The 114789-nt window shown below is 59.6% G+C and carries 107 protein-coding genes (2 of these 107 running past the window's edge); 43 read left to right on the top strand and 64 right to left on the bottom strand.

The features are described from left to right. The 4 genes from FIU93_RS29130 to FIU93_RS29115 form a co-directional block, all read right to left on the bottom strand. Positions 1-792, bottom strand: partial view of a sugar-binding transcriptional regulator gene (locus FIU93_RS29130; RefSeq protein WP_152508001.1) — the 5' portion only. The gene continues 144 nt to the left of window position 1, outside the view; the window shows 792 of its 936 coding nt (coding positions 1-792); its start codon is at positions 790-792; its stop codon lies beyond the left edge, outside the window. A gap of 146 nt (positions 793-938) precedes the next feature. Then, complete coding sequence (locus FIU93_RS29125; protein ID WP_152507843.1) at positions 939-1871, bottom strand: TIM barrel protein; 933 nt, start codon at positions 1869-1871, stop codon at positions 939-941. 45 nt (positions 1872-1916) lie between these two features. Further along, positions 1917-3434 carry a glycerol-3-phosphate dehydrogenase gene (locus FIU93_RS29120; RefSeq protein ID WP_152507842.1) on the bottom strand — a complete coding sequence of 506 codons (1518 nt, stop codon included), beginning with the start codon at positions 3432-3434 and terminating at the stop codon, positions 1917-1919. Position 3435: 1 nt separating this feature from the next. After that, entirely contained in the window at positions 3436-5040 is a 1605-nt protein-coding gene (locus FIU93_RS29115; RefSeq protein WP_353621969.1) for an FGGY-family carbohydrate kinase, read from the bottom strand. Between the two features lie 540 nt (positions 5041-5580). Between FIU93_RS29115 and FIU93_RS29110 the strand changes: the two genes are divergently transcribed. The 6 genes from FIU93_RS29110 to FIU93_RS29085 all read left to right on the top strand — a co-directional run bounded on the left by FIU93_RS29110 (position 5581) and on the right by FIU93_RS29085 (position 12011). Continuing rightward, complete coding sequence (locus FIU93_RS29110; RefSeq protein ID WP_286202470.1) at positions 5581-6255, top strand: DUF2291 domain-containing protein; 675 nt, start codon at positions 5581-5583, stop codon at positions 6253-6255. Next, on the top strand, positions 6252-7793 hold the full coding sequence (locus FIU93_RS29105) for a sugar ABC transporter ATP-binding protein (protein ID WP_152507840.1): 1542 nt from the start codon (positions 6252-6254) through the stop codon (positions 7791-7793). The genes FIU93_RS29110 and FIU93_RS29105 overlap by 4 nt, the downstream gene beginning before the upstream one ends. Positions 7794-7806: 13 nt before the next feature. Then, positions 7807-8856 carry an ABC transporter permease gene (locus tag FIU93_RS29100; protein WP_075281775.1) on the top strand — a complete coding sequence of 350 codons (1050 nt, stop codon included), beginning with the start codon at positions 7807-7809 and terminating at the stop codon, positions 8854-8856. A 98-nt stretch (positions 8857-8954) separates the two neighbouring features. After that, the gene (locus tag FIU93_RS29095) at positions 8955-9902 is read left to right on the top strand and encodes a D-ribose ABC transporter substrate-binding protein (protein WP_023001437.1); all 948 of its coding nucleotides are present in this window, start codon (positions 8955-8957) and stop codon (positions 9900-9902) included. Positions 9903-10003: 101 nt separating this feature from the next. Next, complete coding sequence (locus tag FIU93_RS29090) at positions 10004-10861, top strand: DeoR/GlpR family DNA-binding transcription regulator (RefSeq protein ID WP_152507839.1); 858 nt, start codon at positions 10004-10006, stop codon at positions 10859-10861. A 169-nt stretch (positions 10862-11030) separates the two neighbouring features. Beyond that, positions 11031-12011 carry a sugar-binding transcriptional regulator gene (locus tag FIU93_RS29085; protein ID WP_023014444.1) on the top strand — a complete coding sequence of 327 codons (981 nt, stop codon included), beginning with the start codon at positions 11031-11033 and terminating at the stop codon, positions 12009-12011. A gap of 19 nt (positions 12012-12030) precedes the next feature. Here the strand turns inward: FIU93_RS29085 and FIU93_RS29080 are convergent, their stop codons facing one another. The 12 genes from FIU93_RS29080 to FIU93_RS29025 all read right to left on the bottom strand — a co-directional run bounded on the left by FIU93_RS29080 (position 12031) and on the right by FIU93_RS29025 (position 27964). Beyond that, positions 12031-12975 carry a sugar kinase gene (locus FIU93_RS29080; protein ID WP_152507838.1) on the bottom strand — a complete coding sequence of 315 codons (945 nt, stop codon included), beginning with the start codon at positions 12973-12975 and terminating at the stop codon, positions 12031-12033. A 23-nt stretch (positions 12976-12998) separates the two neighbouring features. After that, on the bottom strand, positions 12999-13958 hold the full coding sequence (locus FIU93_RS29075; RefSeq protein WP_228148166.1) for an ABC transporter permease: 960 nt from the start codon (positions 13956-13958) through the stop codon (positions 12999-13001). A gap of 56 nt (positions 13959-14014) precedes the next feature. After that, positions 14015-15619: a sugar ABC transporter ATP-binding protein gene (locus FIU93_RS29070; RefSeq protein WP_075281778.1), complete on the bottom strand. Its 1605-nt coding sequence runs from the start codon at positions 15617-15619 to the stop codon at positions 14015-14017. A 78-nt stretch (positions 15620-15697) separates the two neighbouring features. Next, entirely contained in the window at positions 15698-16699 is a 1002-nt protein-coding gene (locus FIU93_RS29065) for a substrate-binding domain-containing protein (RefSeq protein WP_152507837.1), read from the bottom strand. 80 nt (positions 16700-16779) lie between these two features. Then, positions 16780-17760, bottom strand: coding sequence for an ABC transporter permease (locus FIU93_RS29060; RefSeq protein WP_035907770.1), 981 nt, complete (start codon positions 17758-17760; stop codon positions 16780-16782). 131 nt (positions 17761-17891) lie between these two features. Further along, positions 17892-19979, bottom strand: coding sequence for a bifunctional sugar-binding transcriptional regulator/dihydroxyacetone kinase subunit DhaK (locus FIU93_RS29055; RefSeq protein WP_152507836.1), 2088 nt, complete (start codon positions 19977-19979; stop codon positions 17892-17894). After that, positions 19979-20641, bottom strand: a complete 663-nt coding sequence (dhaL, locus tag FIU93_RS29050) for a dihydroxyacetone kinase subunit DhaL (RefSeq protein WP_152507835.1) — start codon at positions 20639-20641, stop codon at positions 19979-19981. The genes FIU93_RS29055 and dhaL (FIU93_RS29050) overlap by 1 nt, the downstream gene beginning before the upstream one ends. Before the next feature lie 19 nt (positions 20642-20660). Further along, positions 20661-22397 carry a dihydroxyacetone kinase subunit DhaL gene (gene dhaL, locus FIU93_RS29045; RefSeq protein ID WP_152507834.1) on the bottom strand — a complete coding sequence of 579 codons (1737 nt, stop codon included), beginning with the start codon at positions 22395-22397 and terminating at the stop codon, positions 20661-20663. 585 nt (positions 22398-22982) lie between these two features. Beyond that, the gene (gene feoB, locus FIU93_RS29040; protein ID WP_152507833.1) at positions 22983-25364 is read right to left on the bottom strand and encodes a ferrous iron transport protein B; all 2382 of its coding nucleotides are present in this window, start codon (positions 25362-25364) and stop codon (positions 22983-22985) included. Next, entirely contained in the window at positions 25364-25732 is a 369-nt protein-coding gene (locus FIU93_RS29035; protein ID WP_152507832.1) for a ferrous iron transport protein A, read from the bottom strand. Before FIU93_RS29035 ends, feoB begins: the two co-directional genes overlap by 1 nt. Before the next feature lie 139 nt (positions 25733-25871). Beyond that, the gene (locus FIU93_RS29030; RefSeq protein ID WP_152507831.1) at positions 25872-26453 is read right to left on the bottom strand and encodes a UbiX family flavin prenyltransferase; all 582 of its coding nucleotides are present in this window, start codon (positions 26451-26453) and stop codon (positions 25872-25874) included. Beyond that, positions 26450-27964 carry a UbiD family decarboxylase gene (locus tag FIU93_RS29025; protein ID WP_286202469.1) on the bottom strand — a complete coding sequence of 505 codons (1515 nt, stop codon included), beginning with the start codon at positions 27962-27964 and terminating at the stop codon, positions 26450-26452. The genes FIU93_RS29030 and FIU93_RS29025 overlap by 4 nt, the downstream gene beginning before the upstream one ends. Before the next feature lie 149 nt (positions 27965-28113). Here FIU93_RS29025 and FIU93_RS29020 point away from each other — a divergent pair, with 149 nt between their 5' ends. Genes FIU93_RS29020 through FIU93_RS29005 form a run of 4 tightly spaced genes read left to right on the top strand, consistent with a single transcriptional unit; the run spans position 28114 to position 30952 of the window. Further along, positions 28114-28671, top strand: a complete 558-nt coding sequence (locus FIU93_RS29020; protein ID WP_152507829.1) for an SCP2 sterol-binding domain-containing protein — start codon at positions 28114-28116, stop codon at positions 28669-28671. Next, a complete protein-coding gene (locus FIU93_RS29015; protein WP_152507828.1) occupies positions 28668-29678 on the top strand; it encodes a peptidase U32 family protein in 1011 nt (336 codons plus the stop codon). Before FIU93_RS29020 ends, FIU93_RS29015 begins: the two co-directional genes overlap by 4 nt. 3 nt (positions 29679-29681) lie before the next feature. Continuing rightward, complete coding sequence (locus FIU93_RS29010) at positions 29682-30593, top strand: U32 family peptidase (RefSeq protein ID WP_152507827.1); 912 nt, start codon at positions 29682-29684, stop codon at positions 30591-30593. After that, positions 30566-30952 carry a hypothetical protein gene (locus tag FIU93_RS29005; protein WP_152507826.1) on the top strand — a complete coding sequence of 129 codons (387 nt, stop codon included), beginning with the start codon at positions 30566-30568 and terminating at the stop codon, positions 30950-30952. Before FIU93_RS29010 ends, FIU93_RS29005 begins: the two co-directional genes overlap by 28 nt. Positions 30953-30963: 11 nt before the next feature. Here the strand turns inward: FIU93_RS29005 and FIU93_RS29000 are convergent, their stop codons facing one another. Next, positions 30964-31725 (bottom strand): NnrU family protein, encoded by a 762-nt coding sequence (locus FIU93_RS29000; RefSeq protein WP_286202468.1) that lies wholly within the window; start codon positions 31723-31725, stop codon positions 30964-30966. Between the two features lie 250 nt (positions 31726-31975). Here FIU93_RS29000 and FIU93_RS28995 point away from each other — a divergent pair, with 250 nt between their 5' ends. The 8 genes from FIU93_RS28995 to FIU93_RS28960 all read left to right on the top strand — a co-directional run bounded on the left by FIU93_RS28995 (position 31976) and on the right by FIU93_RS28960 (position 41997). Then, complete coding sequence (locus FIU93_RS28995) at positions 31976-33082, top strand: NnrS family protein (RefSeq protein ID WP_286202467.1); 1107 nt, start codon at positions 31976-31978, stop codon at positions 33080-33082. Positions 33083-33237: 155 nt separating this feature from the next. Next, positions 33238-35451 carry a NosR/NirI family protein gene (locus FIU93_RS28990; RefSeq protein WP_152507825.1) on the top strand — a complete coding sequence of 738 codons (2214 nt, stop codon included), beginning with the start codon at positions 33238-33240 and terminating at the stop codon, positions 35449-35451. Positions 35452-35481: 30 nt separating this feature from the next. Continuing rightward, positions 35482-37392, top strand: a complete 1911-nt coding sequence (gene nosZ, locus FIU93_RS28985) for a TAT-dependent nitrous-oxide reductase (RefSeq protein ID WP_152507824.1) — start codon at positions 35482-35484, stop codon at positions 37390-37392. A gap of 3 nt (positions 37393-37395) precedes the next feature. After that, positions 37396-38679: a nitrous oxide reductase family maturation protein NosD gene (locus tag FIU93_RS28980; RefSeq protein WP_173017454.1), complete on the top strand. Its 1284-nt coding sequence runs from the start codon at positions 37396-37398 to the stop codon at positions 38677-38679. After that, positions 38676-39596: an ABC transporter ATP-binding protein gene (locus FIU93_RS28975; protein WP_152507823.1), complete on the top strand. Its 921-nt coding sequence runs from the start codon at positions 38676-38678 to the stop codon at positions 39594-39596. Before FIU93_RS28980 ends, FIU93_RS28975 begins: the two co-directional genes overlap by 4 nt. A 3-nt stretch (positions 39597-39599) precedes the next feature. Next, the gene (locus FIU93_RS28970) at positions 39600-40430 is read left to right on the top strand and encodes an ABC transporter permease subunit (protein WP_152507822.1); all 831 of its coding nucleotides are present in this window, start codon (positions 39600-39602) and stop codon (positions 40428-40430) included. Next, complete coding sequence (locus FIU93_RS28965) at positions 40427-40975, top strand: nitrous oxide reductase accessory protein NosL (protein WP_152507821.1); 549 nt, start codon at positions 40427-40429, stop codon at positions 40973-40975. Before FIU93_RS28970 ends, FIU93_RS28965 begins: the two co-directional genes overlap by 4 nt. Beyond that, positions 40972-41997, top strand: a complete 1026-nt coding sequence (locus tag FIU93_RS28960; RefSeq protein ID WP_152507820.1) for an FAD:protein FMN transferase — start codon at positions 40972-40974, stop codon at positions 41995-41997. The genes FIU93_RS28965 and FIU93_RS28960 overlap by 4 nt, the downstream gene beginning before the upstream one ends. 12 nt (positions 41998-42009) lie before the next feature. On the opposite strand, the gene FIU93_RS28955 is transcribed toward FIU93_RS28960, so the two are convergent. The 12 genes from FIU93_RS28955 to FIU93_RS28900 all read right to left on the bottom strand — a co-directional run bounded on the left by FIU93_RS28955 (position 42010) and on the right by FIU93_RS28900 (position 52144). Next, positions 42010-42411, bottom strand: coding sequence for a hypothetical protein (locus FIU93_RS28955; RefSeq protein WP_286202466.1), 402 nt, complete (start codon positions 42409-42411; stop codon positions 42010-42012). A gap of 25 nt (positions 42412-42436) precedes the next feature. Next, positions 42437-42688, bottom strand: coding sequence for a hypothetical protein (locus FIU93_RS28950; RefSeq protein WP_023001466.1), 252 nt, complete (start codon positions 42686-42688; stop codon positions 42437-42439). Next, on the bottom strand, positions 42685-43428 hold the full coding sequence (locus FIU93_RS28945; RefSeq protein ID WP_152507818.1) for a CbiX/SirB N-terminal domain-containing protein: 744 nt from the start codon (positions 43426-43428) through the stop codon (positions 42685-42687). Before FIU93_RS28945 ends, FIU93_RS28950 begins: the two co-directional genes overlap by 4 nt. Then, positions 43385-44932 carry a nitrite reductase gene (locus FIU93_RS28940; RefSeq protein WP_152507817.1) on the bottom strand — a complete coding sequence of 516 codons (1548 nt, stop codon included), beginning with the start codon at positions 44930-44932 and terminating at the stop codon, positions 43385-43387. The genes FIU93_RS28945 and FIU93_RS28940 overlap by 44 nt, the downstream gene beginning before the upstream one ends. Next, complete coding sequence (nirJ, locus tag FIU93_RS28935) at positions 44907-46127, bottom strand: heme d1 biosynthesis radical SAM protein NirJ (protein ID WP_152507816.1); 1221 nt, start codon at positions 46125-46127, stop codon at positions 44907-44909. The genes FIU93_RS28940 and nirJ overlap by 26 nt, the downstream gene beginning before the upstream one ends. A gap of 3 nt (positions 46128-46130) precedes the next feature. After that, complete coding sequence (locus FIU93_RS28930; protein ID WP_152507815.1) at positions 46131-46619, bottom strand: Lrp/AsnC family transcriptional regulator; 489 nt, start codon at positions 46617-46619, stop codon at positions 46131-46133. After that, on the bottom strand, positions 46616-47071 hold the full coding sequence (locus tag FIU93_RS28925) for an Lrp/AsnC family transcriptional regulator (RefSeq protein ID WP_152507814.1): 456 nt from the start codon (positions 47069-47071) through the stop codon (positions 46616-46618). Before FIU93_RS28925 ends, FIU93_RS28930 begins: the two co-directional genes overlap by 4 nt. After that, complete coding sequence (locus FIU93_RS28920) at positions 47068-48057, bottom strand: Lrp/AsnC family transcriptional regulator (RefSeq protein ID WP_152507813.1); 990 nt, start codon at positions 48055-48057, stop codon at positions 47068-47070. Before FIU93_RS28920 ends, FIU93_RS28925 begins: the two co-directional genes overlap by 4 nt. Positions 48058-48060: 3 nt before the next feature. Next, complete coding sequence (locus FIU93_RS28915) at positions 48061-49209, bottom strand: cytochrome D1 domain-containing protein (protein ID WP_152507812.1); 1149 nt, start codon at positions 49207-49209, stop codon at positions 48061-48063. After that, positions 49206-49523, bottom strand: coding sequence for a cytochrome c (locus FIU93_RS28910; protein WP_023001474.1), 318 nt, complete (start codon positions 49521-49523; stop codon positions 49206-49208). The genes FIU93_RS28915 and FIU93_RS28910 overlap by 4 nt, the downstream gene beginning before the upstream one ends. Next, entirely contained in the window at positions 49516-50319 is an 804-nt protein-coding gene (cobA, locus tag FIU93_RS28905) for a uroporphyrinogen-III C-methyltransferase (RefSeq protein ID WP_152507811.1), read from the bottom strand. Before cobA ends, FIU93_RS28910 begins: the two co-directional genes overlap by 8 nt. A 70-nt stretch (positions 50320-50389) precedes the next feature. Continuing rightward, entirely contained in the window at positions 50390-52144 is a 1755-nt protein-coding gene (locus FIU93_RS28900) for a nitrite reductase (protein ID WP_228933060.1), read from the bottom strand. Positions 52145-52514: 370 nt separating this feature from the next. On the opposite strand from FIU93_RS28900, the gene FIU93_RS28895 reads away from it, so the two are divergent. From FIU93_RS28895 to FIU93_RS28870, 6 genes are read left to right on the top strand one after another with little or no spacing between them, the layout of a single operon-like run. Then, positions 52515-52967, top strand: a complete 453-nt coding sequence (locus FIU93_RS28895) for a cytochrome c (RefSeq protein ID WP_023001477.1) — start codon at positions 52515-52517, stop codon at positions 52965-52967. A 24-nt stretch (positions 52968-52991) separates the two neighbouring features. After that, entirely contained in the window at positions 52992-54362 is a 1371-nt protein-coding gene (locus FIU93_RS28890) for a cbb3-type cytochrome c oxidase subunit I (protein WP_075281799.1), read from the top strand. After that, complete coding sequence (locus FIU93_RS28885) at positions 54362-55177, top strand: CbbQ/NirQ/NorQ/GpvN family protein (protein ID WP_152507810.1); 816 nt, start codon at positions 54362-54364, stop codon at positions 55175-55177. Before FIU93_RS28890 ends, FIU93_RS28885 begins: the two co-directional genes overlap by 1 nt. Positions 55178-55187: 10 nt before the next feature. Then, entirely contained in the window at positions 55188-57125 is a 1938-nt protein-coding gene (locus FIU93_RS28880; RefSeq protein WP_152507809.1) for a VWA domain-containing protein, read from the top strand. A gap of 8 nt (positions 57126-57133) precedes the next feature. Further along, the gene (locus FIU93_RS28875) at positions 57134-57712 is read left to right on the top strand and encodes a cytochrome c oxidase subunit 3 family protein (protein ID WP_075281801.1); all 579 of its coding nucleotides are present in this window, start codon (positions 57134-57136) and stop codon (positions 57710-57712) included. A 6-nt stretch (positions 57713-57718) separates the two neighbouring features. Next, a complete protein-coding gene (locus tag FIU93_RS28870; RefSeq protein ID WP_152507808.1) occupies positions 57719-57991 on the top strand; it encodes a nitric oxide reductase F protein in 273 nt (90 codons plus the stop codon). On the opposite strand, the gene FIU93_RS28865 is transcribed toward FIU93_RS28870, so the two are convergent. Both FIU93_RS28865 and FIU93_RS28860 read right to left on the bottom strand, forming a co-directional pair. Continuing rightward, positions 57981-58538 (bottom strand): DUF4202 domain-containing protein, encoded by a 558-nt coding sequence (locus FIU93_RS28865; RefSeq protein WP_152507995.1) that lies wholly within the window; start codon positions 58536-58538, stop codon positions 57981-57983. The two genes, FIU93_RS28870 and FIU93_RS28865, sit on opposite strands and share 11 nt — an antisense overlap. Positions 58539-58543: 5 nt before the next feature. Next, on the bottom strand, positions 58544-59248 hold the full coding sequence (locus FIU93_RS28860) for a Crp/Fnr family transcriptional regulator (protein ID WP_023001484.1): 705 nt from the start codon (positions 59246-59248) through the stop codon (positions 58544-58546). A 171-nt stretch (positions 59249-59419) separates the two neighbouring features. Between FIU93_RS28860 and hemA the strand changes: the two genes are divergently transcribed. After that, on the top strand, positions 59420-60643 hold the full coding sequence (hemA, locus tag FIU93_RS28855; protein ID WP_152507807.1) for a 5-aminolevulinate synthase: 1224 nt from the start codon (positions 59420-59422) through the stop codon (positions 60641-60643). A gap of 216 nt (positions 60644-60859) precedes the next feature. Beyond that, positions 60860-61243 (top strand): cytochrome c family protein, encoded by a 384-nt coding sequence (locus tag FIU93_RS28850; RefSeq protein WP_023001486.1) that lies wholly within the window; start codon positions 60860-60862, stop codon positions 61241-61243. An 83-nt stretch (positions 61244-61326) separates the two neighbouring features. Here FIU93_RS28850 and FIU93_RS28845 read toward each other — a convergent pair whose 3' ends face one another. After that, on the bottom strand, positions 61327-61947 hold the full coding sequence (locus tag FIU93_RS28845; RefSeq protein WP_152507806.1) for a gamma carbonic anhydrase family protein: 621 nt from the start codon (positions 61945-61947) through the stop codon (positions 61327-61329). Continuing rightward, positions 61944-62462 carry a MarR family transcriptional regulator gene (locus FIU93_RS28840; protein WP_152507805.1) on the bottom strand — a complete coding sequence of 173 codons (519 nt, stop codon included), beginning with the start codon at positions 62460-62462 and terminating at the stop codon, positions 61944-61946. The genes FIU93_RS28845 and FIU93_RS28840 overlap by 4 nt, the downstream gene beginning before the upstream one ends. 1610 nt (positions 62463-64072) lie before the next feature. Here FIU93_RS28840 and FIU93_RS28835 point away from each other — a divergent pair. Further along, on the top strand, positions 64073-65179 hold the full coding sequence (locus tag FIU93_RS28835; RefSeq protein ID WP_152507804.1) for a glycosyltransferase family 4 protein: 1107 nt from the start codon (positions 64073-64075) through the stop codon (positions 65177-65179). A gap of 135 nt (positions 65180-65314) precedes the next feature. Here the strand turns inward: FIU93_RS28835 and FIU93_RS28830 are convergent, their stop codons facing one another. Next, a complete protein-coding gene (locus FIU93_RS28830) occupies positions 65315-65887 on the bottom strand; it encodes a TetR/AcrR family transcriptional regulator (protein ID WP_023001490.1) in 573 nt (190 codons plus the stop codon). 111 nt (positions 65888-65998) lie between these two features. On the opposite strand from FIU93_RS28830, the gene FIU93_RS28825 reads away from it, so the two are divergent. After that, a complete protein-coding gene (locus tag FIU93_RS28825; protein WP_152507803.1) occupies positions 65999-67189 on the top strand; it encodes an acetyl-CoA C-acyltransferase in 1191 nt (396 codons plus the stop codon). 69 nt (positions 67190-67258) lie between these two features. Next, entirely contained in the window at positions 67259-67831 is a 573-nt protein-coding gene (locus FIU93_RS28820; RefSeq protein ID WP_152507802.1) for a carboxymuconolactone decarboxylase family protein, read from the top strand. A gap of 73 nt (positions 67832-67904) precedes the next feature. On the opposite strand, the gene FIU93_RS28815 is transcribed toward FIU93_RS28820, so the two are convergent. The 7 genes from FIU93_RS28815 to FIU93_RS28785 all read right to left on the bottom strand — a co-directional run bounded on the left by FIU93_RS28815 (position 67905) and on the right by FIU93_RS28785 (position 74728). Next, positions 67905-68423: a nucleoside-diphosphate kinase gene (locus FIU93_RS28815; protein ID WP_152507801.1), complete on the bottom strand. Its 519-nt coding sequence runs from the start codon at positions 68421-68423 to the stop codon at positions 67905-67907. Positions 68424-68606: 183 nt separating this feature from the next. After that, a complete protein-coding gene (gene rnk / locus FIU93_RS28810; RefSeq protein WP_152507800.1) occupies positions 68607-69053 on the bottom strand; it encodes a nucleoside diphosphate kinase regulator in 447 nt (148 codons plus the stop codon). Positions 69054-69405: 352 nt separating this feature from the next. Then, positions 69406-70086 (bottom strand): SGNH/GDSL hydrolase family protein, encoded by a 681-nt coding sequence (locus tag FIU93_RS28805; protein ID WP_152507799.1) that lies wholly within the window; start codon positions 70084-70086, stop codon positions 69406-69408. A gap of 29 nt (positions 70087-70115) precedes the next feature. Further along, entirely contained in the window at positions 70116-71072 is a 957-nt protein-coding gene (locus FIU93_RS28800; protein ID WP_023001496.1) for an ABC transporter permease, read from the bottom strand. A gap of 2 nt (positions 71073-71074) precedes the next feature. Further along, on the bottom strand, positions 71075-72037 hold the full coding sequence (locus FIU93_RS28795; RefSeq protein ID WP_152507798.1) for an ABC transporter permease: 963 nt from the start codon (positions 72035-72037) through the stop codon (positions 71075-71077). A 25-nt stretch (positions 72038-72062) separates the two neighbouring features. Beyond that, the gene (locus FIU93_RS28790; protein WP_152507797.1) at positions 72063-73556 is read right to left on the bottom strand and encodes a sugar ABC transporter ATP-binding protein; all 1494 of its coding nucleotides are present in this window, start codon (positions 73554-73556) and stop codon (positions 72063-72065) included. 98 nt (positions 73557-73654) lie between these two features. Next, positions 73655-74728, bottom strand: coding sequence for a substrate-binding domain-containing protein (locus tag FIU93_RS28785; RefSeq protein WP_152507796.1), 1074 nt, complete (start codon positions 74726-74728; stop codon positions 73655-73657). 377 nt (positions 74729-75105) lie between these two features. Here FIU93_RS28785 and FIU93_RS28780 point away from each other — a divergent pair, with 377 nt between their 5' ends. The 4 genes from FIU93_RS28780 to FIU93_RS28765 all read left to right on the top strand — a co-directional run bounded on the left by FIU93_RS28780 (position 75106) and on the right by FIU93_RS28765 (position 79138). Next, on the top strand, positions 75106-75747 hold the full coding sequence (locus FIU93_RS28780) for an SGNH/GDSL hydrolase family protein (protein ID WP_152507795.1): 642 nt from the start codon (positions 75106-75108) through the stop codon (positions 75745-75747). Between the two features lie 60 nt (positions 75748-75807). After that, on the top strand, positions 75808-76905 hold the full coding sequence (locus FIU93_RS28775; RefSeq protein WP_152507794.1) for an ROK family transcriptional regulator: 1098 nt from the start codon (positions 75808-75810) through the stop codon (positions 76903-76905). 113 nt (positions 76906-77018) lie between these two features. Then, on the top strand, positions 77019-78140 hold the full coding sequence (locus tag FIU93_RS28770; RefSeq protein WP_152507793.1) for a mannitol dehydrogenase family protein: 1122 nt from the start codon (positions 77019-77021) through the stop codon (positions 78138-78140). Further along, entirely contained in the window at positions 78137-79138 is a 1002-nt protein-coding gene (locus FIU93_RS28765) for an aldo/keto reductase (RefSeq protein WP_152507792.1), read from the top strand. Before FIU93_RS28770 ends, FIU93_RS28765 begins: the two co-directional genes overlap by 4 nt. On the opposite strand, the gene FIU93_RS28760 is transcribed toward FIU93_RS28765, so the two are convergent. After that, complete coding sequence (locus FIU93_RS28760) at positions 79123-80025, bottom strand: GntR family transcriptional regulator (RefSeq protein ID WP_023001505.1); 903 nt, start codon at positions 80023-80025, stop codon at positions 79123-79125. The two genes, FIU93_RS28765 and FIU93_RS28760, sit on opposite strands and share 16 nt — an antisense overlap. A 138-nt stretch (positions 80026-80163) precedes the next feature. On the opposite strand from FIU93_RS28760, the gene FIU93_RS28755 reads away from it, so the two are divergent. The 4 genes from FIU93_RS28755 (at position 80164) to FIU93_RS28740 (ending at position 84075) form a co-directional block, all read left to right on the top strand. Next, positions 80164-81186 carry an ABC transporter permease gene (locus tag FIU93_RS28755; protein WP_152507791.1) on the top strand — a complete coding sequence of 341 codons (1023 nt, stop codon included), beginning with the start codon at positions 80164-80166 and terminating at the stop codon, positions 81184-81186. Between the two features lie 46 nt (positions 81187-81232). Further along, positions 81233-82174 (top strand): ABC transporter substrate-binding protein, encoded by a 942-nt coding sequence (locus FIU93_RS28750; protein ID WP_152507790.1) that lies wholly within the window; start codon positions 81233-81235, stop codon positions 82172-82174. A gap of 75 nt (positions 82175-82249) precedes the next feature. Continuing rightward, on the top strand, positions 82250-83041 hold the full coding sequence (locus tag FIU93_RS28745; protein ID WP_023001508.1) for an ATP-binding cassette domain-containing protein: 792 nt from the start codon (positions 82250-82252) through the stop codon (positions 83039-83041). A gap of 38 nt (positions 83042-83079) precedes the next feature. After that, entirely contained in the window at positions 83080-84075 is a 996-nt protein-coding gene (locus FIU93_RS28740; protein ID WP_286202474.1) for a zinc-binding alcohol dehydrogenase family protein, read from the top strand. Positions 84076-84130: 55 nt separating this feature from the next. On the opposite strand, the gene FIU93_RS28735 is transcribed toward FIU93_RS28740, so the two are convergent. Genes FIU93_RS28735 through FIU93_RS28715 form a run of 5 tightly spaced genes read right to left on the bottom strand, consistent with a single transcriptional unit; the run spans position 84131 to position 89443 of the window. After that, positions 84131-85042 (bottom strand): SMP-30/gluconolactonase/LRE family protein, encoded by a 912-nt coding sequence (locus FIU93_RS28735; RefSeq protein ID WP_152507788.1) that lies wholly within the window; start codon positions 85040-85042, stop codon positions 84131-84133. Continuing rightward, on the bottom strand, positions 85039-86001 hold the full coding sequence (locus FIU93_RS28730; protein ID WP_152507787.1) for an ABC transporter permease: 963 nt from the start codon (positions 85999-86001) through the stop codon (positions 85039-85041). Before FIU93_RS28730 ends, FIU93_RS28735 begins: the two co-directional genes overlap by 4 nt. Next, positions 85994-86935: an ABC transporter permease gene (locus FIU93_RS28725; protein ID WP_152507786.1), complete on the bottom strand. Its 942-nt coding sequence runs from the start codon at positions 86933-86935 to the stop codon at positions 85994-85996. Before FIU93_RS28725 ends, FIU93_RS28730 begins: the two co-directional genes overlap by 8 nt. Continuing rightward, on the bottom strand, positions 86932-88413 hold the full coding sequence (locus FIU93_RS28720) for a sugar ABC transporter ATP-binding protein (RefSeq protein ID WP_286202465.1): 1482 nt from the start codon (positions 88411-88413) through the stop codon (positions 86932-86934). The genes FIU93_RS28725 and FIU93_RS28720 overlap by 4 nt, the downstream gene beginning before the upstream one ends. Positions 88414-88426: 13 nt before the next feature. Further along, positions 88427-89443 carry an ABC transporter substrate-binding protein gene (locus FIU93_RS28715; protein ID WP_152507785.1) on the bottom strand — a complete coding sequence of 339 codons (1017 nt, stop codon included), beginning with the start codon at positions 89441-89443 and terminating at the stop codon, positions 88427-88429. 227 nt (positions 89444-89670) lie between these two features. On the opposite strand from FIU93_RS28715, the gene FIU93_RS28710 reads away from it, so the two are divergent. Both FIU93_RS28710 and FIU93_RS28705 read left to right on the top strand, forming a co-directional pair. Continuing rightward, the gene (locus FIU93_RS28710) at positions 89671-90939 is read left to right on the top strand and encodes a sensor histidine kinase (RefSeq protein ID WP_286202464.1); all 1269 of its coding nucleotides are present in this window, start codon (positions 89671-89673) and stop codon (positions 90937-90939) included. Beyond that, positions 90936-91679, top strand: a complete 744-nt coding sequence (locus tag FIU93_RS28705; RefSeq protein ID WP_023001516.1) for a response regulator transcription factor — start codon at positions 90936-90938, stop codon at positions 91677-91679. Before FIU93_RS28710 ends, FIU93_RS28705 begins: the two co-directional genes overlap by 4 nt. Positions 91680-91722: 43 nt before the next feature. Here the strand turns inward: FIU93_RS28705 and FIU93_RS28700 are convergent, their stop codons facing one another. Continuing rightward, positions 91723-92205: a GNAT family N-acetyltransferase gene (locus tag FIU93_RS28700; protein WP_152507783.1), complete on the bottom strand. Its 483-nt coding sequence runs from the start codon at positions 92203-92205 to the stop codon at positions 91723-91725. A 290-nt stretch (positions 92206-92495) separates the two neighbouring features. Then, positions 92496-93428, bottom strand: a complete 933-nt coding sequence (locus FIU93_RS28695; protein ID WP_152507782.1) for a LysR family transcriptional regulator — start codon at positions 93426-93428, stop codon at positions 92496-92498. Between the two features lie 85 nt (positions 93429-93513). On the opposite strand from FIU93_RS28695, the gene FIU93_RS28690 reads away from it, so the two are divergent. Beyond that, complete coding sequence (locus FIU93_RS28690) at positions 93514-94428, top strand: PhzF family phenazine biosynthesis protein (RefSeq protein ID WP_152507781.1); 915 nt, start codon at positions 93514-93516, stop codon at positions 94426-94428. 67 nt (positions 94429-94495) lie between these two features. Here the strand turns inward: FIU93_RS28690 and FIU93_RS28685 are convergent, their stop codons facing one another. From FIU93_RS28685 to FIU93_RS28675, 3 genes are all read right to left on the bottom strand, one after another. Next, positions 94496-95674 carry a PAS domain-containing protein gene (locus FIU93_RS28685; protein ID WP_152507780.1) on the bottom strand — a complete coding sequence of 393 codons (1179 nt, stop codon included), beginning with the start codon at positions 95672-95674 and terminating at the stop codon, positions 94496-94498. Positions 95675-95837: 163 nt separating this feature from the next. Further along, the gene (locus FIU93_RS28680; protein WP_173017453.1) at positions 95838-96179 is read right to left on the bottom strand and encodes a GNAT family N-acetyltransferase; all 342 of its coding nucleotides are present in this window, start codon (positions 96177-96179) and stop codon (positions 95838-95840) included. Positions 96180-97025: 846 nt separating this feature from the next. Further along, positions 97026-97403 carry a metalloregulator ArsR/SmtB family transcription factor gene (locus FIU93_RS28675; RefSeq protein WP_152507778.1) on the bottom strand — a complete coding sequence of 126 codons (378 nt, stop codon included), beginning with the start codon at positions 97401-97403 and terminating at the stop codon, positions 97026-97028. A 49-nt stretch (positions 97404-97452) separates the two neighbouring features. On the opposite strand from FIU93_RS28675, the gene FIU93_RS28670 reads away from it, so the two are divergent. Then, a complete protein-coding gene (locus FIU93_RS28670) occupies positions 97453-97899 on the top strand; it encodes an SRPBCC family protein (protein ID WP_055660716.1) in 447 nt (148 codons plus the stop codon). A gap of 27 nt (positions 97900-97926) precedes the next feature. Continuing rightward, positions 97927-98259 carry a VOC family protein gene (locus FIU93_RS28665; RefSeq protein ID WP_023001524.1) on the top strand — a complete coding sequence of 111 codons (333 nt, stop codon included), beginning with the start codon at positions 97927-97929 and terminating at the stop codon, positions 98257-98259. A 74-nt stretch (positions 98260-98333) separates the two neighbouring features. Here FIU93_RS28665 and FIU93_RS28660 read toward each other — a convergent pair whose 3' ends face one another. Together FIU93_RS28660 and FIU93_RS28655 are read right to left on the bottom strand one after the other, a co-directional pair. Continuing rightward, positions 98334-99023 (bottom strand): LytTR family DNA-binding domain-containing protein, encoded by a 690-nt coding sequence (locus tag FIU93_RS28660; RefSeq protein ID WP_286202463.1) that lies wholly within the window; start codon positions 99021-99023, stop codon positions 98334-98336. Positions 99024-99067: 44 nt separating this feature from the next. Next, positions 99068-100210: a histidine kinase gene (locus FIU93_RS28655; protein WP_152507776.1), complete on the bottom strand. Its 1143-nt coding sequence runs from the start codon at positions 100208-100210 to the stop codon at positions 99068-99070. A gap of 204 nt (positions 100211-100414) precedes the next feature. On the opposite strand from FIU93_RS28655, the gene FIU93_RS28650 reads away from it, so the two are divergent. Then, complete coding sequence (locus FIU93_RS28650) at positions 100415-107131, top strand: autotransporter outer membrane beta-barrel domain-containing protein (protein WP_152507775.1); 6717 nt, start codon at positions 100415-100417, stop codon at positions 107129-107131. Between the two features lie 38 nt (positions 107132-107169). Here FIU93_RS28650 and FIU93_RS28645 read toward each other — a convergent pair whose 3' ends face one another. From FIU93_RS28645 to FIU93_RS28600, 10 genes are all read right to left on the bottom strand, one after another. Further along, a complete protein-coding gene (locus FIU93_RS28645; RefSeq protein WP_152507774.1) occupies positions 107170-107589 on the bottom strand; it encodes a MarR family transcriptional regulator in 420 nt (139 codons plus the stop codon). Between the two features lie 81 nt (positions 107590-107670). Further along, the gene (locus tag FIU93_RS28640) at positions 107671-108159 is read right to left on the bottom strand and encodes a nucleoside deaminase (protein WP_209009615.1); all 489 of its coding nucleotides are present in this window, start codon (positions 108157-108159) and stop codon (positions 107671-107673) included. Continuing rightward, positions 108159-108530 (bottom strand): multidrug efflux SMR transporter, encoded by a 372-nt coding sequence (locus FIU93_RS28635; protein ID WP_055660707.1) that lies wholly within the window; start codon positions 108528-108530, stop codon positions 108159-108161. The genes FIU93_RS28640 and FIU93_RS28635 overlap by 1 nt, the downstream gene beginning before the upstream one ends. 59 nt (positions 108531-108589) lie before the next feature. Next, the gene (locus FIU93_RS28630; RefSeq protein WP_152507773.1) at positions 108590-108910 is read right to left on the bottom strand and encodes a multidrug efflux SMR transporter; all 321 of its coding nucleotides are present in this window, start codon (positions 108908-108910) and stop codon (positions 108590-108592) included. 64 nt (positions 108911-108974) lie between these two features. Then, positions 108975-109592: a DsbA family oxidoreductase gene (locus tag FIU93_RS28625; protein WP_152507772.1), complete on the bottom strand. Its 618-nt coding sequence runs from the start codon at positions 109590-109592 to the stop codon at positions 108975-108977. A 581-nt stretch (positions 109593-110173) separates the two neighbouring features. Then, on the bottom strand, positions 110174-111250 hold the full coding sequence (ugpC, locus tag FIU93_RS28620) for a sn-glycerol-3-phosphate ABC transporter ATP-binding protein UgpC (RefSeq protein WP_152507771.1): 1077 nt from the start codon (positions 111248-111250) through the stop codon (positions 110174-110176). Further along, positions 111247-112062 (bottom strand): carbohydrate ABC transporter permease, encoded by an 816-nt coding sequence (locus tag FIU93_RS28615; RefSeq protein ID WP_023001536.1) that lies wholly within the window; start codon positions 112060-112062, stop codon positions 111247-111249. Before FIU93_RS28615 ends, ugpC begins: the two co-directional genes overlap by 4 nt. Positions 112063-112073: 11 nt before the next feature. Next, positions 112074-112976: a sugar ABC transporter permease gene (locus FIU93_RS28610; protein ID WP_023001537.1), complete on the bottom strand. Its 903-nt coding sequence runs from the start codon at positions 112974-112976 to the stop codon at positions 112074-112076. Positions 112977-113091: 115 nt separating this feature from the next. Then, on the bottom strand, positions 113092-114300 hold the full coding sequence (locus tag FIU93_RS28605) for a sugar ABC transporter substrate-binding protein (RefSeq protein WP_075281840.1): 1209 nt from the start codon (positions 114298-114300) through the stop codon (positions 113092-113094). A 47-nt stretch (positions 114301-114347) separates the two neighbouring features. Continuing rightward, positions 114348-114789, bottom strand: partial view of a sugar phosphate isomerase/epimerase gene (locus FIU93_RS28600; RefSeq protein WP_152507770.1) — the 3' end only. The gene runs 491 nt beyond the window's last position; only the last 442 of its 933 coding nucleotides appear in the window; its start codon lies off the right edge, out of view; its stop codon occupies positions 114348-114350.

The raw sequence follows: 114789 nt of genomic DNA, 5'->3' as shown, positions 1-114789 counted from the left end.
CGTGGCCGCAAGCGTGCGGGCGGTCAGGGTCGTTTCCAGTGTCCGTCCACTGGCATCGAAGAAGTGGCCGAGCATTTCACCGACACCGCCACCGGCCTTGATTTCCTGGATCTCACTGAGTTCGATCATGCCGGACGAGACCAGTTGCGCCTGCGGCGCTACGGTGCCAATCCCGACGAGCTTGATATCGGCTGCGTTTGCCATGTCGAACACGTCCTGAACCCCGCGCTGCGCGAGCAACACCTCCCGGTCTTCCGACGAATTGGCAAAGAAGGGCACCGGCATGACAAAAGCGCTCGCCGCCGTCTTTTCGGCAAGGCGATGCATGACGTCGTACGGATTGGCGGAAAAGTTGCGGGTCAATCCGCCGAGCAGGGACACGAACTGGACACCGCCTGCATCCATGCGGCTCATCAGACGAACAGCGTTGGAAAGCGTCCTGCCATGGCCAAGGCCAATGACCTTGTGCTCCTTGCGCTCGATTTCCCGGCGGATGAAATCCGCACCGGCCTGGCCCAGAGCCCGCAGCGGCATGCCGGGCTCGCCCAGATCCGGTGCGACATCACAGAATTCGAGGCCAAACCGGTCGCAGAGGCTGTCCTCCAACTCGACGCATTCGATGATCGCACCATCAATGGAGACCTTCACCACCCCTTCGGCAGCCGCCTTTGCGATCAGCCGGTGCGCCTTGACCGAGGCAACCCCGAGCCGCTTTGCCACGGCCGCCTGTGTCAGTCCACCGGCGTAATGCAGCCAGGCAGCCCGCGTCGCGAGCGATTCCTCCGGGTCGATATCCCTCACCTTGCGTACCTTCCCAATAATTCGCAATGCCGCTTGCCGCCGCCAGCCGAGCCGCGACGGTCACCTGATTTCAATAGCTTAGATATCGGGGCCTTGCTACCGCAAGCCCGTTGGCAAATAGCCGAAGACGCGATCAGCTAGATGTTGAGATCCTGCTGGCCCGTATCGATATGAGGTGCCCAGAAGGCAACACTCTCGGCGATCTGCGGAATGACCTGCCGGTCATTTGGCTCGCGCTCCTTGAAGCTGAGTTCCAGGCAGATCTCATTGTCCTCGGCGCCGCCTTTCGCCAAAGCTTCCAGGAGCGGCTCCGGATGGATCTGGCCACGGGCGTTGAATTCCGCTGTAAAGGGCCGATGGCCGCTCTTGTCCAGAAGGCTCTGCTTGATGTGAATGATCGGCGATACCCGTGGAACGGCTTCGGCCCAGGCAAAGGGGTTGAAATCGTCCGGATTTGAGCTGGTCACGTCACCGTGGTCGATATCGGCCATCATCCACATCGGAACGGCCATCGGCGTGGCCGAAATTCGCTCCTGAAGCGCAAGGCAGGTCGCTATGGTCTCACCGAATTCCCGGCCAATGCTCATCGGCTCCCAGAAAACATATTCCAGACCCGCCCCCTTCGCGTGTTCGGCAACCTCCGCCCAGCAATCGATGGCGATCCTGATCAGGTCGTCCCGCCGGACCGGATCGTCGTAATCCTTGTAGGTGAAAATCGCGAACTGGGTGCCGACGGAAACGCCTCCGAGATCGCCGATGATGTCGGCGAAGGTCTTGAACCAGTCTACATAATAACGCCGCACATCGGCATCTGGATGACCGAAATGATTGAGACGGCCGTAGGGGCCCGTCATACCGCTGGTCACCCGCACACCTGTCCTGGCAAGTGACGCCGACATTTCGCGCGTCAACCGCCGGATAAGGGGCGCCGGCCAGCTGGGGTTGATGAACTCGTGCGTCAACTGCAGGTCGCGGATCTTCAGGTCGTGAGCGACCGTCTCGATCAGATCCGCGGGATCCGCGTAGCGATTGACCAGCGGGTTTGTGTTGAGCGAAAGCGTCAGGGGCATGAAGTGTCCAGTCGTCGGGGAAATGGCAGGCGTCCGAGCCGGATATCAGGCGGCACGTGCGGCGTATTCGGCGTTGAACCAGCTTGAAAAGGCCGCTTTTTCATCCGCACTCAGGTGCAAGCCGTGTTTGGTTCGCCGGGTCAGGATGTCATCGGCGGTCTGCGCCCATTCCTCGTTGACGAGATGGCGCACCTCGGCCTCATAGAGTTGCGCGCCGAAGTGCCTCCCAAGCCCGTCCAGTGCGGTGGCCGAGCCGACTATCCGGCTGGTTCTTGCCCCGTAGCAGCGCCCGTAGTGTTTCAAAAGGGCGCGCGGCATCCACGGATAAGCCTCCCGCATCGTTTCCGAAAAGCTTTCGAAATCCGCATTCGGAATTTCGCCGCCAGGCAACGTGGCGGTTTCCGTCCAGTCGCCGCCCATCTGCGGGAAGATCCGGTCAAGCTTATGCATCGCCCGCTCGGCCAGCTCGCGGAAAGTCGTGATCTTGCCGCCAAAGACATTCAGAAGCGGGACATTGTCCGTCATGTCGAGATCGAACACATAGTCGCGCGTCACCGCGGACGGATTGCCCTTGCCGTCGTCGAACAATGGACGCACACCCGAGAAGGAGGTCAGGACATCCGACCGGCGCAGCTTTGCCTTGAAGTACCTGTTCACGGCCTTGATCAGATATTCGATCTCGAATTCCTCGGCCTGCACGTCCTCGGCGCGGCCTTCATAAGCGATATCCGTGGTTCCGATCAGGGCCTTGTCGCCCTCATAGGGGTTTATGAAGATCACCCGTTTGTCGTCGTTCTGGACCAGATAGGCCTGTTGCCCCTGCCAGAACTTCGGCACAACGATATGGCTTCCCTTGACCAGCCGCACGTTCCGGCTGGAGTTCGATCCGGCTACGTTCAAGATGACATCGGATACCCAGGGACCTGCCGCATTGACGATGCATCTGGCTCGAACTGTTGACGTTTCGCCGGTCTCGCTGTTGCGCAATGTTGCCAGCCAGACGCCGTTGTCGCGGCGTGCGCTGGCAACAGCCGTACGCGTGAGAACCCGAGCCCCTTTCTCGAAGGCATCCAATGCGTTGATGACAACAAGGCGGGCATCGTCGACCCAGCAGTCGGAATATTCGAAACCGCGCTTGTAACTGTCGAGGATCGGCGCACCTTCCGGATCCCTGTGCAGATCGAGCGTCCGGGTGCCCGGCAGCTTCTTGCGGCCTCCCAGGTGATCGTAGAGAAACAAGCCGAGACGCACGAGCCAGGCCGGGCGGTCCGCCGGGCTGTGAGGCAGCACGAAGCGCATGGGCCAGATGATATGGCTGGCGGAATTCATGAGCACTTCCCGCTCGATCAGGGCTTCCCGCACCAGACGGAATTCATAATATTCCAGATAGCGCAGACCACCGTGAACCAGCTTGCCTGACCGGGATGACGTTCCTTGCGCAAGGTCGTCCTTTTCGCAGAGCCAGACGGACAATCCCCGGCCGGCAGCGTCGCGCGCAATGCCGGCGCCATTGATGCCGCCACCAATCACCAAAAGATCGATCGTCTGCGTTTCGCTCGTCATTTCATGCTCCTGTGGTGACACTGCTGGCAGGTTCCGTCTCGTCGCGGCTTTCGGTGTGCAGTTTCGCGAGCAGGTCCCATGTGCCTGCAAGATCCCTGCGAAGACCTGCAAAGACCGGGAAAATAGCCTCGTAGGACCGGACAAGGCCGGGATCGGGTGCTTCCGCCTGTCCAAGCAAGGGCGTGACCCACTCGCTGATGCAGCTGCGCATGTCCGGATAAACGCCGGTAGCAACCGCCGCCATCATTGCAGCACCCGCCGCTCCGGCCTCGTCCCGCGCCGAGACGCGAACCGGTGCGTTCACCGCGGCTGCCAGTATCTGGCGCAGTGCCGGGGAGCGTGCCGCGCCTCCGGTCAACCGAAGTTCGGAAGGAAGTGCTCCCATTGCGGCGTAGCAATCACGGGCGGCCATACCGAGACCTTCCGCCACCGCACGCACCAGATCCGCGTAGCCATTTGCGGCGGAAAGCCCGGTAAATCCGGCGCGGGCGTTGGCATTGACGAAGGGGCCACGTTCGCCAGCTTCAGAGATGTAGGGGTGATAGAGGATGGCGCCCGGCTTGCCGGCGGCAAGCCAGCCCTCGATGTGGGACACCAGATCGCGGTGAGAGACATCCTGTCCCATGCCGCGCATCACGTCCGCGGCAATGTTGAGAACCCAATCAAGATTGAGCGTGGCCGCCATGTTGGTCTGCACCTGGGTAACGATGCCCGGCACCGGCAACGCAATCACATAACCTGTGCCTTCAGCATTGAGGTGCACTTCTTCGGCTGGCTTGGCATGCATGTGCACACCGGTGGAGCCAATCGTCGAACAGGCGGCATCCGCTTCACCCGTGTAGACACCGGCGCCTAGTGCCGTCATCACCATGTCGACGTAGCCGAGCGAAACCGGTGTCCCCACCCGAAGGCCAGTCGCCTGCGCGGCCGCATCGCTCAGCCCGTGGGTCGTTTCCGTTCCCTCGACGATCTCCGGCAGCAGATGCCGCCGGTGCCTGAGGCCGAGTGCTTCGATAGCCACATCGTTATATTGCCGGGTCCGGAAGTTGCCGAAGGTGAAACTAGCCTCGGACGGGTCCGTTGCCCGGACGCCCGTGAGGTTCAGGTAGAGCCAGTCCTTGCAATGAAGCGCGACTTCCGCACGGTCCAGGCTTGCCGGATCAAACCGGTCCATATGCGCAAGCTGGGCGCCTTGCTGACAGGTATTCAGCCCTGTTCCCGTTGCCTCGAACCGGGCCCGGTTTAACGCATTTCCTTCCAGCCGGCTGACAGTCGGTGCGGCACGGGCATCAAGCCAAAGCCAGGCGTCACCGACCGGAACATTGTCCCGTCCCACCAGCCAGGTTCCATCTCCCTGCGCGGTCACGCCGATCGCGACAGTGCGCCCGCTCAGGCCATCGACCAAATTACCAAGCTGTTTCAGGGCTGTGACACAGTCCTGCCAGGTTCGGCTCATGCACTGAGTCGCGGCACCTCCCGCGCCGGTGTCATAGGCATTCGTGACCGAAGCCACCGCAATCTGGGTGCCTGAAAGGTCGAACGCCACCGCTTTCACCACGGACGTGCCGGAGTCGATTCCGATAAGAATGTCGCCCTTATGCATGATGGCGTCCACCGCCCAAGCCATGCTCAAGAGCCGCTATTTCGGCTTGCATTTCATTCCTCCCAGAAAGCTTCAACTGACCGGACTCTCGCAGATCCTGACTGTTTGCACAGCCCTGCATGCGCCGTTCGGGACGAAGCTTCTGCAGTCTGTATATAACACTATTATCTCATATGCATGTATTTTTTTACTGACAAAGTAATTTATTTCATCTAGGGTGATTGTCATTGGGAGGCATGCAGTAGGCATTTCTCCCGGTGCGAGGGTGGGAGCAACGTTCGCAGGAACGGGACCCTCAAACGAAAAAGCCGCGCAAGCGCGGACTGGGAGGAGAACAATGGTTTTCACGTTAGAAATGACGGCCGCCCGGAAGCGCATCGCGGATCAATGCCGCACGCAGCACCTGGCATTTGCGCATTCAGTTGCGCATAGCCGCTAAGGACGTGCTGAACGGGCGCGGTTAACGGGCGTCCGACTCATCCAGCTCCTGACACGAGAAGAACATGCCGGCCGCAAGCCTTGTCGCGGCCGAACGAGAATTGCATGCCGGAGGAAGATATGGCCAAGGTCGAAACAGCAGTCGGCGGCTCATCATTCGTGAAGCCCAGCTATGGAAAGTGGATCGCGGTCGCGATCGCCGCTGTAGTGGCCGGCGCCATAGTCCTGGACACCAAGGTCGTGCGTGTCGGCTCCGAGAGCGACATTCGGCAACAAGCTTTTTCACCTGACGTCTATGGCGTGGACACTTTCCCTCGTATACGCGACTTCGTTGCGCAGAAGGCCGTCGAAGCTAGCGAGATCGGAGCCCTGGCGCTTTCCGACAAAACAAAGCTGGCCGAAACCTACGGCACGGCTTCGTCTACCGGTTCGATCATTCCGGTGAAGTTCGAAGGTGTCGTCGGCGAAGGAAAGTCGGGACTTTACAACGTCACGATTGACGGTGTGCCGTCGGAAATCCGGGTTCGCGTCCAGACGGGTCCTGCCATCAACGGCACGGATCTTCGCGATGTCCCGGGGGATATCGCCTTCGGCGATTTCAAGAACCAGATCGAGTATCAGAACGCCGCTTCCGCCATCAACCGGGCAATGAAGCAGGTGGTGCTTGAAGGCCTCGACACGAGCGCCCTCACCGGCAAGACCATTCAGGTCACCGGCGCGTTCCGCCTGATCAATCCCAAGAACTGGCTGGTAACACCGACGGAGGTCACCGTTCGATGAACGCGATCCATCCCGTTGCCGCAGTTGAAGACGAAGTCGTGCTCGCCGCGCGTAATGTCGCCAAGTCCTACGGTGCGATCCAGGCTCTGAAGGGTGTCAACTTCGACATTCATCGTGGCCAGGTCACCACCCTTTTCGGTGAAAACGGCGCCGGCAAGTCGACCTTGATGCGCATCCTGTCCGGCATCACGACGCCGACGACGGGTGAAATCATCCTGGATGGCGCACCGATCACCTTTGCCTCGGCCACCGAAGCCCGGGACAGAGGCATCTCCATCATCCACCAGGAGCTGAGCCTGGCGCCGAACCTTTCCGTGCGGGACAACATCTTCATGGGCCGTGAAATTCGCGGACCGATGGGGGTCGACTTCGCGGAGGAAGAACGCCAGACGCGAGCGCTGATGGTGGAGCTGGAAGAGGATATCGACCCGCTGACGCCGGTTGAGGATCTGCGCCTCGGCCAGCAGCAAATCGTCGAAATTGCCCGTGCGCTTTCATATGACAGTCGCATCCTCATCATGGACGAGCCAACCTCTGCCCTTTCTGCCTCGGAAGTGGAAGTGCTGTTCAAGGTCATTCGCGATCTGACAAGCCGCGGCGTTTCCATCGTCTATATTTCCCATCACCTGGAAGAAGCGCTCCAGATCACCGATCACGCGGTTGTCCTGCGGGATGGCGTGATGACCGCCTATGCGCCACGCAGCGATATCGACCTGGAATGGATCGTCCGCAACATGGTGGGCGAGAACTATGATCTCGGCTCACCACCGACCGGTTACGATTTTGGCGAAACCGCCCTTTCCATTCGCAATCTGACCGTCGCCGACCCGTCAGGCGCGGATTACAACGTGGTCGACGACCTGTCGCTTGACGTGAAAGCCGGCGAGATCGTCTGCATCTACGGATTGATGGGCGCCGGACGCACCGAACTTCTGGAAACCGTCGCCGGGCGGTTGAAGCAGGAGACGGGAGACATCCTCCTGAACGGCGGCAATGTCTCGCCCCTCTCTATCGGCCAGAGAATTGCCAACGGTCTCGCGCTTGTTCCCGAGGATCGGCAGAAGGACGGCCTCGTCCAGACAATGACGGTCGGCCAGAACCTGTCGCTTGCCTCCATCATGGATTTCACGCGCGGCATCTTCACGTCCAGAAAGCTGGAATCCGATCTCATCGAAACCAGCATCCGCAAGGTCACCGTCAAAACCTCCGGACCGGACGCGGCGATTGGCTCGCTGTCTGGCGGCAACCAGCAGAAGGTCGTGATCGGCAAGATCCTGGCCACCGAGCCGAAGGTGATCATGCTCGACGAGCCAAGCCGCGGCATCGATATCGGCGCCAAGGCGGAAGTGTTCCGGCTCTTGGCCGAACGTGCCCGCGAAGGTCTGGCCGTCATCTACTCGACCTCGGAAGTCGGCGAATGCCTGTCCATCGCCCACCGCATCATCGTCATGCACCGGGGTCGGATCTCGGCGGAATTCGATTCAACCATCAGCAAGGAAAAGATCATGGCCGCCTCCGGCGAAGCCGTGGTCGCCTGACGGAGATCAGATCATGAGCGTTACGAGCGCCAACACGCAACCGGTCGCCAAGAACCGCCAGTCCCGCGAGCACAATATAGGACGGCTCCTTCTCGAAGGCCGCGCTTTCTTCGCCCTTATCGCGATCATTGCCGTTTTCTCGTTCCTGTCGCCGCATTATTTCACGGTCGGGAACTTCCTGATCATGTCCTCGCATGTGGCGATCTACGGCATTCTGGCCATCGGCATGCTGCTGGTGATCCTGAACGGCGGCATCGACCTTTCGGTCGGCTCCATTCTGGCCCTGTCCGGTGTCATTGCCGGCTTCCAGATGCAGGGCATCGTTCTGGATGCCTTCGGCGTCATCGTCTATCCGCCGGTCTGGGCGGTGGTCGTCATTACTTGTGTCGTCGGGGCGCTGGTTGGCGCGGTCAACGGGATCCTGATCGCCTGGTTCCGCGTTCCGGCTTTCGTGGCAACGCTCGGCGTCATGTATGTCGCCCGCGGCATCGCCCTGTTGATGACCAACGGCCTCACCTACAACAACCTGTCCGGCGACCCTTCGCTTGGAAACACCGGTTTCGACTGGCTTGGTTTCAACCGTCTGTTCGGCGTGCCGATCAGTGTTCTGGTGCTGGCGGCACTTGCGATCGTTGCCGGCCTGATGCTCAGCCGTTCCGCCTTCGGTCGCTGGCTCTACGCTTCCGGCGGCAATGCCCACGCGGCCGATCTTTCCGGCGTCCCCGTCAAGAAGGTGCAAGTTGCGGTCTATACGCTCTCCGGCATTCTTGCGGCCATCGCAGGTCTAGTTCTCTCGTCCCAGCTGACATCCGCTGGCCCGACCGCGGGAACGACCTACGAGCTGACCGCAATTGCTGCTGTGGTGATCGGCGGTGCAGCCCTGACCGGTGGCCGAGGCACCGTCCGAGGCACCATGCTGGGTGCCTTCGTCATCGGTTTCCTGTCCGACGGCCTCGTGATCATCGGCGTCTCGTCCTACTGGCAGACCGTCTTCACCGGTGCCGTGATCGTGCTCGCCGTCCTGATGAACTCCATCCAATACGGCAGCGCGCGGAAGAAATAGCCACTGCCTCGAACAGATTTCGCCGCTCCCGGAGGACTTAGGGAGCGGGAATACCCGCCAATTGGCGAGCCCCATTCACGCTAAGGGAGGAATACTCGATGTTGAAATTTACCAGACGGACCCTGCTTGCTGCTGCCGCCGTCCTGCCGATGATTGCAAGCCCGGCTCTTGCCGACGGCCTGATCTCGATCATCGTCAACGACCCGGCCAACCCCTACTGGTACACCGAAGGCCATGTGGCAAAGGCGACTGCGGAAGAGCTCGGTTACGAGGCACAGGTCAGCGCCCATAAGGGTGACACCAACACCGAAAGCACCCTGATCGACACCGCGATCACCAACCAGTCCAAGGCAATCATTCTCGACCCGGCCAATGCAGACGGTTCTGTTGGCGCGGTGAAGAAGGCCGTGGCCGCCGGCATTCCGGTGTTCCTCATCAACGCTGAGATCAACCAGGAAGGCCTTGCCCAGGCACAGCTCGTTTCCAACAACGCCCAGGGGGCTGCAATCGGTGCGCAGCAGTGGGTGGAAGCCGTTGGTGAAGAGGGCAAATACGTCGAGCTTTTCGGTGCGCCGTCCGACAACAACGCAGCGACCCGTTCCAACGGTTTCGAAACCGTGCTGACCCAGTACCCGGATCTGGAAAAGGCAGCACAGGAAGTCGCCAACTGGGACCGTACCCAGGGCTATCAGAAGATGCAGTCCATGCTTCAGGCCAATCCGGACATCATCGGCGTCATTTCCGGCAACGATGAAATGGCTCTCGGCGCCATCGCCGCCTTGAAGGAAGCCGGCAAGCTTGACCAGGTGAAGGTCGGTGGCTTTGACGGTTCGCCGGACGCTGTTGCTGCCATCCGTGCTGGCGAACTTCAGTACACAGTACTGCAGCCGGTTGCTGTCTTCTCCGCTGAAGCAATCCGCCAGGCCGACAAGTACATCAAGACCGGCTCCACCGGCGCTGAAAGCGAAAAGCAGCTCTTCGATTGCGTGCTGATCACGGCCGACAACGTCGACAAGGTCACGGCAGCCTTCACCCTGACCCAATAATACCTCCCCACCTGACGGAGGCATCACAAGGTGCCTCCGCTTTTTTCCGGGCAACCGGACCGCAACGCTGCCACTTTGCCAAATTCGGACTTTGACGTTAAGTGAAGCTGATCGAGCAGCAGCAGAAGCGACACAGCGTGGCATCGGACAACACCAATTCCCCCGGAAACCGGCCCCACCTTCCCACCGACAGCCGACAGGCGCGCCAGATTGCGCGCAGGCGTTTGATCGCCGACTACGTCAACAGCCGCCAGAGTGCGCGCATCGACGAGATTTCGAAACGCTTCGGCATCAGCCTGATGACGGTCCACCGCGATATCGACACGCTGGTCGAGGACGGGCTTGTCTCGAAGTCCCGCGGTGTGATCACCTCCAGAACCAGTGCTGCTGGTTTAGCTGAACCGGCTGATACCGCGGCAACTGACGCCGGCGACTATCAGGCGATCGCAGCGGCCGCTGCGGATCTGATCCAGCCCGGCCAGACCGTTTTTCTCGCAGGTTCCCCGATCCTGAGGCACGCAGCCAGGCACCTCGCCAGCAAGGTGCCGCTCACAATCGTGACCAACTCCCTCGATCTGATGAACGATTTCCGCGAGCTTCCCGATATTTCTCTCATCGGGCTCGGCGGGACGTTCAAATCCTGGTCTGGCTGTTTCCACGGTCCGCAAACGATCCGCGAAATCAACGACATCGATGCGGATGCGGCGATTGTCTCTGCGGATGCGATCTTCGAGGAAAAGACCTTCTACGAGACAGAAGAAGACCTGGCCGTTCGGAATGCGATGCAGGAAAAGGCCAAGCGGATCATACTGGTTGCCAGCCATGGTATGTTCGACAAGAAAGCCTTTTACGGTGGCAACGATCTTCGTGACTACGACGCGGTTGTCGTGAATTCCGCCGTTCCCCCGCTGCTTGTCGACCGAATGCTGTCCAGAAAAATCCACGTCCGGCTTGCCTGAGATCCTCTCGACAATTCTTGTCTCCAGACATTCGTAACATTGTCGTCTTTTGTTGCAACAAAATGACAAATGTTACTTAATGTTACCAAAAGTCAGATTCACTAATCGGCGGATTGGACTATCGGCCGAAATCGTGCAATTCAGATCGGCAACAAAGGGGGGAGCGGTCATGACAATGGAACCGTCTCGAGAGGTCAATCGCCGCGTACCTGCGGAGTTTGACGATGTCGTCGTCTGGGCAGCCTGGCTCTATTACGAAGAATCGCTCAACCAGAGCGACATTGCCGGCATCATCGGTGTCTCGCGCGCGACCATCGTGAACTATCTTCAAGAAGCACGAGAGCGGGGTGTCGTTCGCATCGCCATGGATGCGGGCGTCATGGCACGTTCCGATCTCTCACGGGAGATATGCGAACGCTTTGGCCTCAGCGAAACGCTGGTGGTGCAGCATCAACCCGGCGCGGATGCCCAGACACGGCTATTGACCCTTGGTGCAGCCGGTGCGCGCCAGCTGGAGCGGATGATCGACCCCGGTGAGATCCTCTGTGTTTCCTGGGGCAAGACTGTTCTTGCGGTTGCCGACGCGTTGAAACCCATGAGCGACGTCGACGGGGTCACGGTGGTTCAGGTGACAGGAGCCGCTACCAGCAAGCGCGACTTTTCCGCCGAACTCTGCACCGCAATCATGGCCCGTAAGCTTGGTGCGATCAGCATGAACCTGAATGCACCCGCAGTTCTGTCGAGCGCAGACCTGTGCCAGGCGCTGCGACGGGAACCTGCCCTCGAACGCCAGTTCGACATGATCCGGCAAGCCCGTACGATCGTTTTCGGGCTCGGCGGCCTTGGTCCGGAAAGCACCATCCGCTTTGCCGACATCGCGACGGACGAGGAAATCGACGCTTACGGTGAAGACGGTGCGAAAGCCGTTCTGATCTGCCGGTTCCTCGATGAGGAGGGCAATCAGATCACGCGGGAATTCGACAAGCGCATGATGGGGATCGAACTCGACGAACTGCGCGCCATTCCACGCCGGCTTTGCGTGGCAGGCGGTTTGTCAAAGCTCGAGGCAATCCGCGCAACGCTGAAGGGTGGCTATGCAACCCATTTTGTCACCGACCTGGAAACGGCGCGGGCCCTCCTCAAGGGCTGAGGCCCGCGCGTTCTGTCTGTCAGGCAAGAACCTTCGCCGAATTCATGAAGTTGACGGTGTCCTCGAAGCTCTTGATGCCCGCGTCAGACCCGAGCCCCGTCGCCACAAGCGCCGCCGAGGCCTGCGCAAAGTTCAGCGCAGTCTTCAGATCCATCTTGTGATGAAGGGCCGTGATGAACCCGGCATCGAAGGCGTCGCCGCAGCCGGTCGTATCCACGACGGAAATCTCGAACGCAGGCTGGCGGACAAACTCGCCCTTGTGATCCATGAAGCAGACGCCGTCACCGCCGAGCGTGAAGACACACTGCTTGACGCCGCGATCCAGGAAAAAACGTCCTGCTTCCTGGATGTCGCCTGCACCGGAAATCAGACGGGCTTCTTCGATCGACGGCATGAAATAATCGACATGCGGAAGCAGCGGCAGGAGCAGGTCGATTGTGTTTTCGTTGGCTCCCAGCAGATCGAAGGTGACCGTGCGGCCACGTTTCTTGGCTTCCGCCAGAAGTCTCGCGCTCGGCTCGCCGTCCAGTTTGGCCAACAGTCCGGTTCCACCCAGGTGAATGATTGACGGCGCCAGCACGGCATCAAGCATGTCTGCTGGGACATCGAAATGATCGGACGCGCCGCGCTGGTGCAGGGCTGGACGGTCGCCGTTGCGGCGCACGTTCAGGATGGTTGCCGACGTCGGTACGCCCTCGAGCCGCTGCATCAGGCTGGTGTCGACCTTGAACCGGTTGAGCGTCGACAGCACGAAGTCGGCCTTTTCATCGTCGCCGACGGCTCCGACGGCCAGACAGTTCAATCCGAGTTTCGCCATATCGATCACCGTACCGCCCGCGGTACCGGCAACGGTCAACCGAATTTCGTCGATGAACTCGACGTTGCCGCCCTCGGGGATCCCATCGACCGGGCGACCGAGAACGTCAAGAATGTAAAGGCCTATGACAGCAGCATCGTGGCTCATTTTTCCTCCCGGGAAATTATGTTTCAGGCGCGGTTGCGCAATGCGAAGATCGTGCCCGCCAGCAGGATGAAGGCGCCGATGATGGCGAGCTGAAGCGTGCTGGGGATACCGATGAAGACAAGAACGTTGCTGACCAGCGTGATCAGGACAACGCCGAGCAGTGTGCCGACCACGGTTCCCGAACCGCCGGTGATCTTGGCGCCGCCGAGCACCACTGCCGCGATGATTTCCAGTTCCATGCCTGCAAGGTCGAACGGGTTGGCAAGCCGGTTCGAAGCGACATGCACGATACCAGCGACACCAGCCAGAAGGCCGGCCCAGCCGAAGACGAACAACCTGACATAGAACAGATTGAACCCGAGGCGCTCGGCAATACCCGGATTGCCGCCAGCCGCGAAGATCGCCCGTCCCATGAGCGTTCTTTCGAGGATGAACCAGGTCGCAAATGCCGCGGCCACCAGCACCAGCACTGTTGCCGGCAGGGTCGAGATCACACCATTGGTGCCATGCCACGTGATCAGCGAGGCTTTCCCGAAGCCATCCATCGCGGCCGGAATATTCATGAACAGGGCCGTTCCGATGAACGTCAGCAGGAAACTGCGAATGAAGTACTGGGTGCCGATGGTGACGATCAGCGAAGGCGTGCGCAGCGCATGGACCAGAAGCCCGTTGACCACGCCGAAAGCAGCTCCTCCGGCGGCGGCCAGCGGTAGGATCACCCAGATCGGCATGCCCGGAAACACATTCGTGACCAGCATGGTCAGCGCGTACATGACGAAGGCGGCAATCGCGGTAAACGATACATCGATCCCGCCGGCGGCAAGAACGGCAAGCACGCCCATCGCGAAGATGCCGCGGACCACCGAGGCCCGCAGAATGTCGAAGAGATTGTTGACCGCCAGAAAGTCCGGATTGGCAATTGCAACGCCGATCACCGTCAGGATGACGAGTGCAAGAGTGAACAGCTCCGGTCTGCGGCCCATCAGATCCCAGATGCGCTTGAACACGCCGGGTCCGCTGTTGGTAAGGGTCATGTCGGTCACTGTGCGGCTTCCTCGTCCATGTTCGCCGGCGCTTCCGTCGCCGGGCCTGCAGCCATTGTCTGGTAGATCCCGTCTTCATCGACCTCTTCGGCCGCATAATCGGCGACGATCCCGCCCTGTCGCATGACGAGAATGCGGTCGCAGTTCTGCAGCAGCTCGGGAAGGTCATCGGAAATGATCACGACAGCCATGCCGTCGTCCGCCAGACGCTGAATGATGCGGAAGATCGTATCCTTCGAGCCAACATCGACGCCGACAGTCGGGCCGTGCAGCACCAGAAGGCGTGGTTCGATGGTGAGCCAGCGTCCGATCAGAACCCGTTGCTGGTTACCGCCTGAAAGCGACTGCACCGGCACCGTGACATCGGGCGCGACCACCTGAAGATCAGTGATCTGGTCTTCGGAGAGCTTGCGCGCCTTGCGCTGGCTGATCATTCCGAAGAAATTGCGCAGCCTGTTCAGCACCGGCAGCGTGACGTTGTCCTGAATGGATTTTTCCAGGAAGAGGCCTTCGGTCAGGCGGTCTTCGGGAACGTAGCCAACCCCTTCCCTGATGGCCTCGGCCGGTGAGCGCAGGGCAACCGACCGGCCGTCCAGACGGATCGTGCCGCGCTCTGCCGGGACGACACCGGACAGCGCGAGGGCCAGCTCGTTGCGGCCGGAATCCAGAAGGCCGGTCACACCCAGAATTTCACCCTTCCGCACCGTGAACGAGAGGTTCTTGAAGGCACGTCCCTGGCTCAGTCCTTCGACCTGAAGCAGCGTGTCGCCGATTTTCGGTTCGGTGCGATACCGGGCCTCGGAAATCTCGCGACCGGTCATCAGATGACCGATTTCGGCCTTGTTGGTGGTGGTCACGTCGCGCTCGGCAACCTTCTGACCGTCACGCATGATGATGGCGTGTCCACCAAGCGACTTCACCTCGTCGAGCTTGTGCGTCACGAACAGGACCGTCACGCCCTTGTCCAAAAGCTTCCGGACGACGGAAAGCAGGTAGTTCACTTCCTGCCGAGTGAGCGAAGTGGTCGGCTCATCCATGATGACGAGCCGTGCCTCTGCGGCAATGGCGCGGGCAATCGCGACCAGCTGCCGGGTTGCAAGAGGAAGCGTGTCAATTCTGCGCGTCAGGAAGGCACGGTCCGTCGGCAGATGAACCTGCTCAAGAGCCTTGGCCGCTGTTTCGTAAAGCGCGCCCAGCTTCAGCCTCCGGGCGAGACTGCCGTCTGCTTCCACGAGCTGACCTGTGAGGGCGACATTTTCGGCAACCGACAGATTGGGGAGCAGGGAAAGGTCCTGATAGACGGTCTCGATGCCCGCACGCAGGGCACCGATGGCACCGAGATCGCCTGCGACCTCGCCTTCGGTCTGCACGCCATCGATGAAGATCTGTCCCGATGTCGCCGGTTGGGCGCCAGAGATGATCTTGATCAACGTGGACTTGCCGCAGCCGTTTTCACCCATGAGATGGTAGATCTGTCCGGCATGAAGCGTGACGCTGACATCCTTCAGCGCCTGCACGCCGCCGAACGACTTGCGCACATTACGGATCTCTAGAAAAGGCGCCGTGCCTGTCTTTTGAGACTGAGCGGGCTGGGGCTGCATGGTGACGTCCTGTGAATTCGATAGGTTCGGGGACGCGGTGTTCCCGCGCCCCCTGTTTTGCAGTCGTGTGTCAGTGGATCAGAACGGGTATTCGCCGTAGTTTTCCTTGCCGACATCAACCCAGGCCTGACCCTGAATGATAATGCCCTTGCCCGGTCCCTGGCTCACCTTGACCGAGTTGTAGCCCTGCACGCCGAGGTCGGCGCCATCGGTGATTTCTTCGCCATTGAGGATCTTTTCCGAAACGATGTTCATCACGTAGCCGGCATCCTTCGGATCCCAGAAGTAGATCCGGTCGACAGCGCCGGTCTCCAGGTAAGGTCCGGTGTCCTTGGGCAGACCCAGGCCGAAGACGCAGGTCTGATCAGACCGGCCAGCTTCCTCGATCGCACGGCCGATGCCGATGACGTCGATTGCGGAGGAACCCTGGAAACCCTTGATGTCCGGATAGGCGCGCAGGATTTCCTTGGCCTTCTCATACGCCTTGTTGGCGTCGTTGAAGGATTCGTTTTTCGCAGCAACCAGTTCCATGCCCGGATACTTGGCTTCCGCGTTGGCCGCACCGGCATCAACCCACTGGTTGTGCGTCAGGCTGCCGAGCGAGCCGACGAAGGTCGTCCACTTGCCTTCACCGCCCATGCATTCGGCCAGACCTTCGTTGATCTTGGTGCCGAACGCCGCGTTGTCGAAAGCTTCGATGTCGGCATCCGCGTTGACGATGCTGTCACCTTCATGTGCGATGACCTTGATGCCACGGCCCTGTGCACGGCGCAGCACGCCTTCCAGTGCGGACGGATCCATCGGCACTACCGCGATCGCGGAAACGCCCTTGGCAACCAGATCCTCGATGATGCGCGCCTGCTGAGCGGCATCGGCCTGTGCCGGGCCGATCTGGGTGGCGTCGATAGCCTCCTTGTCCGCATTGAAGGCATCGACGCCTTCGTTCATGCGGATGAACCAGTTTTCGCCGGTAACCTTCACGACCGTCGTGATGGTCTGCTCGTCTGCAGCCAAAGCCGGGCCGGCAAGTATAGTGCTCAGGACGAGCGCGCTTCCAGCCAGTTTCTTGACTGATTTCATAGTCTTTCCTCCACGGTTTTTTAAAAGGGCTGTTCATTCTTGCGCCGCCCGGGATGCCCTCAGGCCCGCGGCGCATCCGTTCATTGCCTTGATGGCAACCAGATGCTGAAGTTCACGCGAGCCGAGGCCAGCAGGGCGAGCAGAAGGACACCCCAGGCAAGGTCGCGGAAGAAGTTCGAGATTCCGAGAAAGTTGAACAGGCTCGACAGGATCTGCAGCGCCGTTGCCGCAAGAAGAACGCACAGCACCTTGCCGTATCCGCCTTCCGGCTTCACGCCACCCAAAACCGCAATCAGGATCGCGATGAGGACATACGAGCTGCCGTAATCCCATTTGACGGAAAGATTGCGTGAAGCGATGACGACACCCGCGATAGAGGCCAGAATTCCGCAGATCGTATAGGTGATCACGATCATGCGGCGGGCTGGGATACCGCCATAGTGAGCGGCCTTGGCATTCGACCCGAGCAGCATCAGCTTCACACCGAAGGGCGTATAGCGCAGGACATAGGCAATCAGCGCGGCCACCACGACAAACAGCGTGAAGCACAGGGGAACGCCGAGAACGGGCAGGTTTCCAAAGCTGTCGAGCGGCGGAATATATCCGAGGCTGAGTGCCGATCCGTTGGTCAGCCAGACGGCGACACCGGTGAACAGCAGCTGGGTGCCGAGTGTCGCGATCAGCGGCGTCAGACCGGCAAAGGCGATGACTATTCCATTCAGAAGACCACCGACGAGACCGACCGCAATTGCAACGCCGGCGAACGTCCAGGAGAACAGCAGCGGATCGTCACCCGGCACGATAAGCGCACGAACGACCAGAAACGAAACGATGCCGGAAAGATTGGCCAGGGCGATGCCGGAAAGATCGATGCCGCCGTTCCCGGAGATCATGGCCAGGGTCACGCCAAGTGCCAGGAGGCCGAGCTCCGGTACCTGGGCAGCCATGATCTGCAGGTTATAGCTGTCGATAAAATTGGCACCTGCAAGCAGGGCACCGGTGACCAGCACGATCACATTGATCAGCGCCAAAAACACCGTCTGTCGGTCAGCTCTAGGCAACAATCTTTCCTCCCAGGGGCCGGAGCGTTTGCACTCCGGATCGTTAATTGTATTTAGACAAGGGTATCTGACAAATGTCAATCACTCTGATTCAAGGTTTGACAATTCACCTTTAACCCATTGTCTTTTCGTCACTTTCCACCCTTCTGCTCACCGAGTTCCGTCAGTGCAGGAGTGTGGCAGGGATGGTCGAGAAGGGTGATAAGCTCGTCGTCCAGCTTCATCAGCGAGAGCGACACTCCCTTCATGTCGAGCGAGGTGAAATACGGTCCGACGAAGGTGCGGTGAACGCCGATGCCATGCGCCTTCAGACGCTGGCGGACACGGCGTGCCAGAATGTAGAGTTCCATCGTCTGGGTGCCGCCGAGCGAGTTGATGAGCAGCGCCACGCGATCGCCGCGCACCGGTGCCATCTCGCTCAGAATGCGGTCCAGAAGCAGATCCGCGGCATCATCCGCCTTGACGATCTTTTGCCGCATCACACCGGGTTCACCGTGGATGCCGACCCCGATCTCCATCTCGTCCGGACCGACCTCGTAACTCGGCTGACGGGTATCGGGCAGCCTTACCGGCTCCAGGGCCAGACCCATCGTGTAGGTACAGTCGGCCGCCCGCCGCGCAACGATTTCGCAGGCCTCGAGCGAGGCATTGAGATCTGCCGCAGCCCCCGCGATCTTGAAAACGAAGACGTTGCCGGCAACACCCCGGCGCGACCCGCGGGCATCCGGTGGTGACGAGGCGATGTCGTCTGTCGTCACTACCTGACGAACACGAATTCCCTCCGCCGCTGCCATTTCGGCAGCCATGTCGAAGTTCATGACGTCACCGGAGAAGTTTCCGTAGATATAAAGAAGCCCGGCATCGCCATGAACTGCACGGCTCGCAGCCAGAATCGGATCAGGCGGCGGCGCGGCAAAGATGTTGCCCATGACGGCAGCATCAGCGCAGCCCTGGCCGACATAACCCCAGAACCCGGGGTCATGGCCCGAACCGCCCCCTATGACGATGCCGACCTTGCCGGACCTCGGCCCGTTCCGCGCCATCACGGCACGATGGGTCCCCGGCACCTTGGCAAGCAAGGGTTCATGCGCCAGCAGAAGACCGTCGATACTCTCGTCGACAATGTCCCGTGCTTCGTTGATCAGTTTCTTGTCGCCGCCGTGATGGACGCGCGGTGCAGCCCCGTCGACAACAGGGGCCGGGACTTGCGAACGCCGCTTCGGTTCCTGCCAGCCATCCGCCGTGAGCACACCTCTTGCACTGGCCGCATCGGTGATCAGCACATTGACGTATCCGCCGCGCAGCGCAGCAAGGATCGCCGAAACCTTTTCAATACCGCCGGCAACCGCAATGCGCTGCGGGATTGCCCGCAACGCTGCAAGATCAAGGCCGATCGTCCGATCGTTGACCGGACCGATGACCGGTTCCCCGCGTGCCGAGATGAAGCGCCCGCTGACGCTGCCGACTGCGTCCTGATAATGCGCTTGCTGGTCGACCCCGTCGAGAAAGCCGCTTGTGTGAATTGTGCTTTCCGGGCGCATCGACGAAATGCCCATCACGATGCGATTGGCTTCCGAAAGAACGACCATCTGCTCGGACAAGACGGTTTCGGCCAGCAGCCGTTCGCGCATTTCCGGCGAGGATACGATGGCAGGTGCCGACAGGGGCACCCAACGAGCCTCGAGCGCTTCGGCAAGGCGCGCGGCGCAGGCCTCCGGGGTCCAGGGTATACGCGCCGTCGTGCTGCCGGACGCCTGAACGACGCGAATGTCGGCAAGGCCCGGATGGTGCAATTCCTCGGCAAGGGACAGAACAGACCGGCCCCAGGCCACTGCAATCGTGTCGCCGGCGCGCACCAGCCTCTTGAGCACCTGCGCACCTGCAGCGCCGAGCCGTTCGAACAGCGAACGATCACCGCCTTCGCTGGGGATGACCAGGCAATCCTGCAGGTTGAAGCGGTCCTTCATGGCCTTTGCGATCATGACCGAACGGAAACGATCCGGTTCGATCTCGATATTGACCAGCCCACGCGTGCGCGCGTCGGCCAGATAGGTATTTACCGACGCCCGGGAAAGCCCCATGAGGTTAGCGATGTCCGCCTGGGTCATGCCGTCTTCGTAATAGAGCCAGGCAGCCCACAGCAGCGGATCGTCGCCGAACCGCATCGGCATTTCACTCAGGACGGCCTTGTCGGGTTTCCCGCCGGAACGCTTCACCATCAGCTTGCCTCCCCTTGCAGGAGGTTCGCGAGACCCTCGCGCAATGCGGCAATGATGATGACTGCGGAGGCGGCTCCCGGGTCGACATGCCCGAGCGATCTTTCACCCAGTCTTGCGGCCCGGCCAACGGAGGCGACCATGGCGCGCGTGGCTTCTCGCCCTTCGCTCGCCGCCTCCAGCGCGGCATCAAGGCAAGCAACCGGGCCTGCCCCGTTCAACTGTGCTTCTGTCACGGCACGCGCAGCCGGCCCCCAGGCGTCCAGCATGGTCTTGTCGCCAGGGGTCGCCTTGCCCCGTTGTGCAATCCCGTCGCAGAAGCAGACGACCATCTCCGGGAGACGATCCACCGGAATATCCTGCTGCGCATCAAAGGCCTGCCCAGCCCGAAGAAAGGCACTGGCATAGAGCGGGCCGGTCGTTGCACCGACGGCATTCAGGAACGAGCGTCCTGCAATCGGCAACAGGGCACCGGCCTTCACGTCCTGGTTTGCAGCCTCAACGCATGCGGTAACGACCGCGGCAAATCCGCGTGCCATGGTGTTCCCATGGTCGGCATCACCGATGGCGCCATCCAGGGCACCAAGTTCGGCACTTGCTTCGTCGATCCGCATCGAAACGATGCGGAGCAATTCGGTCATTTGCGTTGCGTTGAGGTTTGTCATGGTTCGTCTGCTGCTCCGTTTAGCCCAGCCTCTTTTCAAGTGAGTCGGCCAGTGCCACCAGGATAAGGCAGCAGGATGTCGCGCCTGCGTCCAGCACACCGCGCGATCGTTCACCCAGACGGCTGGCACGTCCGATCTTCGCGACCAGATCGATCGTGCTGTCACGTCCCTGTTCTGCGGCCTTGCGCATGGCGGCAAGGGCAGCAACGAACCCTTGCGATTTCGCACCGTCAAAGGCTTCGACCGCCGGAACAAGCGTGTCGATCAGTGTCTTGTCGCCGACCTTTGCCGAACCGGTCCGGCGGACGCCTTCAAGCGCGGCATTGAGAACGGCCGAGAACCCGTCGGCATCGATGGCGGGGCGCCCCTGAACAGTCGTTGCCATTTCCTGGAACATGAAGCCGTACAACGGCCCCATGGATCCGCCGATCTCGCTCATCAGGACATCGGACAGAACGCTCATCGCCTCATCAAGTGAAAGGGACTTGCCGGAAATACGCTCCGCGGCACGACCAAACCCCTTGGCCATGTTGATCCCGTGATCACCGTCCCCTATCAGACCGTCGATTTCGGAAAGATAGGCCTTGTTCGCGACGATCACCTCGGCAACTTCCGCCACGATCTCCTGAGATCCCGCAACAGGCACAGAAGGTCCCTCGATGGTGACATCCTTTGCGACGGTGGACCGCGCTTCTTTTCGGCTTCCCCGTGACCTGTGGGTCTGGGCGCCTTCGGTAACGTCCGGTGCTTCGACCTTCCCGGTCGACATGCCTGGTGCCTCGGCGGCCATGTCCAGCAACTCTTTGAGCTCACTGTCGAGCGCCATGACCGTCAAGGTCGCACCAATCATTTCCAGCGAGGTGAAGTAGTTGCCGACAAACGCCTTGTGAACACGAATGCCCTGCGCCTGGAGACGTGTCTCGATGCGGTTGTAGAGGACATATAGCTCGTTCACGGGCGTGGCACCGAGACCCGAAACAAGCACGGCGACTTCCGCACCGTCCTCAAGTCCGTGATCATCGAGAACGATCTTCAGCATGTCGTCGGCCACGGCATCGGCAGAAGCGAGCTTTTCGACACGAACACCGGGTTCGCCGTGGTGACCTATGCCGACTTCCATCGTACCGGCTTCGATCGAAAAGTTGGGATGACCCACAGCGGGCAAGGTGCAAGGCCCGAGACCCACACCAACGGACCGGCAGGCATCAATTGCCTTTTGCGCGGCCGCCTGCACTTCCGTCAATGACCCGCCGAGCGCAGCCTTCGCTCCGCCGATCTTCCACATGAAGATTTCTCCGGCGACACCCCGGCGCTTTTCCCGCTCGGCAAGCGGCGCAGAGCAGACGTCGTCGTTGGCAACCACCGTAACGACCTCGATGCCGTCGGGAGCCACCATTTCCTTGGCCATTTTCACGTTCATGTTGTCGCCGGCATAATTGCCATAAAGGACGGCGACACCCTTGCCGCCATCGGCGGCGCGGATCGCATCGGCAAAGCTCTTGGCGGTCGGTGAGGAGAACAGCTCGCCAACAGCGGTGGCGTCGACAAGGTTCCGGCCGGTGTAGCCGATAAAGGCCGGCTCGTGACCCGATCCACCACCAGTGACGATACCCACACGACCTGGCCGCGGCGCTGTGGTGGACACGACAACACGGTCGTTTTCCGGATCCAGCCGGACAAGGTCGCTATGCGCCCTCACGAAGCCGGCAACGGTCTCGTCCACGAGGTTGTCTGGGTCGTTGATAAATCTCTGCATTCTCTTTCCGCTTGAAAAAACGTCACAGAAGGGCTCAGCCCCGGAAGCCATGCGCGAGATGCCTTTGAACAAAGGTCCGCGCTCGGCCAACCGAAGTTTCCGAGACAAGAGTGACGCTGATTAGCTCCTCCCTGAGCCGCCCTGAACGTGCAGGTCCGGTCTTGATGGGCTCTATGCTTCATCCGTATTTTGTCATTTGTCAAGCAAGAGTCGAATAATATCAAAAATTGACATTTTCCGTGTCGAAACGCTGTCATCCAGCGACGCTACAGGATTGCAGCCGCAATCCCGGCCAGGGCCGGAACCGCATTCCCACTACCTAAAGTTTCGGTATCTGCACTTGTTTGGAGAACGAATTTCGATGCCATCACTTTGACCTGGCTCCGTCCAAATCGGCAGAACGGCGGGTAATGACCCACGGATCTAAGGCACTGATCTAAATGAGCATTCAGACATGCCCTTTGGCTGCTCTTATCAACGCAGGGAAGCGAAGGCCTTGCAGATGCCCACAGCATCGATCGCCTTTCGCCACCCTTCGAACGCCCGACGGCACAAATTGGCACTTTCTAGTTATGAGGGTAAAATTCACCCGGATGCGGAAGGTCGAAAATCCGTCTTGGAGGGACCACTTCTTCCAAGGGTCCGGCTTATGAAGAAGGTCAGTCCGATCAGTCCCGTCATGAGTGCCAGCCAGAAAAGGGAGCGGTCAGGGTGGCTGCCGATCTGGCTGAGCTGATAGGCGATCGTGGCACCGGAATAGGCAACAAACGTTGTCCATGCCGCAGCAAAGACGGCCCAACCGGCACCGATTTCCCGAGCAATCGCTGAAAGGGTCGCAACGCAGGGGATGTAAAGCAATACCGCCAGCATGTAGGCAAATGCAGCGCTCTGGCTGCCGAAATACCTGGACATTTCGGCAAAGACGGCTGGCTGGACGTTCTGTTCGCCTGCCGCAGCTTCGAAACTGGATATGTCACCGACATCCAGTCCAAGCGGATCAAGCAGGGCGTCCGCCAGGCCGAGCAGGGATTCGCCCAGGGCAAGCACCGTGGCTTGTGCGGTATCCATCGGATTGGGAACCACTTCACCTGCCGTTTCGCCGGAGGCGTAGAGAGCCTGCAGGGTTCCCACGACGGTTTCCTTTGCGAACATGCCGGTGAAAAGACCGACCGCTGCCGGCCAGTTGTCCGCACTGACGCCCATGGGTTCAAGAACGGGCGTAACCTGCCGGGCTGTGAGCGCCAGTATGGAGGTGCCATTGTCCTCATTGCCGAAGCTGCCATCGGGGCCGACGGAATTCAGAAACGACAGCAGCGCAACCACGATCACGATGGTTTTTCCAGCCTCGGCAACAAATTGCCGGATCCGGGCCCAGCAGAGCCGCAGGACCCTGGAAAGTGGTGGCATCTGGTAGATCGGAAGCTCGATTGCCAGAGGCCTGGGTCGCTGCAAGGTGAGCCGGGGAGCCAGCATCCAGCCGGTGAATAGCGCTGCCGCGATGCCGATCAGATAAAGTGCGAAAACGACATTCTGGCCCCCAACCGGGAAGAAAGCAGCGGCGAACAGCGCATAGACCGGAAGGCGTGCCCCGCAGGACATGAAGGGCGCCATCATCGAGGTCAAAATGCGCTCGGCGCGCGTGTCGAGTGTCCGCGTCGCCAGCACGGCCGGAATTGTGCATCCGAAACCGAGCACGAGCGGCAGGAAGGCGCGGCCCGACAGTCCCAGACGACGCATCACACGGTCCGCGACCACGGCGGCGCGGGTCATGTATCCGCTTTCCTCCAGAAAGATCTGGCACAGGAACAGGAACCCGACCACCGGCACGAAAGTCCCGACCGTCTGAATGCCGGTACCGATTGCGCCGACGGCAATGTCGAGGACCGTGCCGGACAGCCCCAGCTGATGGAAAACGAGCGCTGGTGTATCGACAAAGGCGGCCTGACCGAGGCCGTCGAACAGATCGATGAAGACGCCGGACACATTGATCGTCAGGAAGAACAGGAGATACATCACGCCAAGAAACAGCACCGGGCCGAACCATGGCGAAAGGGCGATCCGGTCGAACCTGTCGGACAGAAATCTGCGACCTGCAGGGGGCGGCATATCAATGCGGCGCGCCAGAAGGGTTGCCTGTGCGAGGGGCGCGTCCGCCAGATACTGGTCGAGCGGCACACCATCCACAGGTCCGGTCTCCTCGATCAAACGGTCACGGATTTCAAGAAGGTCTTGTCTCGCGCGTTTTTCCGTCAGCCAGTCCCGTTCCATCAACCGGCGCGATGCGGCAACGGTGTTGGCGTTTTCATATTCGGGCCTGCCGTCCAGAACCTGTTGCAACGCCTCCAAGGCATCGCAGACCTTGCCGGGCAAGGATATCTGCTGAGGAGAGGAAACGTGCTGCCGATCTTGCAGGCAACGTGCAAGCTGGTCATGGAGCTGATCGAGCCCGGAAAGTGTTCTGCCGGACACGGCAACAACTGGAACATTCAATTGTTCGCTCAGAATCCGCGCGGCTGCGTCCACGGCAGCCGACGTCCAGCAGTCGGCCTTCGTCAGAACCGCCACGACCGGCACGCCGTTGCCACGGGCCTGCAGCAACATGGACAATCCGCGATGCGGCGCGGACAGATCCACCGCAACGATCAGGGCATCGTGCGCCACGTTGACGAGAGCGTCTCTGGCAACCCTTTCATCTATCCGCTCCGCCTGGGGAGCGGACAGGCTCGAGATTCCCGGCAGATCGACGAATTCAACGGTCAGACCCTTGATGACAGCCGTTCCGCTTTTTCGATCGACAGTCACGCCGGGCCAGTTGCCGATCGTTTGCCGGGCACCGGTCAGCATGTTGAAAAGCGTGGACTTGCCCGAATTGGCAGGGCCGAGCAGAAACACCCGGTACTGGGCCGGCGCACAGGGCAGAAGGTCCCGCCGAACGCAACCGGGTGCGGCACAACTGGAACAGCCCATCAGACGTCCCTCCCCCGGAAAACGTGTTCGTGGGCCTGTTCCTTCTGGCGATTGCTGTCGCAACCGCAGCCGCAGTCACAAGGAGAGAGATGGACCGAAAAGGCCAGATCCGCGCCGATGGCGGCGCGAATATCGCCACATGCCACGATGCGCGGCCGCAAACCGTTGCCGCGAAGAAGATTGATGACCGCGTCGGGTGCAAGCCCGGCCGCAAGAAGTTCCATGCGCGAGTGGCGTGTCTCGCCCAGGCAGACAACATGATACGCCTTGCCCGGCACGGCATGCGCAAGCGTCAGAACATCCGCGCCATCGGCCGTCGGCGGCGGCGTTATTTGTCCACTTTCGGTTTGAAGGATTGGTTCAGACATTGGCAGGGCCCTTCTTGTTCCGAATAAGGGCGTAGCACCGGGAGAACCCGACCCAATTGACCATAGTCAAGTCTGACAGGGGGCTGGTCGCGGCGAAAGATCACAGATCGACCGGCAAAGGGCTGCCGGAGACGTAATTTCAGGCTGGTTCACCAGTCCATCGCCGCAGGCTGTCTCCCGGATCGATCCCCGCCGTTGCGAGCGCGCGAGCAGCAATCTGTCGGGTCATTTCCTCTATCGTTGAAAGGCCCAGATAAAACGGAGGCACCGGCGGTGCGACGATCGCACCCATGCGGGTAACCTTGAGCATTGCCTCCAGGTGCCCTTCGTGGAGCGGGGCTTCACGAGCCAGCAGGACAAGCTGCCTGCGTTCCTTCAGAGTGACATCTGCAGCACGCGCCAGCAGTCCCTCCCCCGTGCCGTAGGCGATGGCTGCGAGGCTGCGCATGGAACAGGGCGCGACGATCATGGCATCAACCTGAAAGGATCCGCTGGATATGGGTGCGGCGACATCCGAAGCGGCATATTCCTGCGTCGCGAGATCGTGGATTTCCCGGCGGGCCGCATCGCCCAACTCAAGCTGTATCGTCCGTTCCGCCGCAGCGCTCACTGTGGTGAAGGTGTCGAGCCTGAGTGCCTTGCACAACCGCAAAATTTCAAGTGAAATTGCCGCACCCGATGCCCCGGAAATGCCGACTACAAGTCGTTTGCGCCGGCTCATGGGTGCACCTCGGCCACAGGTGTCCGGCACAGCTGCGCGAAGAGGCTGTCAGCACGCGTTTCCATCTCCGCCGGCATGGTCAGTTTCTCCGCAAATATCCGTGTCGTCTCTGCGCCTGTCTTGATCGTCGCATCAATGCCAAGCTTGCCGCCCAGTCCTTCGCGCGGACTGGCAAAGTCCAGTTGATCGACCGGTGTGCCGGTCAGGACGAGCAGGTCGCGCTCCGGGTCAGACCGTGTCGCGACAGCCCACATGACATCGTCCCAGTTCCGGATGTCGATGTCCTGATCGACAACGATCACGTATTTGGTCATCGAGAACTGCGGCAAGAGTGACCAGAAGCCCATCATCGCCCTCCGTGCCTGACCGGGATAGGTCTTGGCCATCTGAAGGATCGCCACTCTGTAGGAGCAGGTCGCAGGAGGCAGATGGACATCGATAATTTCCGGAATTGCCTGTTGCAGCAGCGGGCGGAAGAGACCCGTCATGGCCTCGCCGATAACAGAGGGTTCGTCGGGCGCCCTGCCGGTGAAGGTCGACAGATAGACGCAGTCCCGGCGCATCTTCATGGCCGTCAGCCGGAACACAGGATAATCGGCGGCTTCGTTGTAGTAACCGGTGTGATCGCCGAAAGGTCCTTCCAGCGCCGTCTCTCCCGGCTGGACTTCCCCTTCCAGGACAATCTCGGAACTCGCCGGGACATGAAGATCGATCGTATCGCAGGGAGCAAGCTTTGATGGCGTGCCGTTGAAGATGCCGGCCAGCGCCAGTTCACTCACGTTTGCCGGGGCCGGGATAACAGACGCCAGCAAGGTTGCCGGATCACAGCCGATTACCACGGCAACAGGCATTGCCTCGCCTGACTGCTGCCACTGGCGGTAATGCTGGGCACCACCGCGAAACGGCAGCCAACGCAGGATTGCCCTGTCCTTGTCCAGCACCTGGATCCGGTAGATGCCGAGATTATAGCTCTTGGGGTCGTCCCTGCCGGGGCTACGGGTGACGACCATTCCCCAGGTGATCAGTGGTCCCGCATCGCCCGGCCAGCAGGTCTGGACCGGAAGCCGCGAAAGATCCGGCTCAACCCGCTGGAGTTCCTTGGGAACGCCAGTCATCTTCGGCCTTGAATTAAGCCCTGCCTTTGCTATCGGGATCAAGTGTCCAGCCTCCCGCCAGGAAGCGGGCGGCTGCGGACTGCGCAAGCTGGCCAGAAACTGTCCGAGGTCGGGCAGGTTTTCGGGGTGAAGACCCAGTCCGTTCGCAACGCGCTTCGAGGTGCCGAAGAGATTGATCAAAAGGGGTGCGGCAAAACCGCCCCGGTCTACCCGGACTGGATTGGAAACGAGGACCGCGGGACCGGCACTCCCGATCACCTTCTGATGCAACGCGGTCGCTTCAAGATGAACATCCACGGGGGTGCTCAGGGTCTTCAGATCGTCTTGACGACCCAGAAAATCCAGGAATTTCCGCAAGTTGGGAAAGGGAGGCAGGTCGCGACCGGTCTTTTGCATCGTGATTCCAGCAAGACATGCGCGTGTGGCAACACGCTGCTCAGAGTGTCCGGCGATATCGGCAGAACGACCGATGCCTGCCTTGATAATTGTCAAGTTGGCAAGGGGCGATGCCGGTCTAGGCTCCGCTCACAGAAAGTGAGATCCGGATGCAAACACACCCCTCTTCGGAAAGCCTGCCACCACTCGTTTCCTCCCTTGTTTCGCCCCTGCCGAAACCTCCAATGGAAGCGCTGTTGTCGACCCTCACGAAACGCCTCGTCGCACGCCGGCCGGATCTGATCCGCAGGCTCGGCGACGTTGTCCAGGTGCCGATCGCGATCGTTCCGGACGATTTGCCCCACGCCTTTCTTCTGTCACTGGACCCGGACAACTCCAGGGTCCGGATCTGTGACAAGAGCCGGGTCGGCGATGCCAGGGCGATCGTGCGCGCTCCCTTTCTGGTGCTGCTGGGGCTGCTGGACGGCACCTATGATGGCGACGCCCTGTTTTTCAGCCGTGATCTTCGTATCGAAGGCAGGACAGAGCACGTGTTGGCCCTGCGCAACACGCTGGAAGAGGCAGATCTCACCCCGGGCGAATTCTTCGGCCTGAGCGGACAATCGGCCGACTGGGTGAACACCATCAGCGACAAACTGCTGGGCCAGGTTCGTGCCTTTGCGCAAAAATCCGCCCAGGCTGACTGTTTCCGGCAGAAACTCTCATGAAATCACCTGAAGCAAAGGCGATGGAACTGGTTTGCCCGGCAGGAACGCCTGCCGCGTTACGCGCAGCAGCGGAAGCTGGGGCCGACGCGATCTATTGCGGCCTTGCAAACGAGACCAACGCGCGCAACTTTCCCGGGCTGAACTTCTCGCCGGAAGAGCTGGCGGAGGGCGTTGCCTTTGCCCACCGCAAGGGGTCCAGAGTGCTGGTCGCGATCAACACGTTTGCCCGGGCCGGAGATGTCGGTTTGTGGCGAGAGGCCGTTGATACCGCTGCGCAATGCAGGGCCGACGCCGTCATTGCCGCAGATCTTGCCGTTCTCGATCATGCGGCAAGCAACCATCCTGAACTGAGGCTTCATCTGTCCGTGCAGGCGGCCGCCAACACGCCCGAGGCGATCCGGTTCTATGCGGACACTTTCGGGGTGAAGCGCGTCGTCCTGCCAAGGGTGCTGTCGGTGCCTGAAATCGCGAGCCTGAACAAGGAAATCGACGTTGAAACCGAGGTCTTCGTTTTCGGCGGGCTCTGCGTGATGACAGAGGGCAGATGTTCGCTTTCCTCCTACGCCACGGGCAAGTCGCCGAACCTGACCGGCGTGTGTTCGCCGCCGGAACATGTCGACTACACCGAAGACGCCGACGGCAAACTTCAGGCCCGGCTCGGCGGGTTCACAATCGACAGTTTCGAGCAAGGCCAGGCAGCCGGTTATCCGACGCTCTGCAAGGGCCAGTTCACCGCGGAAGGCAAGACCGGCTACCTGTTCGAGGACCCGGTTTCCCTCAATGCCTTCGAGCTTCTCGGAGACCTTTCCAAAGCAGGTGTCACAGCGCTGAAAATCGAAGGTCGCCAACGCGGCAAGGCCTATATCGCGGGCGTCGTCGGCGCGTTTCGAAAGGCTGTCGACAGTCTTTCAGACGGCGGCGACCCCGGCCCGGCCATCGGCGCCTTGAAAGCCTTTTCGGAAGGCGGTCGTCAGACCGCAGGCTCCTACAAGAAAACATGGCGATAATAGATGCCGGATCATCCGAAAATTGAACTTGCGCTCGGGCCCTGTTTCTTCAACTGGTCTGCAGAGCGGCTTGTCGACTTCTACCGCGGCATCGCCGAGGAAGCGGACATCGACCGCGTGTATCTGGGTGAAGTCGTGTGCGGCAAGCGCATGCCGTTCACCGATGCGATCTGGCCGGACATCATGGAGATGCTGACCAAGACCGGTAAACAGGTGGTCCTGTCGGGGCTTGCGCAACCCGTCAACAAGCGGGAACGGGAGATCCTGCGCCAGCAGGCCGGTTATGACATGCCGATCGAGATCAACGATCTGTCGATGGTCCCGGGCCGTGCTGGCCAGGAATTCACGGCAGGCCCGTTTCTGAATCTCTATAACGAAGCCAGCCTCAGACTGCTTGCCGACAGAGGAGCCACGGCCTGGTGTCCTCCGGTCGAACTGCCTCTTGTTTCGATCCAGAAAATCGCCGCGCTCGTGCCGGAGGTGGACATTGAACTCTTTGCGTTCGGCAGGCTTCCACTCGCACTCTCGTCCCGTTGTTACCATGCAAGGGCACATGGGCTGCGCAAGGATGCCTGTCAGTTTGTCTGTGATCGCGACCCGGACGGAATGAACATCGCCACACTGGACGATCGCAGGTTCCTGGCGGCAAACGGAATTCAGACCCTGTCGGATGCCGTTCATGTTGCGGGCGTAACCAGCGGACAATTGCAGGCAACGGGTATCCGCCGGCTACGACTGTCTCCTCATTCGCTGGACATGGTGAAGGTCGCCGGCACATTCAGGCGTTTTCTGGATGGCGAGCTGACATGTGAAGACTTGAATGCAGAGCTCGCAGGCCAAGGCCTGCCCGGCCCTGTCTGCAACGCCTATCTCTCAGGAGATGCAGGATGGAAGACAGCAACACTCCCGGCCTGAGACCGGGCACCGAAGCGCGAAGCGAACCGTTTCCGGATGTCATCGAGCAGATCCACCGTGAACTGCAACGCCTGGACATGCCCTGTACGTGCAAGGAACAACTGGACCGGACGATCGTCGCCATAGAAACCTGGAGAACCCTCAAGCTGCAGAGGGACCTGACCAGCAATATCGAGACCGAGTATGCCCAGATGGCGTCCGGTATATCCTTCCTGAGCGATCTGGCGCTCCTCAGCCGCAAGCCGCTGTCACCGCAGGAAATGCTCGATCATGCCGAAAGCCTCAAGTTTCTGGCAGATATGGCGGATCGGTGTGCCCGGCGGCTGACGGAACTGGCCAGAATTTCCGGCAAGACCTGAAGACCGCTGCCTTACGGCATCAGCGTTGCCACGGGATCGACACCTGCAAACAAGGGGTGCGCGACAGCCAGGACAATGTAGAGCACAAACCCTGCCGTTGCCCTGAAAAGGATTGCTTGCCAGTTGACCGGAGCCACGCTGGACGAACGCTTCATGTCGGCAAGCAGGCAATTCCAGGTATTGCCCATTTCCCTTTGTTTGCGCCGATCGATCAGTTTCATGCCCGCCAGAGAGAAAACCGCAAACGTTCCGAACAGGATGACGTGTGCCAGATCTCCGTTCGGAACAACATGCGCTACCGACCACAGAAACGCAGCCACCAGGATCGGGTGACGGGTCAGGCCGACGATGCCTGGACGCTCGGGATCGAACCGGTTGTTGTGCCGCCCGCCGAAGGAGAACGGGTTTGGTGCACCAATCCCGAAGGCGATGATCAGACAGACGGGCAGCATCATCAATACGGGTACATAGGTCTGCCAGGTCTCCCAGGGCCAAAGCGCAACGTATGGCGCATCACGGGCTGCCACAATCAGCCACCACAGGATCCCCAGCGAAAGCAGCGAATAGCAGAGTGAAAACCCGCGCGGTGAGAGGAAGGCGACCAGAAGCGGACGAATCGGCGGCCTGACCAGAACCATGTGGGAGGCGAAGAAGACCAGGAAGGCCGCGATAAAATTGAGCCAGTTGAGGCTGAGCATGGCAGGGGCGCTCTCTACAGGAACACGTTTCCGGAGCCTGGCAGCTCCGTCAATATACATGACTCTTATAGTCATGAATCCAATCCGACTTGACGATGGTCAAGACACTTGCAGACCCGTCTTGGGATCATGAGCCAAGGGCCCTTCGGCCTGTTTCATCTTCAGCTGCATTTGCCGGTCTGCCGGCAGAAACACCCTGAAAGGCAAGCTCATGATGGCAACTCATCGTTTTGGGGCATTGGGCAGCCCTACCCGGATCCCGACAGTGTTGACCGCCGGGTTCAGGTTCTTTTTCCTCTCCGCAGGCATTTTTTCGGTATTTGCCATGCTCGCCTGGACAGTCTGGCTCGGTGTGCACGCCGCCGGAGGCACCTTTATCTCCACACCCATGGCCATGGCACCGCACCTCTGGCACGCGCATGAAATGGTTTTCGGCTATACGGCTGCCGTTATTGCAGGGTTCTTCGTGACAGCGGTGCCCAACTGGACCGGAACGAAGGAAGCCGGTTCGCTGTTTGTCATTGCCAGTGGCACGGTCTGGTTTGCCGGACGGTTTGCGATCTGGTTTTCCAACAGCATCGACCCGGTGATCGTTGCCGCGGTGGACCTTGCCTTTGTCCCGGTTCTCTCCACTGCCGTACTCGGGCGCCTTGCTCGCAAATCCCAGGCCCGCAACATGGTGTTTCTGGCCCTGCTGACGGCTCTCCTTAGCGGCAATCTGATGATGCATCTGGAGTGGATCGGCTGGACGGACGACACCGCCCAGGCCGGTGTTCGGATGGGAATATTCACCAGTACGGCCATGATCGCGATTATCGGTGGCCGGGTCGTGCCGGCGTTCACGCGCAACGCCCTGCTTCGGTCGGGCTATCAAGGGTCCCTGCCCGTGTCGCGTGTCTGGCTGGACCGGGCAGGTATCCTGCTTGTGCTGCTGACAGCTCTCGCATTCCTGCCGTTTGTGCCTGAGGTGTTGCGTGGTGGGCTTTGCCTGGCGGCCGGGCTGGTCACGCTATTACGTCTTGCCGGCTGGCAAGGCTGGGCGGCGCGAAGGGAACCGATCCTCTGGATCCTGCATGCCGCGTATCTACTGCTTGGGTCCGGGTATCTGGTTTACGGTGTGACTTTACTGACCGGCGAATACTCCGAAACGGCTGCCCTGCATCTGCTTGCTGCCGGAGCAATCGGCAGCATGACACTTGCAATGATGACGCGCGCCTCGCTCGGTCACGCGGGTTTGCCGTTGAAGGTGTCGAGGCCGATCGTGCTCGCCTATGTGCTTCTGATCGCCGCCGCGTTGGTGCGAAGTTTCGGGCTCAGCGCCCTCGGCTATTTCGAAACCATGCTGCTGTCGGGCAGTTTGTGGATCGTGGCCTTCGCTTTGTATGTCGGGGTCTATTTCCCGATCCTGACGACGCCTCGAATACGAAAATAACAATATTTTTCAAGGCGCTCGCCACAGGTGAGCGCCTTTTTTTCATTTCCTGAAAAATCAATTTCGACACGCTTGACTATCGTCAAGAAGTTCCAGGCCATGAAGGCCGACAACTAGCCCCAAGAGAAAACACACGACTTCTTGGAGCGCGTCTCGTGGGTCATCCCCGTCACATTTTTCTGTTCGCCTTCCTGAGCATCGCTGTCGCCCTGGGTCTGGTGGGAATCGCACCCGTCAAGGCAGATGAAGCGCTGGTCCAGCATTACCTCGACAAGGTAGCGCCGGGCGAACTCGTGCCGGGGGCCGAAACTTTCGGCCCGCTGAAGAACGATGTTCCGGTCGTGCCTGCCCTGAAAGGCAAAGACACGCTCGGCTGGGTTTACCTGACTTCGGATTTCGTCTCCACAACGGGCTATTCCGGCAAACCGATCCACACTCTTGTCGGGGTCGACAAGGACGCCGTCATCGCGGGTGTCCGACTGGTCAAACACTCCGAACCGATTGTCCTGATCGGAATTCCGGACAAGAAAATCCGTGCGGTCACGGAAGGCTATGCAGGTCTCGACCTGAAGGCGGAAGCCGCAAGTGGTGGCTCGGCACACGATCTCGATATCATTTCCGGCGCGACCGTGACCATCATGGTCATCGACGATTCCATCATCCGTTCGGGCCTGAAGGTTGCACGGACCCTAGGTCTGGGTGGTCTTGCTTCCGAAGTTGCGGAGAGTGGCCCGCAAAGGGAAGTCGATACCGGCAAGAAAGACATCAGTGACTGGATGACGTTGACCGGTGATGGCTCGGTACGGCGCCTCTCCCTGGATGTTGCGCAGATCAACGAATCCTTTGTGAGCCAGGGCGACAAACGTGCGGTCGACAGGCCTGAAAAAGGCCCGGAAACCGACACTTTCATCGACCTCTATCTCGCTCTTGCAGATGTACCTTCAATCGGCCTGTCGCTGTTGGGCGAAGCAGAATATGCCAACCTGATGGCACGGCTGAACGACGGCGACCATGCCATTCTTGTGGCCGGCCGGGGACGCTATTCCTTCAAGGGGTCCGGTTATGTGCGGGGCGGGATCTTCGACCGGATCCAGCTCATCCAGGACGATATCTCGGTTCGTTTCCATGACCGCCAGCACAACCGCGTCGGAACCATCGCCGCGGAAGGTGCCCCGGCCTTTTCCGAAATGGACCTCTTCATCATTCCGGCAGACTCAGGTTTCGATCCTGCCAAGGAATTCCGGCTGCAGCTGCTCGTGCAGCGCCCGGTCGGGCCGATCGAAAAGGTGTTCCTGACGTTCGACCTCGGATACCGGCTGCCTGACAGCTATCTGAAGGCCGTTGCACCAGCCGCAGCGCCTGCCGCAGCTTCGGGTCAATCCAGTGGAGCCGCAGCGGAAAAGGACACAGGTGTCCAGGCCCTCTGGAAACGGATCTGGAATGACCGCAAGACGGACGTTCTGATCCTTGGCGCTGCCATCGCCGTGCTCACGCTGGTGTTCTTCTTCCAGATGCAGGTGACCCGTAACGAGCGTTTCACCTTCTGGTTCCGCATCGGCTTCCTCACCTTCACGCTGGTCTGGCTCGGCTGGATGGAAAACGCCCAGCTGTCAGTGGTCAACGTGCTGGCCTTCTTCTCCGCCCTCACGAGCGACTTCAGCTGGGACGCCTTCCTCATGGATCCGCTGGTGTTCCTGCTGTGGTTCTCCGTGGCTGCTGCCCTTCTGTTCTGGGGACGCGGCGCCTATTGCGGCTGGCTGTGCCCCTTCGGCGCCCTGCAGGAGCTGACCAACCGTATCGCCAAGCTGTGCCGTATCCCGCAGATCGAAGTGCCGTGGGGTCTGCATGAGCGCCTGTGGCCGGTGAAATACATCATCTTCCTGGGTCTGTTCGGACTGTCGCTCTATTCACTCGATGTGGCCGAACACTATGCCGAGGTCGAACCCTTCAAGACGGCCATCATCCTGAAGTTCCAGCGCGCCTGGCCCTTCGTCCTGTTCGCAGTGGCCCTGCTGGCAGCCGGCCTGTTCATCGAGCGGTTCTACTGCCGGTATCTGTGCCCGCTCGGCGCGGCCCTCGCGATCCCGGCACGGCTGCGGATGTTCGACTGGCTGAAGCGGTACCGCGAGTGCGGCAACCCCTGCAATCGCTGCGCCAAGGAATGCATGGTCCAGGCCATCCATCCCGAAGGCCACATCAATCCCAACGAGTGCCTGAACTGCCTGCACTGCCAGGTTCTGTATCAGCACGACCAGAAATGTCCCGTTTGCATCAAGAAGCTCGCGAAAAGACGGCGGTTCGAGGTGCAGACCGGTCTCGTCAAGCCGGACACAAAAGCCAAGGCGGAAACGCCGGTGCCGGCCAAATAACCTTCAAAAGGCAACCTAAGGAGATCAGCCATGAAGGACACTCAAGAACAGCGCGGCGTATCCCGCCGGGATCTGTTGGGCGGATCAGCCAAGACCGCCATCGTCGCCGGAATGGGCGCAGTCGCCCTCAGCAGTGCAGACCTTGCATATGCGCAGGGAGACGGACAGAAGTTCGAACTCGCACCGGGTGAACTCGACGAATATTACGGCTTCTGGTCGTCCGGCCAAAGCGGCGAGTTGCGCATTCTCGGTTTCCCGTCCATGCGCGAACTGATGCGTGTTCCGGTGTTCAACCGTTGCTCGGCAACCGGTTGGGGTCAGACCAACGAGTCCCTCAAGATCCTGACGGAAGGTCTGCTGCCGGAAACCAAGGCGTATCTCGCGGCACAGGGCAAGGTCACCTATGACAACGGCGACCTGCACCATCCGCATATGTCCTTCACCGACGGCACCTATGACGGTCGTTACATCTTCGCCAACGACAAGGCGAACACGCGCGTGGCCCGCATCGATTGCACCACGATGAAGTGCGACAAGATCATCGAGATCCCGAACGCACACGACATCCACGGCATGCGGCCGCAGAAATATCCGCGCACGGGCTATGTCTTTGCCAATGGCGAGCATGAAGCTCCGCTGGTCAACGACGGCAAGATTCTTGACGATCCGTCCCAGTATTCCTGCCTGTTCACCGCCATCGACGGTGACGAGATGAAGGTCGCCTGGCAGGTGATCGTATCGGGCAACCTCGACAACTGCGACGCAGACTACCAGGGCAAATACGCCTTTTCGACCAGCTACAACTCGGAAATGGGCATGAACCTTGCCGAAATGACCGAGAGCGAACTGGACCATTGCGTCGTCTTCAACATCAAGGCGATCGAGGAAGCCGTCGCTGCGGGCAACTACCGGGAACTCAACGGTGTGCCGATCGTCGACGGCCGGAAAGAAGCCAATTCCCAGTTCACCCGCTATATCCCGGTTCCGAACAGCCCGCACGGCTGCAACGCGGCACCGGACAAGAAGCACATCGTCATCAATGGCAAGCTGTCGCCCACCTGCACGGTGATCGACGTGACCAAGGTCGACGCGCTCTTCTCTGACAATGCCGATCCACGCTCGGCTGTTGTCGCCGAACCTCAGCTCGGCCTTGGCCCGCTCCACACGGCTTTCGACGGCAAGGGCAACGCATTCACGACCCTGTTCCTCGACAGCCAGATCGTGAAATGGAACGTCGACAAGGCCATCCGCGCCTATGCGGGCGAAGAAGTCGATCCGATCATCTCGAAGGTCGATGTGCATTATCAGCCGGGCCACAACTCCACGTCCATGGGTGAAACCGCGGAAGCGGACGGCAAATGGCTGATCTCGATGAACAAGTTCTCCAAGGACCGGTTCCTGAACGTCGGTCCGCTGAAACCGGAGAACGAACAGCTCATCGACATTTCCACCGACGACATGAAGGTGGTTCACGACGGGCCGACGTTCGCCGAGCCGCATGACAGCATCATCGTGCATGCGTCGAAGCTGAATCCGGCAACTGTCTGGGATCGCAACCATCACTGGTTTGACGATGCCAAGAAACAGGCTGCCGCCGACGGCGTCGAGCTGGAATATGCCGCGGATGTCATCCGCGACGGCAACAAGGTGCGTGTCTACATGCACTCGGTCGCGCCGACATTCAGCCTCGAGAAGTTCACGGTAAAGCAGGGCGACGAAGTCACCATCTACGTCACCAACATCGATGATATCGATGACCTGACCCATGGCTTCTGCCTGTCCAACTATGGCATCGCCATGGAAGTTGGTCCGCAGGCGACCGCGTCGGTCACCTTTGTTGCCGAACGCCCGGGCGTCCATTGGTACTATTGCCAGTGGTTCTGCCATGCGCTGCACATGGAAATGCGCGGCCGGATGTTCGTGGAACCGAGGAACGCCTGAGCCATGCACCGCGCCTTTTTCAGATCACTGGCCCTTTCCACCGCTGCTGTGGCGAGCCTGACCGTCTGCGGTCCGCTACAGGCGGAAGAATGGCAGGTACCAGCCGAAAAGGGCGCCTTGCAGCAGGTTCTTCAACAAGCGCAGGCCGGGGACATTCTCCGGCTTGCACCCGGCAAGCATGAGGGCCCCGTGGTTCTCGACAAACCCTTGACGCTGAGTGGAGCGGGCAAGGCCGGCATTGCCGGCAACGGCACAGGTAGCGTTGTCACCATCAACGCACCGGACAGTGTCGTGGAAGGGTTGGAACTGACCGGGTCCGGCCTGTCTCAGGACACGCTGGATGCGGGCGTCAAGCTGTCCAAGACCGCGCATCGCGCCATCGTGCGTGACAACCGGATCCTCGACAATCTGACAGGTGTCGATGTTCATGGTGCGCGCAACGCAACAGTTTCGAACAATCTCATCGAAGGCCGTCAGGACCTGCGCATGAACGAGCGCGGCAACGGCATCTACGTCTGGAACGCGCCTGATCTTCTGGCTGAATACAACACGATCCGCTACGGCCGCGACGGCATCTTCGTCAACACCAGTCCCAAGGACACCTTCCGCAACAACCGGTTCGAAGACCTGCGTTTTGCCGTTCATTACATGCACGGCAACAACGGTGTCATCGAGAACAACGTTTCTGAAGGCAACGACATCGGCTACGCGCTGATGTTTTCCGACCGGCTGAAGGTACGCAACAACGTCTCGATCGGCGACCGCAATCACGGCCTCATGCTCAACTACGCCAATCACGCCGAGATTTCCGGCAACCAGGTTGAAGGCGGCGGCGAGAAGTGCCTGTTCATGTACAACGCCAACAAGAACACGGTGACAGACAACAGCTTCGAAGGCTGCCCCATCGGTGTTCACTTCACCGCGGGTTCTGCAAATAACGCCTTCAAGGGCAATGCCTTCATCGCCAACAAGACCCAGGTGAAATACGTCGGCAGCCGCCAGCTAGACTGGAGCACGGACGGGCGCGGCAACTACTGGAGCGACCACCCAGCCTTCGACATGAACGGCGACGGCATTGCCGACACCGCCTACCGGCCCAACGACATGGTCGACCAGGTCCTCTGGACCCAACCTTCCGCCAAGCTTCTGGTCGGCAGTCCGGCTGTTCAGCTGCTGCGGTGGACCCAATCTCAATTTCCGGCGCTGCTGCCAGGCGGCATCGTCGATAACGCCCCACTGATGCATCCGCCGGTGCGGGCGACACCGAATTCGGGAGTTCAAGGATGACCGAAACGTCCCTTTCTGCACCGACCCTCCGCGTGGACGGCGTCTGCAAGACCTTTTCCGGGCACAAGGCCGTCGATGACGTGTCTTTTTCCCTGAACGCAGGTGAACGTGTTGCCATGCTCGGGCACAACGGCGCCGGCAAGACCACACTGTTCAAGATCGTGCTCGGGTTTCTGAAGCGCGACCATGGAGACGTCGCCGTCATGGGAGCTGCCCCCGGCAGTCACGATGCCCGTGTCGGCACGGCCTATCTGCCGGAATCAGTCGCCTTTCCCGCCTCGCTCACCGGCAAGGAAGTGCTGACCTTCTACGCGAGACTGAAAGGCGAAAGCCCGGCCAGGGCCTTGCCGCTGCTCGAAAGGGTTGGCCTGGCGGAGGCTGCAAAACGGCGGGTCGGCACCTATTCCAAGGGCATGCGTCAACGCCTTGGTCTTGCCCAGGCTCTTGTCGGGAGACCTCGGTTGATCCTGCTCGACGAACCGACGACAGGCCTTGATCCGATCTCCCGGCAGACGGTCTATGAACTGATCGGTGAAATCGCTGGTCAGGGAACGACGGTGCTGCTGTCGTCTCACGCCCTCACCGAGCTGGAGGCACGGACAGACCGGATCCTGATCCTGTCGAAAGGCCGGCTCGTCGCGGACGATGTGCTGAGCCGCCTGCGCGCCCAGGCAGGGCTGCCGATCAGGCTGAAGGTCTGGACCAGGCCCGAAGATCTTGCCCATGTCTCCGAAAGCCTCGGCGGCGGGCAGATGAACGGACGTTCGGTCGAGTTCAACTGCAACGCGGACGACAAGGTCAAAGCTCTTTCGGCAATCAGCGCACTCGGCAACCTGGTTGAGGATATCGATGTGCACGCGCCAAGCCTCGACGACGTTTACCGGTATTTTTCCAGCTCCGCTGGCAAGGAGGCCTGAACCATGTTCTCCAGAATCCTCACCGTAGCAGGACAAGAAATCCGAATTGGTATCCGCAACAGGTGGATCCTGCTTGCAGCGATGATCCTCGCCGTGTTCTCGCTGGCGCTCGCCCTGCTCGGCTCGGCACCAGCCGGAACGCTCGGCGTCGACCGCCTGACCATTACCGTTGCCTCTTTGGCCAGTCTGTCGGTCTATCTCGTGCCATTGATCGCCCTGCTGCTCGCATTCGACGCCATCTGCGGCGAGATCGAACGCGGTACTTTGCTGATGACGCTGTCCTGCCCGATCTCCCGTGTCGAATTTCTGATCGGCAAGGCCGTCGGCCACACACTGGTTCTGTCGTTCGCACTGGTTGTCGGCTACGGCCTGACCGCCGGGTTGCTTGTGGCAGCGGGTTTCGGCTCCCTCTCGGGCCTTGCGGATTTTGCGCGTCTGATCGCAACCTCGATCCTGCTCGGCGTCTGCTTTCTCGCCACGGGCTACGTTCTGAGTTCACTGACACGCCAGTCGCGCACTGCGGCGGCGGCTTCGGTTGCCGTGTGGCTTATGCTGGTCGTCCTGTATGACCTTGCGCTGCTTGGCGCGCTGGTCGCAAACCCAAGCGGTGTCTTCGCGTCCGACGTCTTCCCGTACGCCATCCTGCTCAACCCTGCCGACGCCTTCCGTCTGTTCAACCTGGCCGCCCTCGGCGCAAGCGATCTGGTGGGCGGCATGGCCGGGGTGGCAGACACGCTGCCTTTCGACCCCTTGCTCGCCCTTGGCTCCCTGGCCGCATTTGCCGGCCTGGCCATGGCTGGCTCCGCACTTCTGATAAAAAGGATTGCGCCATGAAACGCGCGCTCATTTCGATATTCATGCTCGGGTTCCTGGCTGCCTGCCAGGAAGAGGTTCAGATTGCCAAACCCGATGCCGTGCATCTGACACCGGAAGCGGCTGGTCACTACTGCCAGATGACCGTTCTGGAACATGACGGCCCCAAGGCGCAGATCCATCTGGCAGGAAATCCCAATCCGCTCTGGTTCACACAGGTCCGCGATGCGGTTGCCTTCCTGCGTTCTCCCGAAGAGCCGAAGGATATAGCTGCCGTTTATGTCAATGACATGGAGCGCGCAGAAAGCTGGACCCAGCCCGGTACCGACAACTGGATCGATCTGGATGGGGCCTGGTTTGTCATCGGCAGCAACGTGGCAGGCGGCATGGGCGCCCCGGAAGCAATTCCCTTTGGCACGCAGGCCGGAGCGGATGCGTTCGCACGGGACAACAAGGGCCGCGTCGTCCGCGCCGAAGACATCCCGACCGACTACGTTCTGGGGGCCGTCGATGTGTCCGCCGCCACCTCGGTCCCCATGTCTGTAAAACACGGGGCTGCGCAATGACACATGCAACCATCAATCAACCACCCATGAACCGCAGGCGTTTCCTGCGGATCTGCGCCGCCGGTGTTGCTGGCCTTGCATTGCCCGCAAGCGGAGCAATGGCAGGTGCAGAGGCCCAATTGTACCGCTGGCGCGGCATTGCGCTCGGCGCTGGGGCCGAGATCGATATCCTGCATGAAAGCGCAAGCGAAGCGAAACGCCTGTTCACCAAGGTGGAAGCGGAAATCCGCAGGCTGGAAGCGATCTTCAGTCTCTACCAACCGGACAGCGAGCTGGTCCGGCTGAATGCCAACGGACGGCTTTCGGCGCCTTCTCTGGAAATGGTCGATCTGCTCGGCCTGTGCGACAGGATACACGCCGCGACTGAAGGAGCCTTCGACACGACCATTCAACCATTGTGGGCCTATTACGCCAGGCAGGCGTCCGGCGACACCGGAGAAGATCTTGCAACTGCCCGAAGCCGCACAGGCTTCAGACACGTCGTTTATGGCCCGGGCGAGATCCGCTTTGCGCAAAAAGGCATGTCCATGTCCTTCAACGGCATTGCCCAAGGCTACATCACGGACAGGGTGACGGCCCTGCTAGCCGCGAAGGGATGCACGAACATGGTGGTCGACCTCGGTGAGATCGTCACCAGAGGCGGGCCGGATGAAGAACCTGCTCTTGACGCAGGCGCTCACCGTGGCTGGCCAGTGACCTTGCAGCCAGTGGCCGAAAGCGCAGAGGCGAAGACCAGGATCAGATTGACGAACGCCGCAGTCGCCAGTTCCGCGCGGCTCGGAACGACCTTCGATCAGGCCGGCCGGCGCTCCCACATCATCGATCCGCGAACCGGCCTGCCGGTTGCGGGTGCAGTAGATGGCGCCAGCGTCATAGCTCCGGCCGCAGCCCTCGCCGATGGCCTGTCCACGGCCGCATTGGTGCTTGAAGAGAACCACCTTTGCAGAGCCCTTACCGACTTTCCGGCAACAAGCGCCTTCGTGGTGCGCCGCGATGGTTCGACAGGGTGGCTGAGGGCTTGAGGAGAGCGTCTGTCAGAGGATTACGGCGCGCAGGGCGGTCGAGGTAACGATCGCCCAGAAGCCCGTTCTGAAGATCAATGCCACGAGAGTGCGCGTTTCATGAGGCCCGCCCTGGGACACATACACAAGGAATGCACATAAAACGACCGCGGTCCCGATCAGAATCGCGATGGCCATCCAGCGAGCCCACCCTCTGGCGAACCAGAGGCCGATGCCGGTCATTACATATGCAAAACCCGCCAGGAAATTGAACCACAGGACAAACGAGACGACGTTGCCAGCCAGTCTGGATAGCTGATCGCCACCAAAGAGAACCGTTCCACCGCTCACGACTGTCATGACACCGAAAACAGCGGCGGCGGCACCAGCCATGCGCAGGCCAGTTCCTCGACGCAGGTCCCTTTGTATCAACATGGTCCGTTTCCCGTTTACGAGGGTGTCAATCTGCCGGTGGCAGTTTTCCATCTGCTTCGTCCATCAGTCGCCGCACCCACTTTGCTGCAAGCCATGTCGCCGGGATGCCGAGTGGCAAGCTGATCCAGATCGACACGATCGGCGACAGGGCCGGCAAGCCGATGGCCTGCCCCATCAGGCTGAGCATGAAGAGATTGATGGCAACGGCAGCGGCCGTGAACGGGTAAAGCACGATCGCAAGTTTGCGCACCGGCCAGCCGGTTTCGATCCGGGTCACGCCGCCAGTTCCTTCCGATTGGCGCTCTCCAGCGCGCAGGCAATGAGTTTGGGTACGAAAGGCGCCTCGATCAGCGGAGCAAGGCGCAGTCCCTCGAACCCGGCCTTGTCGAGAGCTTCCGGAATGTCCTGGGTCACATGGTGCCCGTTTCCGGCAAACAGGGGAAACAAGACCGTTCTCATGCCGCAACTTGTAGCCGTTTGTTCCAGGAAGGGTGCTTCTTCCAGGAAGCCCAGCCGGATCGGTCTTTCCGGCAACCATTCGGCAAGACCAGCGGCAAAGCGGACGGTGCTTTGCGCGGTCGACCGGCAGGTTGCCGACCCATGGGCTGCCAGTAGCAGTTCGTAGCCGGACGCATTCCAGTGAGTTCTTTCAGCTGTCATTTCCAGAAAATGCGCCGTCAACCGTGGCAACTCGGGATGAATACCGAGGGCAGGCAGCTGCCGGGCGCCCGTCCCTTTCAGCCTGCCTGTCAGAGCTGTCTGCGTGAACCAGCCTTCGGCCATGAAAACCGGAAAAACAAGCGGTTCAGGCCCGGCAAGGCCCAGGGCCCGTTCAAGAGCGCCAGGCGCGGCCAGCGTCGCCGAGCGGATGGACCAGCCGGGCAGGAATTCGCGGACCTGCTGCGCAAGTGCGCGCAAATACGCTTCACCTGCCTGCGGGTGCGACGGCTGGCCGTGCGAGACGAGGATCGCCTCAATGGCTCGTTCCTTCCGAAAAGGTGATCTTGTTCCAGACATTGTACTTCCCCGAAGGTTTTCGCATGGGCAGGCGCCGGATCTCTTCCAGCGTGCTGGCGTCGTAGACAATCACCGCACCGTCGTCCTCCCAGACGGAGACAAGGGCATAGCGGCCATCTTTCGTGAATTCGACATGGGCAACCGTCGCGCCTTCGACGGGCTTCAAGGTCTTGACGATTTCCAGGCTTTCCTTGTCGATCACATGAATTTCGTCCTTGTTCGGACCGAAGAAGACATCGGCCCAGAAATAGGGCGTGTTCTCGTGACTGCGCAGGAAGAAGCCGGGACCGTCGGTCTTGATTGTCGCGATCTGCTTCCAGGTTTCGGTGTCGATGACCGACAGCTTGCCTTCTTTCAGATGCGGGGTCGCCATGACCCTGCGGCCATCCCGCTCCCAGCTGATACCGGACCCGAGATGCGGCATGCCTTCCAGCGGCAGTTCAGCGATTTCACGTCCGACATTCAGGTTGACCACGACACCGCGCGCGCCGTCGCGCGACGCTCCGACGAGATGCCGGTAGTCATCATCGAAAAAGAAATCGTCAAGCGGTTCTGCCGTCAGGATCCGGCGGCGGGCGAAGAGACCGACGGACGAAGGCAACGCTTCGACCATGCCTTTTTCCCGGCTGTGCACGAAGCCTTCGTAGACCGGGTCCGCCTCCGGATCGGTTGCAACTTCCCAGATTTCCGGAGCATCCTTCAAGGCAAGGATGAAGCTCTTGCGGTTGGGAGCCTGATAGACCGCCGAAACGCGACTGGCCGTACCGTCCTTGGCCGTCACATCCATCACGGTTGCGACCGAAAGGTCCTCGGTCGACAGGATCGTCAGCGTCATCGGCAGATAGTTGGCAACCGCCAGCCACTTGCCGTCATGGCTCATGGCAATGTTGCGGCTGTTGAGCCCTGCCCGCACCCGGCCGACTTCCTGAAGCGCGTAGAGATCGTATTTCTGGACCCAGCCGTCGCGCGACATGATGAAGACATAGCGCCCGTCCGGCGAGAATTTCGGCCCGCCATGGACCGCAAACGGCGTTGCGAACCTGTCGAGTGTCTCGAAGGTATCGCCGTCAAGAACACTCACGTGATGATCACCTGTTTCGACGACAAGGGTGATGTTCATCGGATCGGCCTGCCAGAGCGGTTTTTCGACCAGCTGATAGTCCTCGTTGATCACCTGGCTGGCAGCGATGTCCTTTTCGGTCCAGTCCGGAACGTCACTCAGTGGTTCCTTCAGGAAAGCGGCCAGGGCCTCGATCTGATCGGCACCTAGAATATCGGCGAATGCCGGCATCTGCGTCGCCTTGCGGCCGTCTCGAATGACAGCATCCAGATCCGGTCCGCGCATGCGGCCGAGGGTCTCCGGGATCAGTGCCGGTCCGACACCACCAAGACGGCCAGCTCCATGGCAGTCCTGGCAGTTGTCTGCATAGTCCTGCGCGGGGCCTGCAACCGAAAGCGAGGTCATCAGAAGGAGTGCGCTAAGCGAAGCGGTGAGCCGGATCATGGCGTTTTCCTCGGAACGGGGTCACGGCCAGGCGCTCGCCGCCAGGGCCGGCAAGCCCGATTTCGTCGTCATTGAGATAACAGGCAGGGTCTTCGGCCCAGGGATCGCCAGTCAGTTGCAGTGCACGGATACGGGTATTGCCGCCGCACACGTCCTTGAAGGCACAGGCACCGCAGCGCCCCTTGAGCGGTCTTGGCCTTGTTCTGAGCCGGGCCAGCATGGGGTCTTCACCGGTCCAGAGTTCGGAGAACGGAACGGATTTCACGCTGCCGATGGTGTAGTCGGACCAGTAGGTATCCGGATGCACGTTGCCGAGGGTGTCGATGTTGGCGACACCGAGACCGGAGGAATTGCCTCCCCAGGCCGCAAGATGACCGCGCACTTGGGCTGCCGTTTCCGGACCAAAGATCCGCTGTACCCATTCCAGAAAGTAAACCGCGTCGGCATCATTGTTGCCGGTTACGATATCGAGTGGCCGGCCACCGCTGACACCTTGCCATGCGCGGTCCATCAGAATGTCCATTGCCCATCTGGAGCGCTTGTGCTCGGCATCTTCACCGCGGTGCTTGTCGCCCCTGCCGGCATAGACGAGATGGGACAGGTAGAACTTGTCGACACCTTCATCGTCGCACAGACGCAGAAGATCCGGCAGGCTTTCGTGGTTGCCCTCGGTCAGGGTGAAGCGCAGCCCGACCTTGATGCCGCGTGACTTGCATTCGCGAACGCCCCGCAGGGCAGATTGGAAAGCGCCCTCGACGCCACGAAACCAGTCGTTCGTAGCCCCGATCCCGTCAATGGAAATGCCCACGTAATCGAAACCGATCTCGGCGACCTTGTCTGCAGTCTCGCCATGCAGCCTGGTGCCGTTGGTCGACAGGGCCAGCATGCGCACAAGGCTTCTGGCGCGCCCGGCAATCTCAAAGAGGTCTTTCCGGTCCAGCGGTTCGCCCCCGGACAGGATCAGGGCGGGAATGCCGAAGTGTCCAAGATCCTCCAGGGTCGCCATGGCCTGGTCGTGGGTCAACTCGCCCGGAAAATCGACGTCTGCCGACACTGTGTAGCAATGCCGGCATTTCAGGTTACAGCGCCGGGTCAGGTTCCAGATCACCACCGGTTTGACCGCACCGGTGCCGCGGCGTGTCCTGACAGCTGTCGGCTCCACGATCTGGTGCATGTATTCCGAGAGGCGGAACATCGTTCAGCCCTCCTTGCCGCGAAGGCGCATGCCGGTCTTTTTCAGGATGCGCGTTGAAAACAGGATGTCGCCGGCACGGCAGGCCTTGCCCAGCAGACTGGAAATCTCCGCCCGCTTTGCAATAACTTCCTCGCGGGTTTCTCCATGAACCATGGCAAAGAGGTTGTAAGGCCAGTCGGGCAGTGCCCGCGGACGGCGGTAACAATGCGTGACGAACGGCAGGGCGCCGACCTTTTCGCCGAGACTGTCGACCACTGCGTCATCGACATCCCAGACGGTCATTCCGTTGGCTGTCATGCCGAGCCGGTAATGATTTGGCGCGGCCCCGATACGCCGGATGACACCTTGCGCCTTCAGCTGCTTCAGGTGGTCGATCAGCTCCGCTTCGCTCAGTCCCAGGCTTTCCGCAACGACGGCAAAGGGTCTGGTGACCAGAGGCAATCCGGCCTGTGTGGCTTCGACGATCGTTCGGTCCTGTGGGGTCAAGGTCATGCGTTCACCCGAAAGCCTATGAAAAACTCGCGTTCCTTCGGAAACAGCAGCACCGGCAAGCCTGTGTCGCGTTCGATTGCTTCGGCAGTTGCCGAAATTGCGGCCTGACTTTCCGTTGCCAGGACGAACCACATGTTGAGCTTGTGGTCCCGTTCATAGTTATGGGCGACTTCAGGGTAGGCATTGACTTTGGTTAAGACGTCTTCGAAACGCGCTGGCGGTACCGCGATGGCACAAAGGCAAAAGGCACCGCCAAGGGCTTCCGCATCGAAGAAGGGTCCGAACCGTGTCAGCAGGCCGTCGTCGCGCAAGGTCCGGATGTGCCCGGCAACCTCTTCTTCACTCAAGCCCAGTTCCTGCGCCAATTCCTGAAAGGGATGCGGAACCAGCGGCAGATCGTCCTGCAGACGATTGATCAAGGTCCGCTCAAGAGGAGACAGTTTCCGGGTCATGCCGCAACTCCATGACGAGAGATCAGCGCCCCGGTCTGCTTGAAGCAACGGGTGGAAAAGAGAACGTCGTGTCTGACGCCCGCCACTTCCGGCAGGCGCGATGCCTGAATGAGAACATCCAGTGCCTGCGACCGGCTCCGGCCGTGAATCATGCAGTAAAGCCGATAGGGCCACACGCCTGCCACGGGCCTGCGTTCGTAACACAGGGTCACCCCCGGATGCGCAGCAAGCGCCGGCCCCGCCGAGGCGATCCTTTCCGGTTCGATATCCCAGACAACCATGGCGTTCGCGCGCCAACCAAGGGCGCGATGACGTACAATCACGCCGAAGCGGGAAATGATACCGGCGTCAAGCAGCCTTCCAATCCGTTCCAGAACGTCCTCTTCCGTTCGGCCGAGGTGTTCTGCGATACGCAGGTAGGGACGCTGTATGATCGGTAGTCCTGTGGTCAGAGCCTGCAGGAGGTCATCGTCTCCCTCCTGCAGTCGCTCCAACCGGACCGGCCGGGGCACTGGTGGCCGGCCCAGGCCGCCGTTCAAGCTGAAGCCTAGGTCTATATTGAACGGACGGATGATCGGGAGATCCAGTACGGCAAGCTGCGTCTGGTCCCGAATGGTGTCCAGAACCCCGTTGACATGCGCCCGGTGCGGGCCGGTGGCAACGAACCAGAGGTTCCGGTAATTCTCCCGTAGGTAGGAATGATTGATACCCGGCTGAGCACCGACGATCCCGGCAACGGCCTCGATGCGATCGTGTGGCACCGACATTGCCGCCAATGTGCTTGCCGAAACCGTGTTGGGTGCACAGGTGGCACCAACACGCGTGATCCGGCCGGTCGCAGCCATATCCTGCAGCCGCCCGATAACGTCACCTTCGGAGCAGTTCGTTCCCGCTGCAATGATCTCGAAAGGTCTCGGCACCAACGGGAAGTCCCGTTGCCAGTTGTCGAGCAGGGTCAGGTCAATGGGATCGATGAGGCTTGTCATGGCTCACAACCCCGTCCTGTGTGCCCGGACTGTAAAGAAGATGCCGGATGGGCTTTCGGCGTCGATTTCGCCTGTCTTCTCGAAGGTCCGGGTGTTGTAAATCATGACCTTGCCGGCATCGCGCACGGAAACCCAGACCTCGTTACCGCGTGGCGTGAATTCCATGTGCAGTACGGCAGGGCCGGGTTTGAATTCGTGAACGACCCGCTTTGTGACCGTATCGATCACCTGGATGGTGTCATTGAGCGGATGTGCGAAGTTTACCCAGACCTGGCGGCCATCGGGTCTCGCCATGGCAAAGACCGGTTGACCATGGGTACTGGTGCGTCCGGTTTCGGCGAGCGTTTCACCATCGACCCACAGAACCTCGTGGTGCCCGACGGCAGGCAGGACAAACTCCTGGCCCGCGCGTGCCCAACCTTCCAGATGGGGCATCTTGTAGACCGGTAGCTCCGCTTCCCCGCGGCCATATCCGGGCAAAACGCGAATTGGTTCGGGATTTTCCTGCCACAGGTCGAGCGCGGTCAATCCGTCTTCGCCAAACAGGCCTGTGATGTAGAGACGGCCGTCACCGGTGATCAGAGCATCATAGGGGTTGGTGCCCATGCCGGTAATCCTGGTGATCTTCGGTTCCTCCGAATTGAGGTCCGCGATCCAGGTTTCGCCTGCATCCCACAAAGTGAAGACAAAGCGTTTGCCGGGCGCATCGACAAGACCGATTGTCTTCGACCCGGTCGGAATATCTGCAACCATCTCCAGCGTCTGAGCGTCGAAGATACGCACACCGCCAGGCTCATAGTTGGAAACCGCGACCAGTGAGCCGTCGTCCGAGATGGCCCCGCCGATGGCGTTTCCGGATTGAATCACCCGCTTGGCTATCCGTTTCTCGACAAGATCGACCTTGGAAAGGCCGCCATCGCGGCCGAAGACATAGGCGAAACGTTCGTCCGGTGAATAGACCAGGCTTGCATGGGAAAGGTCGCCAAGCCCTTCTATCCGTGCCAGGGAGGCACGGTCGGACTGATCGACCAGCAACAGAGACCCGCTCGCCCGTTCAACCACAAGACCGAGATCGCCGGTGGCAACGACCGACTGCGCCTGGACAGTGCCGGTCAACATGGCTGCCAGAACGGCTCCACATAGCCACTTCATTTCGTGTCTCCCTTCAAAAGATATTCGGCAATTTTCCTCGCGTCGGCCTCGCTCAGGATCGGACGCCAGGGAGGCATTGCCGTTTTCGGGATGCCGTCCAGAACCACCGTGGACAGGGTGTCGATGTCGTAATGGCCAAGTGCATCCGGCCGGATGTCCGGTCCAAGGCCGCCTTTCAGCGTCATGCCGTGACACGAGCCGCAGTCCTGTCGCACCAGGTTGACCAATGCCGCAGGCGTTTCCTGTTCCTCGGCAAGCGCGAGGCTTGTGATGGCCAGAAGACAGAAGGCAATGGTGAGCAGCGTCTTAAGCATGGACCAGCCTTCCGGCTGTGCCGCTGTCCACGGCACTGAGCATGGCGTCCAGGGTGGCTGCCGGCCATTCGGCACTCAGGGTCACGACCTTGCCGACAACAAACAGCACCGGCGCCTTGAACCTGGCGTCGCGGATATCGATCGCGATCCTGTCGAGTTCCGAATAAAGCCTGGTTTCACGCGGTGTCGTCGCGTTGGCGATGGCAAGTACAGGGGTTGTCCCGCTCAGTCCTTCGGCGATCAGGCGCAGGGCAATCTGCCCGATGTTGGCAACGCCCATGTAGACGACCAGCGTGGTGTCCTCGCAGGCAAGACTTTTCCAATCGAGGTCGAGAACGCCGTTTGCCTGCCGGTGTCCGGTCACATAGCGGACGCCGGTTGCCAGACCACGATGGGTGAGCGGCACACCTGTTACGCAGGCAGCCCCCTGGGCAGCGGTAATGCCGGGCGCATATTCGACCGCGATGCCGCGTGACAAAAGATGTTCGGCTTCTTCCGAACCGCGACCGAAGATCAGCGGATCGCCGCCTTTCAGGCGGGCAACGGTCAAGCCTTCCAGCGCCAGTTCTTCAAGGATCTCGTTGATCCTCTCCTGAGGAACGGGATGATTGTCGGGCGATTTTCCAACAGGCACCTGCAGGGCACCGGACGGAGCCAACGACAGGATTTCAGGTGAAACCAGACGATCGAAAACGACCGCATCCGCTTCCTGGAGCATTCGCAGGGCCTTGAGCGTCAGAAGCTCCGGGTCTCCGGGTCCCGCACCGATCAGATAGACCTTCCCTGGCTGTTTCATCGTTTGCTCCTGCAGGCGGCATGGAAGAAAGAAACGGGAGAGGCGGAATTCCGCCTCTCCCGGCGGGACGTCAGTAGACGTCGGCGCGCGTGTTGAAGACGTTGAACTTGCCGGTCGGAGTGATCAGCCGTTCGTCCTTGATGACGTGCTTCAGCTCGAGCGTCTTGTCGTCAACGACGACGATCGCGCTTTCCTTGTCCTTGGCGTTCCAGACGGAGAACCAGATTTCCTCACCTGCCTGGTCGAATTCGCCCTGAACGACACGCGGCTGGCCCTCGCCGACATCCGCCCATTCGACAATCGGCAGAACCTTGTATTCAGGTTCTTCCTGGGTCAGGTCGTCGACGTTGAACACTGCGATCGCGCCCGAGACTTCCGCGTCCGGGTTCAAGGGTGCATCCACGTAGAGATGGTTCGACTTCGGATGGGACTTGACGAAGAGCGAGCCCCCGCCGAGACCATAGAGGGTCTGCACGACCTTCCAGGCATTGTCCGGATGGCCTTCCGGATCCGTCCCGATCAGGGCAACGGTTTCATCGCCCAGGTGCGAAGTGACCCAGACAGGACCGTAGGTCGGGTGGATCAGGTTGGCACCACGCCCCGGATGAGGTGTCTGACCACCCGTTTCAAGCAAGGCAGTCAGCTTGCCTTCCTTGGTGTCGACGACCGCGACCTTGCCGCGGGCATTGGCAGCCACGAGGAAGTAACGCTTGGTGCTGTCGAACCCGCCATCATGCAGGAAGCGTTCGGCTTCGATCTCGGTTGTCTTCAGGTTCTTGATGTCCGAGTAGTCGACCAGCAGGATCTTGCCGGTTTCCTTCACGTTGACGATGAATTCCGGATTGTAGTGCGATGCCACGATGGAGGCGACGCGCGGCTCGGGATGATAGGTCTGGTCGTCGTAGACCATGCCACGGGTCGACTTGATCTTGAGCGGCTCCAGCGTGTCGCCGTCCATGATCACATATTGCGGCGGCCAGTAGGAGCCGGCGATCGCATACTTGTCTTCCCAACCCTTCATCTTCGATGTTTCGATGGAGCGGGCTTCGGTGCCGACCTTGATCTGCGCCACTGTTGCCGGTTCTTCCATCCAAAGGTCGATCATGTTCACAAGCGCATCGCGCCCGATCACGTAAAGATAGCGGCCGGAGGCGGAAATACGCGAAATGTGAACCGCGTAACCGGTGTTGATCACTGCATGGATGGCATAGGTTTCACCGTCGATAAGGGCGACCTGGCCACTGTCGCGCAGGGTGACCGAGAAGAGGTTGTCGATGTCGATATCGTTCAACTTCTCTTTCGGGCGGTCTTCCGGTGCAACCAGCACCTTCCAGCTCTTGCGCATTTCGTCCATGCCGAACTCTGGCGGTGACGCCGGTTCCAGCAGGATATAGCGCGCCATCATGTCGACCTGTTCCTCGGTCAATTCACCCGAGGTCCCCCAGTTCGGCATGCCGGCGGGCGATCCGTAGGTGATGAAGTCGCGCAGATATTCGTAGCCGTTTTCCCGGGTGATATCCGTGGTCAGCGGCTTGCCGGTCGCACCCTTGCGCAGCACGCCGTGGCAACCGGCGCAGCGTTCGAAATAGATCTGGTTTGCATTCTGATATTCTTCAGGCGTCATCACGGGATCGCCTTCCTTGCGCCCCGGAATCTCGACCTTCAGCTGGCCGAGAGTTGACATGCTAGGCTCATAGGCAGCTGAAGGACCACTGCCGTGGTCCGCCGGCTTATCCTGGGCAGAAACGCCAACTGCCGACAATCCGAGTGTGAAAGCCACACTCATCAGCAGCGCATTTCTCCGAATGGCTCGTGTCGAGATCATGATTAGTCTCCGTTCGACTGGTGAGGCAATCGGACGGTGCGCGCTGGCAGGGTCTGCTTCCTTGACTTTCGTTAACTTGAAATTTTCAGGCAGGTTTGTTCAGTCATGTCCGGCGGGAAAACCGGCAAGACACGAGTTTCCTAGGCGTTTGTTTTTATTTATACAATTACGAGTTCACCGCCTGCAAAACGACACAATTGTCGCAGGGGAGCATGCACTTCACGGCACCATCGGTGAACGCGTCGATCCCATTGCAATGAATTTCACTGTCTTCGGCACCGCTTTCCGGTCCACTTGACTTTGGTTAAGGAAATGCGGCTGCGCGCTGGCACCCTCCCGGCAGGATCAACTCCGGGGAAAGGAGCGCGCTATGCGCGAAGTCATGACCAAAAGCATGGCCCGAAACATATTCTATGGCGGGTCGCTTTTTTTCATCATCATCTTTGTGGGGCTGTCGGCGCACAGCCACCTTTACATCACCAGCACATCGACGAATGCGGAAACGCTGACCGAAAGCGTTGCAGCAGGCAAACGGGTCTGGGAGGACAAGGCCTGCATCAACTGTCACACGATCCTCGGCGAGGGTGCGTATTTCGCCCCCGAAGTCGGCAACGTGATGACCCGTTGGGGGGTGCTGGACGATCCTGACCTGGCATTCGAGACCCTCAAGGGCTGGATGGAATCCCAGCCTTCCGGCATCGAAGGCCGCCGACAGATGCCGCAGTTCCACCTGACGGACGAAGAGATCCGCGATCTCTCGAACTTCCTGATCTGGACAGACAAGATCGACGCCCAGGACTGGCCGCCGAACGACGCCGGCTGATTTTGAACGCTGAGGAAACCCAAGATGAAATACCAATCTCAAAAGGTTGCGCTGGCGTATTTCGCCGTGGCGCTCGGCCTGTTCGCCGTCCAGGTTCTGGGCGGGTTGCTCGCCGGCTACATCTATGTGGCGCCGAACTTTCTGTCGGAGCTGCTTCCCTTCAACATCGTGCGGATGCTGCACACAAACAGCCTGATCGTCTGGCTGCTGCTCGGCTTCATGGGCTCCGCCTACTTCCTGATCCCGGAAGAAGCGGAACGGGAAATCCATTCCACCAAGCTGGCCTATCTGCAGCTTATCATTCTGGTGGTCGGCACATTGGGTGTGGTTCTCACCTATGTCTTCAACCTGTTTGAAGGCAACTGGCTGCTGGGCAAGGAAGGCCGCGAGTTCATCGAACAGCCCAAATGGGTCAAGGTGGGCATCGTTGTTGCCGCCCTCATCTTCCTGTTCAACATCACCATGACAGTGCTGAAGGGCAAGAAAACCGCGATCACCAACATCCTGCTTCTGGGCCTGTGGGGCCTGGCGCTCCTGTTCCTGTTCAGCTTCTACAATCCAAGCAACCTCTCGCTCGACAAGCAGTACTGGTGGAACGTCGTGCACCTGTGGGTCGAAGGTGTCTGGGAATTGATCATGGCCTCGGTCCTCGCCTACCTGATGCTCAAGCTGACCGGCGTCGACCGCGAAGTCATCGAGAAATGGCTCTATGTCATCGTTGCCGCCGCACTGTTCTCCGGCATCCTGGGCACCGGCCACCATTACTACTGGATCGGGACACCCGGATACTGGCAGTGGATCGGCTCGATCTTCTCCTCGCTGGAGGTGATCCCCTTCTTCGCCATGATGGCCTTTGCCTTCGTGATGGTGTGGAAAGGCCGGCGGGACCACCCCAACAAGGCCGCGCTGCTGTGGTCGCTCGGTTGCGCAACGCTCGCCTTCTTCGGTGCCGGTGTCTGGGGCTTCCTGCACACCCTGCATGGCGTGAACTACTACACCCACGGCACGCAGATCACCGCTGCCCACGGACACCTGGCCTTCTTCGGTGCCTACGTTTCCCTGAACCTGGCGATCATCACCTACGCCATGCCGCTTCTGCGCGGCCGGGATCCCTACAACCAGGTGCTCAACATGGCGTCCTTCTGGCTGATGGCCGGTGGCATGTCCTTCATGACCTTCGTGCTGACGTTCGCCGGAACGGTGCAAACCCACCTGCAGCGTGTCATGGGCGAATACTACATGGACGTTCAGGACCAGCTGGCCGTGTTCTACTGGATGCGCTTTGGGGCCGGTGCTGCCTTCGTCCTCGGCGCCATCCTGTTCATCTACGCAGTTGCAATGCCACGCCGCGAAGTCATCCAGCCCGGTGAAGCAGCCGGCGCCCCCGCGGAGTGATGGATATGGACGCTACAGTCTCCATGGAAAAGGGGGCGGCATCTGCCCCCTTCTACCTCTCGCAAGGCGACGAATGCGATGTCTTCGAAGCCGCGCACCGGAACGGCCTTCCGGTTCTGCTGAAAGGGCCGACCGGCTGCGGCAAGACCCGGTTCGTCGCCCATATGGCGGCAAGGCTCGGCCGCAAGCTTTACACGGTCGCCTGTCATGACGACCTTGCCGCCGCCGACCTGATCGGCCGGTATCTTCTCAAGGGCGGCGAGACCGTCTGGGTGGACGGACCGCTGACACGAGCCGTCAGGGAAGGCGCAATCTGCTATCTCGACGAGGTTGTGGAAGCGCGCAAGGATGTGACGGTCGTCCTTCATCCCCTCACGGATGATCGCAGGACCCTGCCGATCGACAGAACCGGAGAAGAGCTGATAGCCTCACCCGGCTTCATGCTCGTTGCATCCTACAACCCCGGTTACCAGAACATCCTGAAGACCCTGAAACCATCCACCCGCCAGCGGTTCCTGTCGCTTGAATTCGATTTCCCGCCGGCGGATCTGGAAACCGAAGTGGTTTGCGAGGAAAGCGGCCTTGATCACGACCGGACCGCCTCGCTGGTACGTCTGGCCGGGAAACTCAGGGCACTGAAAGGCCAGGATCTCGAAGAAGGCGTGTCGACCCGTCTGGTCGTCTATGCGGCAACGCTGATTGCCCAGGGCATGCCTGTCGGACGGGCGATCGAAGCTGCAATGATCGAACCGCTCACCGACGATGAAGACGTGAAACGCGGGCTCCTTGATCTTGTCACGGCCGTGTTTGGGTGAGGCCAGACCGATGGGCAAGATCGACATCGAGCCATGGGAACCCGAGGAAACTGTCGGGAAACTGTGGCACGCGTTTGCAAGCCGCCTGGGTGCACCCGAGGTGCATCATGGAGCCGCGGTCGGCCTCGATGAGGTCGGCGGGCGGCTTGCTGTCCTTTTCCGGGGACTGGGCGGAGCTCACAGTGTCGAGCTCCGTCCGGTCGCCCAGGAGGTGTCCCGCCATCGCCTCGGATTTCTGAGGCGGCTCGGCACGGAAGCGGAAACCGTGACACGGACCAGCTTCGACGGCGAAATCCTGAGATTGCCGGCCAGTCTTGCGGTGTTCCCGCTGCGGGAGGCAAATGCAGCCCTCTATGTCTGGCTGACGGCCCTTGCGGCCCATGCACCAACCCATATCGCCGAAACGGACCCGCTCCGCGCCGACCTGCAAGCGCTCAGGGTGATTTCCGCGATGGTTCGAGACACGCTCGAACACGCTCCCGGCTTGCGGGATCTTTATAGCGCACTCTGCCAGCAGGTGCTGGCAGCAAGACCACAGGCCCCGCTGCCGGACAAGGAAGCAAGGGTCGACAGGCTTGTGCGTCAAATGTTGGGAGACCCCGCGCTTCCTCCCCGCGATGTCCTGGAACTTCAGGAGCGGGTTGACCGGAATTCGTTCGCGGAAATAACTGCCCCGCGCGGATACCGCCCTTTCCGGCCTGTGCCGCTTTGGCCGGATCTCAGAGAGGTCGTGTTTTCAGCGGGAGACGAAGTCGACAGCCGCGAGACAGACGGCCCACCCGAGGAAGCGACCGGCAAGACCGTGCGCGCCCGCAGACGCAAGGCAGATCAGGCGGAACGCAAGGACAGTCTGATCCTCCACAAGTTTGAAGCCATATTGAGCTGGGCGGAGTTTCTCAATCTCAATCGGCGTGTCGATGACGACGACCACGACAGCGCCAAGAAAGCGGCAGACGATCAGGACGAGATCGGCCTTGGGCAAATCTCCAAGGCACCGGCAACCCGTCTGAAGCTGCATCTTGATCTCGCCCCGGAGGATGTGGACCGCGAAAGACTGTCCGGACGGCATCTCTACCCGGAATGGGACACGCGCAGCGGCCGCTATCTGGCAGACCACGTCTGCGTTCTGACCAGCACCGCGGAAGCGGATCCTGAAAAGGGATCTGCCGGCATCGACCAGCGGACCAAACGGCGCATCCGCTCGGTGAAGAAGCAGTTCGAGGCCCTCCGCCCGGGCCGGGTGACGACACGTGGCCACCTGGAAGGAGACGGACTGGATCTTGATGCAGCCGTGCGCTCCGAAGCCGAACGGATTGCAGGCGGCACCGGCTCGGAACGAATCTGGCTGCAAACCCGTCCGGAAGCGCGTGATCTTGCGGTTTACATACTGCTCGACGTTTCCCGCTCGACCGAGAGCGCCGTCACCGGACGCGCCGTGATCGATATCGAAAGGGAGGCCCTGACAGCTTTGGCCTGGGGTCTGAACGCCTGCGGCGATGATTTCGCCATCACTGCCTTTTCATCCCTGAAACGGCAGCGGGTGTACCTGCAGTCCTGCAAGGGATTCCATGAACCGATGAGTGCCCTTGTTGAACAGAGGATCGGAACGCTGCGTCCCGGCTTCTACACCCGTCTGGGCGCCGCCATTCGTCATGTATCCGCCGACCTGGCAGCGCAGTCGCGCAAGCGAAAGCTTCTTCTGGTGATCACGGACGGCAAGCCGAACGATCTCGATCACTACGAGGGGCGGCACGGCATCGAAGACACCAGGATGGCAGTTCGGGAAGCCCGGCGGGCAGGCCAGTCCGTCTTTGGCGTCACCATCGACAAGTCGGCCAAGTCCTGGTTTCCGCGGCTGTTTGGTCAAGGCGGCTTTGCCGTTATCCCGCATCCCGATCGGCTGACACAGGCCTTGCCGCAGATCTACCGCCAGATTGTCGGAGGCTAGAGCCGCTGATGCACGCTCCGTCACCGAAGCCGGATCAAGACGGCGACGCCGGCATCCTCGACGAGTTGCCCGGGGAACTGATGATGTGGGTGCTCATCGTCAGTGAATTGCTGGTGTTCGGTGCCGGTCTTGCCGCCTTCATGGGCGTGCGAATATCCGATCCGGCAGGATTTGCTGCCGCAAGAGCTCATCTCGACCCGGCGCTTGCGGGCATCAATACGATCGTTCTGATCACCAGTGGTTTTCTGGCGGCAAGAAGCCTGGAGCTTCGGCTTGCAATGAAACGCACCGCGGCGCGTTTGCACCTGACAGGTGCCATGGCTCTCGGCGGCTTGTTCCTCGCCATCAAGATACAGGAATATGCGGTCAAGATAGAGCAAGGGATCTCCACGGAGACCCATCCCTTCTTCACCTTCTACTACCTGCTCACCGGGTTTCACGCGGCTCATGTGCTTGCCGGTATCGTTGTGCTGGGTCTGGTTGCCTGGAAAGACGAACCACGTACCATCGAAACAGGCACCGCCTTCTGGCATATGGTGGATCTCATCTGGGTTCTGCTGTTTCCGGTGATCTATGTCCTGGGATAGCGAACGATGACCCTTCCCTCCGTCACGCTTGCGTGGATTGCGCTATTGGGCCTGTCGGCCGCTACCGTTCTGGTGACTACAGGCGGAACGGGTCATTTCAGTCCGGCTCTGTTCGGCGGAATGCTGTTGCTGCTGGCCTTCATCAAGGCACGGATCATCCTGTCCCGATATCTCGGGTTGTGGCAGGCGCCTGCCTGGCTGTCAGGCTTCAGCTGGGTGATAGGGTTCTTTTGCCTGCTGTTGCTGGTGCTTTACGTGGCACCGGGGCTCAGTCCCTGAACGCTTCGGCAAGCTGCTTCGGAAGATCGAATTCGGCAAGCACCCGGGCCCGTCCCTCCTCCGACATCTTCCGTGCCGTTTTCTGCACGATATCGAGCACCTTGCTGTCCTCGTGTTTGGCGGCAAATGGCGCGAAATACCATTTCAGGAACACAAAACAGATCACGTTTTCCAGCGCCTGCACGTCCGCGTCCCGCTTGAGGCCTTCCTTGCGCAGCATCTTCGCCGCCGCCTCGATCTCCTCTGGTGAATAGCCCGCGCTGGCCATGATTTCACCGACCCGGTCCGCGTGATGACGGGCCTGATCCCGGCGCCAGGCATGATAGCCGGCCTTGCCTTCCGGGTAGGACTGGCGCGGCGTGATCCAGCGCTCGATGTGCTGGCCCCTGGCCGCGACCTTCAACGGATCGGTCGCCTCCGGGTAGAGCCGTTCCAGCTCTTCGCTCATCCGTTGCCCATATAGAAGAGCCGCAGGCTTGCCGTCTTCCTGGTTGGGGTCGGCAGCGTTCGCGGTGTCGATGGCCGTCAAGGCAATGTCCAGTTTCATCATGGTCACCCCTTGGTCCAGGCATCCACCGGATCTTCTTCGGAGAAGGCCCGAAGCCGCTCGATATCCTTGATTTCCGCATGATTTCGATTGATGCGGACCCCCGCAGATTTCAACCGCGCAAAAGACCGCGACAGGCTTTCCGGCTTCATGCCGAGACGGCCGGCGATCAGGAACTTGTCGTAAGGCAGGGTTACCTCGCAGCTACCGCTTTCCTGCTCGCACAACTCCAGCAAGAACTCGGCAACCCTTTGCGGTCCGGTTTGCGCCTTCAACTGTTCCAGCTGCGAAACAAGGGAATGCAGGTGAATGAAGGTCGATGCCACAACCGACACGGCAATGTCCGGGTCCTTGCGCATGGCTTCCAGGATGGCCGTGCTGGGTATGCGCATCACTTCGCAGGCGGTTACCGCTTCCGCCGAAACCGGATAGGCAAGCCCGCGGAACGCGACCGCTTCACCGAAGCTTTCGCCCTTGGCAAAGACATTCACGACCGCTTCGCCTCCGTTGGGCGCGATCCGGTAAAGCTTGACCCAGCCGTCCATCACGATGTGGATTGCCTGGGCTGTCTCACCATGCAGGAACAACGTCTCACCGCGGTCATATGTCCGCCAGCTCGACATGCCGAGCACCATGTCTCGGATCTCCTGCGGGAAGCTTTTCAAAAGCAGGGAGTTCTGGGCAATTTTCCGCTGGCGGTCGGTTGGCATCGATGAAGGTCCTGGGCAAGTGATATGGAAGAACGTCTAGCCCGACCTAGTGACTTTGCACAATAGCAAGCGCGGACCATCGACGGATTCTTGCCTTTCTTGACTATTGTCATTCAGCCTGCCCCGCCCCGCAACTAGCGTCTACCGGACACTTGAGAAAGCGGGGACGTCATGGACTATCAAGCCTTTTTCAAAAGCCGTCTTGCAGACCTGAAGCATGATGGAAACTACCGCGTCTTCATCGACCTTCAGCGTAAACGCGGCAATTTTCCGGAAGCGAAGTGGACCAGCGGAGAGAGCACCAAAGATGTCGCCATCTGGTGCTCGAACGATTACCTCGGCATGGGGCAGCACCCTAAGGTTCTGGCAGCCCTGCACGAGGCGGTCGACCGATGCGGAGCCGGGGCTGGCGGAACCAGAAACATTTCCGGCACGACACACGATCACGTGCTGCTGGAAGCCGAACTCGCCGATCTGCATGGCAAGGAAGCCGCCCTGGTGTTTACATCCGGTTACGTCTCCAACTGGGCGGCGCTCGGTACGCTCGCCTCGCAGATCCCCGACTGCATCGTTTTTTCCGACAGCCTGAACCACGCCTCGATGATCGAGGGAATACGCCACTCGCGCGCCGAAAAGGTGATCTGGAAACACAACGACCTGGAAGACCTGGAAGCCAAATTGCGGGCTGCCGACCCGGCAAAGCCGAAACTGATCGCTTTTGAAAGCGTCTACTCCATGGATGGGGATATCGCGCCGATTTCGCAGATCTGCGATCTTGCCGACCGATTTGGCGCCATGACCTACCTGGACGAGGTCCATGCCGTCGGCCTTTATGGGCCGCGCGGTGGCGGTATCGCAGAGCAGGAAGGCGTGATGGACCGCCTGACCGTCATCGAAGGCACCCTTGGCAAGGCCTTCGGCGTCGTCGGAGGATATATCGCAGCGTCTGTCGAACTTTGCGATTTCGTGCGCAGTTTTGCCAGCGGCTTCATCTTCACCACAGCCCTTCCCCCCGCCATCGCAGCGGCCGCAACGGCGTCTATCAGACATCTGAAGGAAAGTTCGGTGGAACGGGATGCCCACAAGGCCATCGTCGCCAAGGTTCGGCGGCGTCTCGATACGCTCGGTATTCCACATGTTGACAATCCCAGCCACATCATACCGGTGATCGTCGGCAATCCGGCCAAGTGCAAATTCCTGTCGGACACGCTCCTGGAGGAGTTCGGCATCTACATCCAGCCGATCAACTACCCGACCGTTCCAAAGGGCACCGAGAGGCTTCGGATTACCCCGTCGCCGGTTCACACATCCGGGGATGTCGACCGACTGGTCTGCGCGCTTCATTCGCTTTGGTCGCAATGCCAGCTGGCAAGACAGCCCGTTGCCGCCGAATAGCCGGAGGCTCGCTTGACGGATGTCAAGGATGTGAAAGGCGATCACCGGCTTTCTGGCCTCGCACCCTCACCATGACCTCGTCCGTCCGACAATGAGGCCTGGGGACGGACCGGTCAGGCCGGGCAAACTAGGTTTGCCCGGCCACCACGAAAACCCACCGCGGCCGTCCGCCGGCCGTATCGTCGGCAATGTGCCGGCAACAGGAAAGGAAACATCATGAGAAAGACACTCACCTGCCTTGTCACGCTTGCGGGTCTCTTCGCAGCGGCTCCTGCCTGGGCTGACGGCGACGCTGCTGCAGGCGAAAAGATCTTCAAGAAATGCCAGGCCTGCCATGCTGTCGGCGACGGCGCCAAGAACAAGGTTGGCCCGGCGCTCAACGGGATTGTCGGCGCGCCTGCAGGCCAGGTCGAAGGCTATAAATATTCCGCCAGCATGACCGAAAAGGCTGACGGCGGACTGGTCTGGGACGAAGAAACCCTGACGGCCTATCTGCACAAGCCAAAGGAAGTCGTCCCCAAGACAAAGATGTCCTTCGCCGGGCTGCGCAAGGACGAGGAAATTGAGAACGTCATCGCCTACCTGAAGACGTTTCAATAAGCGGACTGCAACGGGCACACCGGGCTCGCGCCGTTAACTCAGGCGCGGTCCGGTCGTGGCTTACCCGTCGGTAATTCCTGGGCTCAAAGGCCCGGCACGGTTGGTGCACCGGCCGCGGTTACCTGGCGTTCCCCCAGGCTTTCCGAAAGCCGTTGGGTGATGGTTTTCATCACGTCGGGAGCGTTTCTGTCGACGCCATAGACAAACCCCGGAAAGTCGAGCGGCTTCTGGATTGTCCAGATGGCTTCATGCTGGTCTGCCGAAAGGATCCGGGCCGGGTCACCGACAGCGACCCATCCGATCGGAACGGTCGATCCGGGTTCCAGCCGCGTGCGAAGGTGAACCGTGCCGTTGACGCGAACCTCCGACCCGTGCCCCACCTGCGCGCCATGGAAAACGGCAGCTCCGGTTGCGATGAAGACTTCATCCTCGATTTCCGCGCCGACAACATGAGTGTTCGGGCCGATCAGACAATGATCTCCGATTTTGCAATCGTGACGGGACGTTGCGCGGATCACGGCGTTTTCGAGCACGATACAGTTTCGGCCGATACGGATTGTGCTGCCGCCTTCCGCCACCAGCCGGGCACCATTCATGATCCTGCTGCCCGCACAGATTCTGACATCGCCCGCAACCGTTGCGTCAGGCGCAACCCATGCATCCGGATCGATGAAAGGTGAGGTGCTTCCTTCTGACGTGCTCATAGCCGCTCCTGCGCTTTCTCGATTTCGCTTGCCTTGCAGCCAATCGGGCAAACATCGGCGCTGCACAGGTTATGCTCGCACAGCCGGCAAGTTGTTCTGGCAAAGGATCGCGATGTCGTTGCCTCTTCAAGAACCCTGTCCAGCAGGAAAACGAACCGGTTCCGGTCTTTCTTGGGCAAGGCGCCAAGCAAACCGTCCAAAGCGGCCAGCCGGCGCCGCTGCAACGCTTCGGCCTCATCGCGACCGGCCTTTGTCAGGCTGAGCGGGGTGACGCGCCCTACCTGCTCGCCGCGCTTGATCAACGCCTGTCGTTCCAGCCCGTCTATCAACCTGACGGCAGTCGGTTGACTGACGCCGACGACCGTTGCGATTTCACTCGTCGTCAACCCAGGCTTGAAGTGAAGCATCGACAGAACGGCCGCAGCACTTGGCGACAATGGTCCCAGCGCCGCATCTGTCCGGTCGCGGATCAAAGTGCCGAGGGCACCCAGCTTGTTGGCGTCTATTAATTGCATAGCCTATGCATATATTAATTTCTCTCCTTGTCAACGTCCATGTCCGCCTCCGCCAATACAAACTCTTCGCGCTTATAACGCTACGCAAGATCCGATGCGCTGGAACAAGAAACGCCTGAAGGGTGCCCCCAAGAGGTCTTCTCCTCCCGAAGAATTCAAAAAGGCAATACCTCGGAGGCTTCTTCTTGTGTCCACTCCGAAGGAATGTCGGACAGTTTGAAACGCAAACCTTGGATGCAATTTCGTGCCGAACGGAGTGTCAGCTGGTTGCTGTGACGTTTCGATAAAAACAGGGCCTTCCCACTTTGTCTGTATTCGACGAACGAGTTGCGAATACATTTTCCGGAACACTCTGAAACCTGACTATTCAGTACGTGTCTTGTTCCACAAGCCTGACAAAGTCTAGCGCCTCGATAAATTGACCTAGGTATTGCGATATCTGATGTAAATCATTTTCTTCACCCAATTCACATCAAGAATTATTCTTGAATTACTGCAAGCTTCGCATTGTCAAACTAAAGATTATTTCCTTCCTGGAGGTCAATCGCGTTGACGAACTTTGCGATTAAAAGGTCTCAGGCCTCTCGGAAAAACTTTCGACATTCAAAGCTTTCCCTGCGTAGCGTTAATGGTGTATTATTTGTTAATATAGGGCGGATGGCTAATTATCATTTTTTTCTTCGCTCCTGTGCGGCAAGTTCACGTAGTGGGTTGGGCAACCTGACAGCACAGTGAGGGAAGTGGCATCGTCCGATCTGCGAGCATGGAGAGTGCTCGTAGAAAAATGCGCAAGACCACGTTTGGAATGGCAGCTATTGCAATTTGATTTTGGAAAGTTTCCTAAAAGAAAACGACATGAACACGGAAGGTTCTATTTCAATTTAGAAAATAACAAAGCTTAGGCAACACAAAAAGATCCAAAAACAAGTTGCTTCCTGATTGATAAAGAATGCCAACCATACGGTTGGTGGCAACGCTATATTTTTTTACAGTGTATTTCTCGGTGGATATTCTTTTTACAGCTCATCAAGGGCACGCGAAATCCACTTTCAGCGTAATACGTCCTGTAAATCTGTAGCCATAGATACTTCATACAAGAATAAATTTCGCTTCCAATTGAATATGGTGGGGTGACATGGGCAAGCTACATAGTAAACTTATCGGTCAATTATCCGCTGAAGCATTCCCTTTAAGACGTCAAGCCAGAAGTACGCGGACGAATGGAAGGGGACACATCAAAACTGCAGCGGAAGTCACGCTTGATACGGTCCGGCTTGATGGCTCTGCGTCGGCACTGACCCTCGGCAACGGCATTCACTGGGGTATCGCCGCCCTGCATGAGTGCGCGTGGAGACATGGGGCGACCTCCGGACCCCAAAGTCCCGTCAAGCAAAACAGGACCTGCATTTCGGTCTTCCATTCTTCAAATCATCACTAAAAGCCGATCCGAAGGGAAGCGTTACAATGACGCCAAAGCTTACCCGTATGGTCATCGTCGACGAGCATCAAGTGATGGTTGCTGGAGGCCGGGGCCACATCGCACATTCAGAGACTAATAGGCATCCGACATCGAAAGGCTTCACCAGCCCCGCAGCGAGAAAGGATCCGTAATGCGTGTTGTGTTTGTTCTTGCGGGCCTCGGAGCAGGCGGTGCTGAAAAAGTCGTCAACCTGCTGGCGCACCACCGCCTTGCCGCTGGCGACGATGTACATGTGATCGCCCTGAATGCGACCGATGCCACCTCTTATTTTTCCTATGACCCCAGGATTCAGGTCGAAGGGCTAACCCGCACCGGCAAAAATTCTCGGAATTTTGTCACCATGCAACGGGTAAAGGATCTGCGCAGGCGCTTTGCAAGGATCAGACCGGATATGGTCGTCTCCTTCCTGACCAAGATCAACGTCATCACGGTCCTTGCGACCGCAGGTACCGGTACGCCGACGATCATATCCGAACGCAACAATTTTGATGTTCAGCAAATGAGCCGCTTCTGGCGCTGGTCTCGGCCGATGGCGGCCTTTGCAGCGACCAGTGTCGTCGTCATGACGGAGCGCGCACGTGCAAGACAACCCGCCCGCGTTCGCAAAAAAACCATCGTTATTCCAAATCCGGTCACGCCGCTGCCCCGCGCCATGCCGCGGCCCGATGCAGGTCGCAGGGTGGTCGCGGTAGGACGGCTCGACCGGCAGAAAGGCTTTGATATTCTCATCGCCAGCTTCGCCCAGGTTGTGGAGCGCGTCCCTGATGCGGTGTTGACGATCTATGGCGAAGGGCCGGAGCGGTCCGCACTCGAAAAGCAGATTTCCGACCTTGGGCTGCAGGAAGCCGTCCATCTTTCGGGTGTCACGCAAGTTCCTGGCGAATGGGTATCACCCGGCGACGTATTTGCCCTGAGTTCCCGCTTCGAAGGTTTTGCGAATGTCGTCCTCGAGGCAATGTCGAGCGGGATGGCCGTTGTGTCCGTCGACTGCCCGTGGGGTCCCAGCGAAATCGTGCAGGACGGAACCACCGGTCTGCTCGTGCCGATGGGCAGCAAGGAGGCACTTGCTACGGCGATCACTCGGGTCCTTACCGACCCAGAGCTGCGCGGATCTTTTTGCGAGGCCGGCCCACCTTCGCTGGACCGCTTTTCCACGGCAACCGTCCTGGCCAAATGGGACGAGACAATTTCTCAAGCCGCAGGCCGTCCTCCATTGACCGTTTTTGCCGATGCTTGACATGAGGTTCATTGACACCAAAACGGCCGTGCATGCTTATTTCCGGTTTCACCTTATTGCCGTGCCGCCCTTGAGCGTAAAACAGGTCTCACACAACACAACGGTGAAAAGGCGCATGAGACGCCGGGGCATTGCCTATTTCGAGCGTCCAGGCGCCGGTTCCAGAATCGCGCAATCGAGAACTTCCTGGCTTAACGCCCCCTCCCCGACAGCCCGTGACAGGACAAGTGCCCCGACCATGCCGGTGATCAGCCGAATTGCCTCGCAGCGGGACTGGGCACTTTCGGCGCGAGTGTCGGTCAGCAGGGTGATGGATTTCTCAACAGCTTCACAAAACGCATCCTGAAGACCCTTGCCGTGACGCGGGGCTTCGGCCGCCAACGCGGCATAAGCGCAACCTGCGTCACGCCGGTCGACATGTTCCCGGGATAGATACCAGCGTCGTAGAGCGTTCAAAGGGTCGTCCTGGTGACCTTCAACAACGGATTGCCAGGCGACGAGATTTTCGTCCAGCGCCTGCTGTGTTGCTTCGGTGATGATGGCGTCCTTGTCGGCAAATTGCTTGTAGAAGCCACCCTGCGTCAGCCCGGCAGCTTTCATCAGTCCTGCGATACCGATCCCGTCGTAGCCGTGTTCCCGAAACTGTCTGCTCGCGGTTTTCACGACGTTCTCGCGGTTTCTGGCTGCCGTTTCCCTGCTGACACGCATTTCCACCTCCGTTGGCTGTTGGAATCGTAATTCGGATTACGATCCAAATCTATTCTTGATTTTATAAATTATGATCATAATCTAATTCAAGACGCCAACCAGGAGATACCCATGAGCGAACCCGATCCGATCGTTATCTGCGCCGCCAGACGCACACCGCTAGGTGCTTTCATGGGGGCCTTGAGCCCCGTAGCAGCTCCCAAGCTCGCCGCGGCAGCGATTGGAGCAGCAATTGAGGATGCGGGAGCTGGGCGAGACTCGATCAGTGAAGTTCTGATGGGCTGCGTTCTTCCTGCCGGTCAGGGACAGGCTCCGGCCCGGCAGGCGGCCCGTGCAGCCGGTCTTTCCGACCACACGGGCGCAACCACACTCAACAAGGTTTGCGGCTCCGGCATGAAGGCGATCATGCTCGCACACGATCTCCTGATTTCCCGATCGGCAGACATCGCCGTTGCAGGCGGCATGGAATCGATGTCGAACGCACCCTTCCTGTTGCCGCAAATGCGCGCGGGTCGAAAGTTCGGCAGCAGCGAGGTACTTGACCACATGATGCGCGACGGCCTTGAGGATGCCTATGAGGCCGGCCGGCCGATGGGGTCTTTCGGAGAAGCGGCCGCTGAAAAATACGGTTTCACTCGCGCCGACCAGGACGCCTTTGCCCAGGAAACGCTCGTCCGTGCGCAAAAGGCGGTGACCGGCGGTGCCTTCCGGGATGAAATCATCCCTCTTGAGGTCGCAGGCCGCAAAAGCACGGTCACTATCGAGGACGACGAAATCCCGGGACGGGTCGATCCGGAAAAAATCCCGAGGCTTCGCCCGGCCTTTTCTGATAACGGCACCATCACAGCTGCCAGTGCCTCGGCCAACGCGGACGGTGCCGCAGCACTGGTTCTGACCCGCAAGAGCTATGCGCAAGCCAACGGGCTGCCGCTGTTAGCAATCGTGCGTGGCCACGCGACCCATTCGCAGGACCCGGCCTGGTACACGACCGCGCCGATCCCGGCGATCCTCAAACTTCTGGATCGCACCGGCTGGTCTGCCGATGACGTCGACCTCTGGGAGATCAACGAAGCCTTCGCGGTGGTCGCAATGGCTGCCGCACATGACATCGGCGTTCCGCGCGAGAAGCTGAACGTCAACGGCGGCGCCTGCGCGCTCGGCCACCCGATCGGCGCGACCGGTGCCCGTCTGGTTGTCACGCTCATTCATGCCTTGAAAGCACGTGGAGCCCAGCGCGGCGTTGCAGCGCTGTGCATCGGCGGCGGCGAAGCCACCGCGCTGGCCATCGAACTCTCCGCCTGAACACTTTTGAACGCGCAGGACTAACGGCAGCGCATTCCCCCGCTTTCAAACTGACAAGAGACAATCTTCATGACCGAATTTGAAATCCACACAGCACAAACGGCGCCGGATCGCAGCAAACCCTTGCTCGAACAAACAAAGGCTACGTTCGGCGTCGTGCCCAACCTCCATGCGGTCATGGCGGAAGCTCCGGGCCTGCTGGAAGGGTATCTGGTTCTTCATCGGCTTTTTCTGGAAAGCAGCTTCACGGACGAGGAAAAGACTGTTGTCTGGCAGTCGATAAACGTCGAACACGATTGCCATTACTGCGTCCCCTCCCACACCGGCATCGCAAAACGCATGGGCGTTGATGATGCGGTCTCGGACGCCTTGCGCAACGAAACGTCATTGCCGACGCCCAGGCTTGAGGCGCTTCGCCGGTTCACGCTGCAGATGGTTCGCGAGCGCGGATCGGCCGGCGACCGGCAGATGGAGGCGTTTCTGGCTGCCGGTTTCACCAGCCGACAGGTTCTCGAAGTCGTGCTTGCCATTTCCCAGAAGGTGATGAGCAATTACACCAACAAGCTGGCCAATACGCCGATCGAGCCGTATTTCGAGCAATTCGCCTGGCAACGCACACCATCAGCAGAGCTGGTCAGCTGAGAAGGTGACGAGCAAAACCTATTCCTCGCTGTCGCCCGGCATACGGCGCCGGGTGACAGCGGATCGTGCATATTTACCGGTGCAAGTGAACGAGATTGCCCTCTGCGTCTTCATCCGAGCTGTGAACAAGATGCAGAAAAGGCCTGCCTTGCCGTCTGGCGGATATCGGACCTTGCGGTACAACCAAGCGAACGCCACCCATGGCTTCTGGTTGGTAGGCAACCCCGATCACCGTAAGTGTCCTGCTCTGACGACCGAAACCAGTGAGGTCAATGCTTTGCTTTTCCGACATGCCAAGCAGGGCCATTCCCGTTGTCGTCGTGATCGGCAAGGTCAGGCCGACAAGACTGTCGGCTTCATCGGGAATGACCACCCTTGTGTCGGGTGCATGATCGTCCACCTGGAAGGTCACGCGGCTGTTCATGGTGACGACGTTCACCGGGATCTCCGATGAGGGCACTACGTGGGCTTGCGCCAATTTCCGGCGCAGCAGGGAAACAAACGGCGTATTGGTTCGCGGACATTGCGACACCATTCTGGTCAGGGTCGCGTAGTCCTTGTTGGTGAAGATAAACTGCTTTGGTTCGCGCATGCGGTGTCTCCTTCGGCCCCGCTTTGGCGAAGGCCGGTGTTGGAACTGGTTTCAGCTTCAAGACTGTTCCCCCTGTCCGGCCGTCTCGGGTGCGAGAGACCGGCAGGGGCTAAGTTCCTGCGAGAAGACTGCCTGCGTGATCCAGGAAACGGGGTTTGTGAAACGGCGAGCCGGAAGTCATGACTAACCGCGATCCAGGCACTGCAGCTCCGAACCTCCACCGACGAGCGGCGGCTGGCTGACCGACACGACGGTTAGGCGATGCCGGCGTCCGTCGTTTGCGCACCAGGTGATCGACTGACCCGCGGAAAGGCCAATGAGGGCGGTGCCGATGGGTGTCAGGATGGAAATCCTGCCGTTTGCGATATCCGCGTCGCCCGGAAAGACCAGCTGCAGGGTCTTTTCGTCCGTAGCATTGGTTCGGAACCGGACGACGGAACCCATTCTCACACTATCGGCAGGCAACGCCCCGTCAGGGACGAGTCTGGCCCGGCTCAATTCGGCCAGGAGACCCTCCGTGACAGTTGGCAATCGTGTTTCAAACGAGGAAGCGAGGCCTTCCAATCGTTCATAGTCGGTCGTGCCGATGACGATGTCAGGCTTCGAAGCAAAATCAGTCGGTTCGCGCATAAAGTCCCCCTTGCCGGGTGCTTTCAGGCACCAATGGACGGAACACGTCCGGACGGCGGAGTTAAGTCTCAAGATGTGGTGATTTGTGCGCTTCGATGATCTTGACCGGCAGGACCGGTGCCTGTTGCATCATCTCAAGTATTTACCCCGAGGCTCGGGGCGCATGACAGCCGAGCCGGGGGCTACTCTCCCGCTTTGGGGATAGCTCTGAAATCTCGTTTGTAGCTGGTCGCGGCGGCTTTGTTCATGACGGGATAGTTGCGAAGAATTTCATGCAAAGTCAAGCCGCCCGCACATGCTTTGGCTACACTGGCGGGCGGCAAGGAGAGTTGTCAGGTCTGAACCAGGAGTATCAAGCCGCTTCGGCCTGCTGCCGGTCCAGGATCTCACGAACCTTTCCGGCAATGGCCTTGCCCAGATCGATGTTGTTCTGGGCCGTGAAATGAATGCCGTCGCAGCCGTCAGTGGTGATGTGGTCCGCTGCGCTCAGGAAATCGACCTTCATGAAATCGGCCATGTTCCGGTATTGCTCGGCCAGCGCCGCCGACTTTTCGTGGGCCCCGCCAAACATGCCCTGGAAATAGGGATGCGGCATAGGCGTCAGGGGCGGCGGTGCGACGACAAGGCACTTTGGCGCCGGATAAGGCGTGCCGATGCCGCCACCACATGTCAGCACCTGCCCGACCAGCTTCGACATGCCATAGGCAATGTCATAGGGCGTGCGATTGAAGAACGGCTTGGTGTCGTTGGTTCCCAGAAGGATGATCGCCAGATCCAGCGGCAGGTGGCTGGCAAGGGCCGACGGCAGGTACTGGCTGCCGTTCAGACGGGTATCGTTGGGATCATCGGCGCTCGTCGTGCGGGCACTGAGGCCTTCTTCGATAATCCGGTACCCTTCGCCCAGCTCGGCGGCCATTGCCCCCGTCCAGCGCTGTTCATACGGGTAGCGCATTGTGGGGGCGCCTTCGACGACGGGGATCCAGCCCCAGGTCAGCGAATCCCCAAAGCAAAGTATCGACTTTTCGTTTGCCATTGTTTCCTCCTCAAATTTTACGGAAAGGCTCAATTGGATCTGGACGTTCTGATGCCGTAGAAGATGGCGGCGAGCAGGATGATCAGCCCCTGGGCAATGAGCTTGCCCGGGTCATCGATGCCGAAGGTGGTCATCACCACGAACAGAAGGGCGAAGGACAGGACACCGAAGAACGGGCCCCAGACACCGCCTTCGCCCCGGCCGAAAACGACCCCGCCGAGAATGGTAGCAGCCACCGCCAGGATAGGCAGATCGAGACCAACCCGGACACTGCCGACCGCGATGGAGGCGGTTTGCACCAGGGCTGCAACCGCAGCGATGAAACCGGCCAGCGTGTGGGCAAGAATGACGGTCCGCTCGACCGGTACTCCTGAAAAATGTGCGGCCTCCGGGTTCTCGCCGACCGAAGTGACATATCTGCCGAACACCGTCTTTGAGAGAAACAGCGCCATCACCACGGTCAGGGCGAACCAGAACAGCACCGGAACCGGGGCCGGGCCCCATTTGATGTTGTAGATGTCGTTCAGGTAGGACGGCACGTCTCCGGGTGGTTTGCCGCTTGAAAGATACTGCACGAACCCGACCAGGATGATGCTGACCGCCAGTGTGACGATAACCGCAGAAACCCGGCGCTTGCCGATCATCCAGCCGTTGAAGAGGCCGATCGCGGTACCGGTTGCCAGACTAAGCCCGATGAAGAACGGCATCGACGCCCCGGGAAAGATCCCCGAGGAAATGAAGTAGTTGACCAACAGGATGATGCCACCGCCGGAAAGGTCGATGCTCTTCACGCGCATGACCAGCAACTGAGCCAGTACCAGCACGCCGAGCGGCGCGACCTGGCGAATGAAGATGCCCATGATATTGGCGTTGAGCATGTGCGGCCTGGCAATCCAGAGCGTGATCAGCAGGATGGCGAACACGTAGTATGCCGGCGGAACACGCAGCAGGCGCTGCAGGAAAGGATGCTTCACGATCGCAGACATGATCAAAGCCCTATCTTCTTGCGGGTCTGGAGCCCCACGACCAGGAGCAGGAGACCGCCCTTGATCGCGGTCTGGATGAAGGGCGACACGTTGGTGAGGTTCATGCCGTTGGACAGGAGCGCCAGGACCAGTGCCCCGATCACCGTGCCCTGCAGGCTGCCGATACCGCCGGAGAGCTGTGTTCCGCCGACGGCGACAGCCGTAATCGCATCCAGTTCGAACAAGAGACCGACATTGGGATCGCCCGAAACAATCCGGCCGGCCAGGAAGACACCGGCAAGGGCCGCAAAACACGAACAGGCGACATAGGCGAGCAGGATGTTTCGACGATCCGGAACGCCGAAATTGCGCGCAGCATCCGGCGTGCCGTTTGCAGCTCCGCCGCCGATCGCAAACAGATGCAGGCCGAAGCGCGATCCATGCAGCAGTTTCCAGGCCACCAGAACCACCGCGACACCCCAGAACACCGGCATCGGCACTCCGAGAAACGTGCCGCCGACCGACTGGATGACGATATCGGGCACGGTGCCTCCGGAAACCGGACGCAGGATGCGCGTGATACCCAGAATGACATACTGCATTGCCAGCGTTGCGATGATCGGGTGGACATTCAGCCGGGTGATCACAAGGCCGTTGCTGAGGCCGACCAATACGGCGAACAGGAAAACCGCCGGTATCGTCACGTAGCCCGGCGCATCAAGCGCCAGAATGGCCGTCGTGAAGCTGATGAGGGAACCCACCGACAGATCGAGGCCGCCCACCACAACCACAAACATCTGGCCAATGGCCGTGATGACCAACGGCATCGCCTGGGCAATCAGGTTGAAGAGGTTTTCAGAACCGAGGAACTGGTCGGTGCGAAGGCCGAGATAAATGCTTATGGCGATGGCGATCAGCAAGGGCAGCATCCACAAACCCTGCCGGCCGTTCGGCTGCGTCAACTTCGCGAGAAATGCTTGTGTCATGATCACTTCAATCTTGTGGGCAGGGTCAGGCGCTCAAGGCAGCGTTCAGGATCTGGTGCTCCGTTGCGGTCTCGGCGGGCAGCTCCGCGACAATGGCCTTGCCATGGACGACATAAATGCGGTCGCACAGGCCGATGAGCTCAATTGTCTCGCGGGAAAGAACCAGAACCGCGCCCCCCTCGTCCGCAAAGCTGCGCAACAGCTTGTAGATTTCCGCCTTCGCCCCGATATCGACACCCCGGGTCGGTTCTTCGATGAGCAGCAGATCAAGACCGGCCGCAAGGTAGCGCCCCAGGAGCACCTTCTGCTGGTTGCCACCCGAAAGCGTGCCGACCTGCGCGGATGGACCGGACGCCTTGATGTTCATACTGGCCATCGTCTCGGCAATCGCCTTGCGATAGTCGTGCGCGATGGAGAGTTCGCCATGCACGGAAGACAGACCGACGGCAATGTTGTGGGCGATGGAAAGCCCCAGGAAGAGACCCTCTTCCTTCCGGTCTTCGGGAACGAAGCCGACTTTCCTCGCCTGGAGCTGCCGGATGCCGGATGCTTTCGGCGCGGGGAGCGGCAAGGTCTTGCCCTTGATGGACGCGGTGCCTGTCGAAGCCGGGTAAAGCCCTGCGAGCGATCTCAGCAATTGCTGTTGTCCCTGCCCTTCCAGTCCAGCAAGGGCGACGATCTCGCCCTTGTTGACATGAAGGGACAGCGGTGTGCTGCCCGGATCGATCCTGAAGTCTTCAAGGTCGAGGACGGTTTCTGTTGACGCTTTTCCGCGTGCGGGAAAGAGGTCCTGCAGTTCGCGGCCGACCATCAGGGCAATGAGGCTGTCCGGCTTCATGCCGCTCAGGGGCCGCGTTGCAACCAGCTTGCCGTCCTTGAGAACCGTCACCGTGTCGCAGATGCCGAATATCTCGTCCATGCGGTGCGAAATATAGACAATCGCCTTGCCTTCATCACGCAAGCGCCTGATCTGCGCATTCATCACCTCGACATCAGCCGCATTCAGCGCGGCTGTCGGTTCGTCCAGAATGAACGCCGAGGCATCCGCCTTGATGCCATGGGCAATTTCAACGAACTGGCGCTCCGCAATCGACAGCTCGGAAACCAGAATATCGGGGTTCAACTCCAGCCCCAACGCGGCAAGGGCCTTGCGGGTTTCGCGCCGCATCCTTGCCCTGTCGACCGTTCCGAATGCTGTAACCGGTTCCCTGCCGAGGAACATGTTTTCCGCAATCGTCAGGTTGGCGAGCAGAGACAGCTCCTGAAACACGGTCGATATGCCTGCTTCAAGAGCTTCCCTCGGCGTCTCGAAACCAGCTTTCCGCCCCTCGCGGAAGATTTCCCCGCTGTCCGGCTGGTGGACACCGGCCAGGATCTTCATCAGCGTCGACTTGCCGGCACCGTTCTCACCCATCAGGGCATGGACCGTGCCGGGCATGAGCTTGAGTGACACACCGTCGACTGCTTTGCTCCCGCCGAACGATTTGGAAATGTTCGACATTTCAACGAGGCAAGTCATTGCCTTCTCCCCCGGATCATACTCTGGATCTTTGCTGTCGGTGACCAGCCGGTGCGCGGAACTGCAGCACCGGCTGGCCGTCCGGCCTCGGGAGGAGGCTATTTCTTGCCGTAGAGCTCCTGCAGCTTTTCCTCCGGCAGCTCGGTTGGCCACCAGACGTTGGCGGACAGGTCCTCGCGGTAATATTGCTTGGCCTTGTCGACGTCCCAGCCTGCCGGGTTGTAGTCGTAGTGCTTCTTCAGCTCCTTGCCTTCCAGCAGGGCGACAGCAGCACGTACACCGGCAGCCCCCTGGGCAGGCGCGTATTCCGCAGACACGGATTTAAATCCGTCCCGGATCCACTGACCGAAAAAGCCGTTGTTGCCTTCGCCGGAAATCGGCGGAATTTCAGCGCCGAACTGCTTGAACACGTCAACACAGGCACGGGTCATGTCGGCACCGGAAGACCAGATGCCGTCGACAGACGGGTTGTTCAGATAAAGCGTCTCACACAGGTTCTTGGCCTTGTCGTACTGCCAGTCGCCATGTTCCTCGGCGATGACTTCGACATTCGTGCCTTCAAGAGACTGCAGCAAGCCGTTGTAACGGTTGGTGTCTTCCGGGTGTCCGGCGAGACCGCGCAGAACCCAGATCTTGCCGTCGGTGCCAACCTCGTTGACAAGCCAGTCGCCCATCACCTTGCCGAAGTGTTCGGCGCCGCCCTGGATCTCGGTCGTATAGGCATCGCTCTCGATACGGCCGGTGTGCAGGACAACCGGAATGCCGGCCGCCACGGCCTTGGCGATCGACGCATCAGCAGACGTTGACGTCACAGGCTGAACGATGATCGCATCGACGTTCTGTGCAACCAGGTCTTCGATATCGGCCACCTGCTTTTTCTGGTCGAAACCGGCGTCGAGCAGGATGAACTTGGTGATGCAGTCGTTCTTGGCAGCAGCCGCTTCGGACTCATGTGCCACCTGAACGGTCCATGTATTGGCGTTCACCCCAAAGTGGCTCATGCCGATGGTCCAGGGGCAATCCTTCTTGTATTTGTCCGCTTCGACAACCGGATTGTCGCCTTCCCTGGCCGTAACACCATCCATCAGAAACGTGTCTTGCGCGAATGCAGGGTATGACGAGATGGCGACCGCCAGACAGCCCGCCAGCGTGGCAGGTTTGAAATATGTCATCGAAATTCCTCCTCCAAGGTCAGGCCTTTGATCTGCTTGCAGGAAGACTGCCGAGCGCCTGACCTCGGCGAACAGCCTTCCTCTACGCACAGGTCAGCCGTTCCGGCAGCGACAACGGGTGCCGGCCGGCAGACAAGGCGATGCCGTTCGCCGAAACGCATTCCGGCGGCGGGTGAACGCAACTGCGATGGGTGGGACCTCCTCCCAGGTCCGTTAAAAATCACGGCAGGACTTGCCTGTCAATAGTTATTCATATTGAATGATTAATTGGAAAGCTTGTCAGATCCCGCGAGCGGTGCAATGTATGGCAACAGAGGTTTCGGCCAACCTTCGGGACAACCGACTGTTTTCAATAACTAAATCAGGACGCTGCCAGCATGCGCACGATCTTGTGTTACGGCGACTCGAACACGCACGGACAAATTCCAGGGGGGACACCACTGGATCGCTACACTCTGCGGCAGCGGTGGCCGGGTGTGCTTGCGCGTGAACTCGGCAAGGGCTGGCACATCATCGAGGAAGGCCTCAGCGGTCGGACAACGGTGCATGACGACCCCATCGAAGGCGCGCTGAAGAATGGCCGCACCTATCTGCGACCCTGCCTCATGAGCCATGCTCCTCTGGACCTTGTCATCATAATGCTGGGCACGAACGACCTGAAGGCCCGGTTCAGCCAGCCGGCGTCGGAAGTGGCAATGGGCATCGGCTGCCTGATCCACGACATCAAGGAACTCTCGCCCGGCCCTGACGGAACGGTGCCCGAGATCATGGTGGTCTCGCCGCCGCCGATGCTGGACGACATCAAGGAATGGGAGAACATCTTCAAGGCCGCCCAGCAGAAGTCCCATGAACTTGCCCTTCAGTTCGAGATCATGTCGGATTCGCTTGAAGTGCATTTCTTCGACGCTGGGTCCGTCTCGACCTGTGATCCGCTGGACGGGTTCCACATCAATGCTCAGGCACATGAGAATCTCGGTGTCGCCCTGGCGCGGGAAGTGGAGGCGATCGGGTGGAAATGAGTTCGCTGCGCGCACAGCTGCCGGCAGGAATTTATCCGGCACGGCAACGGAGGGCCTTCCATGCCTGACATGAGATTTGCTCCGCCCAATCCGCTGCGCATAGCCGACCGTGCATCAGGCCTGAATGCCGTCAGTGTGCGAAGCTACAACGAGCGTCTGGTGCTTTCGCTGCTTCTGCAGAACTCCTCGACGACACGGCTGGAGATCGGCGAACAGACGGGCCTTTCGGCGCAGACCGTGTCCGTACTCGTCAGGTCGCTGGAGCAGGAAGGACTGGTGGCGAAGGGGGAAGCGCAAAAGGGGCGCGTCGGCCCGCCAACCGTGCCGCTGACCCTCAACCCTGAAGGCGCTTATTCCATCGGGATCAGCGTTGGCAACCGACACACCGATATCGTTCTCATCGATTTTGTCGGCAAGATCCGCTTTCACAAGACCTTGCCCAATCCACAGCTTGCCCATGGCAGCAACCATTCGGAATTTCTGGAGACGATTGCGAGCGCGGTGAAGCTGCTGCCGGATGCGGAACGCGAACGCCTGGCTGGCGTCGGTCTTGCCCTGCCCCGCCGACTGTCGGGCGGCATGGACGAAGAAGCCTATTTCAAGGCCTTGCAGGCGGAGATCGAGGAACAGCTCGGCATTGCCGTTTTTGTCCAGAACGACATCACCGCAGCGGCCAGCGGTGAGAGCATGTTCGGCGCTGCCAAGACGCTTTCGGACTATATGTTCTTTTACCTCGGCGCCGACCTGCACGGTCGCCTTGTCCTCAATCACCAGATCTACAACGGCAATTCAGAAGTCAGCTTCGATGTCGGCATTGCGGCGCTGGAGAGAGACCTGTCGGCACAGGGCAAGGAAGTCGACCCGCTCTGGAACCGGTCCGGATCCTGGCCAGACTACGGTGCTCTGGTGAGTGATTGGGAAGAACGGCTGATTGCCCAGATGCGCGCCTCCCTGCATGGTGTCGGTCAATTCGTGGAAATCGAAACAGTCATCCTGTCGTCTTATGCGCCTGAAAGCATTTGCCAGGACATCTGCCGGAAGCTGGAAGCAGCAGCCCCGCAGATCAAGGCAATCGCCGGCAACATCGTGCCGGCACCGAAGGCGATCGGTGCTGCCAGTCTGCCGTTCAGTTCCAGGTTCATGGTCAGCGGAAACTGACCCGCTGAGGTCAGTACTCCCCGACAACCCGCCTGATCTTTTCCGCGGTCGGAAATTGCTTGATTTAAAATGTTCATAATTATAATAAACATAAAATCATTCGGGAGAGAGCCATGTCGACGTCAGCGATCGTTCAATTCGGGACCAGCCGCTTCCTGCAAGCGCATGCGGATCTATTCGTTTCCGAAGCCATTGCCGAGGGGCAGGACGCCGGTCCGATCACGGTGGTTCAAACCAGTGGCAACGCGTCCCGGGCACATCGCCTGAAGGCGCTTGCAGACCCTTCCGGCTACGAAGTCCGGATCAAGGGCATCGACAACGGCACCCTGGTGGACACAAGCAAGACCGTCAGCAGCATCAAACGTGCCTTGTCCTTGCCGGAAGACCTTGCCGAGGTCGCGAAAGCCGTGGCCGGCGAAGCAAGGATTATCCTCTCAAACACCGCTGATGCGGGCTATCGGCCAAGTGAGGCAGACAAGAGCACCGACTTTTCCATCGACATGTCCTATCCGGCCAAGCTGACGTGGTTCCTGTTCCAAAGGTTCGGCATGGGCGGCGCTCCGGTGCAGGTCATGCCGGCCGAACTCATTCCCGAAAACGGCAATGTTCTGAAGGGTCTCGTCCTTTCCATTGCAGCTCTTTACCCGCCTGAATTTGCAGACTGGCTCCGCTCAAACGTGACCTGGGTGAATTCCCTGGTCGACAGGATCGTCTCCGAACCGCTGGAACCCGCCGGAGCTGTGGCCGAACCCTATGCGCTTTGGGCAATAGAGAAACAACCCGGCCTCATTCTGCCCTGCGTGCACCCATGCGTGCAGGTGGTCGGGGATCTGGAACAGGTCGAGACCCTGAAGCTTTTCATCCTGAACCTTGGACACACTTATCTGGTGTCACGATGGCTGGCTGCAGGCGGTTCGTCCCTGCAGTTTGTCCGGGAACTGATTGACAGTCCCGACTATGGCCCCGACCTTACAGATCTCTATCGACGCGAAGTCATCCCCGCCTTCGAGGCTCATGGCCGCAAGAACGAAGCGGAAGCCTATGCCGCCACGACAATCGACAGGTTCAAGAACCCGTTTCTAGACCACAAGCTTGCCGACATCGCACAGAACCACGGGGAAAAGATAGACCGACGTATTTCATCTTTCCTGTCCTGGGCACGGAAAGCCGAAGGGTCACTTCAGATGCCCCGTCTGGATGCAGTGGCGGCTGGTGCCAAGGCAGCACGCTCATGAGGGCACGCAGACAGATCGGCAACACAGGTGTTCTGGTAACGGATATCTCCTTCGGAGCCTCCGCCATCGGAAACATGGGTCGGGTAGTGCCGGAACCAGAGGCAAACGAAGTTCTCCAGTCTGCCTGGGACGCCGGGATCCGGTACTTCGACACCGCACCTCATTATGGCCGTGGCCGGTCGGAAGAGCGGCTAGGCCGGTTCCTGAAATCCAGGCGGCGTGAAGACTACGTCCTGTCCACCAAGGTTGGGCGCGTTCTGTCACCGGGAACTCCCCTGAAGGAGGCCGACGGTTTTTTCGACCCGCTTCCGAACGCTGTTCGCTACGACTATTCAGGTGACGGCATTGAAGCGTCGCTGGAAGGCAGTTTTGAGCGGCTGCAGACGCGCCATGTCGATATCGTCTACATCCACGACATCGGCACCTACACACATGGCGCTTCAAACGAAACACATATGCAGGACTTGCTGGCGACCGGGCTCGACCGGTTGCAAAGGTTGAAAGACAAGGGAAAAATCCGCGCCTTCGGCCTCGGCGTGAATGAAACCCGGGTGTGTCTCGACCTTATGAACGAGACCGAACTGGACGCCATCCTGCTTGCAGGACGCCTGACCCTGCTCGACCGGGAAGCCGAAGACCAACTCGTCGGGCGGTGCCGGGAAAAAGGCACAAGCCTGGTTCTCGGCGGGATCTTCAATTCCGGAATTCTGGCAACGGGACCGCTTGAGGGCGCCTGGTTCGATTACGCACCCGCGCCAGCGGAAATCCTGGCAAAGGTGACCGCGCTCAAGGAACAGGCCGCGACACTGGGACTTCCGCTTGCCAGCGCGGCCCTTCACTTCGCCCACAGCTATCCCGGTGTCGCCTCTGTTCTGCTCGGCACATCGAAGGCCTCATCCCTGAAGCGCAATCTCGACTACCTCGCCGAAGCACCGCCTGCCGGCTTTTCAAGAGTGTTTGGCACCCCTGCGCAAGAGGGCCTTCAGGCGAACTTGTGAACCCGCAGCGACTGCAGAAGCGTTTCCTTCGATCTCCGCAGATGCTTTAGCGCTGCGGCTTCCGACCTTGCGCCGTCCTTGTCGAGCATCGCGTCGATCCATTCAAGATGCTCCTCGATCGCGGCCGCATTGCGTTCCAGTTCGTCGCGTTTGTCCCACATGTAGTGGTAGTTGAAGATAAGCTTGATGAGCTTCTGCGCCTCAAGGACAAACCGGTTTTTGACCACGCTGTTGACGGCTGAATGAAACTTTTCGTCCAGCAGGGAGAAGTCGTGATACCGCTCCTCAAGGACCGACTTCAGGTCCTCATGCTCGCGCTTCAAGGCCTTGAGCTTTTTCCAGATCTCGTGCTCGGGCGGAAGGGTCAGCAGCTGCCGCACAGCATTCAGCTCGAGAACCATTCGAAACTCTGACAGTTCAACCGCAAATTCCGACGTGAACCCAAGGAGCGACCAGCCTCCTCTTGGACGGCGCTCAACAAGACCGAGACGGCTCAGTCCGGCCAGAAATTCCTGCAGGTTGTGGACGGGAACACCGAATTGCCGCGACAGTTGCGCCACATTGAGCGACGTCCCCGCCGGAACGTCGAAACGCAGGATCCATTCAAAGAACCTGTGCTCCAGCTCCTCCGTGGACAGGGAACTTTCGGCAGGAACCAGGCGGTGCTCCGCCTGCGGTTTCCGGATCAGCGTCTTGGTACGACCTTCCCAGCGAATGAGATTGTCGCTGTCCAGCTTTTGCAATGCGGTGCGTACGATGGTTCTGCTGACTTCCATCTTGTCCGCAAGCGCGGTCTCGGCGGGCAACTCGTCGCCAATCGCCATGGTGCTGCAGATGTCCAGCAACCTGTTGTATGCGCGCCTGAATCGTTCGTCCGTTCTTGCCATGGCAGCAACCTAACATATCCAAAACGCTGAACAATTCCGATTGTTTGTATTAAAAAATAAAAAACTGTTGACGCGTCGCATTGCCTGACCTCATATTGTTTTTAATAATTTTATTCAATATCCGGCCCGGGAGGATTTATGGCGGATCTTGATCGAGGCGCAGAGCCTGCTTCCTGGACCTTCAAACTGTCTGCCGGTTCCTTTCACAAGTTATCGGCGCTCCTGACCCTTGCCCTGCTGATCTTCGCGTTCTCGTTTGGAAACGCGGCCTTTTTCTCCATCAACAACGGCCTGACTGTGCTGCTGCAGACGTCCGTCATCGGCTTGCTGGGCATCGGGATGACGATGGTCATCATTACCGGCGGCATCGACCTGAGCGTCGGCTCCGTACTTGCCCTTTCGGGAACCATCACCGGATTGAGCATCAAGGCAGGCGTGCCGGTCGGTCCCGCCATGGCGATCGGCGTGATGGCCGGCGCCGCTTGCGGTTTCGTCAACGGCTTCGTCATTACGAAAATGCGGATCACCCCGTTCGTGGCAACGCTCGGCATGATGCTGATCGCCCGCGGCGTTGCCCTCCAGCTGACGGGCGCAGCGCCGATTTCGCGCTTGGGCGAAAGTTTCGGTCTTCTGGGCAATGGCTCCTTGTTCCGCATCGTGGAGAAAACCGGCGGCATCTTCCCGAAAGTCGTCTTCCCCGGAATTCCCTATCCGGTCATTCTGCTCGCGGTTGTCGCACTTGCCGCAGCCTATCTTCTCAGGCGCCGCCAGATCGGCCGGCATATCTATGCCACAGGTTCGAACGAGGAAGCCGCGCGTCTCTCCGGTGTCCTGGTCGATCGCACCAAGATCTTTGCCTACGTCCTTTCAGGAGCGCTTGCCGGGCTCGCGGGCAACGTCCTGATGTCCCGTCTCGTGACGGTGCAGCCGAACGAAGGCGTCATGTACGAGCTCGACGCGATCGCCGCGGCCGTCATCGGCGGGGCTTCGCTCATGGGCGGCGTCGGCAATATTTCCGGAACGATGATCGGCGCAGCCATCATCGGCGTTCTGCGGAACGGCCTCAACATGGCCGGCGTGTCCGCATTCATCCAGCAAATCGTGATCGGGGTCATCGTCATTCTGGCGGTCTACGTCGATCAGATCAGAAACCGGCGCTGAGAAAGCCGGACGATTTCCAGAGCAACTTCAGACGGAGGAGAATGAAATGAAGAAGCTTTTGACAACAGCGATGATGGCAAGTGCCCTTGCGCTGTCCGCAGCAGCCGCGCAGGCCGGAGAAATTGCGGTCATCGTCAAGACGACGAATTCCAACTTCTGGCAGAACGTGAACAAGGGCGCCAGCGCAGCCATCGAAGGCCAGTCGAACCACACAATGACTTTCAACGGTCCGGCCTCGGAATCGGCCGTTGCCGATCAGGTCAGCCTTGTCGAGAACGCCATCAACCGCGGCGTATCCGGAATTGTCCTGGCACCATCCGATCCGGAAGCCCTGATCCCGGCGGTGAAGAAAGCGTATGAATCCGAAATTCCCGTCGTCATCATCGACTCCGGCCTCGCCGACAACGGCAAGGAATTTTACCAGTCATTCCTGTCGACCGATAACTGTGCTGCCGGTCAACTGGTTGCCGACAAGATGATTTCGGAAGTCGGGACAGAGGGCAAGGTTGCCGTGATGTCCTATGTCGCGGGTGTCGGCTCCGAACTTGGCCGCGTCGGCTGCTTCGTCAAGCGGATCGAGGATCAGTCCAAGATCGAGATCGTCGGCCCCTATTACTCCCAGTCCCAGATGGCAACCGCCTTGAACCAGACCACCGACGTTCTGGCGGCAAACCCGGATCTCGTCGGCATTTTCGGCGCGAACGAACCGACGGCCATCGGCATGGGCCGGGCCCTGGCACAAGCTGGCAAGGCGGGCAAGGTCACGGCAATCGGCTTTGACGGCAACACAGACCTTCAGGATTTCGTCCGCGACGGAACTCTGGCCGCGACCGCCGTTCAAGGCTCGTTCCAGATGGGCGAGATCGGCGTTCAGACCATTCTGAAGCTTTTGAACGGTGAACAGGTCCCGAACTTCATCGACACCGGCGTTGTCCTGGCGACCAAGGACAACATCGATCATCCGAGCGTTCAGAACGTCCTTTACTAACGCACCACAACGCGGCCGGAAGCCTTTCTGCTCAAAGGCTTCCGGTCTTTTCAATCGTCGATCGGGACACGGAATATGAAACCAGATGCACAATCCGCGGCACCGCTGGTGCAGATGGAGGCAATCGAAAAGCACTTTGGCGGCATAAGGGCGGTGAATGGTGTTTCTCTGGAGCTTTATCCAGGTGAAGTCGTTGGCGTTCTCGGCCACAACGGCGCCGGCAAATCGTGTCTGATGCGCATCCTGTCCGGGGCCATGATCCCCAATGAGGGGACAATCCGCGTCAATGGCGAAATCGCCGACATTCAATCGCCCCACGACGCCCGCGATCTGGGCATCGAAACCATCTACCAGACGCTTGCCCTTGCAGATCATCTGAACGCACCCGCCAACCTGTTTCTCGGCCGGGAACTGAAAACAAGGTTCGGAAATCTGGACGACAGCCGGATGATGGCCGAGGCGGTCCGCGTTCTGAAAAGGCTCAACCCGAACTTCAAGAACCTGAACGATCCGGTGTCGAGCCTCTCGGGCGGTCAGCGCCAGGTTGTTGCCATTGCCAGAGCGATCTATTTTGACGTCAAGATCCTGATCATGGACGAGCCGACAGCCGCTCTCGGCCCTTCGGAAACGGCCATGGTCGGTGCCTTGATCAGACAATTGCGCGAAGAAGGAATAGGCATCCTCCTGGTGAGCCACGACATGCATGACGTGTTCGAACTCTGCGATCGTGTCATAGTGATGAACAAGGGCCGTAAAGTTGGCTCGCACCGGATTGAAGACGTGACCAAGGATGATGTTCTCAGCCTTATCATCAAGGGCGACCTTCCTCACGACTGGGCTCCCAGGAGCCGGAAAGCCGTTCAATGAATATTGAAAAGACCAAATCACCGGCAGTGGCCCGATCAATGGAATGCGGAACCGTCATCGAACCGGGCGTCTTCAGGCTCGAAACGCGGGCCCTGCCCGAAGACGCGCCGGACGGCTGGGTGCTTGTGGACATCGAGGCCGTCGGCATTTGCGGCACCGACTACCACATTCTGGAAGGCAAGCACCCTTTCCTGGACTACCCGCGTGTCATCGGTCATGAGCTTAGCGGCAGGGTCGCGGAAAGTGTCGGCCCGTGGACTGCCGGGGAACTGGTGGTGGTCAACCCGTATCTTTCGTGCAACGCCTGCCGGGCCTGCATGAAGGGCAAACCGAACTGCTGCAGCAGCATCGAGGTTCTCGGTGTTCACCGGGATGGCGGAATGTGTTCCCGCATCGCCGTTCCCCAGCAAAATCTCTATCCGGCGACCGGCTTGACGGAACTTCAGGCGGCGATGGTGGAGTTTCTTGCAATCGGGGCCCATGCCGTTCGCCGGGCGGCGTTATCTGCCGACGACAGGGTTCTGGTCACCGGGGCCGGCCCCATCGGCATCGGCACAGCTCTCTTTGCCCGGCTTTCGGGAGCCGAAGTCCATCTTCTGGACATGAGCCAAACGCGGCTGGCCCAGGCGACGGAAAAATTCGGCTTCAAGAACACGCATCTCGTCGGAACCGACATTCTGTCAGGTCCGCGGCAAGACGGCTTCGACGTGATTTTCGATGCAACAGGCAATGCGGCCGCCATCGAAGCGGGCTTTCCTCTTCTTGCGCATGGCAGCCGCTATGTACTGGTGAGCGTCGTGAAGGAAACCATCAGCTTCAGCGACCCGGAGTTTCACAAGCGCGAAACCCAGATCATCGGCAGCAGAAACGCCACGAGAGAAGACTTCGAGACCGTCATGTCGGCAATTCGCTCAGACCGGATCGACACGGACGCGCTGTGCACGCTGACCGTGCGCCTTGAGGATCTTCCGGCGAAGATCAAGGAGCTGGCGACAGACAGGGAAGCCTTGATCAAGGCGATCGTGACCTTGTAGTAACGATCGGGTCTGCCAGTTGAAGATTTCTCAAGGCTTCTGTGCGGCGATCTTCTCAGATCGCCGATCTCGCGTTGACCGCAATCTCATAAACGGACGTGGTTGCGGTGATCAGCAACCGGTTGCCGCGCACACCACCGAAACACAGGTTGGAGACCACTTCCGGCACCAGGATCTTCCCAAGACGGGTCCCGTCGGGGTGGAAACAGTGGATGCCGTCGGACGCCGAACTCCAAAGATTGCCGGCGATATCAACCCGCATTCCATCGGGAAGGCCCCGGTCAATCGTGGCAAAAACATCGTCCGACAGGATCCTGCCGGTGTCGTCCAGTTTGAAGGAGCGGATGACGGAGGGAACCCCGGCATCATGACTGGAGCCGGATTCTGCCACGTAGAGAACGCTCTCGTCCGCTGAAAAGGCCAGACCGTTCGGCTGGGTGAAGTCGGTGATCATTGCCTCGACCTCGCCCGTCGCCGGATCAACGCGGAAGACATTGCGGGCCGCCTGCTCCGGCTCTGCCGTGTAGCCTTCATAATCGCTCAGGATGCCGTAGGTCGGATCGGAGAACCAGATCGCACCGGTCGACTGGACGATCACGTCATTCGGTGAATTGAGACGTTTTCCCTGGTAGCTGTCTGCAATCACGGTGCGGGTGCCGTCCAGCTCGGTCCGGGTAACAGAGCGGGTGCCATGCTGACAGGACACCAGCCTGCCCTGACGATCCCGGGTGTTGCCGTTGGAATAATCCGAAGGCTGGCGGTAGGTGCTGACCTGGCCATCGAGTGTCAGTCGCATCATCCGGTTTGCGGGAATATCGGAAAAAAACAGGTGCTGGTGATCGGCAAACCAGACGGGCCCTTCTGTCCATTCAAAGCCGGTCGCAAGTTGGCGCAGCCTGGCGTTCTTCTGGATCAGGTTCCTGAACCGGGGATCGTCGATCTGATAGGGAGAAGAGAAACTGTTCATGTGGGTCTGCCCTTTCCGGATGCGGCAGCGACGATGCCAATGATGATGGCGCCGGTCATGATCAGGCGCACGCCTGCGCCGAAGCCGTAGGAATTCAACATCGAAACGACCAGGAACATCAGCAGCGCCCCGCCCCAGATGCCCGGAACATTCGAATTGCCGCCTGCAATGGAGCAGCCTCCGATCACGACAACGGCGATGGAAATCAGGAGATATTCCGTGCCCATGTTCAGTGCGGCACCTCCTGAAAAGCTCGCCAGAAGGTATCCGGTGAACGCGGCCAGGACGGCGGAGACGACATAGGTGACCGCGCGGACCGTCTCCACCGGGATCCCGCTCAGCCGGGCCGCGCGCGTGTTCTGCCCGAAGGCGGACACCCAGCGTCCGAAGATCGAGCGTTCCAGCACCACCCAGCTCAACAGCGCAATCAACACGCCAATGATCGTCAGGTTTGGCAGGCCGGCGATGGCACCGGTCGAAAAATCCGCGAGCGCCTCGGGCGGTTTGATCCTGAGGCCGCGGTTCCACCAGATCGCCAGCGACTGATAAAGGAACGACGCTGAAAGGGTCGCAATGATTGGCGGGATCCGCAAAAGCCGGATCAGCAGGTAATTGAATGTGCCCGCGCCGATACCGACTGCAAGCGCGACGGCGAGCCCCGGCAAGATGAGATTTGCCGCGCCGTCCATGAACTTGAGCGACAGCGTGCCGGCCAGGGTCATGGTCGCAGGGATAGACAGATCGACATTGCCCGGACCAAGGGTGATGACGAACATCTGGCCCAGCCCGACAATGGCTGAGAAGGAGGCAAAGGTCAGCGCTGCGGAAAGAAGCTCCCCTCCACCGCGTCCTTCCGTCAGCGAAAGGGTTGCGAAATAGGCAAGGGCACTGGCCGCGAACGCCCAGAACCAGGGCCTTCTGGGGATGGCGAGAACTGTCGAAAGATGGGAGTTATCCATTTTCGGTTCCCTTCCATTTCCGGCTGCGGCGCGAAAAGATCAGCCGCACCGCAAGCACAAGGATGAGGATCGCGCCCTGGGCGCCGATCTGCCAGTCCGGCGACAGGCGCATGAACGAGAGGAAACTTCCGGCGAGCGCGAGTGTCAACGCACCGAGAACCGCACCGACAGGCGAGACCCGGCCGCCCGTGAACTCTCCTCCCCCCAGGATCACTCCGGCGATGGAGAGCAACGTGTAGCGCAAGGCGATGTTGGCATCGGCCGACGTTGTCAGTCCGACGAGGCAGATACCGGCCAGGACACCGAAGAAGCCGGCAAGCGCATAGGCGCCCGCCTTCAGTTTCGTGACCGACCAGCCGGAGCGTGCAACCGCCTGGGCGTTGCCGCCGACTGCGCGCAACAGCGTGCCGGTCGAAGACCGCATGATTAGGACATGCGTCAGACCGGCGATGAGGATGCAGGCCACCACCGCCATCGGCACCAGTGGCGGTTTGACGGTCATCACCGTTCGGATCCATGTCGGCGCCGCACCGCCCGGCGATGGCAGCAGCAGAACCGCCAGGCCTCCCCAGACGAATGACATGCCGAGCGTGACCACGATCGCCGGAAGCTGGCGAATGTGAATGAGCGCGCCGATGGCCGCATAGGCGAGGATCGATGCCAGCAGGATAGCCGCACCGACGAGCGGCGCATCGTTCAGGAAGGTTGCCGTAACACAGGCGACGAAGCTGACGAACGTCCCGACCGACAGGTCGATGTCGTTGACCATGATGATCATCATCTGTGCGATGGTTGCCAATGCGATCGGCACCGCGAGATTGAAGAGCAGGTTCAGGCCGAAGTAGCTCATTGCCCGGGGTTGAAGGTAAAAGACGGCCGCCAGCAGCACAGTCAGGGACAGGACCGGAAGCAGAATGCGGTACTTTCCGTTCATACGCCGCCCCCCTGCATCTGGAAGGATGCGGCCAGAATGTTTTCTTCCGTGATGCCGTCCCCGGTCAACTCCGCAGATATCTGCCCGTTCCGGAACACAAACACCCGGTCACACTGGCAGACTTCATCCGTTTCCGTCGAATACCACAGGAAGGTGCGCCCGTTGGCGGCTTCCGTTCGGATCATGTCGTAAGCTTCCTGTTTGGTGCCGACATCGACACCGCGCATCGGGTCGTCCATCACCACGATCGGGGCGGATGAGGCCAGTGCGCGGGCGAAAAGAACTTTCTGCTGATTGCCGCCGGACAGGGACAGGATGAGATTTCCCAGATTGTCGGTCCGAATACCGATGCGTTTCTTCCAGTCTGCGCCCAGCGCCTGTTCAGCAATCCTGTCGACCAACCCTCGCCGGGTCAGGCTTGGCAGGTGTGTCAGCGTGAGATTTCGAAGGATCGACCAGAGCGGCATGACCCCGTCCCGGCCGCGGTCACCGGCAACGAAGGCCGCTTCAGGATCCTTCACCCGCGTAAGTTTCCCCGACCGGGACATGAAGAACCGGGCCAAAGCTTCTGCCTGTCCATGCCCGGCAAGACCGGCCAGGCCAACGATTTCCCCTTTGCGGGCACTGAGCCCTTCCGGCGTCTTCAGCACTTCTTCGCCGATGCGCTGGCTGCTTTCGACTGCTGCCCGGGCGACAGCCTTCTCGTTTGCCACATGTCCCATGGCATCGATCAGGCCCTGCTGGGTAAATTCGGACGCCGGTCTGCTGGCGATGATCTTGCCGTCCTTCATCACGTCGATCCGTGAAGCGACTTCGAAAACCTCGCCCAGCATGTGCGAAATGAAAATGACCGCACCACCCTTGGCGCAGAAACGGCGGACATGTTCGAGCAGTTGCCGGGCGATCGAGGCATCAAGGGACGATGTCGGCTCGTCGAGGATGACGAGACGTGGTGGTGTCGGGCCACCTGCAAATCCGGCAGCGATCTCGACCATCTGACGTTCCGCCAGGGTCAGGTCGCCGACGATCATGCCCGGTTCGATCCTGTGTCCGGGAAAGATTTCGTCGAGAGCACCAGCAATCCGCCCGGCAGCCGTTTTGCGCCAGCCAAACCCTGTCAGATCACGATGTGGAACTCTCAGATTTTCCAGTACGGACAGGTTTGGGCATAAGGAAAGTTCCTGAAAAACACTGCGGATACCGCAGGCACGCGCACGTGCCGCCCCCGTTCCTTTTCTGCCGTCCTCATGCCCGTAACGGACTTGTCCGTCCGTTGGCGTCAGTCCGCCATTGATCACGTTGACGGCTGTCGATTTGCCCGCACCGTTGTGACCCATCAGACCGACACATTCGCCGGGACTGACGGTCAGACTGACCCCGTCGAGCGCGCGCACTGCACCGAAGTGAACGCACGCGCCCGAAAGGGCAACCAACGGGACATCCGGCTTCGGCCTGCCGGCGCCAGTTGCCACTTCCAATTCCGTCTCTCCCTCAGTTGGCAGCTGCAATGACGGACTTGGCGTCTTCCTGACTGTATTCGACGTTCGCCACCGAACCGGCAGGTGTTGCGGCAAGCGTCTCGTCAAGCGTTTCCTGGGTGACTTTCAGGAAAGGTACCGTGAGATCCTTGGGCACTTCTGCACCGTCGAGCACTTGCTGGGCGACCCAGAAGGCAAGCGTGCCAACACCCGGGGCAATGGAAAGAGACAGGGTCTCGTAGCCGTTTTCGTCACGCGCTTCGGCCCACCATTTCATTTCGTCCTGGCGGTTGCCCATCACGATGATCGGCATGTCGCGGCCGGCCGCCTTGATCGCCTGGGCTGCCCCGTAGCCATCGCCGCCCTGGGTCACGACCCCGACGATCTCCGGCAAGCTCGGCAAGACGCCTGCAACTGCCTTCTGGGCAACATCCTGCGCCCAGTCGCCGTGGACCGACCCGACTATCTTGAACTTCGGAAATTCCGACACGCCCTGCTCGATACCTGCGTGGATTTCATCGTCCACGAAAACCCCGGCCAGACCGCGGATTTCAAGAAGGTTGCCGCCATCCGGCAGGCGTCCAGCGAGATACTCGACCTGCTGACGGCCCATTTCCTTGAAATCGACCGCAATGCGCCATGCGCAGGGCTCGGTGACGATACCGTCGAACGAGACGACCGTGATGCCGGCGTCGCAGGCTTCCTTGATCGCGCCGTTGAGGGCGGTTGGCGAAGCTGCGTTGACCACAATCGCATCGTAGCCCTGCAGGATCATGTTCTGAATCTGGGCAGCCTGTTCGGTTGCCTGGTTTTCGGACGTGGTGAATGCATCGGCCGAGGCGACCAAGCCGTCTTCAACAGCCTTGTCGCCGACCTTGGCCCAGCTTTCAAGCATGGCCTGACGCCATGAATTGCCGGCATAATTATTGGAAAGGGCAATACGTTTATCCGCGGTGTCCGCTACAGCGTGACCCGGCAGGGTGACCGCAACAAGTGCGACCGCCCCCAAGAGCTTGGCTTTGTTGTTCATGTTTCCTCCCTGACGCCAGCAGGCGTCTTTGATAACGGGACACAGTTCTCCCAACGCATCCCGCACTCAGATTGCTGACGTTAAGGAAATGCGTAAAGCGGAAGAAACGCATCACGGTTGCGGGTTCCCGCAACCGTGATGCACTTGAGCGCGCAACAGATGGGTTGCCGACGCAAGCCCTGTACCGCACACTGGCATGCAATAAACGGGAGGAGCTTGTTGTTGCCATGCGACAGGAAGCCAATGAAAACCAGGAGGTGTCGGAGCCGACGGCTCTCGTCTCTCTCTTACGCATTTCCAGTCATCTTGCGGGCCAGGTCGAAATCCGGGCTGCCCTGAGATCGGTGAAGGCCGAGATCGAGAACCTGCTTCCGATCGATCACCTGGACGTCTGCCTGGTGGACGACAAAAACACCTGGAACACCAGTTACGAAGTCGGCATGAAGACGCGCTGGAGCCTGTCACGCACGCCTGTCGCCATCTCGCCCGTTCGCAGCATCCTGCTCGGGGAGACGGATTACATGCTCACCGGCAACGCCATGGAAGACAAGCGCTACACCTATGAGGGTGCACTGGCCCAGCCGATCATCAAGCACAAGCTGCGCAGCCGGGTGAATGTCGCCATGAAGGTGCTTGGCCGCACCATCGGAGCGCTGAACTGTTCCTCCTGCACAGCGGACATCTATGACGAGGCCACTGTCGTGCGAGTCAGGCAGATTGCCGATGTGCTTGCCCCCTATTTCTATTCCCTGCGTGCCAACGAAAAGGCCAAGCGTGCAGCCGTCGTCCGCGCGGAAGCTCAGGCACGCGAAGAAGGCCTGCGGCAAGGCGCGCTGGAACTGACCCGGGTTCTGGAACAGGAACGCCAGCGCATCGGCATGGACCTGCATGACCAGACCCTTGCCGATCTGACCCGGATCATGCGGGACGTTGAAAAGATGGACACGGCCTCCGACAAGGCCCGGGTGATCGGCAGCATTCAGCACTGCATCGGCGACCTTCGCCGCATCATCGACACCGCCGTACCAACGATCCTGGACCTGTTCGGCTTTGCCCACGCCTTGCGAATACATCTGGAGCGCGCGGTGGAGGACGTTTCGTCCACCATGCTTGAAGCTGCGGACGAGACGGACGGCCTGATCGACACCCTCGACCCGACCATCCGGATTGCCCTGTTTCGCATCGCCCAGGAAGCCATAAACAATGCCGCTCGCCACTCCGGAGCCGACCAGATAAGCGTCTCCGTGAAGCGGGTGAAATCCGGACTGCAAATGACAATCAGGGACAATGGCAAAGGGCTTCCCGGTTCCCGTCTCGGCCGGCACACCAGCAAGGCAACAGGAGGCATTGCCCATATGCGCACACGGGCAAGGCTGATCGCCGCGGACTTCGGCATGTCGAGCAAGGAAGGCACGACCATCACGGTGAAGCTGCCGATGACCTGCGCCCCGTGTCAGGAAACCGCACCACAGACGGGTGAGGAAGAGCTGGCATGAAGGTGCTTCTGGTAGAAGACGATCAATTTCATGCGGGGTATCTGAGCGAAGCCCTGCAACTGGCCTTGCCAGACGTCGAGGACATCTTCCACGCGACCAACGGCCTGGAAGGCGAGCAGTTGGCGCGCAGGCATTCCATCCAGTCGGTGGTGATGGATCTTCAGATGAAGGAACGCAACGGCATCGACGCTGCCCGGACGATCTGGCGCGAACGCCCCCAGACCCGCATCCTGTTCTGGTCAAACTATTCGGACGAGGCGTACCTGCGCGGCATAGCCCGGATCGTGCCCCAGGAAACGTCCTATGGATATGTTCTGAAGACGGCAACACAGGAGCGGCTCCACCTGGCGCTGCGCGGTGTTTTTCTGGAGTCCCAGATCGTGGTGGACCAGGAAATCCACCGGGTTCAGCAGCGCCACATCCGGACACACGACACGCTTACGGACAGCGAATATGCCGTTCTTCTGGACATGGCTCTCGGCCTGTCGGACAAGGTCATTGCCGTTCGGCAGGGGCTGTCGCTTCGCACCGTCCAGAACCGCCTGCTCTCGCTTTATGACAAGCTGGGCGTGGACAATCTCGAAACGGTACCTGCCGATTTTGCGATCAACAAGCGGACACGTGCCATTACACGCGCCCTGAACCTGCGTGCCATAAACGCCGAAAGCCTGGAAAGTGCCGAGCGCGACCTGCAGAAGTGGCTGGACAGTCATACCGAGCAGATCGAAAAGGCGCGCTAGCGCTTCGGCCCGATTGCCACAAACCGCCCGGGATCCAGATCCGTCAAAGACGCTTCTCGACGCTGTAGTTATGTATGTCGACATCGCCGATCTTCAGGTCGCGACGATGCAGACGTTCAAAGCCCTGCTTCAAAAATACCGGCAGTGCCGTCTCGCTTGCCTCGGAATAAAGGCGGCCCAGACCCTGTTGCTTTGCCGCGCCTTCAATCGCCCTGATCAGGCTTGAACCAACACCACGGCCAGCCGCACCCGGATCAACATAGAGGAACTGGATATGACCATCCTCTTCGAGGTCGGAAAATCCGATAACCCGCGCTTCGTGATCTACCGCCACAAGCGCGAGCCTTCCATCCCCATAGGCGGTTTCCATGATTTCACCCGTCGGTGCAATGGAGAGCCAGGCAGACCGCTGGACTTCCGAGTAGTCGGCCCTGGCAATCTGATCGACCGCACCTCGATAGATGGCGGCAAGGGCATCACCGTCGCCCGGCGCAAATGCCCTGATCTGGTAGGTGTTGTCAGTCATGGGTCCAGTGGATCTTTCGAGGTTGGCGGAAGGCGTCAATCAGCGAGCGAAAAACGTTATGGCCATTGCATAAAGCAGCAGGCCATCCGCTTGATCGATCAGCCACGAGCAGTCAACAAAGCGGCCTTCGCCACTGCAATCATGTTTTGGATAATTTAGCCCTGCATTTCCTGACCTCGTCGAACCTCGATTACCTCGGCCTTTCCAGCCAGCACAAGCTTGACCTTATGATCCAGTGGCTGAAGGCTCCTGGTGACACTTGAAAGGCCGCGTACGGAACCAATGACTGTTCATGGCTGGACGGCAAGCAGCCTTCGGTTCTGGTCGCGTGCGATCTCGATTTCGGTGCCGATCCAGGCCAGCAGATCGCGATATCCTTCTGTGTCTGCATAGGCAGCCGTCGTCACCAGCCAGTATTTTGCCTTCGAGGCGATCGGTTTGCCGACGACTTCCAGAAACCCTGCCTCGATGTCGTTTTCGATCAGTAGTGTCCTGCCGAGCGCTACACCCATACCACTGATGGCGGCCTGGATCGCGAGGTCGGCTCTTGCAAAGGAAGCCGCTGGTCTTGAAGGTGGCTCGGGCCAGTTGCACCCCTTGAAATAGTCGGTCCAGCTGAAGCCCGTTCCGTCTGTCCCCCCGGACCTGTCTGCAAGAAGAGCCGGTGTTCCCTTGCCGGGAACCATTTGCCCCTTCAACAAGCCGGGCCGCGCAACGGGCACAAGTTGCGCAGTCATGAGCGCTTCGGCGTGGAACCCCGGATAAGGGCCGGTCCCGTAGCGGATCGCCGCCTGGGCCTCACCGGCGTGAAGGTCGACAAGCCTGTCTTCCACATCGACCACAAGGTCAAGGCCGGCCTCCTGCGCGCGCTGCAGGGCCGGAACGATCCATTTCATGGCAACGGAGGACGACACGGAAAGACGTATGGTCCTGGAGGTCTTCACATCCGCAATCCGTGACAGCGCACTGCCCCAGATCTCCTGACAGCGCTGCGCGGCATCACAAACGATCCGTCCCGCTTCCGTCGGGACGATGCGCCGGGTCGTTCGCTCGAAAAGCCGAATGCCGAGCACGGCCTCCAGAGACTTGATGCGATGGCTGACCGCCGACTGCTCCAGCCCGACCGCGACGGCTGCCCGGGAGAAGTTCCCTTCTTCTGCAATAGCGTGCAGCAGCTGTGCGTTCAGCAAAAGACGGTTTTGCAGTTCGTCTCGCTCATTCATGAAATTCACTCATGTATTCAGGCATTGAACCAGCAATAAGGCGACATCATTCTTGTGTCCAGTCAATGATTGAGAGGTGCATGAAATGAATGAAACGAGAGAAATTGTCGCCCGCATTGTGAACGGGTTTGTTACGCGCCGAAACGGTTCGGAAGCCTTTGGCGGAAATCCGGCCGGCGTCATCCTCGATGCCGATGGCTTGTCGGAAGCAGACATGTTGACCGTTGCGGGAAAGATCGGACTCTCAGAGACAGCCTTCGTGTCTAAATCAGCGAAAGAAGGGTTCAAGCTGGACTTCTTCACGCCAAACAGGCGGATAGCCCATTGTGGCCATGCAACGATAGCGACCTTCAGCTATATGGCAGAACTTGGCCGGGTTCGGGAGGGTGCCACTTCAAAGGAAACCGTCGATGGTCCGCGCAAGATCGTCATCAAGAATGGCGCGGCATACATGGAACAGCTTGCCCCGTCTTATGAACGGAGCCCAGCCTGGGCCGAGCGCGGTGTCAGCGAAGCCGACGTGCTGGCTTCGCTCGGTCTGAAGGCAGACCAGCTGGATGAACGCCTGCGCCCTGTCCTCGTGAACACGGGCAACAGTTTCGTCGTCGTCGCTGTACGCGATGCAGACGTCCTGAAGCAGCTCGTGCCAGACCAGTCGAGGATCAATGACATCAGCAACAAGCTGGACCTGATCGGCTACTACGTTTTCACGACTGATCGAAACGCCACGCAGGCCGACGCCACCACCCGCATGTTCGCACCGCGCTATGCAATTGACGAGGAATCCGCCACTGGCATGGCAGCTGGCCCCCTCGCCTGTGTGCTGCACGACCTGCTTCACGAAAGGAAATCGCGGTTCGTCATTGAACAGGGCCACTTCATGACCCCGGCTTCCCCCAGTGTCATTACCGTGGATCTTGACCTTGAAGATGGCAGGATTACCGGCCTGATGGCGGGTGGATATGGATCCGTCATGGAGGAAATGACCGTCACGATCTGACGGCATGAAGCTCAAAAGCCTGGAGGTCTGCGTTGGCGGCCTCCAGAGACGTACAGTGATGACAGGATCAGTTGAAGCTCATGTCGAGCAGGCGCGAGAAGAAGTTCTGGGCTTTTTCGTTGCCGGGTTTGTCCTTTTCAAGCCGGACAGGCAGAAATTCGAGCACGATCTGCCGCGAAGACTGTTTGCCGATGAAGCAGGTGCGAATACGGTAGTGCCTCTTGAGTCCGATGTGACTTTGAACCTGCCACACACGGCCAGCGTCCCAGCCGACCTTGTCTAGAACAAGGGTCAGATCACGAACGTCATTCGCGCTCATGAGCGTGTCGGATAGCCGTTCGGTTCCTATTTGTTTTGCGGACAACCCCAACTCGCCGCGACCGGCCTTGTTGGCGTATTTGATGCGGCGAGTATCCAGATCGGCAACCAGAATTGGGGTTGGAACCGCATCCAGAACTTCATTGGCGGATATTTCCACTGAATTGGCAGCAAGTTCCCCTGCAAAGATGATACCGCCATTCGGATCATCGAGTGCCATCGGATGCAGATCGTAAAGAACTTCAACAGGATCGCCTACCGTCTGAGGCAGCTTGAGCGTTCCCTTGGACGCAAGGCGGCTTCGCAACATCTCGGCAAATGAGCCGGCGAGCTTCTTGCCTATGTAATTGGGGATCGTTCTTGCATCGCGGCCGACAACCTGTTTGGCGTTACTTATGCCGAACAGCTTCAGAAACTGTCGATTGGCCGACTGAACCACCCCCTTGTTGTCCGTAATGAGGACAGCACTGGCGTTCGAGATAAAGACGTTGGACAGGTTTTGCAGAATGTCCGGCAATTCCGCGTTGACCGGCGCTTCCGGCGCACACTCCTTCATCAGCCCTATGATCAGAAACGCCGGTTTGCCGGAAATGCGAGAAGCCACCAGGTCGTAGGACTTGTGACCGCCATCCGTTTTCATGGTGACACGAGTGGTCTGCGACAGACCGTGTTCCACCGCATTGGAAATCACCTTGAGGAAGCGGGTTCTGTCACGCTGGATGTAGTATTGAAGCGCCCTTTGAATGGACAGCTTTGCAAGGCGATAACCTCTGACAGAGGTCAGATCCGACCTCTGCCAGCACAACTCTTCCGCAACCGGATCGTAGGCCCAGTAGGAAACACCCATCGCAGTCAGGATCGCGCTTGTTTCCGGATTGGGAACCAGCTGACGCATGGACCGAATAAGAATGTTGACTTCTGTAGACATGCTGCGTCTTCGTCATTAGCGCCAACTTGCACTCAAGTATTGAGCACGGCAAAGCTGAAAAAAGCCTGAATCCGCATTTCTAAACCGGGTCTATTTAATCGAAAAAGTTCTGCACTCGTGAAGATTTAATCCAGTACGACCACGCTGTCAGTTCTCCCCCCCTCTACCCTGCGTCAAGCTGCAGGACAAAGCGGGTTTTCGACAAACATTCAGCGCCGTTTCTTCTGTAGAACTCAGTTGCCTGACAGTTCCAGTCCGGCGTCTGCCATTCAAGCCGAACGCACCCGGCAGAATGCGCTTCTTCACGCACCTTCAGGAACAGTATCTGGCCGACGCCCCTGTCGCGATATTCCTTCGCAACGAAAAGGCAGTCGAGATGCCCGTAGCGCGCTCCGGACCAGAGCGAATAGTCTGTCGTCAACGCGGCATATCCCGCGATCTGATCTGATTCAGCGACAAGGATCCGAACCGGTGGCGCCTCGACCTGCAGCAGTCGTTCCAACACGCACTTGTCGATAGTGGCTCTCCCGCCCTCATACTGCGCGTGATCTTGGATCAACCGGAGAACTTGCGGGGTATCCTCCAACCGCGCGGTCCGAACCATCATTGCCCGGCTCGCAGCAATCGCGCGGCAATTCTGTAAGGGCGTTTGGCAACGAAGGCCTGTTTTGAAACTGGGGGCATTTGAAGTTCCGCGTTCAATGTCGACCCGCAGATGTGGCGGAAACCCCGTCTGGGAAGCAATCGGGTTCCAGGACTAAATACGTAAAAATCGTGCCATGATTTCCGGTTGCCCGAACCCTCGGAGGGCCACACCCCTTTCAAATAATACTTAAGTACTCCCACGAATTGAGAACGTTCCCAATCACCGGTAAAAAAGATGCAAGTTTCAAGTGCTCCCATCGCCCAAAACCAAGAACACCGCCCTTGAAGCTGCTTACGACAATAAAAATGGTGTGCCAAAAATGTCTTTAAACATAAGAATTCTTGAGCCATTGGAAACAAGCAGCTGCACAACGCTCGAAGACTTGCAGGAAAAAGGGTACTCACTCTCCAGTTATTGCAAGTCTTGCAATGACCTTAACTCTCTGGAAATTGATTATTGGATCCAGACGCTTGGAAGAGCGTTTCCGCTCTACCTCGTCAGCACCAAAATCAATCTGTTCGCGATTGACCAATGTCATCCCGAGACGAGGGTCTGCTGCCTTTCGAGAAGCGCGGAAAACGCCTAGACGCAAGTTCTTCGTCCGGCGGCGGTCAATAGCACCGCCGGAGCGAGGTCAGCGTTTTACGAGAACGCCCCTTGCAAGCGCTCACACCAAAAGAGCGCTTGCGCCTACCTGATACGTCATCACGTACCTTTCGTATCACCGTTGGGGGTTTCGGCTGCAGCGTGAGTTTCCTCGCTCTGTTCAACGCTCTTCTTGAGAGCACCCAGCATGCTGGCTGCATAAGCAGCGTAGGGACCGATCCAGCGCTCGTGAACTGCTTGAATTGGCAGTGCGTCCAGGTGGTTCCACCGTTCCCGCCCTCGGCGTTCGACCACCACCAGCCCTGCTTTTTCCAGAACCTTCAGATGCTGCATGACTGTGCAGCGGTCTATCTGCGGCAGCGCCTCGCAAAGGTGGCCGGTGGTTAGCGGACCCTTCTTCAAAAGGTCAAGCATGTGCCTGCGCGCCCTGTGGCCAAGCGCCTTGAAAAGCGCATCATCCTGATCATCTGTTGACATGTTATGTTTTTATAACATAATAGCTCGCAAGGCAACAAGGAACAGGGCCATGGAACTGAAATTCACAGTCGGCGGGAGGATTTCTAAACCCGTCGCGGAGGTGTTTGAGGCTGTCGTCGACCCGGCACAGCTTTCGGAATTCTTCACGACCGGGGGAGCCCAAGGCCGCATTGAAGCGGGTGCGGAGGTGACCTGGGACTTTCATGACTTTCCCGGTGCATTCCCTGTTCTGGTGCAGGAGGTGGTGCCGAACGAAAAAGTCGTTCTGCAGTGGGAGGCAGGAGATGACGCCCGCACCTGGACGACCGTGACCATCACGTTTCAGGAGCTGGAAGACGGGCGCACCTATGTCCGCATCAACGAATTTGGCTGGCCCGGAACCGAAACAGGTCTGAAGTCCTGTCTCGGCAACTGCGAAGGCTGGACGGGCATGCTCTGCGCCATGAAGGTTTGGCTCGAAAACGGCATCAGGCTACGCGACGGATTTTACAAATAGGCAACACGCATCGAAAGGGAATTGGAAATGGAACCGGGCAAGAACATCGCGATCAAGGTGCCGCTGTATCGGTGGGACGAAACCGTAGCCTTCTACCGGGACAAGATCGGATTGAAGGTGACGCGTGAACTGAAGGACAGCACAGGCTTCTCGTTCGGCCCCATGACATTGTGGATCGACCGCGTGCCGCATCAAAGCCAGACGGACGTCTGGATAGAACTGTTCGATGAGGATCCCACGAATGCCCTGGCGGCATTGGGATCTCCCAAACGCGACGAACTGGAGCCGCTGACAGATGTCACAGGCCATTGGACATGCGATCCGGCAGGAACCGTCATATTGCTTCGGAAAGGTTCCTGAACTGCTTGGCGTTCCTTGTCGGACGTTCCAAGATTGGCAACAGCGACCAGAGCCAGGACGCCAACCGCCGGTTTTCAGCCTCCGCTCAGCTGCAAAATGGAGCGCAATCTCTTTGATGCAGGGCGCCCAATTTCAACGACATTGTTCCCATTAGAGAAATGAATGCTGCTGCGTCCGCTAGCGTGCCAATTGACGCGCTGGATCTGTGCGCAGTTCACGATAGTGGAACGATCTAGTCGGTGAAAAGGCGGTGCAGGAAGCCTGGTTTCGAAAACACGCAGGAGGCCATTGGCGAGGTGTTGCTGACCGTTTTCCAGATAGACGCGGGTATAGTCCCCTTCCGCCCTCAGAAAGGCAACTGCATCGTGGGACACCAGGATCGAAGCTGAACTGGTCTTGAATTGAAGACGACCCTGCGCTGTGACCAAGGTTGGGGACACATTGTTATCCGGAGTGGACGGGACCGGCGGCAGTCTTTCTCGCAGACGACCAATCGCTGTTTCCAGCCGCTCCGGCTTGACCGGTTTCACAAGGAAATCGAGTGCGGCTACATCAAAGGCGTCGATCGCGTATAGATCGTATGCACTGACGACGATCACGAAGGTTTCGGGCGGCAGGTCCGTTGCAAGGTCAAGACCCTTGCCGTTGGTCAGTTCCACATCAAGGAAAATCGCATCCGGGCGGACCTCATGCATCACTTGCCGGGCAGACTCGAGGTCCCCTGCTTCACCACTCACAGCAATGTCGGGAAATTCGGCAAGCATTCGCCTGAGGCCGCGCCTGGCGGAAGGTTCGTCGTCAACCAGAACTACACGGAGCATGCCGGACCTTTAAGCAAGATGCGGGCAACGACCATGCCCTGCCCCTCACACAGGCTGAACTCGTGCATTTCCGGATAGTAGAGCTGCAGGCGTTTTCTGAGGTTGGCGTGACCGATCGATTTCCGTGTCGGGTCCGTTTCCGAAATCTTCCCTGAATTAGTGACGGAAACCTCGACCTCATCCTTGCCGAGACGGCTGACAGAGACGTGAATGTCGATACGATTCGACTGGTGCTTTAACCCGTGCTTGACCGCATTTTCCACGAGCCCCTGCAGAATCATGTGGGGAACGATCATGTCCCTGACGGTTTCGTCGACGCTGACGGTGCATTGAAGCTTGTCTTCAAACCGGATTTCCTGGATGCGCAGATAAGCGTTCATCGCCTCCACTTCTTCCGACAGCGGACAGAGGTCCCGGCGCTGCTGGTTCAGGCAATAGCGCAGGTAACCTGCAATTTCCCTCACCATTTCAAGCGCGGTGTCGGGCCGTTCGTGAATTTCCGAAGCGACGGAATTGAGCGCATTGAACAGGAAGTGAGGCGCCAGTTGCAGCCGCAGCTGTTCCAGTTCGGAACGCATGGCCTCCGCAAGCGCCTCGCTGCGCCGCAACCGCGCGATCCGCGCCTCGTAATCGGACCTAAGGCAGAAATAGGCCAACATCCAGCCCAGCAGAACCGAAGTGTAATAAACGACCGGCGTCAGAGGCGTGTTGAAGGGCAGGGCTTCAGGAAAAATCAGGTCGCGCAGATACCAGGCTAGATACATCTGCAAGGTGCCGCACGCGAGCGAAAACGCCGCCGCCCCCAGGAACACCGGAATCGTGATCAGCCGCTGGACGTTCCGGAGAACATAGTGATGGGCAGCGCTCGTCAGCAGAAAGCCGACCAGGTCCATCGAAAGGGTCAACGTGAACGCAAGCCGGAAGTCGGAGAACGTCACCACTCGGGCGAAAAAGCCATAAACGGCTATGAACAACCAGCCGCCGATCTGAAGTTTCCAGAAGAGATGCTCGGTCTCTGGCTGCAGGCGCTCCTCGTGATGAGACTTACTGACGGCGTGCACGCGGACGTCTTCTTCTGGAGTGGAGACAGTCCTGCGTGTCGTCGCCGGAACGGCTTCATCTAAAAGCATGTTACAAGCAATCTCGTACTGGAAAGGTAACTTTCAATATAGGACCGCTCCTGCGGCACGGCCCACAATTTCATCGATGATTTCAGCTGGTTCATCGAATTTGCAGTGAAACCCGCTGCCCTGCAACCATAGTTATTCCTGACGAGGAAGAGCAAAAAGTTCCGTCTCAAAACTTTTTAAGCCAATTGTTTCAGGGATAAGAAAATGGGCCTCGGCCTTACAACCGAAGGAAAAGACCAGGTCTCCCGTCCTTCGGTCAGAAAAAACATTCGCGTGAAATCGCTGCTGTTGTCCACCGCATCCGTTGCGAGCCTGTGCCTTTCATCCCCCGCCCTGGCGGATTCCCTGTGTGACGATTCCGGCGACCCGTGGGTTTGCACCTTCAATACCGGCACGGATGTCAGTTACGTCGATCTGACCGCAACGGGTGCATCCGCTGGCGCCCAGGCCCCTGGCATCACGATCCAGAATTACGGCCAGCAGAATATGGTTATCCCGACCAGCAAGGGCATCTATGCAAACTGGTATGTCGAGTCCAGAGGGTCGGCAGGCGAGGACTCCGGCGCAGCCGGAGCTGGCGGAACAGTTACAATCGTCAATCAGTCAAATATCGATATCAGCGTGTCGGAAGTCAGCCAATTTGCAATGGGCATCTTCGCCCAATCCAGCGGCGGCGAAGGCGATCAATCCAACGGAGATAACAATTCGAACGGCGGCGCAGGCGGCAACGGTGGCTCGGTGCAGGTTACCAACAACGGCCTTGCAAGCTATACCGCCATTGGTTACGCCAATTTCGGATTTGCTATTTTCGTTGCCGAAAGCAACGGCGGAACAGGAGGCAACCAGAACAACAGCGTCCTGTCCGACCAATATGGCGGCAAGGGCGGTGACGGCGGCAGCGTCACCGTCAACAACACCGCCCCGAGCAGCTTCACCGTCGGTTCGAGCAGCAACCGTTTTCAGGGGCTTGGAGAAGGCGGCGGATTCATCGCCAGATCCTTTGGCGGCAGAGGCGGCGATAACAACGGCAATGCCGGTGCTGGTGGAACAGTCACGATCAACAACGCCATGAACGGCGACATCTACTGGGATGTCACCACGGCCGGGGGCGACGGCCTGTTCGTTCTCTATGGGTTAAGCGAAGGCGGCGCCGGGACCGCCTCGACTGACAACAGCGACGACGGCGGCGATGGCGGCAACGGCGGCAACGTCTCGATCACCAACTCAGCCAGGCTCGTCCTCGATGTTACCGGCGGCAGCTACGAACCGAGCGCAGCAATCGGCGCAAAAAGCCTCGGCGGCAAGGGTGGCACCGGCCCCACCAAGGATCATAGCGGCGGCGATGGCGGTACGGCAGGATCCGTGTCGGTATCTCTTCAAGACGGAAAATCCATCGAGACAAGTGGCGCTAATGTGTATGGCGTGCTGGCACAGAGTATCGGCGGTGAAGGCGGAGACGGCGGCGACGGCACGGCTCTCGCCGGCACCGGTGGCGGCGGCGGTTTCGGCGGCGATGCCGGCGCGGTTTCCGTCACTGTCTCAGGCGATACCAGTATTGAGACAAGCGGCGCATTTTCCGCAGCCATCGCGCTGCACTCCATCGGCGGCGGCGGCGGAACGGGGAGCGATTTTCAGAGTGTTCTCGGCGGTCAGAGCGGCAACGGCGGCAATGGCGGCGATGCCGGAAACGTCACCCTTTCGCTTGGCAATGCGACAGTCTCAACGGCAGCTGACCATGCCTTCGGTGTCGTCGCGCAGTCGATCGCAGGAAGTGGCGGAACCGGCGGGATCGATGCCTCAACCCTGGTTGGACTGGGCGGCGATGGCGCCGGTGGAGGCGCAGCCGGTACCGTAACGGTCAACTCAAGCGCGGACATCACGACCAGTGGCTTCAACTCGCTCGGCATCATCGCCCAGTCCATTGGCGGTGGTGGCGGAGCCGCGGGATCTTCCAGCGGGTTTGTCAGCGTTGGTGGCAGCGCTGCCGGATCGACAACGTCAAATGGCAGTTACGTCGGCGTTTCGAATACGCAGAAGGTCACGACCAAAGGCGACTCCTCTACCGGAATCCTTGCGCAATCGATTGGCGGTGGCGGTGGCTCGGGTGGCGATGCCACCGGCACTGTCGGCGTAGGCGGCCAGGGCTCAGCGGGCGGAAAGGGCGGAACGGTCGCCATTCCGAACATCGGAACCATCGTCACCTCCGGCGGCTATTCTCCTGGAGCCATCTTCCAGTCTGTTGGCGGCGGTGGCGGCAACGGCGGCAGCGTGCAAACCCTGTCGACCATCGCCTCCATCGGCGTCGGCGGTTCCGCCGACCTCGGTGGTGACGGCGGCGAGGTCTGCGTCGACAACACCGGCGGATGCGTTTACTCCGACCTTCCCTCACTTCTGGCTGCCACAAGCAACGGCAACGCGCACATCACCACAACCGGCGTATTCGCACCTGGGCTGATCGCCCAGTCCATCGGCGGCGGCGGCGGCAACGGCGGCAGCGTCAAGAATTTCAGCGTCCTTTCGTTCCTCGCCTTCCAGATGGGGGGCAGCGGCGGCGATGGCGGTGACGGGGGCACCGTTTCCCTGACCCAGAACCAGTTTTACGCCGCGACCTCCGGTGCACAGTCGACAGCTGTCCTCGCACAGTCCATCGGTGGTGGTGGGGGCACGGGCGGCAGCGCCAATTACTTTGACGCGACCGTCGGCTTCAACGCAGCCTTTGTCCTCGGCGGCAGCGGCGGCGACGGAGGCGACGGGGACGACGTCACAATCGATCTTTCAAGCGGCACCATCGCCACCGGACTTTCCGCGTCTTCCACCTCCAAATACGCCCCCAACAATGCCACCGGCATTCTGGCCCAGTCCATCGGTGGTGGTGGCGGCAATGGCGGCTCGACATCCGCCGGCGATTTTCTGGTTGCCGCTCCAACCGGCACCGGCGTTCCCCTCGCCTTCAACTATGTGGCAACCGTTGGTGGCAACGGCGGCAATGCGGGAGCCGGCGGCGACGTGACCGTCACCTATGATCAACCCTCCAGGCTCACGACAATCGGCGACGCCTCTCACGGGATCCTTGCTCAATCGGTTGGCGGCGGCGGCGGCAACGGCGGCGATGCGTCCGCGCTGACAGCCACGCTTGGCGACAAGGACACTGTGGAATCCACCGCTACCGTTGCTCTGGGGGGCGGCACCGGCAATGTCCTGAGCGACTTCAATATGGATTATGCGTTTACGACATCCGGTGGCGGCAATGGCGGGGAAGTCAACGTAACCTTGGGAACCTACGGCTCGTCTTCCAATTCAGGCAGCACCACCGCAACGAAACTCACGAGTCTGGCCCCGGAAAGCACGCTTTTCACTTTTGGTGACGGTGCCCATGGCGTTCTGGCCCAATCGATTGGCGGCGGTGGCGGTAACGGTGGCCTGGGCAACAGCAACGCCTATTCGCAAGGCGGTATCGCTTCGCTGGAAGCGAAGATTTCCCTGGGTGGCCAGGGTGGTTCGGGCGGTGACGGCTCCTCCGTCGAGATCCATAACTTTGCCGGCTACACGGTCCAGACGCAGGGATCGGGCTCCAAAGGCCTGGTCGGGCAGTCCATCGGTGGCGGCGGCGGCAACTCGCAGGGTGGCACCGTCTACCTTGGCGTTGGTGCCAGCAGCGTTTCCGGCAGCATGTCCCTGGGTGTAGGCGCGATTGGCGGCAGCGGCGGCGACGGCGGCACCATCTACACCGAACAATACGGCCGCATCGAAACCTTCGGCGGCGACTCGGACGGTGTCGTGCTGCAATCCATCGGCGGCGGCGGTGGTATCGGCGGATCGCTCGGCAATGACGCGTCGTCTCACAAGGTTCTCGACGCCATTGGGGCCTTGAAGAAACAGATCAAGCGCCTGTCGGATTCTGGAGCGTCCTATTCGTTCACGGTCGATGTCGGTGGTGGCGGCGGGTCCGGCGGGGACGGCAATCAGGTCAAATACTACCATGATGGCCAGATCATCACGCAAGGTGCCTGGGCGGACGGGGTCGTCCTGCAATCAATTGGCGGCGGCGGCGGCCAGGGCGGCTCGTCCACGGCCAGCGGCAGCGAAGTCAGCGCCTCGATCCAACTTGCAGTCGGCGGCAGGGGCGGCTCTGGCGGGGACGGCGGTGAAGTCGCCGTCTGGCTGGTAGACGGTGACAGCAATTTCATCAACACGGCCGGTTTTGCAGCTACCGGCATGACGATGCAGTCCATCGGTGGCGGTGGCGGCCAGGGTGGCGACGGCTCGGACAACCAGACCGGCACACTGGCAATCGGTGGCGACGGCGGCGGCACAGGTGGTGCAGGCGGCGACGGCGGTGAGGTTCACACCTATGACACCAGCGCGGTAACGATCACCACCAGCGGCAATGATGCTGCTGCCCTGGTTGCCCAGTCAATCGGCGGTGGCGGCGGCACCGGCGGGGTCGGCAGCAGCGCAGAGACAACCCGCGTCGACGGTAACGAGCTGAGCGTCTCTGTTGGCGGTTCTGGCGGTGTGGCCGGCAATGGCGGCACAATCGATCTGACGATGGACACGTCGATTGCCACCTACGGCAACCGCTCTCATGGCGTTCTGCTCCAGTCCATCGGCGGCGGCGGTGGTTATGGCGTCACCGGTAGCGTAGAAGGCGGGCTTGATCTGGCAATTGGCGGCACGGGCGGTGCGGCAGGCAACGGTGACGCGGTGACGTTCCAGCTAACCGGAGGCGCCGGCATCCAGACCCGCGGCGACGGCGCTTTCGGCCTGGTGGCACAATCCATCGGTGGTGGTGGTGGATTGGCGGGCGATGCGACCGGCGGTTCCATGACCAACGCCACCGCGAACCTGACCTCCAGCGGCGCCAGCGGCAATGGTGGCCAGATCACACTGGATATCGACGCGCCGATCACCGTCACGGGTGACGAGTCCATCGGTATTATCGCTCAGTCCATCGGCGGCGGCGGCGGTATATCCGGAACCGGCACCGGCGGCGTGGCTGGCCTCATGTCAACAGACAGCACGGGGACCGCGGGCGCTATCGATCTGGAAATCGCAAGTCAGGTCTATGCCTCCGGATCGCGTTCGTCGGGTGTCTTTGCGCAAAGCCAGGGCGCTGACGGCAACGGCACAATCGGGATCACGGTTGACGGACAAGGCAACGTCCAGGGGGGCACGGATACGGATGCCGCGGCCATCAGGGTCGCCAATGGACTCAACAACACGCTGGTTCTGAACGACAATGCCATTGTCCAGTCAGGCGCATCGCGCAACGGCACCGACGACACCGGCTCCTATGCGGTCTGGTATTCCGGAACGGGCACGACGGCTGACGGGGCAATCCTCAATGTTACCGTCAACGACACTGCGTCTCTTTACGGGGATGTCGTCCTGACCAATGCCGACGGCGGCAGCGCCGGTACAGTCACCAACAACTCACCCAACACCCTTGCTGACGGCTATCTGTACGATGCAAATGTCGTCAACAACGGCCGCTTCGTTTTGGGCCGCGCACGCGACCCCGGCAAGACAGTGATTACCGGCAATTTCACGCAAAGCGCACAGGGTTTTCTGGTCGCGGACATCGACCTGAACAATTTCGATTCCGATTGGCTGGAAGTGCGCGGCGACGCGACGCTTGCAGGCACACTCGGTCTCAAGACCATCAGCCTTCTTCCGGACAGGAAGACGAAAGTTCTGTCGGTCGGCGGATCTGTTACAGGCACCCTCACCCCGCAGGACTCTCTCATCTTCGATTACCTGTTCAGTCCGGAAGGCTCCGACTATTATTTCCAGGTAACCGGCGCCGACTTTACCCCCAACGGCAAGGTGAAACTCAACCGGGATCAGAAGGCCGTTGCGGAAAACCTGCAGAATATCTGGGATCGCGGCGGCAACAACATCTTCGGGACACTGTTCGGGGCCATTGCCGACGAGGTCGACAATCAATCCGGCAGCTATGCAGACACCCTGAACCAGCTTCTGCCGCGCACCGGGCTTGCTGCCGTCGTCGAACAGACCTTCGAAATGCTGTCCTTCGGCGACAGCCTGATGAGTTGTCCTGTCTTCGAAGGCGATGGCGCAGGCATAACCGAAGGCTCCTGTGGCTGGGCACGCGCAACCGGCGGAACGGGTCACCGCTCAGCCATCGGCAATTCACCGAGCTATAACGCTAATGCGCTGACCTACCAGCTGGGAGGACAACGGGAAATAGCGCCCGGCTGGTTCATCGGTGGCGCTGCTGCCTTTCAGCAAACATGGATTTCACAGGCCTCCGGAACCGTGAAAGGAGACGGCAAGGCGGGGTATCTCGGGGCAAGCCTGAAGCGGGAGATAGGGGCCTGGACCCTTTCGGCCGCTGCCGCTGGCAGTTACGGAGCGACCAGGTTCGACCGTAACCTGTCGATCTCCGATCTTTCCGAGACGATCTCCAGCTCTCCCGATGTGCTGGCTGGCTCCGTCAGAGCACGGATCGCACGCACCTTCGCGGCAACCAACGTCTACGTTAAACCTTATGTCGACTTCGACGCTATCTACTCCAGGGTCGGCGACTACCGGGAAAGCGGTGATTACGGACTTGAATTCGACTCCACCGGCCACTGGAATTTTGCCGCAACGCCTTCTATCGAGATTGGAAGCCGCCTGCGCTACAAGGACGGCAAGGACCTGCGTGTATATGGAAAACTCGGTGTGTCGTTCCTGTCCAGTGACCAATGGGAAACAGATGCACGCTTCACCAACCGCGCCGGGGGAACCGGGTCGTTCAAGACGTCTCTCGAACATGAGGATCTGTTTGCCTCGATCGGGGCCGGCCTTCAGCTCACATCCATTGAAGGGGTCGACCTGCGCCTGGAATACAATGGCCGATTCTCCGAAAATCTGGCCACCAACAGCGGCTCGCTCAGGCTCAGCATTCCGTTTTAAGTTTGCCGTTGATCGGCAACGCAACCGCAAATGGCCAATCAGACCACGTCTTCCGCATTTCCAAATCGCGCAAGCAGCAACTCGGCACCACCGTGCTCCTTGAGGGCATTTTCCAATGCGTTTTCGTAATCGGGCTTCGCGCTTTCAAAATGTGCACGTCCCTTGTCGGTGAGAACGGTGTAGACACCGCGCTTGTCGTCCGGACAAAGATCACGAACCGTGAAGCCCCCCCGCTCCAGACGCTCGACCATGCGTGATACGGAACTCTGGTTCAGCTGCAGATGGGCAGCTAGTTCTTGCATTCGCAATTCGGAGGTGGGCGATTTGGAGAGGATCTCGAGGGCGCGATAATCCGACAGACCAAGGCCATGCCGGTCTTGCAGGACTTTTGCGAGGTCTGCTTCGACGTTGGCGACCGCGTGGATCAGCCTGAGCCACGAACCACTGCTATTGGACATGATCAATCTGGACCTTCGAGTGTTCTGCGCTTACGTTGAGCATTTGTATGCTCATGCAAGCGCAGAAACAAGTAACTGCCATTAGTCGGAAATGCGGCTCATCGCGGCAAAGTTCTGGAAAGGCCGCATGGCTTTGGGAACGGCCAGCTTGGCCACGCGAGGCGACTGCCAGGCCAACGGATCACTGGCAAACAGCCCATAGGAACCTCGATAATCAAAGCCGTGCCTTGCCACTTCATCACGATCGGCGGCAAAGAATACCTGCGAGATGCCTGCATAAAGCGCGCTCATGTAACACATCGCGCAAGGTTCGCCTGACGCAAGCAGAATGGTCCCGTGCAGATGTGGAGTTTTAAGCGTGCGGCATGCGTCGCGGATCGCATCGACTTCCGCATGCGCGGTCGGATCATGATGATCCCGAACGCGGTTGACACCGCGCCCGATTACTGTGCCATTTCCGTCAACGACAAGAGCGGTGAAGGGAATGCCGCCTTTGTGGACATGATCCACGGAGAAGGCGACGGCCTCCTCCATGAGCTGGTCGAGGCGTTCTGAACGATCCGTCCCCATCAGGCTGTCGCCGCAAGCTTCGGGCTGTCGGCCAGCTTCAGCCAGACGACACCTGCGATAATGACACCCAGCCAGACTGCCTGGATCAGCGTCAACGGCTGGTCGAGCAAGAAGCTGCCGAAGACGGCAGCCCCGACCGAGCCGATCCCTGCCCACACGGCATAGCCGATCCCCACGTCGATGGTTCTCAGCGCGGCACTGAGGAAGTAAAGCGTGAGCAGGAAGAAAACGACGGCGGCAATCGACCAGCTCGGAATGGTGAAGGCCTGGCTGCCTCCGACGCTGAGCGCATAGCCGATTTCGAACGCGCTGGCGAGCATCAGCATGCCCCATGCACCGCCATTGCCCTGGGTTTTCTGGAGCGTATCCATGATTTGCTGTTCCTTTTGATCAGAAGAGAATTGGAGGAGATACTTCGTGTTTCAGTTGCTCAGGCAGCACCACTCAGGCGCAGGCCGACAACGCCGCCGATGACGAAGGCAATGCCGAGGCCTTTCTTCCAGTTGAGCTGCTGACCAAAGAACAGCGCCCCCAGGACGACGATCCCGACACCTGAGACGGAGGTCCAGATTGCGTACCCGACACCGACATCGAAGGTGAGGAGCGCAAGGCTCAGGAAGAAGGTGGCGATAGCGCCGCTCACGAGGGTTGCGACGGTCCACCCGAACCGTGTGAACCCTTTTGCATTTCCGGCACTTATTGCGACCGCGATCTCAAAGATCACGGCGATTCCGAGATAAACCCAACTCATTGGATGTTCCTTTCGTAGATTGAGAGTGTGTGAAGGCGGATGCCTTTAGACTTGGCCGCGTCGATTAATGGGAGCGGCCGCTATTGCCGGGGGCGCTTTCCAACCGGTCGATCGCCTGAAGCAACTCGTCCAGCGGGGGCACTCCCCGGAAAATCTGATCACCGACGACGATCGTGGGAACCGACGTGATCGCCATGTCTTGGTGGGCGTGGCGCAGTGCTTCACGGTGACGTTCGCGATAGGCCCCGCTTTCGAGAGCCTGCCGGGCTTCATCCGGGTCGATCCCCGCTTCCGCAGCCAATGCGACAAGAACCTCGGGATCGCCGATGTCGCGATCCTCCTGGAAGAAGGCGCGCAAGATCCGCATCGAATACGGATGATCCAACCCCTGATCCTGTGCCAGGGCCAGAAGCTCGAAAGCCTTGTTGGTGCGTGGCTGAGGCGAAATCGACGGCAGCTTGATTGGCACCTGAAGGCTTTCCGCAAGCGGATAAACCGACCGGTTCCAGATCGCCGGAAGGTAAGGATCCTCGGGTTTCAGCGTTGGCACCGGGTCGGGCCGCAATTCATGGGCTCGCCAGGATATCGGGATCTTCCTGTCACCGATCGCCGTCGTCACGACCTGTTCTGCGAGCAGGCAAAAGGGACAGACGTAGTCGGTGTAAACTGTAACGGCACTCATCAAGTTGGCTCTCATTTTATTTGTATGTGCATGCAATATAGTTAGAACCTCGCCATCGTCAACATATTTGCATGCGCATGCATGTTTATTTTTGCCTTACGAGTGAAAAGGTCTCTTCTTGTTGCCGCTGCCAAAACCTCAAGGAGCGACCGTGCGGCACTGCCAACAGGCGATGGTGAGACTGGCAACCCTTTGAGAGGTTTCGCAGTCGCGGTGGTTCGCCTAACGTTGTTACAAAGGGATTTTGCTCAAAGGCTCAATCCGCGGGGCAAACAGCGCGACGGAAATGCCCGCAAGGCCGGAGCCCTGCGGCGGCGCCATCCCTCATTGGGAACGCAAAAGGAATGGAAGAGCAATTTAGCCGGGTCATTAACGCTGCAACACTTCAGGTCAATGGGTGGCCCTGAAGTAGCACCGATCGAACGATTTATTTAAGTGATATAATTTCTATCAGAATGATCTGTTTAAATGATCATTTTCCCAGCCGCCGCAACATCGATTTTCACGACGGTCGCCAGCGGACAGGAGCCCCTTTGCCAGGAGTTTCCGATCCGCAGACACTCAATTGGACGGCTGGGCTATCACGTATGCAAGAGGGCGTTGCCGGTTTCCCTGTCAAACAGGTGGATGTGTTCCGGTTTGATCGAAACGGAGACCGACCGAACGCCATCTTCAACACGAACCGGAGCAGTAATCAGGAGCCCGGGATCCGTGTCGGTGAGCACGTAGGAGACTGCCCCCGTTCTCTCGACGAGCGATACCGGAAGCGTCATTTCATTTCCGGTATCCCCCTGCCCGACCATCAGGTGTTCCGGCCGCAGTCCGACCGTTACCTTCTGACCAGGCAGTTGCAGTCCTTCAAATGCGATCTCCGGTGTCCCGGGAAGAGCAAGACCAACACTCTTGCCCCCCTCCGCTACGACGCCATCGACAAAATTCATCGCCGGGGAGCCGATAAATCCCGCAACGAACTTGTTCACTGGCCTGTCGTAAAGGTCGAGCGGCGCGCCTTTCTGTTCAATTACCCCGCTTCGCATGACCACCACCTGATCGGCCATTGTCATCGCCTCGATCTGGTCGTGGGTCACATAGACGGACGTCGCACCGAGGCGATTGTGAAGTTGCCGGATTTCGGAGCGCATGTGCACCCGGAGCGCCGCATCCAGATTGGAAAGCGGTTCGTCGAACAGGAACGCCTTCGGGTTGCGGATGATGGCCCGGCCCATGGCGACGCGCTGGCGCTGCCCACCGGAGAGTTGCCGCGGATATCTGTCGAGAAGTTCGCCCAACCCGGTTACGCGGGCAATTTCCTCCACCGCCTTGTCGATTTCGGACTTGGGGCGTCTCCGGAGCCGCATGGAATAGGTCAGATTCTGCCGAACGGTCATGTGCGGATAAAGGGCATAGGACTGGAACACCATCGCCAAGTCCCGCTCGCGTGGAGCCTTATCATTGACCGCATCCCCCGCGATCCGCATCGTGCCGCTGGTGATTTTTTCCAGTCCGGCGATGGTGCGCAACAAGGTGGACTTGCCGCATCCTGAAGGCCCGACCAGGGCAACGAATTGTCCCTTGGGGATCTGCAGGCAAACGTCGCGGAGCGCGTGATAGGCGCCGTAGTATTTCTGGATGTTTTCCAGCTCGATCTGATAGCTCATTTGAGGGCTCCGGAGGTCAGGCCGCTGACGATCTGGCGTTGCAGCAACACAAATATGATGAGAACCGGCGTCACGTAGATCGCGGAGTAGGTCATCACACCGGACCAGTCGGACGTGTTGGGGCCCATGAAGGATTGCAGACCGACAGTCGCCGGCTGCAGCGCCCGCTGTGTGATCAGGGAGCGCGAATAGACATATTCCCCGAAGGACTGCAGGAAGATGAGCACCGACGTCACCAGAATGCCGTTTCTTGCAAGTGGGACGATGATGGACAGGAACGCACCGATCCGCGAGTTGCCATCGACCAGCGCGGCTTCTTCCAGCTCCCTTGGAACCTGCAGAAAGGTTGCCCTGCACAGCACGATATAGAGCGGCAGAACCTTCGCCGCCTGCGCCAGTATCACCGATGTTCTTGGCACCTCGTTGAGGCCAACCTGGTTGAAGGCAACGAAAATCGGCGTGATCATCAGGGAAGATGGCAAGACCTGCATCATCAGAACGATGAAGAGCACCACGTCCATCCAGCGGTTGCGGATGCGAGAGAGAACATAGGCACAGCCCGTGCCGCAGATGGCGACGATAATCGTCACCCCCGAGGCAATCAGAAGCGAGTTCCAGAGGTAGACGTCCATCTTCAGGCGCGTCCAGACTTCGCCAACCATCCATTGCGGATTTTCCGGCCAGAACGTCGGTGGATTGGCAAAGATTTCCGTGCCGCTTTTCAGGGCCGTGATGTACATCCAGTAAAGCGGGAAGAGATAGAAGCTCACCAGACAGAGCGCGATTGCGGTCAGGCCATATTTTTTCATCATCGCTCGACGCCTCAAGCTAGCTGTTCGTGGCGCGTGGACCGCACGTAGACCGCGGCAACGAAAATCACGAACAGGATCATCAGAACCGAAATCACCGAACCGACGCCAATCTCGTAGTACTGAAACGACAATTGCCAGCTCCAGTACTGGAAGACATTGGAAGCATTCGACGGACCGCCCTGCGTGAGGGCTGCAAACAGGTCGAACTGCTGAAGGGTGAAAATGACACCCAGTGAGATCACCGCTCCGAGCTGGGCGCGCATCATTGGCAAGGTGATGGTGAAAAACCGTTGGATGGCATTCGCACCGTCCATTTCGGCGGCTTCGTAGATATCCTCCGGAATTCCCGCCAGTCCGACGGACAACAGGATCATGTTGAACGGAACACCCAGCCAGATGTTGGCGAGGATGACCGAATAAAGGGCCACGTTCGGGTCGGACAGCCAGAAGATACGCTCACCGGTCAGGCCGAGAGACAACAGGACATGGTTGAGAACGCCAAAATCCCCTGCAAGGATCCAGCTCCAGACAGCGCCGACAACAAGGGCCGGCATGATCCAGCCTGCCAGGAACAACCCGCGCAGCCAGGTGCTTCCCGGAAAATTCTGCTGAAAGAACATTGCCAGGGCAAAACCGATGGACAATTGCGCAGCGACCGAGATGCCGACGAATTTCACGGTGTTGAGGAAGATGCCCCAGGCCTCGGGACGTGACAGTACATCAACGTAATTGTCGAGACCGACATAGGGCCTGTCGAAGGATCCGAGTGAAAACAAGTCCACTTCCTGAAACGACATGACGAGGTTGTAAACGAGCGGAAAACCCGAAAACAGAACCAGGTACCCGAGTGCCAGCGTCACGAGGATCGTGTCGAAACCGGCCCCGTCCCGGAACGGTCTGGTAAAGTTGAGCATCCGTCTCCTCCTCCATGGCGGATGAAAAAGGGTGTGCGCTCCCGTCCGGTCGGACGGCTCGCGAGCACACACCCCAAGGCAGGGCGAACATCGCAAAACCCCGCCTGAACAGACCCTACTTCAGGACCTTGTCGATGCTGGTCTGCGCGGCAGCGAGAGCATCTTCAGGCGTTGCCTGACCGGTCAGTGTCGACTGGATTGCGGTCTGGATCGCCTTGCTGATGCGCGGCCACTGCGGATGAGGTCCGCGGTTGCGGGCATATTTCATCGATTCTTCGAAGACCGCATAGATTTCAGGATACTTGGGATCCTTCACCTCGACCTTGGAAGCCGGCAGGTAGCCGAATTCATTCCAGACGCGGTCCATGTTGTCATAGAGAAACTCCAGGAACAGGAAGGCTTCATCCGGATTGTCGGTGCTGGCCAGAATGACGTTGTCGCCCTCCCCCAGCGCCGAGGCACGGTCCGCTCCCTCGTCCGGTGCGGGCAGGAGCGCAGCCCTGAAATCGAACTTGGCTTCCGAGCTCATTCGGGGCAGCTCCCAGGGTCCCGAGATCGACATTGCGGCGGTCCCGGCATTGAAAGTACCGGTGCTGTCCCACTGACCGCGAATGAGCGTGTCCGGCGAGGCCAGTCCTTCGTCGAGGATTTTCTTCCAGAGTGAAAGCGCTCGGACCGCCCCGTCCGTGTCGACGTTGTCGTAATCCCCGCCGGTCATCTGCAGCCAGGGCAGAAACTGGAAAGTGCCCTCTTCGGTCGCAACCGCAGAAAAAGCGAGGCCGTAGATATTCTCTTCCGGCTTGGTCAGCGCCTTGGCGGCTTCGTAAAGCTCGTCCCAGGTGCGTGGCGGGTTGTCGGGGTCGAGCCCGGCCGCACGGTACATGTCGGCATTGTAGTAGAGAGCGATCGTGTTCGCCCCACGCGGAATGCCATAGATGCCACCCTCGTAGCTGACTGATGACAGCGGTCCCGGGAAGATGTCGTCGGCATTCACGATATCGGACTGCTCGATATAGGGTTTCAGGTCGAGCAACAGTCCGCGAGAAGCAAACAGCGCCACTTCCGGATTGTCGATATAGGTGATGTCGGGAGCATCGCCGGTCGCCACGCCGCGAGCGAGGTCATTGACCATGTCCTCGAACTGGACGGTCCGCACGTTGATCTTGATGTCGGGATGCTTGGCCATGAACTCGTCGGCCATGACGTAGTGATATTCGCCCGGGTCGTCGATGGTCCACAGATCCAGCTCGACCGGATCGGCAACGGCGGTTGAAGCCAGCGCGATCAGTCCGGATGTTGCCAATGCTATTGATTTCAAGTCCATGTTGGGTCTCCTCCCTGTATGCGACATGAATGACGGACGGCGTTGCCCTAGGTCAGTGAGGGATCGCCGCCTTCGTATTTGCCGGTTCCCGGTATGAAGGCACCGCCCCGGCTGGTTTTCAGATGGTTGAGCGCATGCACCTGGCCGGTCATTTCGAGCTCGTCGCGATAGACCGGGTCGTGCCAGCCCTCGATGTCGATGGAGCCTGAATACCCTGCAAGACGCAGCTCGCTGATGATGTCTGTCCAGTTGCTATCGCCAAAACCCGGCGTACGCATGAAGACGAACGGATGTTTTCCGAAGATGCCGTGTTCCCGGATGACATCATGGCGGACTGTGGCGTCCTTGCCGTGCACGTGAAAGATCTTGTCGGCCCACTTGCGGATCTGCGGCAACGGATCGATCAGATAGACAAGCTGGTGGCAAGGTTCCCATTCCAGGCCGAGATTGTCGTCCGTCGTTTCGTTGAACATCAGTTCCCAGGCATCC

Origin of the sequence: Labrenzia sp. THAF35 (genome assembly GCF_009363595.1) — a bacterium.
GTDB classification, from domain to species: Bacteria; Pseudomonadota; Alphaproteobacteria; order Rhizobiales; family Stappiaceae; genus Roseibium; species Roseibium algicola.
The sequence above is the reverse complement of the archived record's forward strand: the minus strand, read 5'-3'. Positions and strand labels throughout refer to the sequence as shown.

Bases quoted from the DNA above. Each gene is read 5' to 3' on its own strand.
- FIU93_RS29125 (WP_152507843.1), bottom strand. From the start codon at position 1,871: ATGCCCCTGACGCTTTCGCTCAACACAAACCCGCTGGTCAATCGCTAC.
- FIU93_RS29120 (WP_152507842.1), bottom strand. From the start codon at position 3,434: ATGACGAGCGAAACGCAGACGATCGATCTTTTGGTGATTGGTGGCGGC.
- FIU93_RS29110 (WP_286202470.1), top strand. From the start codon at position 5,581: ATGCCGGAGGAAGATATGGCCAAGGTCGAAACAGCAGTCGGCGGCTCA.
- FIU93_RS29105 (WP_152507840.1), top strand. From the start codon at position 6,252: ATGAACGCGATCCATCCCGTTGCCGCAGTTGAAGACGAAGTCGTGCTC.
- FIU93_RS29100 (WP_075281775.1), top strand. From the start codon at position 7,807: ATGAGCGTTACGAGCGCCAACACGCAACCGGTCGCCAAGAACCGCCAG.
- FIU93_RS29095 (WP_023001437.1), top strand. From the start codon at position 8,955: ATGTTGAAATTTACCAGACGGACCCTGCTTGCTGCTGCCGCCGTCCTG.
- FIU93_RS29085 (WP_023014444.1), top strand. From the start codon at position 11,031: ATGACAATGGAACCGTCTCGAGAGGTCAATCGCCGCGTACCTGCGGAG.
- FIU93_RS29080 (WP_152507838.1), bottom strand. From the start codon at position 12,975: ATGAGCCACGATGCTGCTGTCATAGGCCTTTACATTCTTGACGTTCTC.
- FIU93_RS29075 (WP_228148166.1), bottom strand. From the start codon at position 13,958: ATGGGCCGCAGACCGGAGCTGTTCACTCTTGCACTCGTCATCCTGACG.
- FIU93_RS29070 (WP_075281778.1), bottom strand. From the start codon at position 15,619: ATGCAGCCCCAGCCCGCTCAGTCTCAAAAGACAGGCACGGCGCCTTTT.
- FIU93_RS29065 (WP_152507837.1), bottom strand. From the start codon at position 16,699: ATGAAATCAGTCAAGAAACTGGCTGGAAGCGCGCTCGTCCTGAGCACT.
- FIU93_RS29055 (WP_152507836.1), bottom strand. From the start codon at position 19,979: ATGGTGAAGCGTTCCGGCGGGAAACCCGACAAGGCCGTCCTGAGTGAA.
- dhaL (WP_152507835.1), bottom strand. From the start codon at position 20,641: ATGACAAACCTCAACGCAACGCAAATGACCGAATTGCTCCGCATCGTT.
- dhaL (WP_152507834.1), bottom strand. From the start codon at position 22,397: ATGCAGAGATTTATCAACGACCCAGACAACCTCGTGGACGAGACCGTT.
- feoB (WP_152507833.1), bottom strand. From the start codon at position 25,364: ATGGGCTGTTCCAGTTGTGCCGCACCCGGTTGCGTTCGGCGGGACCTT.
- FIU93_RS29035 (WP_152507832.1), bottom strand. From the start codon at position 25,732: ATGTCTGAACCAATCCTTCAAACCGAAAGTGGACAAATAACGCCGCCG.
- FIU93_RS29030 (WP_152507831.1), bottom strand. From the start codon at position 26,453: ATGAGCCGGCGCAAACGACTTGTAGTCGGCATTTCCGGGGCATCGGGT.
- FIU93_RS29025 (WP_286202469.1), bottom strand. From the start codon at position 27,964: ATGCAAAAGACCGGTCGCGACCTGCCTCCCTTTCCCAACTTGCGGAAA.
- FIU93_RS29020 (WP_152507829.1), top strand. From the start codon at position 28,114: ATGCAAACACACCCCTCTTCGGAAAGCCTGCCACCACTCGTTTCCTCC.
- FIU93_RS29015 (WP_152507828.1), top strand. From the start codon at position 28,668: ATGAAATCACCTGAAGCAAAGGCGATGGAACTGGTTTGCCCGGCAGGA.
- FIU93_RS29010 (WP_152507827.1), top strand. From the start codon at position 29,682: ATGCCGGATCATCCGAAAATTGAACTTGCGCTCGGGCCCTGTTTCTTC.
- FIU93_RS29005 (WP_152507826.1), top strand. From the start codon at position 30,566: ATGGAAGACAGCAACACTCCCGGCCTGAGACCGGGCACCGAAGCGCGA.
- FIU93_RS29000 (WP_286202468.1), bottom strand. From the start codon at position 31,725: ATGACTATAAGAGTCATGTATATTGACGGAGCTGCCAGGCTCCGGAAA.
- FIU93_RS28995 (WP_286202467.1), top strand. From the start codon at position 31,976: ATGCTCGCCTGGACAGTCTGGCTCGGTGTGCACGCCGCCGGAGGCACC.
- nosZ (WP_152507824.1), top strand. From the start codon at position 35,482: ATGAAGGACACTCAAGAACAGCGCGGCGTATCCCGCCGGGATCTGTTG.
- FIU93_RS28980 (WP_173017454.1), top strand. From the start codon at position 37,396: ATGCACCGCGCCTTTTTCAGATCACTGGCCCTTTCCACCGCTGCTGTG.
- FIU93_RS28975 (WP_152507823.1), top strand. From the start codon at position 38,676: ATGACCGAAACGTCCCTTTCTGCACCGACCCTCCGCGTGGACGGCGTC.
- FIU93_RS28970 (WP_152507822.1), top strand. From the start codon at position 39,600: ATGTTCTCCAGAATCCTCACCGTAGCAGGACAAGAAATCCGAATTGGT.
- FIU93_RS28965 (WP_152507821.1), top strand. From the start codon at position 40,427: ATGAAACGCGCGCTCATTTCGATATTCATGCTCGGGTTCCTGGCTGCC.
- FIU93_RS28960 (WP_152507820.1), top strand. From the start codon at position 40,972: ATGACACATGCAACCATCAATCAACCACCCATGAACCGCAGGCGTTTC.
- FIU93_RS28955 (WP_286202466.1), bottom strand. From the start codon at position 42,411: ATGTTGATACAAAGGGACCTGCGTCGAGGAACTGGCCTGCGCATGGCT.
- FIU93_RS28945 (WP_152507818.1), bottom strand. From the start codon at position 43,428: ATGTCTGGAACAAGATCACCTTTTCGGAAGGAACGAGCCATTGAGGCG.
- FIU93_RS28940 (WP_152507817.1), bottom strand. From the start codon at position 44,932: ATGATCCGGCTCACCGCTTCGCTTAGCGCACTCCTTCTGATGACCTCG.
- nirJ (WP_152507816.1), bottom strand. From the start codon at position 46,127: ATGTTCCGCCTCTCGGAATACATGCACCAGATCGTGGAGCCGACAGCT.
- FIU93_RS28930 (WP_152507815.1), bottom strand. From the start codon at position 46,619: ATGACCTTGACCCCACAGGACCGAACGATCGTCGAAGCCACACAGGCC.
- FIU93_RS28925 (WP_152507814.1), bottom strand. From the start codon at position 47,071: ATGACCCGGAAACTGTCTCCTCTTGAGCGGACCTTGATCAATCGTCTG.
- FIU93_RS28920 (WP_152507813.1), bottom strand. From the start codon at position 48,057: ATGACAAGCCTCATCGATCCCATTGACCTGACCCTGCTCGACAACTGG.
- FIU93_RS28915 (WP_152507812.1), bottom strand. From the start codon at position 49,209: ATGAAGTGGCTATGTGGAGCCGTTCTGGCAGCCATGTTGACCGGCACT.
- FIU93_RS28910 (WP_023001474.1), bottom strand. From the start codon at position 49,523: ATGCTTAAGACGCTGCTCACCATTGCCTTCTGTCTTCTGGCCATCACA.
- cobA (WP_152507811.1), bottom strand. From the start codon at position 50,319: ATGAAACAGCCAGGGAAGGTCTATCTGATCGGTGCGGGACCCGGAGAC.
- FIU93_RS28900 (WP_228933060.1), bottom strand. From the start codon at position 52,144: ATGATCTCGACACGAGCCATTCGGAGAAATGCGCTGCTGATGAGTGTG.
- FIU93_RS28895 (WP_023001477.1), top strand. From the start codon at position 52,515: ATGCGCGAAGTCATGACCAAAAGCATGGCCCGAAACATATTCTATGGC.
- FIU93_RS28890 (WP_075281799.1), top strand. From the start codon at position 52,992: ATGAAATACCAATCTCAAAAGGTTGCGCTGGCGTATTTCGCCGTGGCG.
- FIU93_RS28885 (WP_152507810.1), top strand. From the start codon at position 54,362: ATGGATATGGACGCTACAGTCTCCATGGAAAAGGGGGCGGCATCTGCC.
- FIU93_RS28880 (WP_152507809.1), top strand. From the start codon at position 55,188: ATGGGCAAGATCGACATCGAGCCATGGGAACCCGAGGAAACTGTCGGG.
- FIU93_RS28875 (WP_075281801.1), top strand. From the start codon at position 57,134: ATGCACGCTCCGTCACCGAAGCCGGATCAAGACGGCGACGCCGGCATC.
- FIU93_RS28870 (WP_152507808.1), top strand. From the start codon at position 57,719: ATGACCCTTCCCTCCGTCACGCTTGCGTGGATTGCGCTATTGGGCCTG.
- FIU93_RS28865 (WP_152507995.1), bottom strand. From the start codon at position 58,538: ATGAAACTGGACATTGCCTTGACGGCCATCGACACCGCGAACGCTGCC.
- FIU93_RS28860 (WP_023001484.1), bottom strand. From the start codon at position 59,248: ATGCCAACCGACCGCCAGCGGAAAATTGCCCAGAACTCCCTGCTTTTG.
- hemA (WP_152507807.1), top strand. From the start codon at position 59,420: ATGGACTATCAAGCCTTTTTCAAAAGCCGTCTTGCAGACCTGAAGCAT.
- FIU93_RS28850 (WP_023001486.1), top strand. From the start codon at position 60,860: ATGAGAAAGACACTCACCTGCCTTGTCACGCTTGCGGGTCTCTTCGCA.
- FIU93_RS28845 (WP_152507806.1), bottom strand. From the start codon at position 61,947: ATGAGCACGTCAGAAGGAAGCACCTCACCTTTCATCGATCCGGATGCA.
- FIU93_RS28840 (WP_152507805.1), bottom strand. From the start codon at position 62,462: ATGCAATTAATAGACGCCAACAAGCTGGGTGCCCTCGGCACTTTGATC.
- FIU93_RS28835 (WP_152507804.1), top strand. From the start codon at position 64,073: ATGCGTGTTGTGTTTGTTCTTGCGGGCCTCGGAGCAGGCGGTGCTGAA.
- FIU93_RS28830 (WP_023001490.1), bottom strand. From the start codon at position 65,887: ATGCGTGTCAGCAGGGAAACGGCAGCCAGAAACCGCGAGAACGTCGTG.
- FIU93_RS28825 (WP_152507803.1), top strand. From the start codon at position 65,999: ATGAGCGAACCCGATCCGATCGTTATCTGCGCCGCCAGACGCACACCG.
- FIU93_RS28820 (WP_152507802.1), top strand. From the start codon at position 67,259: ATGACCGAATTTGAAATCCACACAGCACAAACGGCGCCGGATCGCAGC.
- FIU93_RS28815 (WP_152507801.1), bottom strand. From the start codon at position 68,423: ATGCGCGAACCAAAGCAGTTTATCTTCACCAACAAGGACTACGCGACC.
- rnk (WP_152507800.1), bottom strand. From the start codon at position 69,053: ATGCGCGAACCGACTGATTTTGCTTCGAAGCCTGACATCGTCATCGGC.
- FIU93_RS28805 (WP_152507799.1), bottom strand. From the start codon at position 70,086: ATGGCAAACGAAAAGTCGATACTTTGCTTTGGGGATTCGCTGACCTGG.
- FIU93_RS28800 (WP_023001496.1), bottom strand. From the start codon at position 71,072: ATGTCTGCGATCGTGAAGCATCCTTTCCTGCAGCGCCTGCTGCGTGTT.
- FIU93_RS28795 (WP_152507798.1), bottom strand. From the start codon at position 72,037: ATGACACAAGCATTTCTCGCGAAGTTGACGCAGCCGAACGGCCGGCAG.
- FIU93_RS28790 (WP_152507797.1), bottom strand. From the start codon at position 73,556: ATGACTTGCCTCGTTGAAATGTCGAACATTTCCAAATCGTTCGGCGGG.
- FIU93_RS28785 (WP_152507796.1), bottom strand. From the start codon at position 74,728: ATGACATATTTCAAACCTGCCACGCTGGCGGGCTGTCTGGCGGTCGCC.
- FIU93_RS28780 (WP_152507795.1), top strand. From the start codon at position 75,106: ATGCGCACGATCTTGTGTTACGGCGACTCGAACACGCACGGACAAATT.
- FIU93_RS28775 (WP_152507794.1), top strand. From the start codon at position 75,808: ATGCCTGACATGAGATTTGCTCCGCCCAATCCGCTGCGCATAGCCGAC.
- FIU93_RS28770 (WP_152507793.1), top strand. From the start codon at position 77,019: ATGTCGACGTCAGCGATCGTTCAATTCGGGACCAGCCGCTTCCTGCAA.
- FIU93_RS28765 (WP_152507792.1), top strand. From the start codon at position 78,137: ATGAGGGCACGCAGACAGATCGGCAACACAGGTGTTCTGGTAACGGAT.
- FIU93_RS28760 (WP_023001505.1), bottom strand. From the start codon at position 80,025: ATGGCAAGAACGGACGAACGATTCAGGCGCGCATACAACAGGTTGCTG.
- FIU93_RS28755 (WP_152507791.1), top strand. From the start codon at position 80,164: ATGGCGGATCTTGATCGAGGCGCAGAGCCTGCTTCCTGGACCTTCAAA.
- FIU93_RS28750 (WP_152507790.1), top strand. From the start codon at position 81,233: ATGAAGAAGCTTTTGACAACAGCGATGATGGCAAGTGCCCTTGCGCTG.
- FIU93_RS28745 (WP_023001508.1), top strand. From the start codon at position 82,250: ATGAAACCAGATGCACAATCCGCGGCACCGCTGGTGCAGATGGAGGCA.
- FIU93_RS28740 (WP_286202474.1), top strand. From the start codon at position 83,080: ATGGAATGCGGAACCGTCATCGAACCGGGCGTCTTCAGGCTCGAAACG.
- FIU93_RS28735 (WP_152507788.1), bottom strand. From the start codon at position 85,042: ATGAACAGTTTCTCTTCTCCCTATCAGATCGACGATCCCCGGTTCAGG.
- FIU93_RS28730 (WP_152507787.1), bottom strand. From the start codon at position 86,001: ATGGATAACTCCCATCTTTCGACAGTTCTCGCCATCCCCAGAAGGCCC.
- FIU93_RS28725 (WP_152507786.1), bottom strand. From the start codon at position 86,935: ATGAACGGAAAGTACCGCATTCTGCTTCCGGTCCTGTCCCTGACTGTG.
- FIU93_RS28715 (WP_152507785.1), bottom strand. From the start codon at position 89,443: ATGAACAACAAAGCCAAGCTCTTGGGGGCGGTCGCACTTGTTGCGGTC.
- FIU93_RS28710 (WP_286202464.1), top strand. From the start codon at position 89,671: ATGCGACAGGAAGCCAATGAAAACCAGGAGGTGTCGGAGCCGACGGCT.
- FIU93_RS28705 (WP_023001516.1), top strand. From the start codon at position 90,936: ATGAAGGTGCTTCTGGTAGAAGACGATCAATTTCATGCGGGGTATCTG.
- FIU93_RS28700 (WP_152507783.1), bottom strand. From the start codon at position 92,205: ATGACTGACAACACCTACCAGATCAGGGCATTTGCGCCGGGCGACGGT.
- FIU93_RS28695 (WP_152507782.1), bottom strand. From the start codon at position 93,428: ATGAATGAGCGAGACGAACTGCAAAACCGTCTTTTGCTGAACGCACAG.
- FIU93_RS28690 (WP_152507781.1), top strand. From the start codon at position 93,514: ATGAATGAAACGAGAGAAATTGTCGCCCGCATTGTGAACGGGTTTGTT.
- FIU93_RS28685 (WP_152507780.1), bottom strand. From the start codon at position 95,674: ATGTCTACAGAAGTCAACATTCTTATTCGGTCCATGCGTCAGCTGGTT.
- FIU93_RS28675 (WP_152507778.1), bottom strand. From the start codon at position 97,403: ATGTCAACAGATGATCAGGATGATGCGCTTTTCAAGGCGCTTGGCCAC.
- FIU93_RS28670 (WP_055660716.1), top strand. From the start codon at position 97,453: ATGGAACTGAAATTCACAGTCGGCGGGAGGATTTCTAAACCCGTCGCG.
- FIU93_RS28665 (WP_023001524.1), top strand. From the start codon at position 97,927: ATGGAACCGGGCAAGAACATCGCGATCAAGGTGCCGCTGTATCGGTGG.
- FIU93_RS28660 (WP_286202463.1), bottom strand. From the start codon at position 99,023: ATGCTTGCCGAATTTCCCGACATTGCTGTGAGTGGTGAAGCAGGGGAC.
- FIU93_RS28655 (WP_152507776.1), bottom strand. From the start codon at position 100,210: ATGCTTTTAGATGAAGCCGTTCCGGCGACGACACGCAGGACTGTCTCC.
- FIU93_RS28650 (WP_152507775.1), top strand. From the start codon at position 100,415: ATGGGCCTCGGCCTTACAACCGAAGGAAAAGACCAGGTCTCCCGTCCT.
- FIU93_RS28645 (WP_152507774.1), bottom strand. From the start codon at position 107,589: ATGTCCAATAGCAGTGGTTCGTGGCTCAGGCTGATCCACGCGGTCGCC.
- FIU93_RS28640 (WP_209009615.1), bottom strand. From the start codon at position 108,159: ATGGGGACGGATCGTTCAGAACGCCTCGACCAGCTCATGGAGGAGGCC.
- FIU93_RS28635 (WP_055660707.1), bottom strand. From the start codon at position 108,530: ATGGATACGCTCCAGAAAACCCAGGGCAATGGCGGTGCATGGGGCATG.
- FIU93_RS28630 (WP_152507773.1), bottom strand. From the start codon at position 108,910: ATGAGTTGGGTTTATCTCGGAATCGCCGTGATCTTTGAGATCGCGGTC.
- FIU93_RS28625 (WP_152507772.1), bottom strand. From the start codon at position 109,592: ATGAGTGCCGTTACAGTTTACACCGACTACGTCTGTCCCTTTTGCCTG.
- ugpC (WP_152507771.1), bottom strand. From the start codon at position 111,250: ATGAGCTATCAGATCGAGCTGGAAAACATCCAGAAATACTACGGCGCC.
- FIU93_RS28615 (WP_023001536.1), bottom strand. From the start codon at position 112,062: ATGATGAAAAAATATGGCCTGACCGCAATCGCGCTCTGTCTGGTGAGC.
- FIU93_RS28610 (WP_023001537.1), bottom strand. From the start codon at position 112,976: ATGCTCAACTTTACCAGACCGTTCCGGGACGGGGCCGGTTTCGACACG.
- FIU93_RS28605 (WP_075281840.1), bottom strand. From the start codon at position 114,300: ATGGACTTGAAATCAATAGCATTGGCAACATCCGGACTGATCGCGCTG.